Origin of the sequence: Acinetobacter suaedae (assembly GCF_008630915.1) — a bacterium.
In the GTDB taxonomy this organism is placed as follows: Bacteria; Pseudomonadota; Gammaproteobacteria; order Pseudomonadales; family Moraxellaceae; genus Acinetobacter; species Acinetobacter suaedae.
The window spans coordinates 865,072-980,414 of sequence record NZ_CP043909.1 but is presented as its reverse complement, the minus strand read 5'-3'; the positions used below and the strand labels follow the sequence as shown (position 1 = coordinate 980,414).

At 38.3% G+C, this 115,343-nt stretch carries 88 protein-coding genes and 1 tRNA gene (1 of these 89 running past the window's edge); 31 read left to right on the top strand and 58 right to left on the bottom strand.

Features of this window, described 5'->3' with window-relative positions:
- Positions 1-346: 346 nt before the first annotated feature.
- A complete protein-coding gene (locus F2A31_RS04535) occupies positions 347-1,978 on the bottom strand; it encodes an inorganic phosphate transporter (protein ID WP_150025381.1) in 1,632 nt (543 codons plus the stop codon).
- A gap of 436 nt (positions 1,979-2,414) precedes the next feature.
- On the opposite strand from F2A31_RS04535, the gene metH reads away from it, so the two are divergent.
- Positions 2,415-6,101 (top strand): methionine synthase, encoded by a 3,687-nt coding sequence (gene metH, locus F2A31_RS04525; RefSeq protein ID WP_150025380.1) that lies wholly within the window; start codon positions 2,415-2,417, stop codon positions 6,099-6,101.
- Positions 6,102-6,247: 146 nt separating this feature from the next.
- On the opposite strand, the gene F2A31_RS04520 is transcribed toward metH, so the two are convergent.
- The 5 genes from F2A31_RS04520 to F2A31_RS04495 all read right to left on the bottom strand — a co-directional run bounded on the left by F2A31_RS04520 (position 6,248) and on the right by F2A31_RS04495 (position 10,642).
- The gene (locus F2A31_RS04520; protein WP_171490558.1) at positions 6,248-8,566 is read right to left on the bottom strand and encodes an AAA family ATPase; all 2,319 of its coding nucleotides are present in this window, start codon (positions 8,564-8,566) and stop codon (positions 6,248-6,250) included.
- A gap of 181 nt (positions 8,567-8,747) precedes the next feature.
- Complete coding sequence (locus F2A31_RS04510) at positions 8,748-9,128, bottom strand: endonuclease domain-containing protein (RefSeq protein WP_150025379.1); 381 nt, start codon at positions 9,126-9,128, stop codon at positions 8,748-8,750.
- A 14-nt stretch (positions 9,129-9,142) separates the two neighbouring features.
- On the bottom strand, positions 9,143-9,628 hold the full coding sequence (gene def, locus F2A31_RS04505) for a peptide deformylase (protein ID WP_150025378.1): 486 nt from the start codon (positions 9,626-9,628) through the stop codon (positions 9,143-9,145).
- 123 nt (positions 9,629-9,751) lie between these two features.
- Entirely contained in the window at positions 9,752-10,243 is a 492-nt protein-coding gene (locus F2A31_RS04500) for a DUF2505 domain-containing protein (RefSeq protein ID WP_150025377.1), read from the bottom strand.
- 108 nt (positions 10,244-10,351) lie between these two features.
- On the bottom strand, positions 10,352-10,642 hold the full coding sequence (locus F2A31_RS04495) for a hypothetical protein (protein WP_150025376.1): 291 nt from the start codon (positions 10,640-10,642) through the stop codon (positions 10,352-10,354).
- 89 nt (positions 10,643-10,731) lie between these two features.
- Between F2A31_RS04495 and F2A31_RS04490 the strand changes: the two genes are divergently transcribed.
- The gene (locus F2A31_RS04490; RefSeq protein ID WP_004640211.1) at positions 10,732-11,172 is read left to right on the top strand and encodes a universal stress protein; all 441 of its coding nucleotides are present in this window, start codon (positions 10,732-10,734) and stop codon (positions 11,170-11,172) included.
- 54 nt (positions 11,173-11,226) lie between these two features.
- On the opposite strand, the gene F2A31_RS04485 is transcribed toward F2A31_RS04490, so the two are convergent.
- The 3 genes from F2A31_RS04485 to F2A31_RS04475 form a co-directional block, all read right to left on the bottom strand.
- On the bottom strand, positions 11,227-12,390 hold the full coding sequence (locus tag F2A31_RS04485) for an alanine racemase (protein ID WP_150025375.1): 1,164 nt from the start codon (positions 12,388-12,390) through the stop codon (positions 11,227-11,229).
- A 115-nt stretch (positions 12,391-12,505) separates the two neighbouring features.
- Entirely contained in the window at positions 12,506-13,792 is a 1,287-nt protein-coding gene (locus tag F2A31_RS04480) for a D-arabinono-1,4-lactone oxidase (RefSeq protein WP_150025374.1), read from the bottom strand.
- On the bottom strand, positions 13,789-15,537 hold the full coding sequence (locus F2A31_RS04475; protein WP_150025373.1) for a neutral/alkaline non-lysosomal ceramidase N-terminal domain-containing protein: 1,749 nt from the start codon (positions 15,535-15,537) through the stop codon (positions 13,789-13,791). The genes F2A31_RS04480 and F2A31_RS04475 overlap by 4 nt, the downstream gene beginning before the upstream one ends.
- Before the next feature lie 63 nt (positions 15,538-15,600).
- Between F2A31_RS04475 and F2A31_RS04470 the strand changes: the two genes are divergently transcribed.
- Positions 15,601-16,698, top strand: a complete 1,098-nt coding sequence (locus F2A31_RS04470; RefSeq protein ID WP_150025372.1) for an AraC family transcriptional regulator — start codon at positions 15,601-15,603, stop codon at positions 16,696-16,698.
- 287 nt (positions 16,699-16,985) lie between these two features.
- Here the strand turns inward: F2A31_RS04470 and tauD are convergent, their stop codons facing one another.
- The 4 genes from tauD to tauA are packed head-to-tail and all read right to left on the bottom strand — an operon-like array spanning position 16,986 to position 20,581.
- Positions 16,986-17,831 carry a taurine dioxygenase gene (tauD, locus tag F2A31_RS04460; RefSeq protein ID WP_150025371.1) on the bottom strand — a complete coding sequence of 282 codons (846 nt, stop codon included), beginning with the start codon at positions 17,829-17,831 and terminating at the stop codon, positions 16,986-16,988.
- 30 nt (positions 17,832-17,861) lie between these two features.
- Positions 17,862-18,743 (bottom strand): taurine ABC transporter permease TauC, encoded by an 882-nt coding sequence (tauC, locus tag F2A31_RS04455; protein ID WP_150025370.1) that lies wholly within the window; start codon positions 18,741-18,743, stop codon positions 17,862-17,864.
- Complete coding sequence (locus F2A31_RS04450) at positions 18,740-19,531, bottom strand: taurine ABC transporter ATP-binding protein (protein ID WP_150025369.1); 792 nt, start codon at positions 19,529-19,531, stop codon at positions 18,740-18,742. The genes tauC and F2A31_RS04450 overlap by 4 nt, the downstream gene beginning before the upstream one ends.
- A 9-nt stretch (positions 19,532-19,540) precedes the next feature.
- Positions 19,541-20,581 (bottom strand): taurine ABC transporter substrate-binding protein, encoded by a 1,041-nt coding sequence (gene tauA, locus F2A31_RS04445; RefSeq protein ID WP_171490557.1) that lies wholly within the window; start codon positions 20,579-20,581, stop codon positions 19,541-19,543.
- 213 nt (positions 20,582-20,794) lie between these two features.
- On the opposite strand from tauA, the gene F2A31_RS04440 reads away from it, so the two are divergent.
- Positions 20,795-21,718 carry a chromate resistance protein ChrB domain-containing protein gene (locus F2A31_RS04440; RefSeq protein WP_150025367.1) on the top strand — a complete coding sequence of 308 codons (924 nt, stop codon included), beginning with the start codon at positions 20,795-20,797 and terminating at the stop codon, positions 21,716-21,718.
- 2 nt (positions 21,719-21,720) lie between these two features.
- Positions 21,721-23,070, top strand: a complete 1,350-nt coding sequence (gene chrA / locus F2A31_RS04435) for a chromate efflux transporter (protein WP_150025366.1) — start codon at positions 21,721-21,723, stop codon at positions 23,068-23,070.
- Positions 23,071-23,119: 49 nt separating this feature from the next.
- Here chrA and dmeF read toward each other — a convergent pair whose 3' ends face one another.
- Positions 23,120-24,031 carry a CDF family Co(II)/Ni(II) efflux transporter DmeF gene (dmeF, locus tag F2A31_RS04430; RefSeq protein ID WP_150025365.1) on the bottom strand — a complete coding sequence of 304 codons (912 nt, stop codon included), beginning with the start codon at positions 24,029-24,031 and terminating at the stop codon, positions 23,120-23,122.
- Between the two features lie 57 nt (positions 24,032-24,088).
- Here dmeF and F2A31_RS04425 point away from each other — a divergent pair, with 57 nt between their 5' ends.
- The gene (locus F2A31_RS04425) at positions 24,089-24,355 is read left to right on the top strand and encodes a metal/formaldehyde-sensitive transcriptional repressor (protein WP_150025364.1); all 267 of its coding nucleotides are present in this window, start codon (positions 24,089-24,091) and stop codon (positions 24,353-24,355) included.
- Here the strand turns inward: F2A31_RS04425 and F2A31_RS04420 are convergent.
- The 18 genes from F2A31_RS04420 to F2A31_RS04335 all read right to left on the bottom strand — a co-directional run bounded on the left by F2A31_RS04420 (position 24,350) and on the right by F2A31_RS04335 (position 42,325).
- Positions 24,350-24,967 (bottom strand): ATP-binding cassette domain-containing protein, encoded by a 618-nt coding sequence (locus F2A31_RS04420; protein WP_150025363.1) that lies wholly within the window; start codon positions 24,965-24,967, stop codon positions 24,350-24,352. The two genes, F2A31_RS04425 and F2A31_RS04420, sit on opposite strands and share 6 nt — an antisense overlap.
- A complete protein-coding gene (gene modB, locus F2A31_RS04415) occupies positions 24,964-25,659 on the bottom strand; it encodes a molybdate ABC transporter permease subunit (RefSeq protein ID WP_150025362.1) in 696 nt (231 codons plus the stop codon). Before modB ends, F2A31_RS04420 begins: the two co-directional genes overlap by 4 nt.
- Complete coding sequence (gene modA, locus F2A31_RS04410; protein ID WP_150025361.1) at positions 25,656-26,426, bottom strand: molybdate ABC transporter substrate-binding protein; 771 nt, start codon at positions 26,424-26,426, stop codon at positions 25,656-25,658. The genes modB and modA overlap by 4 nt, the downstream gene beginning before the upstream one ends.
- A 190-nt stretch (positions 26,427-26,616) precedes the next feature.
- Complete coding sequence (locus F2A31_RS15845; RefSeq protein ID WP_150025360.1) at positions 26,617-26,979, bottom strand: hypothetical protein; 363 nt, start codon at positions 26,977-26,979, stop codon at positions 26,617-26,619.
- A gap of 139 nt (positions 26,980-27,118) precedes the next feature.
- The gene (locus F2A31_RS04400) at positions 27,119-27,484 is read right to left on the bottom strand and encodes a hypothetical protein (protein ID WP_228715649.1); all 366 of its coding nucleotides are present in this window, start codon (positions 27,482-27,484) and stop codon (positions 27,119-27,121) included.
- Entirely contained in the window at positions 27,484-28,029 is a 546-nt protein-coding gene (locus F2A31_RS04395; RefSeq protein ID WP_150025359.1) for a type VI secretion system amidase effector protein Tae4, read from the bottom strand. The genes F2A31_RS04400 and F2A31_RS04395 overlap by 1 nt, the downstream gene beginning before the upstream one ends.
- A 2-nt stretch (positions 28,030-28,031) precedes the next feature.
- Positions 28,032-28,640, bottom strand: coding sequence for a PAAR domain-containing protein (locus F2A31_RS04390; protein WP_150025358.1), 609 nt, complete (start codon positions 28,638-28,640; stop codon positions 28,032-28,034).
- A gap of 29 nt (positions 28,641-28,669) precedes the next feature.
- Positions 28,670-29,398, bottom strand: a complete 729-nt coding sequence (locus F2A31_RS04385; protein ID WP_406741480.1) for an OmpA family protein — start codon at positions 29,396-29,398, stop codon at positions 28,670-28,672.
- Positions 29,399-29,439: 41 nt separating this feature from the next.
- Positions 29,440-30,399 (bottom strand): type VI secretion system-associated protein TagF, encoded by a 960-nt coding sequence (gene tagF / locus F2A31_RS04380; protein WP_150025357.1) that lies wholly within the window; start codon positions 30,397-30,399, stop codon positions 29,440-29,442.
- 37 nt (positions 30,400-30,436) lie between these two features.
- The gene (gene tssM / locus F2A31_RS04375; RefSeq protein ID WP_150025356.1) at positions 30,437-34,246 is read right to left on the bottom strand and encodes a type VI secretion system membrane subunit TssM; all 3,810 of its coding nucleotides are present in this window, start codon (positions 34,244-34,246) and stop codon (positions 30,437-30,439) included.
- 28 nt (positions 34,247-34,274) lie between these two features.
- On the bottom strand, positions 34,275-35,696 hold the full coding sequence (locus F2A31_RS04370; RefSeq protein ID WP_150025355.1) for a hypothetical protein: 1,422 nt from the start codon (positions 35,694-35,696) through the stop codon (positions 34,275-34,277).
- Positions 35,696-36,691 (bottom strand): type VI secretion system baseplate subunit TssG, encoded by a 996-nt coding sequence (gene tssG, locus F2A31_RS04365; protein ID WP_150025354.1) that lies wholly within the window; start codon positions 36,689-36,691, stop codon positions 35,696-35,698. Before tssG ends, F2A31_RS04370 begins: the two co-directional genes overlap by 1 nt.
- The gene (gene tssF, locus F2A31_RS04360) at positions 36,655-38,463 is read right to left on the bottom strand and encodes a type VI secretion system baseplate subunit TssF (protein ID WP_150025353.1); all 1,809 of its coding nucleotides are present in this window, start codon (positions 38,461-38,463) and stop codon (positions 36,655-36,657) included. Before tssF ends, tssG begins: the two co-directional genes overlap by 37 nt.
- Positions 38,464-38,475: 12 nt before the next feature.
- Positions 38,476-38,952, bottom strand: coding sequence for a type VI secretion system baseplate subunit TssE (gene tssE, locus F2A31_RS04355; RefSeq protein WP_150025352.1), 477 nt, complete (start codon positions 38,950-38,952; stop codon positions 38,476-38,478).
- A 74-nt stretch (positions 38,953-39,026) separates the two neighbouring features.
- Positions 39,027-39,530 (bottom strand): Hcp family type VI secretion system effector, encoded by a 504-nt coding sequence (locus tag F2A31_RS04350; RefSeq protein ID WP_109440901.1) that lies wholly within the window; start codon positions 39,528-39,530, stop codon positions 39,027-39,029.
- A gap of 51 nt (positions 39,531-39,581) precedes the next feature.
- Positions 39,582-41,063, bottom strand: coding sequence for a type VI secretion system contractile sheath large subunit (tssC, locus tag F2A31_RS04345; protein WP_150025351.1), 1,482 nt, complete (start codon positions 41,061-41,063; stop codon positions 39,582-39,584).
- On the bottom strand, positions 41,056-41,559 hold the full coding sequence (gene tssB / locus F2A31_RS04340) for a type VI secretion system contractile sheath small subunit (protein ID WP_150025350.1): 504 nt from the start codon (positions 41,557-41,559) through the stop codon (positions 41,056-41,058). The genes tssC and tssB overlap by 8 nt, the downstream gene beginning before the upstream one ends.
- A gap of 16 nt (positions 41,560-41,575) precedes the next feature.
- Positions 41,576-42,325: a hypothetical protein gene (locus F2A31_RS04335; protein ID WP_407643268.1), complete on the bottom strand. Its 750-nt coding sequence runs from the start codon at positions 42,323-42,325 to the stop codon at positions 41,576-41,578.
- A gap of 377 nt (positions 42,326-42,702) precedes the next feature.
- Here F2A31_RS04335 and tssH point away from each other — a divergent pair, with 377 nt between their 5' ends.
- From tssH to F2A31_RS04305, 6 genes are read left to right on the top strand one after another with little or no spacing between them, the layout of a single operon-like run.
- The gene (gene tssH, locus F2A31_RS04330; RefSeq protein ID WP_150025348.1) at positions 42,703-45,372 is read left to right on the top strand and encodes a type VI secretion system ATPase TssH; all 2,670 of its coding nucleotides are present in this window, start codon (positions 42,703-42,705) and stop codon (positions 45,370-45,372) included.
- 27 nt (positions 45,373-45,399) lie between these two features.
- The gene (gene tssA, locus F2A31_RS04325) at positions 45,400-46,497 is read left to right on the top strand and encodes a type VI secretion system protein TssA (RefSeq protein ID WP_150025347.1); all 1,098 of its coding nucleotides are present in this window, start codon (positions 45,400-45,402) and stop codon (positions 46,495-46,497) included.
- A 16-nt stretch (positions 46,498-46,513) separates the two neighbouring features.
- Complete coding sequence (tssK, locus tag F2A31_RS04320; RefSeq protein ID WP_150025346.1) at positions 46,514-47,878, top strand: type VI secretion system baseplate subunit TssK; 1,365 nt, start codon at positions 46,514-46,516, stop codon at positions 47,876-47,878.
- A 10-nt stretch (positions 47,879-47,888) separates the two neighbouring features.
- Entirely contained in the window at positions 47,889-48,698 is an 810-nt protein-coding gene (icmH, locus tag F2A31_RS04315; protein WP_150027665.1) for a type IVB secretion system protein IcmH/DotU, read from the top strand.
- A gap of 10 nt (positions 48,699-48,708) precedes the next feature.
- Positions 48,709-49,305 carry a hypothetical protein gene (locus tag F2A31_RS04310; RefSeq protein WP_150025345.1) on the top strand — a complete coding sequence of 199 codons (597 nt, stop codon included), beginning with the start codon at positions 48,709-48,711 and terminating at the stop codon, positions 49,303-49,305.
- Positions 49,306-49,308: 3 nt separating this feature from the next.
- Complete coding sequence (locus F2A31_RS04305; RefSeq protein ID WP_150025344.1) at positions 49,309-50,265, top strand: M15 family metallopeptidase; 957 nt, start codon at positions 49,309-49,311, stop codon at positions 50,263-50,265.
- A 231-nt stretch (positions 50,266-50,496) separates the two neighbouring features.
- On the opposite strand, the gene F2A31_RS04300 is transcribed toward F2A31_RS04305, so the two are convergent.
- On the bottom strand, positions 50,497-51,912 hold the full coding sequence (locus tag F2A31_RS04300) for an aspartate ammonia-lyase (RefSeq protein WP_150025343.1): 1,416 nt from the start codon (positions 51,910-51,912) through the stop codon (positions 50,497-50,499).
- Between the two features lie 135 nt (positions 51,913-52,047).
- Between F2A31_RS04300 and F2A31_RS04295 the strand changes: the two genes are divergently transcribed.
- Positions 52,048-52,938 carry a LysR substrate-binding domain-containing protein gene (locus F2A31_RS04295; RefSeq protein ID WP_150025342.1) on the top strand — a complete coding sequence of 297 codons (891 nt, stop codon included), beginning with the start codon at positions 52,048-52,050 and terminating at the stop codon, positions 52,936-52,938.
- 147 nt (positions 52,939-53,085) lie between these two features.
- Here F2A31_RS04295 and F2A31_RS04290 read toward each other — a convergent pair whose 3' ends face one another.
- From F2A31_RS04290 to greB, 3 genes are all read right to left on the bottom strand, one after another.
- Positions 53,086-54,390 (bottom strand): dicarboxylate/amino acid:cation symporter, encoded by a 1,305-nt coding sequence (locus tag F2A31_RS04290; protein ID WP_150025341.1) that lies wholly within the window; start codon positions 54,388-54,390, stop codon positions 53,086-53,088.
- 397 nt (positions 54,391-54,787) lie between these two features.
- Positions 54,788-54,877: transfer RNA gene (locus F2A31_RS04285), tRNA-Ser, on the bottom strand.
- 96 nt (positions 54,878-54,973) lie between these two features.
- Entirely contained in the window at positions 54,974-55,462 is a 489-nt protein-coding gene (gene greB / locus F2A31_RS04280; RefSeq protein WP_150025340.1) for a transcription elongation factor GreB, read from the bottom strand.
- Positions 55,463-55,837: 375 nt separating this feature from the next.
- Between greB and F2A31_RS04275 the strand changes: the two genes are divergently transcribed.
- Positions 55,838-56,947 (top strand): MltF family protein, encoded by a 1,110-nt coding sequence (locus tag F2A31_RS04275; RefSeq protein ID WP_150025339.1) that lies wholly within the window; start codon positions 55,838-55,840, stop codon positions 56,945-56,947.
- A 45-nt stretch (positions 56,948-56,992) separates the two neighbouring features.
- On the opposite strand, the gene F2A31_RS04270 is transcribed toward F2A31_RS04275, so the two are convergent.
- Together F2A31_RS04270 and ttcA are read right to left on the bottom strand one after the other, a co-directional pair.
- Positions 56,993-57,376, bottom strand: coding sequence for an SCP2 sterol-binding domain-containing protein (locus F2A31_RS04270; protein WP_004640249.1), 384 nt, complete (start codon positions 57,374-57,376; stop codon positions 56,993-56,995).
- A 196-nt stretch (positions 57,377-57,572) separates the two neighbouring features.
- Positions 57,573-58,478: a tRNA 2-thiocytidine(32) synthetase TtcA gene (gene ttcA / locus F2A31_RS04265; protein WP_150025338.1), complete on the bottom strand. Its 906-nt coding sequence runs from the start codon at positions 58,476-58,478 to the stop codon at positions 57,573-57,575.
- Positions 58,479-58,973: 495 nt separating this feature from the next.
- Here ttcA and F2A31_RS04260 point away from each other — a divergent pair, with 495 nt between their 5' ends.
- Entirely contained in the window at positions 58,974-59,837 is an 864-nt protein-coding gene (locus tag F2A31_RS04260; protein ID WP_150025337.1) for a lytic transglycosylase domain-containing protein, read from the top strand.
- A gap of 217 nt (positions 59,838-60,054) precedes the next feature.
- Entirely contained in the window at positions 60,055-60,960 is a 906-nt protein-coding gene (gene htpX / locus F2A31_RS04255) for a protease HtpX (protein ID WP_004640254.1), read from the top strand.
- Between the two features lie 60 nt (positions 60,961-61,020).
- Here htpX and F2A31_RS04250 read toward each other — a convergent pair whose 3' ends face one another.
- From F2A31_RS04250 to F2A31_RS04240, 3 genes are all read right to left on the bottom strand, one after another.
- Complete coding sequence (locus F2A31_RS04250; RefSeq protein ID WP_150025336.1) at positions 61,021-61,599, bottom strand: DUF4112 domain-containing protein; 579 nt, start codon at positions 61,597-61,599, stop codon at positions 61,021-61,023.
- Positions 61,600-61,675: 76 nt separating this feature from the next.
- Positions 61,676-63,013 (bottom strand): magnesium transporter, encoded by a 1,338-nt coding sequence (mgtE, locus tag F2A31_RS04245; protein ID WP_150025335.1) that lies wholly within the window; start codon positions 63,011-63,013, stop codon positions 61,676-61,678.
- 279 nt (positions 63,014-63,292) lie between these two features.
- Entirely contained in the window at positions 63,293-66,394 is a 3,102-nt protein-coding gene (locus tag F2A31_RS04240) for an efflux RND transporter permease subunit (RefSeq protein WP_150025334.1), read from the bottom strand.
- A gap of 340 nt (positions 66,395-66,734) precedes the next feature.
- On the opposite strand from F2A31_RS04240, the gene F2A31_RS04235 reads away from it, so the two are divergent.
- Complete coding sequence (locus tag F2A31_RS04235; protein ID WP_150025333.1) at positions 66,735-68,348, top strand: phosphoethanolamine transferase; 1,614 nt, start codon at positions 66,735-66,737, stop codon at positions 68,346-68,348.
- Positions 68,349-68,689: 341 nt separating this feature from the next.
- Entirely contained in the window at positions 68,690-69,829 is a 1,140-nt protein-coding gene (locus F2A31_RS04230; protein ID WP_150025332.1) for a glycerophosphodiester phosphodiesterase, read from the top strand.
- A 49-nt stretch (positions 69,830-69,878) separates the two neighbouring features.
- Here F2A31_RS04230 and pnuC read toward each other — a convergent pair whose 3' ends face one another.
- The gene (gene pnuC / locus F2A31_RS04225; protein WP_150025331.1) at positions 69,879-70,481 is read right to left on the bottom strand and encodes a nicotinamide riboside transporter PnuC; all 603 of its coding nucleotides are present in this window, start codon (positions 70,479-70,481) and stop codon (positions 69,879-69,881) included.
- A gap of 450 nt (positions 70,482-70,931) precedes the next feature.
- Here pnuC and F2A31_RS04220 point away from each other — a divergent pair, with 450 nt between their 5' ends.
- Together F2A31_RS04220 and F2A31_RS04215 are read left to right on the top strand one after the other, a co-directional pair.
- On the top strand, positions 70,932-71,879 hold the full coding sequence (locus F2A31_RS04220; protein ID WP_150025330.1) for a DMT family transporter: 948 nt from the start codon (positions 70,932-70,934) through the stop codon (positions 71,877-71,879).
- 154 nt (positions 71,880-72,033) lie between these two features.
- Positions 72,034-73,632 (top strand): alpha/beta hydrolase family protein, encoded by a 1,599-nt coding sequence (locus tag F2A31_RS04215; protein ID WP_150025329.1) that lies wholly within the window; start codon positions 72,034-72,036, stop codon positions 73,630-73,632.
- Positions 73,633-73,662: 30 nt separating this feature from the next.
- On the opposite strand, the gene F2A31_RS04210 is transcribed toward F2A31_RS04215, so the two are convergent.
- The 6 genes from F2A31_RS04210 to rlmE form a co-directional block, all read right to left on the bottom strand.
- Positions 73,663-73,977: a DUF5713 family protein gene (locus tag F2A31_RS04210; RefSeq protein WP_150025328.1), complete on the bottom strand. Its 315-nt coding sequence runs from the start codon at positions 73,975-73,977 to the stop codon at positions 73,663-73,665.
- Between the two features lie 107 nt (positions 73,978-74,084).
- Positions 74,085-75,590: a vWA domain-containing protein gene (locus F2A31_RS04205; protein ID WP_407643276.1), complete on the bottom strand. Its 1,506-nt coding sequence runs from the start codon at positions 75,588-75,590 to the stop codon at positions 74,085-74,087.
- A 223-nt stretch (positions 75,591-75,813) separates the two neighbouring features.
- Entirely contained in the window at positions 75,814-76,572 is a 759-nt protein-coding gene (locus F2A31_RS04200) for an SIMPL domain-containing protein (protein ID WP_150025326.1), read from the bottom strand.
- A gap of 112 nt (positions 76,573-76,684) precedes the next feature.
- Positions 76,685-77,548 (bottom strand): dihydropteroate synthase, encoded by an 864-nt coding sequence (gene folP / locus F2A31_RS04195; protein WP_150025325.1) that lies wholly within the window; start codon positions 77,546-77,548, stop codon positions 76,685-76,687.
- 133 nt (positions 77,549-77,681) lie between these two features.
- Positions 77,682-79,577: an ATP-dependent zinc metalloprotease FtsH gene (gene ftsH / locus F2A31_RS04190; RefSeq protein WP_150025324.1), complete on the bottom strand. Its 1,896-nt coding sequence runs from the start codon at positions 79,575-79,577 to the stop codon at positions 77,682-77,684.
- A 137-nt stretch (positions 79,578-79,714) separates the two neighbouring features.
- A complete protein-coding gene (gene rlmE / locus F2A31_RS04185) occupies positions 79,715-80,365 on the bottom strand; it encodes a 23S rRNA (uridine(2552)-2'-O)-methyltransferase RlmE (RefSeq protein WP_150025323.1) in 651 nt (216 codons plus the stop codon).
- Between the two features lie 265 nt (positions 80,366-80,630).
- Between rlmE and yhbY the strand changes: the two genes are divergently transcribed.
- Together yhbY and F2A31_RS04175 are read left to right on the top strand one after the other, a co-directional pair.
- A complete protein-coding gene (gene yhbY / locus F2A31_RS04180; protein ID WP_004640287.1) occupies positions 80,631-80,957 on the top strand; it encodes a ribosome assembly RNA-binding protein YhbY in 327 nt (108 codons plus the stop codon).
- 5 nt (positions 80,958-80,962) lie between these two features.
- Entirely contained in the window at positions 80,963-81,499 is a 537-nt protein-coding gene (locus F2A31_RS04175; RefSeq protein ID WP_150025322.1) for a DOMON-like domain-containing protein, read from the top strand.
- A gap of 52 nt (positions 81,500-81,551) precedes the next feature.
- Here F2A31_RS04175 and F2A31_RS04170 read toward each other — a convergent pair whose 3' ends face one another.
- A complete protein-coding gene (locus F2A31_RS04170; protein ID WP_150025321.1) occupies positions 81,552-82,094 on the bottom strand; it encodes a hypothetical protein in 543 nt (180 codons plus the stop codon).
- 361 nt (positions 82,095-82,455) lie between these two features.
- On the opposite strand from F2A31_RS04170, the gene carA reads away from it, so the two are divergent.
- The 6 genes from carA to F2A31_RS04140 all read left to right on the top strand — a co-directional run bounded on the left by carA (position 82,456) and on the right by F2A31_RS04140 (position 89,077).
- Positions 82,456-83,595 (top strand): glutamine-hydrolyzing carbamoyl-phosphate synthase small subunit, encoded by a 1,140-nt coding sequence (carA, locus tag F2A31_RS04165; RefSeq protein ID WP_150025320.1) that lies wholly within the window; start codon positions 82,456-82,458, stop codon positions 83,593-83,595.
- Between the two features lie 14 nt (positions 83,596-83,609).
- Positions 83,610-86,843, top strand: coding sequence for a carbamoyl-phosphate synthase large subunit (gene carB / locus F2A31_RS04160; protein WP_150025319.1), 3,234 nt, complete (start codon positions 83,610-83,612; stop codon positions 86,841-86,843).
- A gap of 91 nt (positions 86,844-86,934) precedes the next feature.
- Positions 86,935-87,411, top strand: a complete 477-nt coding sequence (gene greA / locus F2A31_RS04155; RefSeq protein WP_004878279.1) for a transcription elongation factor GreA — start codon at positions 86,935-86,937, stop codon at positions 87,409-87,411.
- 100 nt (positions 87,412-87,511) lie between these two features.
- Complete coding sequence (locus tag F2A31_RS04150; protein WP_150025318.1) at positions 87,512-87,727, top strand: hypothetical protein; 216 nt, start codon at positions 87,512-87,514, stop codon at positions 87,725-87,727.
- Between the two features lie 62 nt (positions 87,728-87,789).
- Positions 87,790-88,416, top strand: coding sequence for a CatB-related O-acetyltransferase (locus F2A31_RS04145; RefSeq protein ID WP_150025317.1), 627 nt, complete (start codon positions 87,790-87,792; stop codon positions 88,414-88,416).
- 223 nt (positions 88,417-88,639) lie between these two features.
- A complete protein-coding gene (locus F2A31_RS04140) occupies positions 88,640-89,077 on the top strand; it encodes a universal stress protein (RefSeq protein ID WP_150025316.1) in 438 nt (145 codons plus the stop codon).
- A 69-nt stretch (positions 89,078-89,146) separates the two neighbouring features.
- On the opposite strand, the gene F2A31_RS04135 is transcribed toward F2A31_RS04140, so the two are convergent.
- Both F2A31_RS04135 and F2A31_RS04130 read right to left on the bottom strand, forming a co-directional pair.
- Entirely contained in the window at positions 89,147-89,650 is a 504-nt protein-coding gene (locus tag F2A31_RS04135) for a hypothetical protein (protein WP_150025315.1), read from the bottom strand.
- A gap of 97 nt (positions 89,651-89,747) precedes the next feature.
- The gene (locus F2A31_RS04130; protein ID WP_150025314.1) at positions 89,748-90,062 is read right to left on the bottom strand and encodes an MGMT family protein; all 315 of its coding nucleotides are present in this window, start codon (positions 90,060-90,062) and stop codon (positions 89,748-89,750) included.
- Positions 90,063-90,150: 88 nt separating this feature from the next.
- On the opposite strand from F2A31_RS04130, the gene F2A31_RS04125 reads away from it, so the two are divergent.
- Positions 90,151-90,888 (top strand): metalloprotease, encoded by a 738-nt coding sequence (locus F2A31_RS04125; RefSeq protein WP_150025313.1) that lies wholly within the window; start codon positions 90,151-90,153, stop codon positions 90,886-90,888.
- A gap of 78 nt (positions 90,889-90,966) precedes the next feature.
- Here F2A31_RS04125 and F2A31_RS04120 read toward each other — a convergent pair whose 3' ends face one another.
- From F2A31_RS04120 to F2A31_RS04110, 3 genes are all read right to left on the bottom strand, one after another.
- Positions 90,967-91,671: a hypothetical protein gene (locus tag F2A31_RS04120; protein ID WP_150025312.1), complete on the bottom strand. Its 705-nt coding sequence runs from the start codon at positions 91,669-91,671 to the stop codon at positions 90,967-90,969.
- 165 nt (positions 91,672-91,836) lie between these two features.
- Complete coding sequence (locus F2A31_RS04115) at positions 91,837-92,880, bottom strand: hypothetical protein (RefSeq protein ID WP_150025311.1); 1,044 nt, start codon at positions 92,878-92,880, stop codon at positions 91,837-91,839.
- Between the two features lie 595 nt (positions 92,881-93,475).
- Positions 93,476-94,180 carry a reprolysin-like metallopeptidase gene (locus F2A31_RS04110; protein ID WP_228715648.1) on the bottom strand — a complete coding sequence of 235 codons (705 nt, stop codon included), beginning with the start codon at positions 94,178-94,180 and terminating at the stop codon, positions 93,476-93,478.
- A 259-nt stretch (positions 94,181-94,439) separates the two neighbouring features.
- Between F2A31_RS04110 and F2A31_RS04105 the strand changes: the two genes are divergently transcribed.
- Together F2A31_RS04105 and F2A31_RS04100 are read left to right on the top strand one after the other, a co-directional pair.
- The gene (locus F2A31_RS04105) at positions 94,440-95,984 is read left to right on the top strand and encodes a glycosyltransferase (RefSeq protein WP_150025310.1); all 1,545 of its coding nucleotides are present in this window, start codon (positions 94,440-94,442) and stop codon (positions 95,982-95,984) included.
- Complete coding sequence (locus F2A31_RS04100) at positions 95,984-96,997, top strand: peptidase MA family protein (RefSeq protein ID WP_150025309.1); 1,014 nt, start codon at positions 95,984-95,986, stop codon at positions 96,995-96,997. Before F2A31_RS04105 ends, F2A31_RS04100 begins: the two co-directional genes overlap by 1 nt.
- Before the next feature lie 6 nt (positions 96,998-97,003).
- On the opposite strand, the gene F2A31_RS04095 is transcribed toward F2A31_RS04100, so the two are convergent.
- The 4 genes from F2A31_RS04095 to F2A31_RS16005 all read right to left on the bottom strand — a co-directional run.
- The gene (locus tag F2A31_RS04095) at positions 97,004-98,071 is read right to left on the bottom strand and encodes a YheC/YheD family protein (protein WP_150025308.1); all 1,068 of its coding nucleotides are present in this window, start codon (positions 98,069-98,071) and stop codon (positions 97,004-97,006) included.
- A 1-nt stretch (position 98,072) separates the two neighbouring features.
- Positions 98,073-99,692 carry a CapA family protein gene (locus F2A31_RS04090; RefSeq protein ID WP_150025307.1) on the bottom strand — a complete coding sequence of 540 codons (1,620 nt, stop codon included), beginning with the start codon at positions 99,690-99,692 and terminating at the stop codon, positions 98,073-98,075.
- 18 nt (positions 99,693-99,710) lie between these two features.
- Positions 99,711-101,366 carry a glycoside hydrolase family protein gene (locus F2A31_RS04085; protein WP_228715647.1) on the bottom strand — a complete coding sequence of 552 codons (1,656 nt, stop codon included), beginning with the start codon at positions 101,364-101,366 and terminating at the stop codon, positions 99,711-99,713.
- Between the two features lie 132 nt (positions 101,367-101,498).
- Positions 101,499-115,343: the 3' portion of a BapA/Bap/LapF family large adhesin gene (locus F2A31_RS16005; RefSeq protein ID WP_150025305.1), read on the bottom strand. Its footprint extends 1,692 nt past the window's final position; the window shows 13,845 of its 15,537 coding nt (coding positions 1,693-15,537); its start codon lies beyond the right edge, outside the window; the stop codon is at positions 101,499-101,501.

The following is a 115,343-nucleotide window of genomic DNA, read 5'->3' as shown; positions in this document are numbered from 1 at the left end:
AAGAATAGAAGAAGATTTATTGAGTAACACCTCATAATACGCCACCCATAATACACCTAAGACAATACCCAATAAAAGAATCAGAGGAATATCATAAATCACATAAAATACTCATTAACAAATACCTTGTTTATCATAAAACACCCTCATAATAATTAAAGTTTTGGTGCTTATTTTATATTCTCAAAATAGTAGTTAACCCGATTTTTGTACTTACCAATGATGTCATCAATACAAGCCAACCATCCGAATAATGGAATCATAGCTTAAACAGAAGTCGGGTAATTTAGAATAATAAAAAAGCCTTGCCGTAGCAAAGCTTTTATCATCTTTCAATCAGCTCAAATTAAGAGACAAATTGCAAGAACAACCAGTATAAACCACCAGATAATGCGATCGTTGCTGGTAACGTAAATACCCATGCCGAAAGAATCGTTCTAATCGTAGCAAAGTTTAAGCCTGATTTATTTGCGACCATCGTACCTGCAACCGCACTGTTTAAAACATGTGTTGTTGAAACGGGCATACCAAAACCATCAGCAGCAGCAATCGTACTCATCGCAACCAATTCAGCAGACATCCCTTGACCATAAGTCATGTGATTCTTACCAATACGCTCACCCACTGTAATAACGATACGTTTCCAACCCACCATTGTTCCTAGACCAAGGGCCAATGCAACGGCAACTTTTACCCAGTTAGGAATGTACTGTAGGAATGAATCCATATTGTTACGATAGTCTTTCACTACTTTTTGTTGTTCTGTGGTCATTGCAGGTAGAGCATCTGCTTTATCTAGGCGCTTAAACGTCGTGGTGCTTAAATACATATCATTACGCAACTCAGCAACCCCAGCTTCTGGAATATCTTTAAGATCACCATAAGCGGCAACTTTTTCACCTAAATGTCCAGTCATACTCGCCAATGCAGGTAAAACTTCAGGTGTTTGTTCTTTGGTTTGAATATATTTTGTGAGGATATCGCGGGCATTTTCATCAGAAAATTCTTGTTGATCAGCATTCAATACCAATGCAGTTTGAGCTGATAATTGCTCAAAAGATTGCAAATGCTTTTCGTCTAAGCTTTTATTCAATGAATAAGCCAATGGAACCAAGCCAATCAAGATCAACATGATTAACCCCATCCCCTTTTGACCATCATTTGAACCGTGAGCAAAACTCACACCTGTACAAGTGAAAATCAAAATACCGCGGATGAGTGGTGGCGGTGGCTTATTTCCAACAGGAGGTTGGAACAACTCCATTTGGCGTTTAAAGATTTTTTTCACCAATAAGAATAAAACGGCTGCAAAAGCAAAACCAATCATTGGAGAAAATAATAACGCCTTACCGACTTTTAATACCTGATCCATGTCAATGCCACTGGTTGCTCCAGTTGATGCATTTAACAGATGATTCATGATCCCCACACCTAAAATCGAACCAATTAAAGTGTGCGAACTCGACGCTGGGATACCCAAAAACCAAGTACCAAGGTTCCATAAAATCGCTGCAATCAACAGCGCGAAAACCATGGCAAAACCAGCCCCACTGCCAACATTCATAATCATTTCGACAGGCAATAATGCAATGATACCGTAAGCAACTGCACCACTTGCCACCATAACCCCTAAGAAGTTACAGAAGCCTGCCCACATGACCGCTACTGGTGCAGGAAGCGCATTGGTATAAATCACCGTCGCAACAGCATTTGCAGTATCATGAAAACCGTTTACAAATTCGAATGCCAAGGCAATAAATAGTGCCGTAGATAATAAAATAACTGAATATAAACTTAATGGTGGCACATGTGATAAATCAGCACTCACCTGAAAACCAATATAAATCAGTGTAGCAACAATGACTGTTAAGAACACCGGCATAAAAAATTTAGGTGTTGGTACATGTACATTCGTCGATTGGGCTTGCGATTCTGTCGCAACTGGTGAATCCGAAGCAGGAGGTAGATTTGAATTCATGTAGACGGCTGGAGGATAAAAAAATCCCCCATATTGTTTAATTAAATTATGACAATTATATGACAAAGCTTTGTCACATGAACTCAAATTTTCATCATTTCATCACTTTCACACCAATTTTTTGTATCGAAACAGTGCGTTAAATCAAAATTAATCCATATTTTTCAACAAAATAAAGCAATATCAGGGTTAGAATAAATCGTTGTCTGATTTTGCAACAAACGCAAAAAAATATGACTTTTATTGGTCATACTGCGAACGTTTTGCTTTATTTTTAAGCATTATTACCTCGAATTGTTGCACTTTGATGAAAGTTTTATGACATTTTTCAATTTGAATGCGCGGTTCACCGCCTTTTAGATGGAAAATAAGCGCTTCAGCATTGCTTCTGCTACAATGCGTCTGCTTTTTATCTTTGCCATTACTGGGGTTCCTTATGTCCACGCTTGCCACCCTAAAATCTCTTCTCGCCCAACGTATCCTGATTATTGACGGTGCAATGGGAACCATGATTCAACGCCATAAGTTAGAAGAAGAAGATTATCGTGGTGAACGTTTTGCAGATTGGGCTTCTGATCTTAAAGGTAATAACGATCTTTTAGTATTGACTCAACCGCAGATTATTCAGGGCATCCATGAAGCTTATTTGGATGCTGGTGCAGATATTATTGAAACCAACAGCTTTAATGGTACCCGTGTTTCGATGTCTGACTACCACATGGAAGACCTTGTTCCAGAGATCAACCGTGAAGCGGCACGTCTCGCCAGAGCAGCATGTGATAAATATTCAACCCCAGAAAAACCTCGTTTTGTGGCAGGTGTACTCGGCCCTACATCTCGTACCTGTTCAATCTCACCAAACGTCAATGATCCAGCATTCCGTAATATTACTTTCGATGAACTAAAAGAAAATTATATCGAAGCAACGCATGCCTTAATTGAAGGCGGTGCTGACATCCTGTTGATCGAAACAGTTTTCGATACCTTGAACTGTAAAGCTGCAATTTTTGCAGTCAAAGAAGTATTTAAACAAATCGGTTATGAACTTCCATTGATGATCTCAGGTACGATCACAGATGCCTCAGGTCGTACATTGACAGGTCAAACCGCTGAAGCATTCTGGAACTCAGTACGTCATGGTGACTTGCTGTCAATTGGTTTTAACTGCGCATTGGGTGCAGATGCAATGCGCCCTCACGTTAAAACCATTGCTGACGTTGCCGATACTTTTATATCTGCTCACCCAAATGCTGGCTTACCGAATGCATTTGGTGAGTATGATGAAACCCCAGAACAAACTGCTGCTTTTATTAAAGAATTTGCTGAAAGCGGTTTAATCAATATTACAGGTGGTTGCTGTGGTACGACACCAGATCATATTCGTGCCATTGCCAATGCAGTAAAAGACATTGCACCTCGCCAAGTCCCAGAAACAGTTCATGCTTGCCGTTTAAGTGGTTTAGAACCATTTAATATTTATGATGATTCTTTATTCGTGAACGTCGGTGAACGTACCAACGTCACAGGATCAAAAAAATTCCTACGTTTGATCCGTGAAGAGAACTTTGCAGAAGCTTTAGAAGTTGCTCAGCAACAGGTGGAAGCTGGTGCGCAAATCATCGACATTAACATGGATGAAGGGATGCTCGATTCGCAAGGTGCGATGGTGCATTTCCTGAACCTTGTCGCTTCAGAACCTGATATTTCTCGTGTACCAATCATGATTGACTCATCGAAATGGGAAATCATTGAAGCAGGTCTAAAATGTGTTCAAGGTAAACCGGTTGTAAACTCGATTTCCCTAAAAGAAGGTTATGACGAGTTTGTCGAAAAAGCTCGCCTCTGCCGTCAGTACGGTGCAGCAGTTATTGTCATGGCTTTTGACGAAGTTGGTCAGGCAGATACCGCAGAGCGTAAGCGCGAAATTTGTAAACGCTCTTATGACATTTTAGTCAATGAAGTTGGCTATCCAGCTGAAGATATTATTTTCGATCCAAACGTTTTTGCAGTGGCAACAGGGATCGAAGAACACAATAACTATGCCGTAGACTTTATTGAGGCGACTGGTTGGATCAAACAAAACTTACCACATGCCATGATTTCAGGTGGTGTTTCTAACGTTTCGTTCTCATTCCGTGGTAATGAGCCTGTACGTGAAGCGATTCACTCCGTGTTCCTCTACCATGCCATCAAACAAGGCATGACCATGGGTATCGTGAATGCTGGTCAGATGGCAATTTATGACGACATTCCAAAAGAACTAAAAGACGCTGTTGAAGATGTTGTTCTGAACCAAAATCAAGGTGAATCAGGTCAGCTTGCGACTGAACGCTTACTGGAAGTTGCAGAAAAGTATCGTGGTCAAGGTGGTGCAGCCAAAGAAGCTGAAAATCTTGAATGGCGTAATGAGCCTGTTGAAAAACGTCTTGAATACGCACTTGTTAAAGGTATCACCACTTATATCGATCAAGATACTGAAGAAGCACGTTTAAAGTCAAAACGTCCGCTTGATGTGATCGAAGGCCCATTAATGGACGGCATGAACGTGGTCGGTGACTTGTTTGGTTCAGGAAAAATGTTCCTTCCTCAAGTTGTTAAATCTGCACGTGTCATGAAACAAGCGGTGGCATGGCTCAACCCATACATTGAAGCAGAAAAATCAGAAGGACAGTCTAAAGGTAAAGTCCTGATGGCAACAGTAAAAGGTGACGTACACGATATTGGTAAAAATATTGTGGGTGTTGTCTTAGGTTGTAATGGTTACGACATCGTTGACCTCGGCGTGATGGTACCTGCGGAAAAAATTCTGCAAACAGCAATTGATGAGAAATGTGACATCATTGGTTTGTCTGGTTTGATCACTCCATCTTTGGATGAAATGGTCTTTGTAGCCAAAGAAATGCAACGTAAAGGCTTTAACATTCCTTTATTGATCGGCGGTGCAACTACATCCAAAGCACATACCGCAGTTAAAATTGATCCTCAATATTCAAATGATGCAGTAATTTATGTGGCTGATGCCTCTCGTGCAGTGGGTGTGGCAACTACCCTACTTTCTCCTGAAATGCGCGGTAACTTTATTGCAGAGCATCGTGCGGAATATGCCAAGATTCGTGAACGCTTAGCGAACAAGCAACCTAAAGCTGCAAAATTGAGTTATGCAGAATCAGTCGAAAATGGTTTTAAAATAGATAATCACTATGTCCCACCAAAACCAAATACTTTGGGTACACAAGTTATTAAGAATTATCCGCTTGAAACCTTAGTTGAATATTTTGATTGGACACCATTCTTTATCTCTTGGAGTTTGGCGGGTAAATTCCCGAAAATTTTAGAAGATGAAGTGGTCGGTGAAGCAGCGACTGATCTTTATAATCAAGCGCAAGCGATGCTGAAAGACATCATTGAAAATAAACGTTTCGATGCCCGTGCTGTATTTGGCTTATACCCTGCTCAGCGTACTGGTGCAGATACCGTCAGCGTATTTGACGAATCAGGTCAAAATCGCACTCACACCTTTGAGCATGTACGTCAGCAATCAGACAAAGTGACAGGTAAACCAAACTTGTCTTTGGCGGATTATATTAAGCCTTCTGAACAGCCTGAGGATTATCTCGGTGGTTTCACGGTGTCGATCTTTGGCGCTGAAGAATTGGCAAATGAATATAAAGCCAAAGGTGATGACTATTCAGCGATTCTGATTCAGTCTTTAGCGGATCGTTTTGCAGAAGCATTCGCTGAGCATTTACATGAACGTATTCGTAAAGAGTTCTGGGGCTATAAAGCAGATGAAACGTTGAGCAATGAAGAACTGATCAAAGAAAAGTATGTCGGTATTCGTCCTGCACCAGGTTACCCTGCTTGTCCTGAACACTCTGAAAAAGCAGTATTATTTGATTGGTTAGGCTCAGAAGAAAAGATTGGTACCAAACTGACTGAACACTTTGCCATGATGCCGCCTTCTTCTGTCAGTGGTTTCTATTATTCACATCCTCAAAGTGAATACTTTAATGTGGGCAAAATCTCTCAAGATCAGCTTGAAGATTATGCAAAACGTAAAGGCTGGACACTGGATGTAGCGAAACGCTGGTTAGCACCGAATTTAGATGATTCGATTGGTTAAACTCATGTGATAAAAAATCCCCTCGATTGAGGGGATTTTTTTGAATTGAATCTCGTTTGCCTTCTTTAAAAAGAGAGAGATATCATATAATTAATCGAATTAGGTGACTGCTCCTCCCTTTTTCAAAGGGAGGTTGGGAGGGATTGCTAATTAATTCCAGTTATAAATCTCAAGGTATCTTTTGCATAACCATGTAAAGTCGAAAAATCTATACCTTGAATACAAGTATCAAAGCCATCAGCGTGATGATAAGTTTTCGAAAACTCATTGATTGACTGAATTTCAGCCAACCTTTGGTTTTTGTCGAATAAAGGACTTTTTACATTTTTTTCTTCTCTAATCATTGTAATCATATTTCCTAACCAGAGATCCTCAGTAAAAATCTTTGGAAATAGAAATCTTAAATATGCTTCAAGAATTGGCCGTAAAGATCTTGCTATTTCAGTTTTTTGTTCCTCTTTTCCGGCATAAACAAAATCCCAAAGCTTGTAATATTCCTGATAATAAGAATGTAAAACATAAGAATCAAAATTTTGACGTACAGTTAATTTACTATTACAGACTTTTTTACTATTTGGATCAAAAGGATCAAAGTCTATTAATTTAGTTTCAACTTCATAACACTTCGCACTTTTAGAAATAGCACTTAATTTGCTTATGTCTGAAAGAAAAAATGGATCATGACTTAAAACAAAGATTTGAAACTCTCTTTCAACTAAGTACTGAATTTCTTGAATAGTAGCTTTTCTTCTATGCTCATCTAATGAACTCATTGGATCATCAAAAAATATAATTGATGGTTCAAAATTTTCACCCTTAAACTTAGATAGGAAAAAAGCGAGGGCTAAGGCTGATTTATCTCCAGAACTTAAAACTCTTTCGAAAATTATCTCATTATGATTCAAAATTGATAATTCCTTATCCAAAAATGTAATACCGTAAGATATACGGCTCACACCTCTATGTCCTTTATTATCCTTTTCAAATGAGCTAAGCCTAATCATTGAGTTAAATTTCTTTAATAATTCATTGATTCCGTCTTTATGCTTTTCAATAAGAATCTTTTGTTCTTCTAGAATTAAATCTCGTAATTCAGTCATAGATTTCGTTTTTTCATCTTTATCATTTTTGTACTTACTAAAACTTTCAAGATCAGAAATTACTTCTTTAGAAAACCGCAATTTTATTAATTTTAATTCTGAAATTTTTTGATTAATTATTTGACTTTGATCTTGTGATAATGTTTCCAAGTACTTATCAATTCTTTTATTAAACATTAAGACTTTATCGTTATAATCAGTAAAATTAGCATTCTGATAGATTAAGTTTAAAAGTTCATCAAATTTATTAAAATTAATGGATGCTAAAATATCTTTTTCTTTCTTCGTTATTAACCCCCTGACCTCATGAAAGAAAATTTTATATGCATTCTTCAAATCCTTTAATTCGATTATCAAGTCTAATTTTTCAATCCGATCAGACCATGTTTGAATCAAATCACAATTTGAGGCAATTATCTCAACTAACTCATCAAGACGTATACCTATTTCATAAGCTTTTGATTCGAAGTTTGAATATTTCTTTAATTCAAAATCATCACAAGCCTGTTTATAAGAATCCGTTATAAACTGACTGTAAAAACTAAAAATTGGTGAGTTGTCTAAACTTTGGGCACAAAATGGACAATTGTTTGTATGTGTTACTAGCTCTATACCATCTTTAATCCAATTTTCATCATCTTTTGCAAAATGTTCTTTTATATGCTGAGTTACTTTCTCTTGAGCTTCTTTCGAAATCACTTCTAAGTTAGTCTCAAAAATACTTTTATCAAATTTAGGATTAACCAAACTTAAAAATGACAGTTTTTTTCTTTGTCGATATAAGTTAACTGACTTTTGATCTATCAGTTTTTCATTCAATTTAGTAATTTCTTCATCCACATTATCCGTACTAGGAATCTTTTTGATTTGCTCAATTGTTCTATTAAATTGTGTCTTTAGTTTTGCTTCCAATGGTTGTATTAAACTTGTTAAAGCAGTTATTTCACTTTTTAACCTATCAACTTCTTTTTGTTTATCAACTGATACTTTTCCCAAACAAAAATCATAATAGTTGACTAACTGAGAGCTTTCCACACCATTTGTAGAATATAAATTTTCGTCTACAAAGTCTTGATTAAAAATATGAAATTCTGGTGCTTTATCTAAGGTAGCTAAAGTTATACTGTTACCTTTAATCATAAAATTAAAAAATGGCTCTTTTTCGTTCTCCAAGGGAGCTAATTTCTTAATCTTTTCTATATCTCTTTTATTAATCAAATCTAGAATTTTTGTTAGTGTTGATTTTCCAGCTCCATTCCTTCCGTAAATTAAATTTAACTGACCAAAATCATTTTCTGAACCACCTTTACTACCAGTATGTTGCCATTGTTTTACATTCTCTAGTTTAATAATTTTCGTAAACACAATATCCTCTCAAATTTTAATTTTTTATCTAAAGTCAAACTCACACAAATTAGACCGAATAAAATACAAATAGTCTATAACTTTTAATCCTCCCCAACCCTCCTTTAAAAAAGGAGGGAGTATCATGAATCCAAAAACGTCATTAAATTTCCTTAAATTCCACTTTCCCAAAGATGAGAAACTAATCTTCATAAAAGGAGGAATCCAATCGCTGTTTCGCAATCCAATAAACCTGCTCTACTACCACATCTATTTCGGTCAAAATCTGATGATTACTAAACCTTAATGTCTCAAGTTCAAGCTCGTTTAAAGCACGGTCTCGACTTCTGTCTGCTTCCAGCCCATCTTGGGTATAGTGTTGTCCACCATCACATTCAATAACTAAATTCACTGCTGGACAATAAAAATCCACAATATAATTTAATAAAGGTTTCTGTCGATAGAACTGTAATCCTAAAATCTGTTTACGGCGCAATCTTGACCATAGCAATTGTTCTGCATCAGTCATGTTGCTTCGTAAATCTCGTGATAGAAGTTTTAAGTTTTTATTGTAAGGCTTCATTATTAATTTAACTTCTAAGCACTCAGCCGTTCCACAAACAACACACCATCTAAATGATCAACTTCATGTTGCACAATACGTGCAGGAAAACCATCAAATGTTGTTTCAATCACCTCGCCTTGTAAAGTGTGATAACGCACTTTGACACTCTGTGCTCGTTGCACTTGCCCACGCTCATCAGGAACACTTAAACATCCCTCTTCCCCCGAACAAGTAGCTTGAGAAAACTCCAAAATCTCAGGATTAACCATTACCACTGCATCCATTTCAGGTGCATCTGGATAACGAGGATTTGGACGAGATGCGACAATAATCACACGTTTAGAAATATAAACCTGTGGTGCTGCGATTCCCACGCCATTCCGTTCAAGCATAGTCGCATGCATCGCAGAAGCCAATTGCAATAGCCACTCACTATTAAACTCCCCATCTGCAACAAATGCTGCCTTAAGTTCTAATATTGCTTCACCACGTTGCGCTACAGGCAAAACCACACTCATACCCATGACCTTATTTTGATCAAATCGTGCTTAACATAGTATTGGATATTTTCTATTGCTTCTATCATTTTCACGCAAAAATAAAAAACTCCCCATGAAGGAGAGTTTTAAAAAAAGGTTAAATTAAAGTTGTTTCTTTAATTCATCCTCAACAATTTCAATTTCAAGCTGGCTAAACTTACGAATTTCACCTTCAGCATGCTTTTCAAGCATTCCACCAATCAAAGGTACTTTTACTTTTACATTCCAAGTTAAAGTAATTTCTACTTTGTCACTATTTCCAGTTACTTTACGTTCCGCTTTTGCTTCTAATGGTAAGTTTGCGCCTAACTCAACCGTTGAAGTTAAATTTTTCAAATGAGTAATGTCAGAACGTTTTAAACGAAATGCATTTTTTAATAATTTTTTAGCAACATCAGGAATATTTACATCAAGGTTATATTCACGGCGTAGCGTATAAACATCCCCATTAATTGCAGATTCAATAATTTCTAAGTTTTCACCTGGAATACGTTTACACACTGCTTCATGCAATGCTGTATCCGCGACTAATCTTGAAAAGTCTTCGATTGAAACACCATGAATTGTTTCATTAACCGTAAATTGATGTGCCATAATTTAAATTTCCGTTTCGTTTTATATAGGAACTCATCACCGCCCGAAGTATATCATTCTCATCTCAATCGCAAAGTCCAACGCAACAAAAAAGGGTGACTGCTCGGATTAGTTATTTTTATTGTGATTTTCTCTTGTGCCTAATTTTACAGCAATTGAGGTAGTACGACTGATCGACAGGTACTGATGACCATACTCAATCACCGCGTAAAACTGTTCAGCCCCATCATCAAGACCAGTTGCCGACCATGTCGTCCCCTTTGGAAACTCATCTAACCAAATTGCTTTATAAAAGTCTGAAACTGTATCAAAAGCCAAATATGTTTCTGGATCCGCCACTATTTTGGCAGCCATCTGATCAAATTTTTGCTGTTTATAATTTTCTAAGCTGATTAACACAAACCTTCCTATTTTTATTTGCTTGAGATGTCTGAAATATGTTATCAACATAGTAATGATGACAACGATAAATTATAAGGAGTAAATACATGTCTTACCAAAATATTCTAGTTCCTGTCGATGATTCTCCAATTTCTTATGCGGCTGTTGAGCACGCACGTTCCTTAGCCAAATTATCTGGAGCAAAAGTGACTGTACTGAGTGTGGTTGCTGTCGATCCTTTTGTCGGTGTTGATTTTTATCAAGTTGCACCTGCGATTACAGATCATTTTATGCAAGCAGAAGCACATGCCAAAAATCAGCTACAAGAAATTGCTCAATCTTTTGTTGAAAATGGTGTCGATGTCACAACCAAAATTCATCATGGTATTGCAACAGACGGTATCCTTTTCGTTGCGGATGAAATCGGTGCAGATTTGATCGTTATGGGTTCAAGAGGACGCACAGGGGTAAAACGTTTATTGCTTGGTAGTGTTGCGCGTACAGTTCTGACCGAATCACATATTCCTGTTCTTATCGTCAAGCAATAATCAGCCAATTGAATAAAACCTTGTGCATACCGTACAAGGTTTTTTTATTGCACTTTATTCTCGAAAAGTTTGCCATGACTCAAACCTATTTTTCTTATATAGCATTAAGTTTGAAAATTGAGGAATGATTGCCTCACTTTGGGTCGGTCTCAAAAACACAAAATCATCCACTTGCGTATCACAATTCTTGGGTACATTGATCAACTCCTGATTGCTACTTCGTCCATACAAAACATGAGTATGTGCTTGATCAGGGTAAACATAATTTGCCATCCAATACCCCCCATAAATAAATAGAGCCTTGCATTTATGCGGTAATTTATCCAACACAGCCATAGATGGAAGCTGGGTAAAAGGCAAAACTTTTAATACAGGTGCCGCAATCCATAAAGCAGGTTGTAACGCTTGTAGAAAGTCATGATCAAAGTCACTTGGTTTTAAAAGCATTGAACCAAAGGACAAGTCATTACAAACACTTTCTGTGGTATGAAAGCTAAAAGTTGGGCTGCCACCACCATTAAAGCAAAGCTCATCATGCCACAGTGTTGGAAACTGTTTTTGAATAAGCTTTTGATAATTCGCATAAGTCTGTTGTGAACTTTGATAAGCCAACTCAGGTTTCTTAATAATTGCAGGGACTTTGGTGACATGTGCATCATAGCCCATCAAGCCAGACAGTTTTAAATATTGCGGATATTGCTGAATCAACGCCAAAATTTCTGTGAATTGCTGTGTGGTCTGTACTCCGCCTCGGTGTAAACCAACATCAATTTCAATATTTATATCTAAACAAATAGAATATTTTTTGGCGATTTCAAGATATTGCTGTAGACGTACTTTGGTATCAATCAGCCACTGAATTTTCGCTGTTGACCACTCCATATATTGTTCAAAAAATTGATGGACGACTTGGGCTGGCATTGGTTTACCTAACAAAATATCCGCGTCAGCAAAATTCTCTAAAATCGAAATGATATGTGGCTGATGGAACACCATAAAACGCTGGGTGTTGATCTGTGCAGATAACAATTTGAGCAAATCTAAACTCGCTAGAGATTTCACCACTAAGCGTGCTTTTAAATGCTGGGCATGCGCAAGGCGAATCTGAACATGCTGGATATTTTGTTTTAAGGCAGCTTCATCAACGATCAGTTGCGGGGTCGCAATCCCCTGTTTCTTTAGGTCTAAATTAAGTTGTTTAAAATAATGATCCAACATGTCTTTTCATCCTTTTATCTAATTAGGGATATGCTGACCCTACGGAGTCCTTTATCAAACAATTGCAGATGTCGTTTTCGAGTATCAAAATAATGAGAAGGGTTTGATATCAAAACTAACCTAAAAATAACTTTTCCAGATAGGGATTTAAAAATTTGGCCTCTGGATCAAGCTGCTGACGCAAAGCCATAAAATCATCCCACTTTGGATATAAATCACGAAGCTGCATGCAGCTCATACTGTGCATTTTCCCCCAGTGCGGACGCCCCTGATATTTCTGTAAGATTGGTTCAACCACATCAAAAATCAATTGTGGATCTTGTTTATGATATTGATGCACCGAGATCGAAATAGAGTCTTGCTGATAAAACGGACTGAGCCAAATATCATCTCCCTTCACAAAGCGAAACTCGAGCGGAAAAAAGGTTGCTACTTTATGCATACGTAAAGCATGTAATACTTCATTTAAACACTCAATTCCTCGATCAACAGGAATCTGATATTCCATTTCATTGAACTTGGTATTGCGTGGCGTTGGAAATATTTTGCTCGACCAATCCACATAAGTCGTCGGTTTAACAAAGATGCCTAATAGCTTTTGTAAATAAGGGTTCAGTGAAGGAAAGGTTTTGGTCAGTTCTGAACATAAGGTCAGTAAAGTATCATCTGAGGGGAAGTTCTCTTTACGAGCTAAAATCTCTTCATCCGTTTCATTCAAGGTTTTTAGCATTAACTGTTTGCCATAAGAAAAGACAAAACACTCAATATGTCGATGTTGAAGCTTCCATTGCTGAATGTTTTGCATCATATCTTCGACACGGCATAGCTCGATATGTTCTTTGAGTTTATAACGTGGACGATTCTGTATGGTGATCTGAGTCAAAATTCCCAAGCTGCCTAAAGAAACCCGTCCTGCGGCAAAGATTTTAGGATGCTCTGTGCGACTGCATTTCAGGATTTCACCTGAAGCCGTTAACAACTCAAAAGCTTCAACATAAGCAGAAATACAATGCAAATCTGCGCCTGTGCCATGTGTTCCTGTAGAGACAGCACCCGCTAGACTTTGCTGATCGATATCGCCCTGATTCATCAAGGCCTGATTGATCGATTGCTGCTGTAAGTGTTGATCTAAATCATATAAACGTGTGCCTGCATAAATGCTGCTCTGACATCGATTGGTATCAGTGGATGCAATTCCTGCAATGTGATCCAAAGACAATAAAGTTGCATCCGTACAGACCAAAGGCGTAAATGAATGCCCCGCACCGACCACCCGTATTTTTTGATGTTCAGAGACAATGGACTGTAATTCTTGAATATTCGCGGGTTGGAGAATCTGCTGTGGCATTGATTTTTGCAAACCAGACCAATTTGACCAAGCGCATTGAACAGGATGATTCACACAAGCTCTCCCTGACTTACTGCCGTTTTCAAATTGCCATGATTACTGCGTTTCGCCAATTCATGTTCTGGAATTGGTGCTGGTCTTGTAATTTGATCGTAATTACGTTTATTTTTATCCAATATTAATTGTTGAGATAAGTCTTTGAATTTACTCTGACATGCAGCCAAAGTCCATTGTCCAAATAATGTATGACCACCTTCATAAGCTTGCTGCTGGTATTCTTCATAAGTGGTTACATAGCCCATGTAATCATTACAATAAGAGGCCAACCATACTCGATCAAATGATGATGCTTCGAGCAGGTTTTGTCTCACTGTTTCAATAACACGCTGCCCTGCAATCGTTGTAAATTCTCCAGGACAACAAACAAGTGCTAAAGTTCCTAAACGAATAATTTGTAAAGGTACAATACTCGGAACCAGTGGGCTTTGCTTGATCGCACCCGCCCTCACTTGTCGATTCATCTCCGCAATCAATGGATCAAGAATACTCGGTGGGAAGCCAATTGGTTGACCCAAAATCTTTTTAGTTCCAGCTTCTAGTAAAATTTGTTTGGGTCCTTGTGAAGCATAAAGCCGATGATATTCAGTAAAATCATCAGCCCTTGAATGTTTCATTTTTTGTTTTCTAAATTGATCTGCTAAAAACTGCATGCCTTTGATTATCGGTTTGGGCGCACCTAATCCATCGACAGGTGTACCTGCAAAAAATGAAGTCCCATGACAAGGCTGACTGGTTTTTGCATCAAGTTGTCCATTTGAAAACTCAGGTGGAATCTCAATATTGCTGAGATCAACATAAGACAGTACTGCATCAATCTCCCCTGCGACTTTTTGCATATTTTTTGGGGCTGTTTGTTGCAATGCCATCAAAGCTAACTCACTTTGATAACGTCCGTTTTGTTGTGCATATTGATATTCAGCTTCTCCTTTAAGCTGATTTCGGATCTTGAGTTGATCTTTACCGTGAAAATGTGGTGATACATCGCCTGCCGTTGCTTGTGCAAAAATCGCCACTGGATTTTGAATGCCTTGTTGAACTAAAGCTTGTTCTGAAAATGCAGCAGCATAACCTTTGTTATCACCATCATACGCATTTAATTTATTACCAAGGCAAGTGGCATGTACACCAAACAATGAAATAAAAGACTGTAATTTGTGTTCTCGATAAAATCCGATGAGTTGCATTTCACGGTTTAATGCTAAATGGGTTTCAGCTTCGGTGTGTGATCTCACCTCAGGATTTCGATTATAGGCTTGAATCGAACGATTCCATGCTACTGGCGTGTCATCCGTAAAAGCTTGCGTTGTAAGAAAAATATCCGTTTGTTGTTCATTTTCAATTGCTGTCTGAATGCTTAAAACAATTGCGTTTAAAATCGCTATGAGATGCTCATGTACAAAACCAGGTGTTGGCATATTGTATAAAGCTTCATGCGCGCAGCCCCCAGGTCCTGAGTGCGTGTGCGTTGCCATTAACACCAACTGATTCTCGTTAAATTCTGAACCTAACATCCCTCTTAAACGAGCAACAGCTTTGCTACGCATCGCATGTGTAATACAGCCTAAATCTAGGCAACAAATAATCAATCGATTGTGGTGTTGATCGACAATGCTAAAGCTACGTGCATATAACGCTGTTCTTTTTGTATAGGCTCGATGTGACCATTGCCCATAACCGAACATAGCATAGCCTTTAGGCACAATTTTGATTTCCTGCTTGTTCCAACCAACCTGATACATTGGTACTTTCCTTTCAATTCTTTTTCTAATTGCGATGAAGCATGTTGAAAGTTAATCAAAATTATGCGATACCCAAAAGGGTCAAATAAACGATACCTTGGGGGGCAAAACGGACAGATGCCTACAGCAATAACGCATTCGATCGGCTTACAAAGGTTTGTACCTCCGACTATTCTAGCCAGCCTAATCCATTATGCTGAACAGAAAAAATGGAACTATAAACAATGGTTTGAAGCTTCAGGATTGGATTTCATACAAATTCAGCAAACAAATCATTTGATTCACTTTGACCAACTGTGCAATGTCGTGCGTCAAGCGATCTCAACCTATCAACAACCCTGTCTTGGTTTAAAGCTAGGAAGCAGTGAAGGTCTGATTTCAATGGGAATTTTGGGTTTTGCCATGCAATCCTGTAAGACTGTCGCAGAGGCTTTGGAGATTGCGCTTCGCTATCATCGTATTTCAGGAAGCGTATTGAATTTAGCATTTAGGATTCAAGGTGAAATCTGTGAACTCGAAGTGACAACACCCAACCCAGAGTCCGATCTCAAAGCCTTTTTCTTTGATGAGTTATTTAGTAGTACCATCGCCTGCTTAAACGCAATGTTAGGCGATCATGATGATGTGATGAGCCTCGAACTTAGCTATTTACCAACTGACAACCAACAAGAATATCGCAATATCTTTGGCTGCTCGGTTCAATTTAATAGCGATAAAAACATCATGCGTTTTAAAACAAGTATGTTGCAGCGACGCTTAAAAAACTACAGTCCAGCCAACTATGCAACTGCAATACAAATCTGTGAACAGGCATCAATACAAATTGATCTATTTAATCAAAGTAACTTTGTCGATTTACTGGATCATTTGATTGAACAACATTTACCTGAGCGTTTTGAGATGCAACAAGCCGCACAGCAATTACACATCAGCGAACGCCACTTAAGACGGCAATTATTATTAGAAGGCTGGAGTTTTCAGAAAATTCGGCAAACTGTATTAGAGCGTAAAGCAAAACAACTACTTGAACAGAACCTATCCATGAGTGAGATCAGCCTACAACTTGGTTTTAGTGAATTACGAGAATTCCGACGCGCCTTTAAACGCTGGACTGGACAAGCACCTTCGGTTTATAAACAGACCTATGAAATCAGCCACTAAAGGCCGTTTAAATATTGAATTAATTTATTAAAGGATAGGCTTTTACAGAGTCTTGCCGTGTTCTCATCCCATTTCAGGATCAGCCTGCGGCTCGCCCTACTTTTCTTTCGGGAAAAGTAGGCAAAACCACTTTCATCCGCAAAACTCGTTGACTACCCTCAACTAATTTAATGAATCGCAGAAACATCACTTTATTAATGTAGTCCTGCCTCAAACAGTTGCGGATGACTTTCCAAGTATCATATTCCATCGAGTTTTTCCCCATTTCATGGCTATTAAATCTAAACTCAGCTTGCCGCCTGATAAAACGGCGCATCACCGTTAATCGTGGCACGGTGCATAATCCGATGCGCATCACCATAATCAAATAAAGCCTTATGCTGTGTGCAACGATTATCCCAAATCGCCACATCACCCTCTTGCCACTGCCAACGCAAATGAAACTGCTCATGAGTCGCGTGGGCGAATAAATATTGCAACAACTCAGCACTTTCTACTTCATCCAACTCATTAATACGCATGGTAAACCCTTCACTCACAAACAAAATTGGCTGACCCGTGACAGGATGCGTTCTGACTACAGGATGCACGACAGGCGGATTACGTTTAAAGGTTTCTTCCAGTTTTTTACGCTCCACATCATTGTGCGCAAAACGTTCAATTGGGAACGACTGACGAATATCATGCGTTGCCGTTAAACCTTTTAACTTTTGTTGCAAGCTTTGATCCAACCCAGCAAACGCAGCTACTCCACTCGACCACAGCGTATCACCACCTACAGGTGGAATCTTGATGGCTTGCAAGACACACCCTAATGGCGGATTTTTACTGAAAGTTACATCAGTATGCCAAAGTTCATTGTCACGTAAGTCTTGTTTCCAACTGTCGAGTACAATAATTTCAGGCACATTTTCTACTGTCGGGAAAATAGGGTGAATATGTAAAGAACCAAAACCACGAGCAAGTTCAGCTTGAGCTTGTGGTGCCAATTGTTGATTACGGAAGAAAATTACATGATGATCCAGCAAAGCCTGTTGAATTTGTTGTGTGGTATTTTCATCAACCGTATTTAAATCAACATCGTGAATAATCGCACCAATGCTTGATTTAATAATTTCAATATTTAAAGTCATTTCTAACGCTCTATTCTCTACAATTTGCACTTATAACTGTTGACCATACCAAGGAGAGAGTTGCTTCTGTAGCCAACGTAAAAACAATTCAAAACTCACTGCGACAATCGCAATCACAATAATGCCGAGAACCACAGTATCGGTAATCAAGAATTGAGCTGCTGACTGCACCATAAAACCAATACCACGATCTGCTGCCACCAATTCCGAAGCCACTAGGGTCGACCAGCCCACACCCAAACCAATACGAATACCCGTTAAGATATGTGGTAAGGCTGTCGGCAGAATCACATGCCAAAACACTTGCGATTGGCTTGCACCTAAAGATAAGGCAGCACGCTCACGATTGAGCTGATGACTGATTACGCCATGAGTGCTACTGATAATGACTGGTGCAAGTATCGAAAAGAAAATCAAAAGTACTTTGGTGGTTTCACCAATCCCGAACCAGATCACCAATAATGGCAAATAAGCCAAAGGTGGGATCGGACGCAATAACTCAACCAAAGGATCAAGCACGGCGCGCACCCATTTGTTCAAGCCCATCCACAAACCTAAAGGCACACCAATCGCAATTGCAGCAACTAAAGCCAATAAGACACGAGAAATACTCGCGGCTAAATGTTGCCATAAAGTCGCTTTCATAAAGCCTTGTTGAATGACTTCGAGAAACTTCTGCCATACTGCTTGTGGACTTGGTAAAAACAGGCTCGGGACAATTTTTAATGCCGTGATTAAATACCAGATCACCAATACACTAAGTACACTTGAAAGACTGAGTACCAAACTACGATGACGAACGAAAAAATCACCTCCAACATTTCGTTTTGAAGCTAATTGTTTCGGCTCAATTTGTGCAAACTCGGTCGTTTTACTTAGCTCATAGGCTGTATTTTTTGCTTGACCTGTCATACAGCCACCTCATGTCCTGCCTGTTTCTGCACACGCAAACGTTCAAACAATTGCTCACGTAATTGAATGAATTTTGGATCGGATTTAATCGTACGAATCGATTCACCCTGCTTATAGCGCTCTGCAAAATCTAGTTTTAAAGTTTCAACGATCTTTCCTGGGCGAGCTGTCATCAATACCAGTTGATTGCTGAGCAATAACGCTTCTTCAATGTCATGGGTAATGAGGAAAAAAGATTTATTTTGTTCAATCCATAAATCCAATACCAACTGCTGCATGGTTTCACGAGTAAATGCATCAAGCGCAGCGAAAGGTTCATCTAATAAAATAAAGGCTGCATGACTAATCAAAGCACGTGCAATACCGACACGTTGTTTCATACCACCTGACAGTTCCCAAATATTAGCTTGAGCCACATGACTTAAACCCACTATTTTCAGGATGGATTCTACTTGCTGATGAATATGCTGTTCTTTTAAAGCTTTAAGCTGTAAAGCAAAACCGATATTTTCAGAGACATTTAACCAAGGTAATAGCGCATGATCTTGGAACACCACTGCACGGCGAGCATCAGGTGCCGTTAGCACTTCGTCATCGAGTTTGATCTGTCCTGAACTTGGTTTTTGAAAACCAGCCAAAATATTGAGCAATGTAGTTTTTCCACAACCCGACTCACCCAAAATTACCGTCAAAGTGCCCTCTTCAATTCGGAGATTAATATCTTGCAATACAGGCACGGTCTGGTTTGGAAAAGTTAAATGAAGATGCTCAGCAGCTAATACGCTCATTTCGATCTCCTAAGGCTGTAAAAACTGAGTGGTGACATTTGCTTTATAATCCGATTTGACTTGATCCACTTTGCCCTGACTTTTTAAGAAAGTTGCGGTATCGAAAATATTCTTGGCAAACTCACCTGATAAGGTGGCTTGTTGCTGTTGGCGATCTAGGTAAATATTTCCTGAAAGAAGCAACGGAATATCTTTCGCATCTGAGCCAGTCAATTGTGCAATTTTCTGGATATTGTCTGCATTTTTCTCAAATGCTTTGGGATCTTGGTTATAGCTATCAATCTGCTTTAAGCTGGTTTGGACAAAGGCTTTTAAGAACTCAGGATTTTTTTCAGCAAAGTCTTTGCGCACCACCCAAAGATCATATGTTGGTGCACCCCACTCGCCGACTTGTTTTGAGTCTGTTAATACATGACCACTGGCTTTAACTTTGCTTAATGCAGGTTCCCAAACATAGGTCGCATCAATATCACCACGTTCCCAAGCAGCTGTGATCTCAGGTGGACGTAAGTTAATAATCTTGACTTGACTATCCTCAATATCCCAATGCTGTAAAGCTGACAATAAGCTGTAATGTGTGGTTGAAACGAATGGCACAGCAATGGTTTTACCAATCAAATCTTTTGGGGTTTTAATCCCTGATTTATCACTGACCACTAAAGCTTCTGAACCACCTAATTTTGCTGTCACGAGGAATACTTCAATCGGTAAATCACGACTTGCTGCGGCAGCTAAAGGACTAGAGCCAATATTGCCGATCACCACATCGCCCGAAGCCAATGCATTGACCACATCTGAACCTGCATCAAATTTACGCCACTGAATTGCCTGTCCACTGTCGCGTTCATAATCACCATTGGCCTGCGCAACCTTGGTTGGATCAACACCTGTTTGATAAGCAATCACTACTGCTTTATTGTTTTTAGACAAAACAGATGCCACATCTTTTTGATTTTGATAGACAATAAAAGCAACAATCGCCACAAGGACGATTGCTGTAACAAGGAGTGGCTTAGTATTTTTGAGGCCCATAATGAGATGATCTTTCAATAATATCCACTTATGGTATGCCTGAGCCTTTATGATTAAAAATAAGAAAAAGTGCGTTGTTTATTCTTTTATAAGATATGAAAACTACCCAATCTTTTTCATATTTCCTTAAAAACCATTATGTATAAAACCTATAAGCATATAAACAATTTTAACTTTTCAAACTACAACTTATTTATGTAGCATATATAACATCTATGTTGAGTATATTACATGAATATATCCTTACTCATTTCATCACTCCCCACTCAAAACACAACAACACGAATGCGTGTGTGGAGAGCACTCAAAGCAAGTGGTGCTGTAACACTTCGGGATGGCGTTTATATATTGCCTGCTGAACATTCAAAAAAATTTGATGCAATTGCTGATGATTTAATCTCAGAAAATGGCAACGCCTATATATTCCAAACCGTTGCTGTAGAAGATCTTGATATCGCTAAAATTTTCAACCGAAAAGAAGAATACGATGTGCTCTATCAACAAATCAGCCAACTGCGACAAGAGTTGAATCAGAGCAATAAAAAAGAACTTCTCAAACAGATTCGTAAATTACGTAAGCAGCTCGATGCATTAATTGATATTGATTATTTTCCGACTGAAGCTAAACAACAAACACTTCGAGAACTCAATACAGTTGAACAAGCAATTCTACGTTTTGGGGAAATAGACGAACCCAACAATCTACAAGGCCATCTTCAAACCTTCCATATAGACAATTTTCAAAACCAAATTTGGGCAACAAGAAAACGCCCATGGATTGACCGTTTAGCTTCCGCATGGCTGATTCAAAATTTTATTGATCCAAATGCTAATTTTTTATGGTTAGAAACACCCAGCGATTGCCCTAAATCAGCTTTAGGTTTTGACTTCGATGGAGCTAAATTTAGCCATATTGAACATTTAGTGACTTTTGAAGTGCTATTGCATAGCTTTTCATTACATGAACAGAAAGCATTAAATAAAATTGCAGCAATTGTCCATTTTCTAGATGTTGGTGGGGTAGAACCACCAGAAGCCTCTGGCATTGAAAAAGTCATTCAAGGTTTAAGAAACAAAATTACTGATGATGACCAACTACTTGAACTATCTAACTATATTTTTGATGGGTTATACGCCAATTTCTTAAGAGAATAATTATGGAACAGCAATCGATCAGTAGAACTGATCAATCAATCGAATCTATCCCTTTCTGGCAAGCTTTTTTATTCTGGTTAAAACTAGGATTTATCAGTTTTGGTGGCCCTGCAGGTCAAATTGCATTAATGCATCAAGAACTAGTCGAACAAAAACGCTGGATCTCAGAAAAAAGATTTTTGCACGCCTTAAATTACTGCATGCTACTTCCTGGTCCAGAGGCTCAACAACTTGCAACCTATATTGGTTGGCTGATGCATCGGACATGGGGCGGTTTAGTTGCCGGCATTTTATTTGTTTTGCCCTCCTTATTTCTGTTGATTGCATTATCATGGATCTATGTACAATTTGGTGATGTTCCTATCATTGCCGGCTTATTCTACGGCATAAAACCTGCGGTCACGGCAATTGTTTTCCATGCCACTTATCGTATTGGTAGCCGTTCACTCAAAAATAAAATGTTATGGGGAATTGCTGCAGCTGCTTTTGTGGCGATCTTTTTCTTAAAGTTGCCCTTCCCTTTAATTATCTTAACCGCAGCAGCACTCGGCTATCTGCTCAGTAAAAAGTATCCTAGTTTTTTTGCATCAAATAATACACATCAAAGCAGTCAAACAAATCACGTAGCAGCAGTGATTGATGATCATACCCCGCCTCCAGCACATGCGATTTTCCGTTGGGCGCACCTGATTAAAATTTTGCTCATTGCTGGATTACTTTGGTGTGTGCCCTTAATCGCTTTGGTTATGTATTTCGGCTGGCAGCACGACTATACCCAAATGGCGTGGTTCTTCACCAAAGCAGCGCTGCTTACTTTCGGTGGTGCATACGCTGTTTTGCCTTATGTTTATCAAGGTGCGATCGAGAATTATGGGTGGCTCAGCCCAACACAAATGATCGATGGACTTGCTTTAGGCGAAAGTACCCCTGGTCCACTGATTATGGTAGTCGCTTTTGTTGGTTTCCTCGGTGCATTTAATGCCTCTTTGCTAGGAAGTGAACACTTATTTCTCGCTGGTGCATTCGGAGCCATCATCGTGACTTGGTTTACCTTCCTTTTCTCTTTTGTTTTTATTCTTGCAGGTGCACCTGTGATCGAATCAACGCATAACCAACTCAAGTTTACCGCCCCATTAACAGCCATTACGGCTGCTGTCGTTGGGGTGATTTTAAATCTCGCCTTGTTCTTTGGTTATCATGTTCTATGGCCGAATGGATTTGATCAAGCTTTTAATTTTGAAGCAGCGCTGATGATTATAGCGGCATTAATTGCGCTGTTTAAATTCCAAATCAATGTGATTTATCTGATTTTTGCTTCAGCATTGTGTGGCCTAGCTTTATATCTTATTTAAGCGTTGATCGTCGCGCTGTTGTAGAAATGACAACGCGACTTAATCTGAATTAAATATAGTGGATTTCCACCGATGCATGCACAATTTCTTCATGGATTGCGAGACTAGCCTTCACACTATCAGGCGTTAGCTCTGTGCCATTGGTTTCTAATCCGATAATACAAGAAAATTTACCTTTCCCCACTTTCCAAACATGCAAATCAGTCATTTCAACTTTTGGAAATTGTGCGACGACTTCTCGTATTTCTTCAACCACAGGATGTGCCATCTCTGCATCTAGTAAGGTTTTTCCAGTTTCACACATCAAGCCCCAAGACCATCGAGCAACTAACAATGCACCAACAATTCCCAATACCGTATCCAAAAAGTTCCAACCAAAATACTTTGCCGCAAACAAGGCAATAATAGCCAATACCGAAGTCACCGCATCGGCAACCACATGTAAGAATGCCGCTTTCTGATTAAGATCATGATGGTGGTGACCGTTGTGATGGTCATGGTGGTGATGACCATCATCGTGTAATAACCACGCACAAATCAGGTTAACGACTAAGCCAACTATTGCAATCGGAATCGCTTCATTAAAATGGATCGTCACAGGATTCAATAATCGTTCAACCGAATGAACGGCCATCAATACAGCTACAACCATCAACAAAATCGCACTGCTATAGCCCGCGAGTACTTCGATTTTCCAAGTCCCAAAACTAAAACGCGGATCACGTGCATAACGTCGAGCCATACGATAAGCAAAATAAGCCAATCCTAGTGCCAACATATGTGAGCTCATGTGCCAACCATCTGCCAGCAAAGCCATCGAGTTAAAGATCCACCCACCTAGAATTTCTAAGACCATCATGAAGGCTGTCAGTAGCGTTGCTATCAAAATTCTTTTCTGGGCGAGAGGATTTCCCTGATCAAACTGATGAGAATGACGACGTTTAAGGTTACTATGCTGCATATTGAGAGACTTTAAAATATACTCCCCAGTAGTATATTATTTTTCTGGAGAAAAGGAATGGCGCATCTGCATCACGACAAAAAAATTTTGAATCGGGTAAAACGACTTCAAGGTCAGCTCAATGCGGTTGAAAAGTCATTAACCCTTCCCGACCAATCTTGTATAGAGGTATTACAACAAGTTGCCGCGATTAAAGGTGCCGTCAATGGTTTAATGAATCAACTGATTGAACAGCACTTAAAGCAACATGTATTCAAAGATCCAGAACAGGTGAATGATGAAGAAGTACAGAAATTCTTAACTTTATTGCAACGTTATTTATAGGTACCAAATCTCATGAGTCAGTTGTTCAATTTCAGATTTATCATGACTGACATAGAGCATCGGTATTTTAATCTCCTGTATCACCTGCTGAAAAAAAGGAATAATTTCAGCTTTGTGAGCTGCATCCAAAGCAGATAAAGGCTCATCCAATAACAACAATTTTGGCGAGTAAAGCAATGCACGGCCTAATGCCACACGTTGCTTTTCCCCTCCTGAAAGTTTAATCGGCATTCGATGCAGTAAATGATCTAGTTTGAGTAATTCTACGATGTAGTCCACTTCGAATCGGCGTTGTTGTGGCTGAATATGCTTAAATCCAAACACTAAATTCTGCATCACTGTTTTATGTGGAAAAAGCTGGGCATCTTGAAAAACCAAACCGACACGGCGTTGTTGGGTGCTCCAGTTAATTCGCTGAGATTGATCAAACCACAGTTGATCTTGAATTTTAATCCAACCTGTTTGCGGAGTAATCAATCCCGCAATACTGTGCAAAATAGTCGTTTTTCCCGATCCTGAAGCACCAAATAAACCAATTACAGGCTGATCAGATTGGAAAGTTTGGTTTAAAATAAACTGCCCCTGTTGAACATGTAACTGACAGTCGATCATATCGAATAACCACGCTTATTTTTCTGATACCGATTGAACCATTGCGCAAACCATAAAGCAAAAAATGCCACGGATAATGACAAAATAATGAGTCGCCACAGCGCAGCTTCAGTGTCAGGTTGCTGCATTAAACTATACATTGCCAGTGGTAAAGTACGGGTTTCGCCTGCAATATTCCCCACAAAGGTAATGGTTGCGCCAAACTCACCTAGACTTCGACAAAAACACAAAATGCTCCCTACCAGAATCCCACTACTTGCCAATGGCAAAGTCACCTGCATAAAAGCACCAAAAGAAGAAGCACCTAAGGTTTTGGCAGCCATTTCTAAACGCTGATCAACCAATTCGATTGCTAGTCGAATTGACTGAACCAATAGTGGAAAACCCATCACAGCAGATGCGAGTACAGCCCCTTTCCAATTAAATGCAAATTCAATTCCCAACGGTGCCAGATATTGTCCAAAAAAACCACGATTGCCAAACAACTGTAAGAGTAAATAGCCTGGTACAACAGGCGGTAATACCAAAGGTAAAAAGACCAAAGTCTCTAATAAAGACTTACCCCAGAATTCTTTTCGAGCCAGTACCCACGCCATAATGGTTGCAGGGACCAAACTAAAGATGAGACAAGTTGCCGCCACCTTACAGGATAATTTTAAAATCTCGATTTCTTCAGGACTAAGCATCATCATGGTACAAGAACACTAAAACCATATTTTCTGAAGACCAAAGCTGCACGATCACTACGTAGAAACTGATAGAATTTCACGGCCTCAGGATTATTTTTTAGTAAACCTATTGGATAAATAATGGGAGTATGACTATTTTTTGGAAATACGCCTGCAACCTCGACATTTCGACTGATCGCCGCATCTGTTGCATAAACAATACCTGCTCGACACTCTCCACGTGCAACAAAATTAAGCGCTGCACGAACATCTTCGGTTTCCACCATATGGGGTTCAACTTTGTTCCACCAACTGAGTGATGTTAAAGCCTGTTTTGCATATCGACCAACGGGCACACTTTGAGTATTTCCAGTACACCATCGACCTTTGTGATTTAGCGTTGGATCGAAGTTTTTTTCCATTTTTAGTGTGAGGGATTGGTTTTTAGGACGAATCACCACTAAACGGTTCTCGAGCAGATTCACACGATCTTGTATTTTGACCCACTTTTTATTCTTTAAATAATTCATCCACTCTTGATCTGCTGATATAAAAATATCAGCTGGCGCCCCAGCTTCAATCTGTTTAGCTAAAGTTGAAGAACCTGCATATGAATTTTTGATTTTAACATTATTATTTTGTTGATAGTCTTGGGTTAATTGATTGATCACATCAGTCATACTGGCAGCAGCATATACAGTCACGGTACTCTTGGCAAAAACTTGTGGAGTAAACACTCCACCACTTGCCACCACTACAGCTATACATATTGCTTTGATCTTTACCCGCATTCTTATATTCCTCTGCTTCGATATATTTTTAAAACATACCGCCCAGTAAAGATACACCAAAAGCAAAAATTAGCCAGTCTGGATGTGAATTCAGCTCTTTTATTGATATCTTATCATCAACTGAGACTTAAATTTTTAATGCATCTATTCACTAGCGATTCTATTTATAAAATTAAAGACTTTGTGTTCTTTAACCACATATTTTCATCATTTCGCTCTTAGATAGATTCAATCTTGTATGTTGGGTAGATAAGCAAGAGTAATTTATGAACTCATATTGTCTAAGATACTTTCCTTTTTTTATCTCTAATCTAATTTGTGTTTCCAAACTATCTGATTTTACTTTTGATATATCAAAACAAAAAATATAATGACTATTTTTATTAGACAAATTCTCTAAAATCTCTTTATATTTAAAAGAGCTATCTAACATACCAAATTCATTTGCAGATTTAATATGATTCGATTTTAGAGCACAAAGCTTACGATCAGAATACTCATATTTAAAATTTTCTGCTTTATTTTCTTTGCAACCTACAATAATAGTGATCAAAACAAGTTAAAAAAACCTAATGCCCTTATCAATAAAAAAAAGCCACATTCCACCCTCTTCAAATAAAGAAAAAAGCATTATTAAATTAAACTATCTTCTTATGTTTTCAATTAACACCATATAAAATAAATCATAAATTTTATCTAAAAATAAATTTATCTTGCTTCTTAACAATATCATTGTATTCTTTCAAGTTATATAAATCTAGGCAAGTCATCAAAATAGATTTATCATTTGTATCCTTATATACATTATTATCATTCACCACATAATTATTAATAAATTCCTTAATATTTTTATACGCATTTTCATCATGGTTACCCTTTTGAAAATACCCCCCCATTGCTTTGGAAGCTTCATCACTCAAAGGTTTACTATTAAATTTTGTTAAGCAATAACTAAAACCAAAATTCTTTATTTGCATCTGTTCTTGAGTTAAGTTGTAACTCTTTGCATGACAAGCTGTAGTTAAAAAAATAAAAGATAAAATACAGATCAGCTTCATTACTTCAACTCCCAAAAAAATACATCAGTTGTTCTAACCGTTGGTTGTGAATGAATAAAATAACAACTATCTCCACAATCACTACCATTCCATAATGTAACATGACCTGTTGCATCCCCCCAACCAGTTACATTAAAGATAATGATTCCTTTTTTATTTTGTATTTGAGATGACACATCTTCATTATTATTTGGTTTGATCGAAATATCTGCTTTACCCAAATTATTCTCTACAAAATTAATCATCTCTCTAACTCTTAACAGATATAACTTGCCATCTCCTCCAGAAACTTTATAACCTTTAGTTGTTTTTTTGATTGGCATACCCCCATAATTAAACGATCTGCTTAACCTCAAAGCACATGCATTTGCATAACCTACAGGATTCTCCGTATATAATGCATAAGCATTTCCACCAACCATTTCATAAACTTCACCAGCTGGCATTTTTACAGGATAATTTTCCCAAAGTTCGTTAAATAATGGTCTATTGGTTTGTATATTAGATGACTGCCCACCAGCTGAAGCTCTTATATTTGTCCCCATATTTAATATCCTGTGTTTATTAATATTTTTTTACCCTTAAAGACATTTTTAATTATGCCCTTACCATTACTATTAACTTTTACAGAAACAGTAAATAATTCGAAAGCATCTATTTCTGTTTCCTGAGATTCAATAGTTATATTTACCTGTTCTCCATCAGAGTATCCTCTAGTCTCCACATGAAGATTCAAATCATTAAAAAACCTAGATTTATCTTTTAAAACAGTTAATTCACTACCATATGACCAGTAAAGTGCTGTAATCTCTTTATCTTTTTTTTCTAAAAAACTTTCTTTAGTATTTAATTTACTACTAGCAGGACTTGTATTAATAGCTGAACCACCACCATTATCCTGAACTGCTAAATTTTGTTTTGGCAACAGTTTGCATCCACAGGACAAACTATCATTCACTCTTGCCGCGGCTTTACCCATTACCAACATACAAGGGTCGCCACTTATAATCGTTGCAACAGTCTGATGCTTTGGACAAGTGGCCTTATCTCCAACACATGCAATCGCAATACCTTCGATCAAAAAACTACTGTTACCCGAGATCACCTTTCCACCACCTGTGGTTGGGCAACCTAGTACGATATAGGGTGTTGCCATAATCACATCCCTCTCATATTCTAAAAAAATTAAAGCACTTCAAACTCGATACGACGATTTTTACGACGACCATCAGCCGTCGCATTGTCTGCAATCGGCTCACTCGACCCTTTACCTTCAGTACTCAAACGATCAGTTGCAATATTCTTCGAGACTAAATAATCCTGCACTGCAACAGCACGTTCTTTACTCAAGATCACATTTCGACTGGCATCGCCTGAACTATCTGTATGTCCAATGATTTTGACTTGTTTTCCACCCACTTTATTTAAGGCAACTGCCATTTCATCCAAAATACGTTTACCCGTCTCAGTCAGAATCGCACTACCAGACTCAAATTCAATGATACGATCTTTTAATGCATCATCAATCACTTTCTGCTCAGCTAGATTGACCGAAAGCTGAGCATTGAAACGATACGGTTGCTGAACCAAAGACTGAAAATTCGAAGCAGTCGGCTGAATTTCATTTGGATTGCTCATTTTACCTGTAAGCTCAATCTGCGTACCACGAACACGCAATTGCCCCTGCTTCACTTTCTTAAGGTCAGGTGTAATAACACGAGTTACAGAATCGCTCCACCCATTTGGAGCAGAAACAGGACGGACCTGAATCTTGTCCACAACCTGATCAGCCCCATATACAGATTGCATTTTAACTAAGATTGCTTGTTTACTTGATTCATTTGGAACCACGCCCTCAACAACAATTGGCGCAGCCAGCACCGTATGGCTTTGCACCAAACCACAACAAGCCATGATGAATGTACTTAGTAGAACTTTACGGTTATTTCTCATATTTATTCATCTAAAAAAGTTTGTCGGAAAAGTTTTAAGCCTTGATTCAGACTTAGCTGACGCTGACACAGAGATTGTTCCAAAGTTGCAAGACCTGCATTTTGCTCAAGATAGGCATCGATCCATTCTGCTTGAATGAGAGAAACCCAATGTTCACTTTGCATGTTTTGGGTAAACAGATCACTTAATGCCATGATATCTGCCCCTTGAAAGCCTATAAATAAGATCGGCTCTTCACGATGCAAAATACCAATCAAAAGCTCTGTATTGCTGTTTTGCAAGAATCGACCAATCATCCCAACCCAAAATGCAGCAATTTCATAACAATACATATGATTATTGATCGGCAAAATGAGTACTTTATTTAATCGACTGGTACCATTTTTTAAGATCGGTTGCAATAAAAGCCCTAAGCCAATCATACTTTGCGCGAGTTTATAGACGCTAATTTTCATCAACTGCGCAAAAGAATGCAGCGTATGATTTTCATAAAAGGCATTACATTCAGATGCTGTAAATAACTGTACGGTATTGGGCAAATTATTAAGTTTATCCAACATAATCGTAGTATCACGGATACTACGCAAAACACGATTACGTTGAAATAAATCGACCAATACTGACTTATAGTAATACGGCGCAAGCAATAAATTTTGATAAGGCTGCTCAACTTCTAAAAGTTGACTCAGTACCATTGGAAATGGACGACCAGAGCTATCTTGGCTCGCAATCAAGTTTGCAGCCAAAAACATCGATTCTGAAGGATTACCAATAAAAAAATCCAGTGCAGGTAGAGCTTCATAACGTTGCTTAAAATCGGGCCTTAACATGGCATGTTCTAAGGCCTCTGTAATCCACTGATCCAGCACTTGGATTAAGGCATATTGCCCTTTAGATTTAATAAAATCCCCTCGGGCTGGCGTCTTTCCATAATACAACGGTGTTGTTCTTACATGTTGCATACGCTCTCCCTCAGGTCTTGCGAGATCTTCCTAATCATCAACGTGCGCCTCCTTGAGATGGCGGGGTTGCTGCTGGTTGTGCATTTGTTGGTGTGGTTTGAGCAGAAACGACCCGAACCGCTTTTTCAGTCACAACCTTATCGACCAGTTGTAGACCTGCGTAGCCGCGACTCGAACCAATATTGCCTGAGCTATTGCCACTAATTAATCTAAAGTTCACTTTTAATGATAATGATGGATCAGCTTTGCTCTTCCAAACCATTTCAAAGCTACCATTTTGTTCTTTACGTTGTGCAGCATCGATTAAGCGGTTAATACCATATTCACCTGGCTCATCGAAAATAGTATGCGTTTGTCCTTCTAAATCAACCGCCGTGATTCGTGCACCTGGTATCGCACCTTTATTCGGCCATACAAAGTTCACCCATTGCTGGATTCCGTTTTCATAGACCATACGTTGCCCATCAATATCAATGGTATATGACAAAAATTGTGGGTTTTGTAATGGATAAAATTGGAAATTAGATTGATTCGATGCTGGCGCAGCCGCAGGCTGATCTAAGCTGCCTGTTGCCATACCATTAATCGGTGCAACATACTGTTGGAATGCCATCACAAACTGTGGGTTTAAACTAATACCCAAATCTTTCCAAGTTTTAGACGTCAAAACATAGCCACGACGAATCACAAATGGATCTAAAGCCTCTTTGACAAAGCGAGAAATACTACCTGTTTCCCCAAAAATCTGACCAATTTCGTTACTGGTAGCTTGTAAGGTTACACTGCTATTAAATGGATATTTCTGACTAAGATTTGCTTGGAATGGTTGATAGGCTTGGATACCCCACAACTTATTTAACTCATCTTGTGTTGGTAAAATCAAACTTGAGAAGGCCTGCGTCAACGGACTCATCAATAATTTCTGAGCCACTTGTTGGTCAGCTTCTTTCATACCCACCATCATTTTCTCATCAACATATTTCTGTGTAATATTAAATACAGATGTTTGATCAGTAATGGTTTGTTTTACCAATGCCATAGCACTTGGCCCAATTTCTCCAGCTGTTTTCAGATCATTGAACTTACTACGCACTTGCGCAAGATTATTCATATATTCATCAAACAAGGATTTGTTTTGTAAATCATCACGTTTACGTACCAACTGATAGAACATTTGGTACTCTTGTGAGATCGCACCTTGAGCATTATTCATGGCTTGAATAGTGCGTTGATCATCAGAACTCTTCAAGACTTTGCGCTTAAACCAAGCAATGAAACCTTTTTCTGGAATGGCGAGTTCCGCTTGCACAATTGGATTATCCCAGTTGGTTTCAACTGCAATACGTTGCAATAAAACACGGATCGGCGAGTTTTGCGGCTCACCTAATACATCAATATGCTTCACTTGCTGATCAAACTTATCAGCTTTGGCATAGTAAATTCCATTCAGGAATTTCTTCCATTCCGCGACATATTCTTGCTTATACAAGGCAACCAATTGCTTACGTATCTGCTCTGGACTACCAGAGAAAGTTAGGTCATCCGATTGGCGACTATTTAGCACCCAGTCTTTACTATCTGTTGGTTTATTCGCTGCATCATCAATCGCATGCTCAACATACTCATCCCAAGCTTTTTGTGTAAATACACCCGGTAATGCATAACTGCCTAAAACAATATTTCGATTTTGTTCGCCGACGATTTGCCCAACAGTAACCGCTGGATAACGAACTGCTGCACGCATTTTGATTTCGTTATAAACACGATCACGTGCTGGCATACCGCGAATCACAGATAATAGAACTTGACGCGTTTGATCAACAACTTGAGCATCTGTTTCCAATACTGGGAAACCGCTTTGATTCGCTAAAGTCATCGCATAGGAAAGTATTTTTTCCGCATCTTGAATCATCTCACCACGAGGCATCTGTCCACGATTGGCATCTAACCAAGATCTCCAGAAACGTGAAACCTGATCACTTAGATGACTACTATCCATATATTCAGGATTACTCATCATCAAATACGCTTTCAGTGCATTATAAGCATCTTGTGGATTACTATCGGATGGCTCTAAGTATTGTTGAGTTCTCGCGACTTGCTTAATTTCAACATTAACGTGATTTTCTTTTAAAGTTGCTTCATTACCTTTCACACGTTGTAAATATTGAGCAATATTCTGTTGGGTTGGAGTCAATACAATCTGCTGAATACCTTTTAGATATTCAGTTTTTAAGCTTTCACGAAGTTGATTGCCCTGATACAAGCCAAAACTAAATTTGAGTGGTCGATTATCAGCGAACTCATCCAACTGCTGCAAACGCTCTTGTAAAATTAACAAAGCTTCAAGCTGCGTCGATAATTGCTGCCCAGATGCTTTTTCTAAATGTACAACTTTATCTAAATCTGCTTGAACATCTGCAATTAACTGCTGATTATTTCGATATGACCAAACCCAAACGCCTAGAACTAAAGAAACACCCACCAAAGCCCCAATAAATGCAATATAACGCTGACGCTTTTTCGCAGGATTGATATGTTGCTTGACTAAATCTTTGTCGCGCAAAATGACGTTGGAAAAAAGACCTTGTAGGAAATAACCATGATTTGGTGCAACGGAGTGTGATGTCCCTTCTTGGTTGCTATTTGGAATTTGCTCCAATTGAAATTCTTGGGCAATATTTTCCGTCATTGGGCTTTCAATTACGCCTTCTTGTAATGCACTGGTAAAATAGAAACCACGGAATACAGGTTGGAATTGGTAAGGATTTTCTTCAAATAAAGTACTAATGAAGCTCTTTAATGCAGGCTTTAATGTCTTAAACTCCAATGGGAAAGTCATGACACTTGGTGAAATATTTTGAGAATGACGGCGACTTAAATGAGTTGTACTAACACTTTTTAGACCGTCATACAAAATGCTGTAATGTTTTTCAAATAATTCTACTGCATTGTGCGATGAACTTTGATCGTAAGGTAACGTTGCACCCCAAGCTTGATTATATTCCTGTGATTCATAGCAATCGAAAAACTCAGTAAAACCTGCAATCAAATCCATTTTCGAGAAGACCAAGTAAACCGGCACCACAACCTCAAGTTTTTCCGTTAAATCTTGAATACGTGCGCGTAAATTCTTGGCTAATTTTAATGAATTTTCTGGGCTTTGGCTGACTAACTCCGCAATACTGACAATGACAATCAAACCATTAATCGGTGCTTTAGAACGATTTTTCTTTAAAATATTAAGAAAACCCAACCATTCAGAATGATCTTCTGAATAAACAGAATAACGTCCAGCCGTGTCTAATAAAATCCCCTCTGTTGAAAAGAACCAATCACAATTACGTGTGCCGCTTAAGCCTGCAGACACCATTTTTTGATGCGTTTCTTCAAATGGGAACTTCAAACCAGAATTATAAATCGCAGAACTTTTTCCTGCCGCAGGATTACCAATGACCATATACCACGGCAACTCATACAGCGCAGCATTGCCCTTTTTGTCGCCAAGCTTTGACTTACGAATCAATTGAATTGACTCTTTCATTTGCTGCTGAATTAACTGTAGTTCAGCTTTATCTTTCTGTTGAGCTTGTTGAGCTTGTTCAGCACCCGTATTTTGCTCAATTGCATTGGCTAATTCTTCACCCTGTGCAGCATGACGTCTTCTCTGGATTAACCAATAAATGCCATAGATGATTAAACCGAGCACATAAGCTGCGACTAAAGCAAAAAAAATGTGACGCGGAATAACTGAATATGACGAAATCAGAGCAACAAACAAAGACAAGGCAATGATTGCTTTAGGATTGGTGATGTACTGCCACAGATAACCTAAAATGATGTACATTGAGTTCTCGAATTCTTAAAAAAGTTAATCAATCAGCAATTGCTACACTTTCCTGATCCATCGGATATTCAGAAAAAGTTTGAATAAATGCTTTTAAATCTTGGCCATAAACAAAGGCGACCTGAGGATCTGGAAACTGCGCACCTAACATTAATCCAAAGGCTTTTGAAAGGTTTTTAGTCTCACCGAACATCGGTTTACAATAAAGATAATGGTGCGGTTCTATCGGACTTTGGGCAAAAAATTGTTCAAGCTTTTTAACCACCTTGACGTTTTCCCCATCTTCGAGGAGCAAAACGAAAGGCTCTTCATTGTCGTATTGTGGTAAATCATGGATATTTAGCTCTTCAAAAATTTGATTTAAATTATTTTGATTTAATACAAGCTTTAATGTTTTCAAAGGTTGCAACTGCTCTATTTGTACGGCGGGATGTGCAACGCAACAACTACTCACAAACTCAGCTGGTATATAAGTTTTTTTCCCTAACAGGCGCTCATCCAAGATATCTTGATCGATTTCGGAATCCGCTGTGATAATTAAGCTCAGTTCATTTGGTTGTTTCTGAATACGTTCAAATAACTCAACCGTTTGCTGAACAACGGATGTCCCACTAACAAAGTGATACTCGATATGGAATTTCTGGGGAATGATTCCTAAACCATAAAAAAATGCCTGAATGATTTCATTACTACTCAAATCATTCCACGTATGAATCACGTCCTCAGACAGTAAAATATGCAAATTTAACTTATCTAAACGATAAACCCGTTCAACGGGTTTCATTTCTGTTTCGTCACCCTCTGAATGCGTAGGGTCAATCCATGCAGGATGCATACGATATTCATGCAAATTCTGACTTTCATAGAACAGACTAGACTGCTTTAAATGATCAGCGACGGAAGATAAAAGTGATTGGTGAGATTGAAGCTGATGCTGGATCAATGCCATGATTCGCTGCTGCTGAGTCGTGATAAATTGCGCCTCTTCTGAATCATCTTGACTCAATACTTGATCTAAATCTTCAATACGATAGGACAAAACGGGCAATCCAATTACATCTGATAATTTAGAATCTAACTGAGGACTCGCAAGAGATCTAATCCCATCAAGAATTGCATCATTTTCCCCAAGTGCACTATAAGCACCCGCTGCATAAAGATTAAGGGTTAACCAGGTGCTTTCCAGCGGATCAGTCACTTCAGTCAACTCATGCTCTTCACTTTGCTCTGCAGTCAAAGCTTGCTGCTTTTTTTCTTTATGCCTCTGATATAAATGATAAATCAACCACGGCGAAATAAGTACCGTGCTAATCAACAATGGTAAAAAAACAAAATAGTGGAGCAGATCGTTAGCATCAGGTTGAAATTGAGTGTCGCGCCAGAAATAAATCACAACAAAACTGACGATAAAGAAACAACTTAAAAAGAGCAGTAAAAATTTCTTAATCATTATGCTGCCCCTAATAATGCATAACGAGTTTCGGTGTTATGTTGTAATTGTTCAGATGGCATGAGAAATGCCCCTTGCCCAAGACCATTTTCATGCGTCGAATTTAAACTCATCGGCCCAATCTCGCTTTTATCTAAAATCAAACGCACATCAATAAACAAAGTTGGGCTACACCATGTCTGAATTAAATGTTTGAGTTTTTTATTTAAAGGTTGCTCTGGTAAAAAGGCTAAATATTGTGCTCGCTTTAATGGACCAATTTGGATTTCAATTTTTCCATCAATTTGTTGTACCGTATCACCACAAAACGTATTTAACCCCAATAAACTTGGCGTACTTCCACCTAAACTGGTTTTTTGCTCATCCCCCAGCTTAAATTTTTCTTTCACAAATTCTTGAATATGTACTCGTTCATTAAACACACAGGTTAATACTGTTTTTAATGCATGAGCAGTATTATTTTGCCCCTGCATTAGCCCCGAAAACTCTGCAAAGTATTCTTCTAAATCCTGTAGTTCATGCTGAGAGCGGATATAGCCATTTAAGGCATGCAGAATATTCAGATAATGATTTTCTGATTCGATTTCATAACGGATTGGCAAATTATAGACCAGACTTGCATCTACATATTTTGCTGTTAAAGCATGATTGAACAGACCAAGAAACTGTTTAACTTCTTGGCGCTGTTGTCTCGGACTTTGTTTCAATTTATTGGTATAAGTATAAGGCAACGCACCTTGAGTACCCGTCAACCCCACCACCAAATTGGTGAGATAAATACGTTCATCCTGATAACTCAACGCTTCAATTTCAGTTGCTGGAAAGCTTAAACTGAATGACGTCTCAAACTTAAAATCCTCTGACCAATCTTTTGGCAAAGAAGAATGAGGAACATGACGCAGTAATCGAGCTGATTGGATAAACTCAAAAGAACCTGCTTGCTGAAAAAGCTGATCAACTACAGAAGCATCTTGCCACCAACGTTCTGAACGCATTGGTATACCTCCTGCTGACTGCTACTATCTTTAACAATGACATCGACAAAGCTATTAATCTGTACTTTAAGGTTAAAAATATGACTTAATAATTGGCTAAAAATATACAGACTATGCCCACGGAATACACTGCTATTCACACTCAATTCAACTTTTACACCTCGAACAAACATGGGAAATGGTTTCACATTAACCAATTTATTGACCGTTGAAAAACTTAAAGTTTTCAACGCATCAATCAATAAAATATTTTCTTTCGAATGCGGTAAGTTATATAAGGCCAATAATTCTTTCACATGACTTAGGGCATCCCCTTTCATTAAAGCTAACGTATTTAAAGATAAATGCGAAATAATCCGCCATTGTTCATTTTTATTCTTATCAAACTCAAAAGGTGATGTTGGACGTTTTAAAATTAAAGCACGTCTCGCCAAACTACTATCATTCAGGTTTAAAATATTGTTACTTTGCCCTAAAGCCTCGTGTGGTAAATCACCATTTGAACACAATAATTTAGTACTAATAAAATCAGATTTTATTTCATAGGGTTTAAGATGTTTAGAAACAATCGAATAGCCCATCTGCATCGCTTGAGTTGCTGACGACTGATAATTTAAGGAATAGAAAAACTGAACTTTATCATTCTGATAATGGCTCATAGCAAAAAAAGGCAAAACTGGAAGATAGCTTTGCTCCTGATTAGTCTTTTCACGCACCATATTCATTTCAATCACAGAATACACTTGATATAGCTCAGGATGATGGGCATCTGTGATCAACGGATACTGTAACTGTGTATGCGTTATTTTTTGTGGCTCTGCTTGTTTTTCAAACAGATTAATCGCAGGCGTGGTAAATAGTTTAAAATTGGCAATATTCAACTCTGAATAATTACGGACAATCGCTTGATCATTCAGGTTTAATTTAAGATGAATGAGTATCTCAAAGCTCTGCTCGTGTTCACGCAGCATCCCCTTAAGTACGCCCAGATCCAAATTAAGATAATTAAACTTCTCTGGAAAACAAAAATATTCCATCAATAAGCGATAGGCATGATGTGTATGCTGATCAACTGGCAATAAGCTTTCTTGTTCACTAAACCCCATCGCTGTAAATGGATTAGCAATTTCCATGGTCCGTTGCCCAATACGAACAGCAAAACCTGTTTCTTTTTTAAAAATGCTATCCAAAACTTGTAATGGAAAATTTGAAATCGCATCCAAATAAATAGGTAACTTTTCTTCTAGTACCCAATGCGCATCATTAAAGATTTCAAACTTCAAACTTAAAGTTGCATTTTGATTCAAATGCATATGCGTACTAGGTGAAGTTTGAAAATCCAAACCAGTTAAAGCAAGTGGTAATAATCGAACCTCATTGGTAGTATTAAACTCACATTGCACCCCTTTAAAACTGCGTGAACGCAATGCTGTTTTTTGCGGGATTCTATGTACTTCGGTTAACTGTTTAACTTTATTAATATCTTCAAAGCTAACCACGGTACATGCAGGGAAATGTCTCAAATACTGAGGAAACATCACCTCAAATAGGGAATGGGTAAAGACATCATAACTATCAGCAAGTTTTTTATCGATACGTGCAGCAATCAATGAAAAGGCTTGTATTAATCTCTCAATATGAGGATCATCGATTTGTTCTTGATTCAGCGATAAACGTTGCGCAATCTTAGGATACTTCTGTGCGAACTCTCTAGATTGTTGACCGAATTCTTGTAATTCTTTTTCATAATACGGTAGAAGTTGTTCTATCACAGTTCTCTCACACTAGGCTCTGGCAGAAATAACATATTGTTGTGTTGTAGGTTTGAGTAAAGCATCAAAGAAAACAGGTTCATACAAAGGATGAATATTCAAATAAGCTTGAATACTTAAACACAACGCCCCCATATTATGTCCATCCAATAGCATCTCAACTTTAATCTGCCTCAATCGCGGCTCATGTGCTGCAATCGATTGCTCAATTGACTGACAAATTTTGTCTCGATCCAAAGGGTTTGCAGTGGAAAGCCCTACAAAATCAATAATCCCAAACTGTAAAATTGATTTTTGTGCGAGCGGGTATTCACTCATATCCACATCAAACTGTGCAATTCGACTATTGAGGAGATCTTCCAAATCACGAGCAACAGACTCCCGTAATTGCTGAATTGACAACCCTCTTAAATAATCTTCATGCTCAGGCAATAAGCGATCAAATAATGTTGACCTAAACCCGTATGGATATAAATGATCTAAATTCATGATGATAAAACAGAAAAGTAAGAGGAATAGAGGCTAATAAACCATTAGCCTCTATAGAAAAATCACAATTCCAATTACGCAGCGTAAGAAGCTGTGTTGTTAGATAGTGACCATTTCTTAGTAACAGCACCTTTCGCAGTACCGTTAATATCTTGTTGGTTATAAGTCCACTCAACTGCAGCATATTTCAAGCCGAACTGCTCAGTTGGAACACCTTCTTCATTTACAACAGGAGTCACACTTGATACAAGAACGTGCTTCAATTTGATTTGCAAGTACTTGATACGCTTGTCACCGTTTGCACGATAAAAATCGATCTGTACTTCATCAAATGTATAACCTGCTGAACAAGCTTCCCAAAGTTTTGGACTAGTAGCATCCAAATCTTTAACGAAAATCATATCATCATGTTCAACACGCTCAGCTGTATGACCCCCTACGCTGCTTGAGGTCGCAGATTTAGGTTGACGGATTTTATGAGACCAAGAGTTAACTTCAAGCCAACCTTTGTGCTCTGAATCGCGAGATTCTCCATCTACCTTGTATTTGCCACGAAACTCAACGTATATGTCTTTCATTTAAAAATTACCTCTGTTTATTTAAAGTTATTATCTAGCTGATCTCATTGTTTAATTTGAGGACTGCGGAAGTTCAGTCACGAGTCGTAAGGAAACAGACAACTCATCCAGCTGGAAATGTGGTCTTAAAAAGACCACTGATTTGTAGTGACCCGGCTGAGCAGGATCTTCTACAACTTTTACTGATGCTTCACGAAGCGGATATTGTGCTTTCGCTTCTTGTGATGCACCATCATCAAGCAAGACATATTGAGAAAGCCATTCATTTAAAAAGGCTTCAACATTGCCTGCTGATGCAAAGCTTCCCACCTTATCTCGCATCATTGCTTTTAGGTAATGTGCGATACGAGAGACAGCCATGATGTACTGGATCTGACTTGACAATGCTGAATTGGCATTAGCAGTATCACTATCATATTTCTTCGGTTTTTGAGTAGATTGCGCGCCAAAGAAAGCCGCATAGTCGGTATTTTTACAGTGCACCAAAGGAATAAAACCAAGATCACTTAACTCTTTTTCACGACGGTCAGTAATCGCAATTTCAGTTGGACACTTAAATACAACTTCGCCATCCGATGTCTTAAAGGTATGAACAGGCAAGCCCTCAACTAAACCACCACCTTCTACACCACGAATAGCCGCACACCAACCATGCGCATCAAAGGCATTGGTCAAACGTGTACCAAAAGCATAAGCTGCATTCATCCACAGGTAATCATTATGATCTTCGCCAGTTACTGCTTCGATAAAGTTAAAACCTTCTGTCGCTGTCCCCTCTTTTGGATGATATGGTAAACGACCAAGTACATGCGGCATGGTGAGTGCAACATAACGAGAGTCTTCACTATCACGGAAAGAGCGCCATTGGACGTATTCAGCAGTTTCAAAGATTTTTGAAACATCGCGCGGACGATCAATATCAGTGAATGACTCCAGCCCTAAGATGCTTGGACTGGCAGCGGAAATAAATGGGGCGTGAGCCGCAGCAGCTACATGTGAAATCTGCTCTAACAAATACATATCTGATGGTGTGCGATCAAACTCAAAGTCACCAATTAATGCAGCATAAGGTGCGCCACCGAATGAACCATATTCTTCTTCATAAATCTTTTTAAAGAGCGTGCTTTGATCAAAGTCCGTTGCTCCTTGAAAATCTTTAACCAACTCTTTTTTGGTCGTATTTAACATACGAATCTTAATCATTGAGTTAGAAGGTGTTTCTTGGCAGAAATAGTAAAGACCACGCCAAGTTGACTCAATCTTCTGGAACTGCTCATGATGCATAATTTCACTAAGTTGCTTAGAAATTAAAGCATCAATCTCTGCGATACGCTTATCAATCGATAGAGTCATATTTTCAGAAACAGTAATTGTTCCTGCCATCACTTCTTTCGCCAACTCGCCAATCAAGCTTTTTGCACGCACATGCTCATCATCATTACGTGCAATACGACTTTGCTCAACAATTGAATCAAGCAAGTTAGCAGATTCTGTTTCTACATTTGATGCAGTTGCAGCTTGTAAATTACTCATTTTCTGCCTCCGCGCTTAATTGACGTACTTGATCAGTGTTTTTAAGCACCTCATCCAACAAATCTTCTAAACGCTCACTATTGGAAATTTTATTACGAAGATCTGTTAAACGCTCACGCGCCTCAACCAATTTACGTAAAGGATCAACTTGTTGTACGACTTGCTCAGGTCTAAAATCTTCCATTGAGTTGAAAGTCAAATCAACAGACATACGTCCCCCCTCTTCGGTCAACGTATTGTCTACCTGAAACGCTGCTCTTGGCGCTAAAGATTCCATCACCTCATCAATGTTGTCCAAATCAACATTAATAAATTTCTTATCTTTTAATTTAGTCTTTTCAAGCTCAGATGCTGCCGAAAAATCCCCCATCACCCCAACAACAAAAGGTAATTCTTTCGACTCTTTCCCATCTCCAACTTCAACATCATAAGTTAGCTGCACGCGAGGTGGACGAATGCGTTGTAACTTCTTCTGTACGCTTTCTCTTTTAGCCATAATGTTCTACCCTTGATTACTTTTTCAACGAAGCAAATGGATTCGTACCTGTTGGTCGAACAGCACTTGGCGTTGTTGTGGTTGTTGGACGATTTGCTGGTGCAGTTGTCTGTGTTGCTGTATTACGTGGTGGTGCAGTACGAGTTCTTGCTTGGCTCACTGTACGACGATTCGCAGTACTTGTACTTCTAACCTCTTTTTTAGGTGCTTCTTCTACAACCTTTTTTGCAGCGATTACTGAAGCTGGCATCGCCATACGAATATTTTCACTTAACTCTTTAGCTGGTGGATAGGTTAGATCTTTACTTAAATAACGTACTTCTTGGGAGCGCATTTGTTGCAATGCATTATTCGCCATTTCTACGCTAGCCAAAAAAGTAACATCTGTTAATAATGCACCCTGAACATTTTTCTCATTGAGCTGATTGGCAAGTGTCAAAGCTTTCATTGGCTGCTTTAACTCATACATACGCTTTGCTGCTTGAGCGAGTAAATCATTTACTTGACTCGCATTCGACTTATCACAAACTTGTTGATAAATTTGAAGCAACTCTTGATCAGTTTGTCCTTCCACTAAGGGATTCTGTTTAATACATTTTCTTTTTAATTTAATCGGCTTAACTGGCTTAGTTTTTTTATCAGTCAGGTTTGTCTCTTGATCAACTTGTTTAGATTCCTGATCAGCCAATTTTGCATCTTGCTCTTCTGCATAAGCAAAACCACTTATTGCTACACAAAGAATTGATACTACAATAGCTTTTTTCAAAATATGCCTCGTCATTATTTAACTTATTTAATTGATAGAGTCGACAATTATTGTTAAAAAACCCTCTCACTCATCAATTTTACGTACGTAGAATATTGTCGCGAATTTAACAAAAAAACGACATAGAAAGTCAATACTATTTACGTTTTATAACATATACAATTTAATTTGATTATATTATGCAATTATTTTTTTATGAATAGACAGAATTTTTTTGTTTAAAAGTAACAATTTTTATTGTAGAATAATCTGTACACTCAAATAGTGTTTAGTTAAGTTTTTGATTTTATTCAGAAAATATATTTTAGATATAACAACAATATCAAGTCAAAACTTACTTAGCTGGGCTTGGTATTCAAAATTATTGTGAGTAATAAATGAGTAATTTAAAAGTTTTAATCACAAAACTGTCATCTCCTACTCGTTCCGCATTAGAAAAATCTGCAAATTATTGCATTAACCAATTGAATTATGAAATTGAAATTGAGCATTTATTTGTAGAGTTATTAAATCAAACACCTGCAAATGATTTACAAGTTTTATTAAAAAAAAATAATATCTCTGATGAAGCTTTAATTCACGATTTAAAAGAAACAATTGCTTCATTACCTAAAGGAAATACCCGTACACCAATTTTTGCAAAATCAATTGTAAAATTATTTGAACAAGCTTGGTTATTAGCATCTGCGGAACAAACACCTGTTATTCGTAGTAGCCATTTAATCATTGCTTTATTGACTGAACCAGATCTACAACAAATTGCCTTTAGAGCATCTAGTTTATTTGAGTTATTCCCAATCGATACAATGAAACATAAGTTTTTAGACTTATGTGGAAATAGTAGTGAACATACACCCGTTGAAAATAATAAAACTGATGAGAGTGCTCAACCAGTAGAAACCTCTTCAGCAATACCAGCAAAAACACCTGCTTTAGATCAGTACACAATTAACTTAACTACGAAAGCACAAAATGGACAAATAGATCCTGTTATTGGACGTGAGTTTGAAATACGTTTAATGCTTGATATTTTAATGCGTCGCCGCCAAAACAATCCAATTTTGACAGGTGAGCCTGGTGTCGGTAAAACAGCAGTCGTAGAAGGTTTAGCTTTAAAAATTGCACAAGGCTTAGTCCCTGAAGCTTTACAGAATGTACAGCTTCATGTGTTAGATATGGGCTTATTACAGGCTGGTGCAAGCGTCAAGGGTGAATTTGAAAATCGCTTGAAGCAAGTTATTCAAGAAGTTCAAGCCTCAACCCACCCTATTATTTTATTTATTGATGAAGCACATACATTGATTGGTGCTGGTGGTCAAGCTGGACAAAATGATGCAGCCAATCTGCTCAAGCCAGCATTGGCACGTGGTGAATTAAGAACTATTGCAGCAACTACATGGGCTGAATATAAGCAATATTTTGAAAAAGATGCCGCTCTGAGTCGTCGTTTCCAAGTGGTCAAAGTTGAAGAGCCAACTGAAGAAGTTGCGATCGACATGTTACGTGCCATGATTCCTGTCATGCAAAATCATTTTAATTTAAATATTGATGATCAGGCGATTATTACTGCTGTTCAAGCTTCTCATCGTTACATTAGTGGCCGCCAATTACCAGACAAGGCAGTAAGCGTATTAGATACAGCTTCAGCACGAGTAGCACTCACCCAAAATGCACAACCTGTTATCCTAGATCAGCTCAAGGCTCAACATCATAACTTAAAACTTGAACTGCAAATTATTACCCAAGAGCATCAACAATTCCCAATCCATCACGAGCGTTTAGAAGCACTCGATCAAGAACTTTCAAGATTAGAAACCGAAATTCTTGAAATAGAAACGCGCTGGAAGCAAGAGCTTGATTTAGTTAAACAAATCCAACAGCTCAATCAGCAAGAAGAACAACCTGAACTGAAACAAAAAATTTCTGATCTAAGAACTGAACTCGCTCAATTACAAGGGCAAAATCCTTTAGTTTTTGAGCGTGTAACACCTCAAATTGTGAATGAAATCATTTCTGACTGGACCGGTATCCCTGTTGGGAATATGGTCAATGATGAAATCAAACAAATTTTAACGCTTGAAGATAAGCTTGCAGAACGTGTAATGGGTCAGGATTACGCCCTTCACCAATTAGTTCAGGGTATTAAAACCTCTAAGGCAAAATTGGAAGACCCGAACAAACCTCAAGGCGTATTTATGCTGGTTGGACCAAGCGGTGTTGGCAAAACTGAAACTGCTCTTGCATTAGCCAATGAACTTTATGGCGGTGAACAGCACTTAATCACAATTAATATGTCTGAATACCAAGAAGCTCATACCGTTTCATCTTTAAAAGGTGCACCTCCTGGTTATGTTGGTTATGGCCAAGGTGGCGTTCTAACAGAAGCTGTACGTCGTAATCCATATAGTGTTGTCTTGCTGGATGAAATCGAGAAAGCGCACAGTGATGTACAAGAATTATTTTATCAAGTATTTGACAAAGGCACGCTTGAAGATGGCGAAGGTCGTGTGATTGATTTTAAAAACACAACGATTTTACTGACCTCTAATACTGGTTCCAGCGCAATTATGCAAGCATGTTTAAACCAACCAGTTGAAGAATGGCCAACGGCCGAGGCATTGCTTGATCATTTAAAACCAAGTCTCTATAAACAGTTCAAACCTGCTTTCATTGGTCGTATGCGAGTTGTTCCATACTTCCCATTGCATGACGAACTCCTCGTCAGAATCATTAAGCATAAACTTGGGAAAATTGTTGCTCGAATCGAAAAACAATATGCCACAAAAGTTGAGTATTCTGATGATCTTGTAGAGTTGTTATTAAATCGCTGTACAGAAGTTGATAGCGGTGCACGAAACGTAGACAATATTTTGAACTCAACTGTTTTACCATCACTAGCAACCGAAATTTTAGTTGCGCTAGCTGATCACAAACTGCCGAAATTAATCGTTATTGATACTAAAGATGATGATATTAGCTATCAATTAGATCCTGTTGCAAAAGGAACTAGAAAACGTTCGAGTAAAAAACCTAAAGCTGATGTTTAATATTTTTAAGATTGAGCCTTAATTGTTATGAATATGGACATATCCTCATTATTGACACCAATTCATGAACAGTCACCTTGTGGTGAAGATTATTCTTTTTCAAATGAGTTCCACACGATAAAAAAAGCGAGAACTCAAGATGATCTTTTACTCGATCAAGGTGATTGGGTCACTGAGCCTAAACAGGCAGATTGGGATTATGTCGCTTCGACCTCCATCGATTTACTTCAATACAAAAGTAAAGACATACGATTACTGACATGGCTTTCAGAAGCTTGGTCCAATCTCTATGGCTTTGAGGGTATTGCAAAAAGCCTTGAGTTAAGTCATCGCCTACTTGAACAATATTGGTTAACATTACACCCTGAAGTTGAGGATGATGATTTAGACCAACGCATTGGTTTGCTGCAAGGTTTGATCAATCAGCTACCACAGCTGATTAAAAAAGTACCATTAATCAATACTACACCTTTTTATCATTTATTAGATTATGACAATTTTCTCTATCATGAAAATATACGTCGTAAACAAAGCGATGATTATGAAAGCTCAAACAGTAATAATGAGCTTGAGCAGTTTGAACAAGCTTTATTAAATACAGATAAAGCATTTCAATATCAGAATTATCAATATTTTAATGAAATTTTACAGCAATGGTCAGTACTTAAAAATGTGCTAGATGGTTTATTAGGTTTGGATTCACCAAGTTTTGCAGCTATTGATTCCAGCTTGGACAGTATTCATCAAACACTGAAAAAGATATACAAAACTGAATATTTCGGCCAATCCACTCAACAACAAAATGCTGAAATTGAAACTCAAGACGCGCCAATTGAAAAATCAGCGATATCCCAAACTGCAACGGTGCATAATGCCATGTCTTTTCAACCTCAAGTTCAGTCTCATATTGAAAATCGTGAACAAGCCATGCGCGTTTTGCAAGAAATTGCAACTTATTTCCAAAAAAATGAACCACATAGCCCTGTCAGCTATATGCTTCAAAAAACCATAAAATGGAGTCAAATGCCTTTGCATGAATGGCTAGGTCAGGTCATCAAAGATGAGCATCCATTACAAATGGTACAAGATATGCTCGGTGTTCAACCCAAGAATGAATATGAATAATTACTGGTAAATTGATATGTTTAAAGCAGAAAAAGTTCTTTGGGGTGAGGGTCTATTTTTACGTCCGCAACACTTCCAAATCCAAGATACCTATCATGAACAACGCTTAAATCACACAATCCGTGCACTCGTCCCTTATGCTTATGGTGTACAAAAACTTAAATTCGATCAGGTCCAACTTTCAACTCATATTTTAGCTTTAGAAGAAGTTGAGATCATTTGGCAAGATGGTGAAATATATCACGCACCTGCACAAGACTTACTCCCTGAACCATTATTATTAGATGATCTCAACCTAAAAGGTGAGATGATTGTTTATTTAGCATTACCAATTCTTCAAGCAAACAAAAAAAACATTGCAGATGATAAAGGCTCACTTTCTAGCCGCTATCATAATTATCTCTCAGAAACTCATGATTTATTTACCGATGCTAGTCCTGCGGATCTTAGCCTATTACGCCGCCGCGCTGAATTCAAATTACTTGAACAGCACATTCAGCCAAGTCAAACTTTAGATGGTTTCTTATACTTACCAATTGCCAAAATAAAACGTCAAAGTTCTGGTACTTTTGAGCTGGATCCTAAGTTTATTCCTCCTATTTTACATGTTGCAGCCTCAGATGCCTTGACCAGTAATCTCAAGCGTACACTGAATGTGATTAAAGCAAAGATAAAAACGATTCAGAGTAACAACCGAGAAAATGAGCAGAAACTCATTGAGTTTCGTTCTGGTGATATCGTTTCTTTCTGGTTAATAAATGCATTAAATACAGCTTATGCTGGATTAAATCATCTGTTTCAGTATCCTCAAATTCACCCAGAACGTCTATTTTCGGAATTATTACGCTTAGCAGGATCCCTGCTGACGTTCTCCAGCAATTATGATGTTGACCATTTACCACATTATAAACATCATCAACTGCAAGATAGCTTTCAGCAACTCGATGTAATTTTACGGGATCTATTAGATACCATTATTTCAAGCCGCTATTTCAGCATTGCCTTAAAAGAAACTCGTCCATCTTATTGGGTGGGAAGTCTTGAGTCAGACAAAATTACGCGTGACACTCGTCTTTACATCGCAGTTTCTAGCAGCATGATGCAAACCCATGAACTTATCCAAATCGTGCCGCTACGATTTAAAGTGGGAAGTACGATTGATGTTGAACAACGCGTCGTTGCAGCATTACCAGCGGTACCTATTCATCATTTAATGCAGGTTCCAACGGCAATTCCTGTGCGCTCTGGTGTAAGTTATTTCGAAATTGAGCCACATCATGAGCTCTATCAACAGATGCTTGAATCAGAGTCTATCTGTGTTTACATTCCCGCTGGTTTCCAAGATATCAGTATCGAACTTATTGCTGTAATGAATAGCTAAGAGAAGAATGATGACTCAACATCCGACAGGCATCCCCTCTTTATTTGATGATGGTAAAATTGGTTCTGGCCTACCCACAACTAATCTACCGCAAAATAAGTCCCAAACAACGAATCTCATCGATTTATTACACGACGGATTCTATTTGGTTTTTTTAATTCGTAATCGCTATATTCCTTCTAACCCAAGTGATTTTCGTAGCAAAATTTTGGAGTTATTAAATCGTTTTGAACAGCAAGCAAAACGACTGCAATTTTCAGCAGATGACATCCACGATGCTAAATATGCTTTTTGTGCTTTGATTGATGAAACAATTGCAACACAACAAGACCCTGCTTATTTCAATTTGCAAAATACGTGGTTAATCAGTCCATTACAATTGAGTTTATTTGGTTCGCAATTAGCAGGTTATCGCTTTTTTGAGATTCTCGAGCAATTACGTAGTCGCGGCAAAGATCGTTTAGCAGCATTAGAAGTTTTTCATTACTGTTTACTACTCGGTTTTCAAGGGAAATATCGACTCGAGTCTGTCGAAAGTCTCAACCATTTGGTAGCTCGTGTAGGCGATGAGATTGACTATCTCAAAGGTAAAAAAGCTGCATTTTCACCCTTCGCAGCGATTCCAGATCAAATCAAACATATTATCCACCATGAATTGCCATTTTTTTGGATTTTAATTTTCTTATTGATGTTTGCTGCACTCACCTTTGCTGGGCTGAAATTTATGCTCACTCAACAAAATAAAAGTGCGCTCACACCTTATCAAAATGTAATTTCAGCACCTGCTGAAGAAGCACATATCACAATTCATTTACCGTAGTGGATAACGCATGATTCAGGAAAGACCAACTTCTTTGCGCATATTACAGACGAATAAAAAAAAGAGTTTATCCCCTGTAATTTATGTATTTGTCGGATTTATTTTAGGCATTATTTCTAGCTTATTTATCTTTTTTGTATTGTTCCAAACACAATCCAATACTCTAGCTGAATCACCAGAACAGATAGAAGAGCTTTCAATACAGGCACCCAACACTCAAACTTCCACAGAAAATATAAATAATGTTATTGAGCTAACTCAAAATGAAAATACCGAGTCTGATGAAGACAGTAATTTCGCTCAACCTCAAAGTAGTGATTTAAATAAATTTTTCCAGCACTCAACAACAGCTTCAGCAGATCCGGCACATCGCAGTTCTCCTTTCGCAAATGAATTGAATGGCAATAAACCTGCACCAACAGCAATTGCTAAACCAGCTCAACAAAAAAATATAGCAACAACTGGACCTGATAAAACGAAAAAAGTAGAAGCTGAACCAAAGAAAATAACAACGCCTAAAGAAGCTGAACCAGAGGCGGAAGCACCACAAGCATCAGTACAAATTAATGTGACTCAACGACCATTTACTGTAAATGAACTCAAATAACGAATGATTTGGTTTATTTCGATTAGCTTTTTGCTTGTCATCATTGTATTGACGTTACTGATGTCCTATGAATTACGCTCCAAGTGTATTCATTTATTACGCTCTGTACTTCCACAGAGCAAAAGGAAAATTGCAAATGCCATGCAATTTGCTGAAAACATGCATCAAGCGGCTGCACCTGAAAAGCTGCAATCGCATTGGCATATACAACAATGGTGGATTTTAATCGCCGGATTCTTTTTATTTTCCAGCATTTTAATTTTTGCTTTTACACGACCAATTAATTCAACCCGTATTGAAGCAGAGTATTTAAAACAAACGGACCCTCAAATTTATGCTTTGTTGAATGGTGAGATCCTAAGCCCACCACCCGAAGTTGATGAAACACTTATTCAAGATGCATTAATTGAAGCAACTAGAATCGAACAGGAATATCATGCTCAACATAGTGGTTCGATAGATGCCTCACAAATCGAGAGTCCTGTTGCACATGCACATGGTGCACTTGACAGTAGTCTAGTTGATCGTAAGTGGGACAAGATGAATCCACGCTATAAACAACGTTTACTCATGGTCTTTAAAATTATGAAAGAACAACATGGCTATGAGCTTGTCTTACTCGAAGGCTATCGCAGCCCCGCTCGACAGAATATGCTAGCAGGAAATCCCAATACCACACGTGCGAGAAGTTACCAAAGTTATCATCAATTTGGTTTAGCTGCGGATGTTGCGTTCAAACGTAACGGTAAAGTGGTAATCAGTGAACGTGACCCATGGGCAATGCGAGGCTATGAACTTTACGGTCAAGTAGCTGAATCTGTCGGCTTAACATGGGGCGGACGTTGGAAATCAATCAAAGACTATGGACACACTGAATATCGTATGCCTGGTTTAAAGAAAACCAAAGAAATGGCTGAATTGCTTACTTCAGAAGGTCAACTCAATAACACTATTTCTTAGTGTTTACTTACATTTCAGCCATGACTTGAATCATAGGCTCAAACGATGCAAACAAGGTATGAAACACAGATAACGTGATCTCTTATCAACTTTGATAACACGGCTTGGGGAAGGAATAGCTTGATTTCATCAAGCATAGAAATCAAAAATGGCGTTAAAGAATTTAACCTTTAACGCCACTGAATCCAATCGATTCATTTATATCAGTTTGATGACACAAACCAACCTTGATTATGCAGATTGCTTTGGATGTACCATGTTTTTTACAGCCAAGATATCTACCAAAACTTGATCGGAAATTAAGTTTTCTGCTTTGATTAAAGCCAATACACTTTGCCCTGTTTCATTGGCCTGTTTAGCGATACGTGTCGTTGTTTCATAACCTAGGTACGGATTAAGTGCAGTCACAATCCCAATTGAGTTTTCAACCTGAGATTGGCACAGCTCAGCATTGGCACGAATTGTATCAATACACTTTTGCTGGAACATTTGCATGGCTTTGCCCAACAACTCAATTGATTCAAATAACTTAAATGCAATCAATGGTTCCATCGCATTTAATTGCAATTGACCTGCTTCAGCTGCCAAAGTAATCGCCAAATCGTTAGCAATCACTTGATAACAAACTAAATTCATCGCCTCAGGAATAACAGGGTTCACCTTACCAGGCATAATTGAGCTACCCGGTTGGCGTGGTTCTAAGTAAATCTCACTCAATCCAGCACGTGGGCCACTTGATAATAAACGTAAATCGTTGGCGATTTTGGATAGTTTCGTCGCAGTCCGCTTTAGGAAACTTGAGAGTAAAACAAAGTCACCCATATCAGATGTTGCCTCGATCAAATCAGGTGCGCTGCTAATCTTGCGCTGCGTGATTTCTGATAATGCTTGAATAGCATATTCACGATATTGAACTTCAGTATTAATTCCTGTACCAATCGCAGTACCACCTAAATTCACCACACTCAAGGCATCAGGCATAATACGGTTAAGTTTATCCAGATCACTTTGTAAAGTCGCAGCAAATGCACCGAACTCTTGCCCTAACGTCATTGGCACAGCATCTTGCAACTGTGTACGCCCCATTTTTAAAATATCTGAGAACTCTACAGATTTCGCTTTAAAGCTTCCAATTAAATTCTTAAATGGCGTATTCAACTGTTCAATCGCTGAAATTAAACCAATTTTAATTGCTGTTGGGTAGACATCATTGGTTGATTGAGACATATTCACATCATTATTGGGATGTAAATATTGATATTCACCCTTTGAGTGTCCCAAATACTCTAAACCAACATTAGCAACCACTTCATTTATATTCATATTTGTAGAAGTACCAGCACCACCTTGAATCATATCAACAATAAATTGATCATGATACTGATTATTAATAATTTGTTGGCATGCATATTGAATTGCATTATTCTTGTTATTATCAATTTTGTTTAGTTTAAAATTTGAATGTGCACAAGCTGATTTTACAGTTGCTAATGCTCTAATAAAATGAGGAAACTGACTTAATTTACTTGAACTTAAATTAAAATTTTCAATTGCTCTTAACGTTTGCACACCATAATAGCAACTATCTGGAATTTCCTTTAAGCCCAATAAATCCTTTTCAGTACGCGTGTTAATCTTAATATTCATTTAAATAGACTCTAGATCTCAATAAATTCATATTAGAAGACAGCATCATTTTTTTCTAATGTAAAAAAATATTACTACATGCATTTTTTGCATAATAGATTATAATAGCTTATACGCACATATGAAGGATTGGTTATGACCTTGGAAATTCGATGGATTGAAGATTTACTTGCACTGGAACAGGAAAATTCCATCTCCCAAGCAGCAGAACTACGTCATGTCACCCAATCCGCATTTTCGCGTCGAATTCAAAATATTGAAACAGCATTAGGCTTCCAAATTCTAAAAAGAGATAGCAAAGCTATCGATTTCACTGAGGCCGGACAAATTTTATTAGCATCTGCAAAAAGTATACAGAACCAACTTAACTCAACGATAAGCTACCTAGAAAAAAACATTAAAAACAATGAATTAAATGTTAAGTTTGCTGTATCTCATTCTCTTATCACTCAATTTTTCCCTCGATTTATTCATGATCTATCTCTAAATCTAGAAGACCTTAAATTAGAAATTATTGCCGCAAATTTAAAACAAGGTATGCGTTTACTTACTGATGGATCATGTGATTTCTTAATTTGTTACTGTGATCAAAAAACCTTACAGCAATTGGATACCTCACTTTTCATTTTTCATAAAATTGTGAAAATGGATATTCTCCCTGTAACTGCTGTATATAATAATGAACCTAAATACTCATTTAATCAGCTCTTTCCTTTATTAGCCTATAGCAAACAAGCCTATTTAAGAAAATGTGTAGATGAGGTTATTGAGAATAATTTAAACTATAGAACACTATATGAAACTGATAATGCCAGTGATTTAAAAGAGTTAGTTTTACAAGGTCTAGGTATAGCATGGTTACCTAAATTGCTCGTAGAAAAAGAGCTATCCGAAAATAAACTAAAAGTCATTGATGAACAAATTTTCCATACTTCTCAGGATGTATATATTATAAGAAGAAAAATGATCCTTTCTGAACGGATAAAATACATATGGAATTTATTAACAAATAATGTCCCCCAATAAACTTCTATTTTAAACTATAACTTTAGCATTAATATTTAAAAATAAGATAACGGCTTGCAACTTAAATTGACTTGAATGCAATATCGATATACAAACCGTTATCTTAAATATAATACTTATTTTAGCTAAGTAACTCTGATGATTTATTTAAGTATTATCAGCTAATCGATTTACTGGAACAATCGAGTCAACAGCAACCCCATCAGTTTCAGTCTCTTCGACATCATGCTTATCACCTTCTGTACGTGCAATCACTGCCGTTGCAATACTATTCCCGATCACATTGGTTGCTGTACGTCCCATATCCAAGAACTGATCAATTGCCAAAATCAGAAGAATGCCGGCTTCAGGAAGCTGAAACATAGCAAGTGTTGATGCAATGACAACAATAGAAGCGCGTGAAACACCAGCAATGCCTTTACTCGTAATCATCAAGGTTAAAAGAATCAATACTTGTTGAGTAAAGCTCAGGTCAATATTATAAGCTTGAGCGATAAACAATACCGCAAAGGCCATATACATCATTGAACCATCGAGGTTAAATGAATACCCCAAAGGTAGAACAAAGCTCGTAACACGTTTTGGAACACCAAATTTGTTTAATGCTTCCATCGTTTTTGGGTATGCTGATTCACTACTCGCTGTTGCAAAAGCCAACATTGTTGGTTCACGTACAGCTCGCACCAGACGAAAAACGTCTTTTCTTAAGAAGATATAACCAAAAGAAATTAAAATCATCCACAGGATCAATAAACCAATATAGAATTGACCAATAAAAATACTGTAATCCAAGATTAACTTAGGACCTTGCACCGCAATTGCTGATGCAATAGCTGCAAATACTGCAATTGGTGCAGCAGCCATAACATAGTCAGTGATACGAAACATGACGTGACATAACTCATCGATGATTTTTCCAATCACTGTCGCACCGGTCTGATGTTGAACATAAGCCAATGCAGAACCAAAGAAAATTGAAAACACAAGGATTTGCAAAATTTCATTATTTGCCATTGCCTCGGCAAAGCTTCTTGGAAAGATATGAGTAATAAATGTCTGTAAACTTAAACTCGATGCACTGACTCCAACATCAACAACTTCTTTAGGAACACTTAGATTCATTCCTGCGCCAGGTTGGAAATAATTCGCAAGCCCCATACCGAGCAATAACGAGATAAAAGATGCCCCCACAAACCAGCCCATGGCTTTTAAAGTAATCGATCCAAGTGAGGATGATTTACCCATTGAGATTAAGCCTGAAACAATTGTTGCAAACACCAGCGGTGCAATAATCATTTTAATTAATCTAAGGAAAACATCTGTGACGATTTTAAAATAGCTTGCGATGTCTGTCGTTTGCGCCGTACTTAAAGTGCTATGACATGCCCACCCGACTAATATCCCTGTGATCATTGCCACCAGAATATATTTGAGCAGCTTCTTTTGATTCATAATAATTATTCCTTCCCTATTGCACTTTGCAGTTAAGCTATTCACCTTGAAATTCCATGCCAAATTGACTTCATCGGCTCAATGTCTTTTTGAAGACAGGAAACCTCTGACGCTACAATTAGCAGTGGCAAGTGTTACTGCTTTTGAAAAAAAACGACAATGCAAAAATTAAATATTTCATGCAAATAATGCATATTTTTGATGTTGGTCAGTGGTGTAGATGTTAGATAAAGAAGATAATTTTCTAGATAAAAATCCGTATAAAATCAGAAAAATTTCTATTTCATTCATTTGATTAATATATTTATTTTCTTTGACTTAAAACTTTGATCGCTTATCAAATTATTGATAATGAAAAAAATAAGCCCTTGTAATAACAAGAGCTTATTTCGATATTTGGCGGAAGCGGTGAGATTCGAACTCACGGAGGACTCACACCCTCGTCGGTTTTCAAGACCGGTGCATTAAACCGCTCTGCCACGCTTCCAATGGCGGCTATCATATAAATAAAAGTGCAAGTTGGCAAATATTTTATTCAAATTCACGCACTGAATGCTCAAAATAAACTCAACAAACTGAATTTTTATGGATTTTCAGCTTTCTTATAGCGAATTGAGTTGATATACCAAACCTTTTTTCCTAAAGGTGTATGCACTTCAACCTCATCATCAACTTGTTTACTTAATAATGCACGAGCCATGGGTGACTCGATTGAAATATGCTGGGGATGATGATCATAAATCTCATCAACACCGACTATTCTTAAGATTTTTTGTTCTCCCTCTTCATTTTCAATCTCAACCCAAGCCCCAAAGTAAACTTTTCCCTCTTGCTCAGGTACATAGTCTACAATTTTTAACTCTTCTAAACGTTTACCAAGATAGCGTACTCGTCGATCAATTTTCCTGAGCAATTGTTTGTTGTATTGATAATCAGCGTTCTCAGAACGATCACCTAAGCTCGCCGCCCAGTTCACTTTTTTAGTGATTTCGGGGCGTTCATCATGCCAGAGTCTCTTTAGTTCTGCGACCAATAAATCATGGCCCGTACGGGTAATTAAATTTGATTTCATAAGTTGAAAATACGTGAAGATAACAATCTGTTTACAAGTTTTTGCATTGTATTCCTTATTTCACCATCACTAAAGTGTATAAATTTTATTCTTTTTTTAAATCATGCGTTTGTGATGTATTTATCATTATTTTATTGCTCAAAATTTGACAATCTGTTTTTTGACGCTTATTATGCGCCCCTAAGTTAGATTTTTGTTTATTTTTTATACACTTTGTGAATGATGTGTAACATCTGCATCATTTTCCCGATTAACCCAATGTCATTTTGAATGACGTCATGACTTGCCCACCCTTATTGAATTTATCAACTTTTAAAAGTTAAGGCAGTATTTTGCTGAACTTTTAGGGCATAAATTACCTGTAGCGGAGACAACATGCACAGTAATTCAAGTTCTGGGTCTAGGCTTTGCCTTAACTCTTTATCTTCCAAACTTCCGTTTCAAGCTTTAGCTCTAGGGATTGTAATTATTCCATTTAATAGCTTAAGCGCAGAGAAATCACATCAGTATAATACTGTTGTAGCAAAAAATGTTTTAACTGTAGTTGCTGTTGAAAACCCAAGCATCGTATTTAAAGAAGATCAATTTTTACATGGCTTCGGTTACGATTTGGCACGTAACTATGCACAAAACTTAAATGTAAAACTTGATTTTAAAACAGTCCCAGACAATGCAACTGCATTGAAATGGATTGCACAGGGCAAAGCCAATTTCGCAATGACAACGTCAACAATTGCAGATATTGAAAAGAAACAATTAGTTTCATTCTCAGCAAGTTGTGGCGATCAAGCAAGTTTAAGTAATAATGGTTTAAATCCCCAATTAAATTGGGTATTTAAGCAAGCTGATGATCCTTTAACACTCACTGCCAGTGGTTTTGTGTGCCAAAGTAAACAGCTCGGTACGACTCAACAACTTGCTTCTTTTTATAATCGTAATGTAGTTAAGCCTGAATCATGGTCAACAATTCAAAAAGACTTAAATCAACGTTTACCGATCTATAAAGCAAGCTTTAAGCAGAGTGCTTCTAAATACAATCTGGACTGGCATTTATTGGCTGCTATTGGTTATCAAGAATCTTATTTAAAACCAACCTCTGTTTCACCAACAGGCGTTCGTGGAATTATGATGCTCACCAATAACACAGCGAAAGCAATGGGTGTTACTAATCGTACGGATCCAGAACAAAGCATCCAAGGTGGAGCAAAGTATTATGATTTGATGTTAGATCAATTTGCTCATGTTCCTTATCCTGATCGTAATTGGTATGCTCTCGTGGCATATAATATGGGACCAGGCGCCGTTGGCCAGATTCAAAAGCGCATCCAAGCCCAAGGTAAAGATCCTAACCAATGGGTGAACTTGTATGATTATTTACAACGTAACCAAGCTCGAAATGGTCGTTACAAACAAGCTGTACAATATGTAAAACGTATCCGCACTTACTTAGAACATATCAAGACCAGCAATTTGATCAATGTCTAAAGCAAAAAAAGCTTACCAACTGGTAAGCTTTTTTCTGATGATCACTTAAGCTGTTTGCTCAAGAACTCTTTTAAATAAATCTTTTTGTTCTTGGCTCGGCTTGGCTGTTTGTAATGCCATCAATTGAGACATATCACCTTGGACTTTGATTTTACCTGTCATGAATGCTTGCATTGCAGCAGCCATGTCAAACTCTAAGAATACTTTACGTAAAGTTTCAGCATCCATATTTAAAGTTGTTTTAGCATTTGAAGATAAACCTTTTTGGATTTTACCTGCATCTAAAGCTAGCTCAGTATTACCAGCTGCATCTGTTACAACTAAGTTAATCGCTAAATTCGCAAGCGCTGGTGGTAAGTTTAAATCACCTGCTTCAGCAGTAAGTTTATCAACTGTTGCAAACCAATCATCAGTTAAAAATGCAGCCATGATTATTCCTCAAATGTATTTGTTCAATTTCTTGTGTCATCTATCCAGACAACATCACATGAAGCAATTTGCTCGTGCCATGTTATAGCACGTAAATTTTATTTTAGGCTATGACTTTTTGTACGTAGGATTCAATTTTTTAAAAAATTATAAAGAAAAGGCACTTAACAAAGTGCCTTTTAAAAATTTTTACATTTTAATCCGCTGCAAAACTTAAATTAACCACATCTAAACGATTTTTAAGTTCTTCAGGATCTTTTAAGTCAAACTCACGCTGTCCATCTAACGCTTCAAAATCAAATAATTCACGATCAGCCAATTGTGATGGTGATACATTTTGTAAAGCGCCAAAAATACTATGTAAACGTTTTGGATATTGTTTATCCCATTCACGCAACATGTCATTAATGATCGCACGTTGTAAGTTTTCTTGAGAACCACACAGATTACAAGGAATAATTGGGAATTTCCGTAAATCTGCATATTTGATAATGTCCTTTTCTTCGACATATGCCAAAGGACGAATCAAAATATTCTTTTTATCTGATGAAAGCAATTTTGGCGGCATTGCCTTTAAACTTCCACCATGGAATAAATTTAAGAAAAATGTCGCCATGATGTCATCACGATGGTGACCTAATGCGACTTTTGTTGCGCCAATCTCTTGTGCAAAACCATATAATGAACCACGACGCAAACGAGAACAGACCGCACAATAGGTTTTACCTTCAGGTGTTAAACGTTTGGTAATGGTATAAGTATCTTTTTCCAAAATGTAATATGGAATATTATTTTCTTCCATATAACGCGGTAAGACATCTTCTGGGAAACCTGGTTGTTTCTGGTCAAGATTGACCGCGACAATGTCAAAATTAATTGGCGCAATACGTTTAAACTGCAACAAAATATCAAGCAAGGTATAGCTGTCTTTACCACCAGACACACACACCATGACCTTATCGCCATCTTCGATCATTTTATAATCACGGATTGCATGCCCCACTTGGCGACGCAGTTTTTTCAACAGGCGATAATAGGCCGAACTGGTTGGAAGTTCTGGCTTGAAATTAAATCCTTGGTTGGACTCCACTGGCGCGTACATAGACGTGATTAACTCATAAACAAAAACACTGCGAGATTTTATCCGAATTCGAAAAAAACCGCACCAAAAGAATTTTTCAATTTCTTTCTATCGTCATATTCAGATTTCATACTGATAAAATTCTGATCAAAAAATGTTTAAATTGCCTAGATTGCTTATATTTCAAACTTTTCCACAGTTTTCCACAAAAACTGTGGATAAAATTGTGGATTTCTTAGCTATTGACAAACTGTTTTAATCAGATAATAAGGCTTTTGATCAAATTGATCATTTTTTAACCACTTATTTTAATCATTAATAATCAATCACTTATATAAGTCAATACTTCATTTTTAAAAAAAAATTAAATTTTTTTTTGCTGAACATTCGAACAAAATGACTTGATTTTTTGTTAGACAGTAAAAATAAAAAAATTGTAGCAAAACTCCATTTTTTGCATTTTTTTGTTACACTGCGCTAAGGAATTAAAGCTCATCCATTGTGAATATTATAACGATGAACAAAAAAACGTATTTGATGACCTTCTGTTTGGGAATAATCGGTTTTTTTTATAACTCTGCACATGTTCATGCGGGGCAGACCATTTATCAATTCAAAGATACTAACGGCACAACCTTACTCACCAACAAGAAGAAAGCGGAATATAGCCATTTAAAAGTCGTTAAAGCGACTTATTATCCTGATAGTAATATTCACACCTATAGCAATTGGGGTAAAACAGAGGCCTCTGTGCTTCCCAGCTATAGTCGTAACAGAAATGCTTTTGATCACCTCATCAAACAAGCAGCGCAACAACACGGCGTATCTGAAGGATTAATTAAAGCAGTCATGCATACTGAATCTGGATTTAATGTTCGTGCCCGCTCCCCTGTTGGTGCACAGGGTTTAATGCAATTAATGCCCGCGACCGCTCGACGTTTTAATGTGAGTGATGCATATGACCCACAACAAAATATTTTTGCTGGTGCTCGCTATTTAAGTTGGTTGCTAAAACGTTTTAATGGCAATACTGAACTCGCATTGGCTGGCTATAATGCAGGCGAAGGTAATGTCGATAAGTATGGTGGTATTCCACCTTTCCGTGAAACGCAAGATTATGTACGTCGCGTAACCAGCCGTTATCAAAACTTGTATGCTTCTGGTCTAGGCAATGTGACGATGAACAATGAGCTTATGGCACAACCCGCCAGTTATTCAAATGCAGACTTACCAAGTAATCTATCTACTAGCAGTCCACCCAAAAAACAGTATAACCGCCAAATTATTACACTGGCAGACGGAACATTTACAGATGCACCTGCAGGCACCTATTCAACTGCAAATGCTTCCGCATCTGCACACATACGATTGAGTGATTAAACTGTACATTAAAACAACGATACATCTTCATAATATGTACTTATTTGCTATATTAAAATGATTTTAAGTTGTTGTTTCTTCATTCATTCATCGTTTTAATACTGAAATACAATTCCATCCATTTTTTTCTTGAATTTTTAGGGTTCAACCTGCATATTATGGGGATGATTTATATTTATAAATCAGATCACTTTTTCTTTATAAGAGGGTTTTCTCAATGATGCGGATTGGTTTGTTCTTGCTAACCAACCTCGCGGTACTGGTTGTAGCTGGCATTATTTTGTCACTCTTCGGTGTCGGTAGTTACCGTAGTGCGGGTGGCTTAAATCTAGGCAACCTATTAGTCTTCTGTTTTGTCTTTGGTATGGTGGGTTCTTTTATTTCCCTCTTCATGTCAAAGTGGATGGCTAAAAAAACCACTGGGACTGAATTAATCGACCCGAATGCACCTCGTAATCAGGCTGAAGCGTGGTTGTTGCAAGAAGTTTCTCAATTATCTCAACGTGCAGGTATTAAAATGCCTGAAGTGGGGATCTTCCCATCTTATCAATCAAATGCATTTGCAACTGGTTGGAATAAAAATGACGCACTGGTAGCTGTTTCGACAGGTCTATTAGAACGCATGAACAAAGATGAACTTCGTGCCGTACTTGCACACGAAATCGGACACGTTGCGAATGGTGACATGGTTACACTTGCCTTGATTCAAGGTGTAGTCAATGCCTTCGTTATGTTCTTTGCACGTGTAGCAGGTGACTTTATCGACCGCAACGTCTTTGGTCGTGAAGATGGGGAAGCACCTGGTCTTGCTTATTTCGCCATTACCATCGTATTAGATATTGTGTTTGGTATTTTAGCATCCACAATCGTAATGTGGTTCTCTCGTCAACGTGAATATCGTGCAGATGAAGCTGGTGCTCGTTTAGCAGGTAAAGATGCCATGATTTCTGCACTACTTCGCTTACAAGCTGAGTCAGAAATGCCGGATCAAATGCCAAAAGAAATGAAAGCATTTGCAATTACGGAAGGTAAGGAACAAGGCTTTAGCTTAGCTGCTTTATTCCAAACTCACCCAAGCATCGAGCAACGTGTTGCTGCGCTCAAACAATTGAATGTTCACTAAATCAAACAGATTCAAAACAAAGCCTCCAATATGGAGGCTTTGTTTTTATGAATATCTCGCTCAATTAAAGGACTGATACCATTGCCATAGAAAACTAAATCCAGCCCATACAGCCATAACCAATAAAACCAGAATGGCTATTCCCAATAAATCAGGTATCCGCAACCAGATCCAACTCACAATAGGGTTACGCCAAAATGCTGAAGTTTTTTGCTTTTGTTCTAACGCTTCATGTAAAAATGGATGTACTACGTGGATATCACTACGTACCTGATATTCTTCACGAATATGATCATGTACAATATCCAACGTCTTGCGGCTGGGGCGAATAAATACATCAAATATTGTCCCGACAATTGGAACAAAACCAACGAGCATATCCAAAATTGCCAGTTTCACCACCCCATTCAATTTATGTTGTGGAACACCAACCTCTCTGGCTTTTTTAAATGCATATAACGTTAAAATGAATCCTGCAACATCACCTGCAAAGGGAATGGTACTCAGTGCCGCATCGGCCCCCACCCCTTGTTTGGTAAATGGAATACGTACCAAACTATCCATGGTGTTGGCAAATTTTGCTAAATCACGCTCTACTGCAATCGCCTGCTGTTGCGTTAGTTTTTTTTGTTGGGTCATTCAGTCAGCCTAAGATACATAATTGAATTGATGATGAATTAGCATAACAATTTTTTAGGTATATTTTGTTCTTTGATTAGAACAAAATCATCGATGCAATAAAGAGATAGATCAGTACCCCCATTGCATCACAAATCGAAGTAACCAAAGGCGCAGATGCGCTGGCAGGGTCAAAACCAAATCGATTTAAAATAAAAGGCAGACTCATACCAATCAAGCATCCCATGAGTACGATTCCAACCATACTAAATGCCAAAACCAATGCAACTAATGCATCACCACGTACATAACCAAGGAGTGAAACAGCAATTGCCATCGTTCCACCTAAGCATAACGCGACTAAACTTTCACGCCCTAACAAATAAAACCAATCTCTAAATTGCACATCGCCCGTTGCCAATGCTCGCACCATTAATGTTGATGACTGAGATCCTGCATTTCCCCCACTCCCAACTAAAAGTGGTAAGAAAAATACTAAAACAAGATGTTGCGCAATCACATCTTCATAATGTGCGATTCCAATACCCGATAACAGACTGCCAAATACTAAAAAAACCAGCCAAAAAACACGTTTCTGATATAACTGTAAGATAGGTGCTGACTTAATACTTAATTTAGTGGTTGCGTTGACAGCCCCTACTTTTAAGAAATCTTCTGTTGCTTCTTCACTGGCAACATCCATAGCATCATCGTAAGTAATAATCCCCACTAAAGCTTGTTGTACATCCACAATCGGTAAAGCAAGTAAATCATAACGTGCCATAATTTTGGCAATATGATCTTGATCGTCATCAACGCGCGCACTAATCACATCACGTACCATCAATTGTGCAACTCGTGTTTCTGGTTGTGCCAAAACCAGTTCACGCAAAGACACAACACCGATCAAATGTCGTTGTTCATCAATAATATAGGCTTGATAAATCGTTTCTGCGTCTGGAGCATCCTTACGTAATGCCTCTATTGCTTGAGCAACAGTAAATTCGGGTTTTAGCGTCACATAATCCGAAGACATGATCGCACCCGCTGTGCCTTCGACATAATCAGCAAGACGGCGGATATCCTCTCTTTCGGCTTGGGCTAATGCGGGTAATAGAGTTTCCTGCTCACTCGGGTCTAAGCGCTTAAAAAGATCAGCGCGATCATCTGATGGCATTTCACTTACAATCTTCGCCAGTACTTGACGTGGCATTTCCTGTGCAATCAGCATTTGCTGTTTTGCTGGAAACTCAGCAAAGATATAAGCACGTTGCGGTAAATGCTCAAGTAAATAGGCCGCATAGCTTGGAGTCATTTGTTGTAATAATTCTGCTAAGTCAGCTGAAGGAACACCCTTGAGTAATGCGAGTGCTTGATCGATATGATGGTTTGCAACAGTTTCGTTGAGTAGTGTGATTAATTCATTTCTTGACATGCGAATCTCCTAGCCCAAACACATTCGGCTAGGTCGCATACATGATTAAACGTGCGCGTAAAAACCTAGCGTATTTGGGGAATATTTAAGGTAGTAAGTACTTGATCGAGACCTACAACTCTGTGTGTCCATTTTTTAGATAAACTCTCAATTGAACCGTTTATACGGCGCATGAATAATAAAGGCTTGAACCCAATGGCTCAAGCCCTATCTCTATGAAATATGTCTTATTTTGTTTCAATTTAGACGGTTGCGATCCAATATAACCTTTATAGCAATTTAATGTTGAATAATAGTATTGGCTTTAAAAATAGAGCGAATCAACACATACATTAATGGAATAAAGATAAGTACTAATATCGTACCAAATACAACACCTCCAAAAACGCTATAACCGATTGCTTGACGGCTCAAAGCTCCCGCACCTGTTGAAAACATTAATGGGATCACCCCAGCACCAAAAGCAATTGATGTCATTAAAATTGGACGCAATCTTAAACCCGCCGCACGCAAAGCCGAATCTAATAAAGATTTTCCCTGCTGTTGCAAACTCGCAGCAAACTCAACCATTAAAATAGCGTTTTTGCAGGATAGTCCTATGGTCGTCAGCAAAGCAATTTGGAAATAAATATCGTTGGCAAAACCAAACCAATAACTGAATAAAATTGTTCCTCCAATTCCTAACGGAATCGCAGCCATCACCACAGATGGTATCGACCAGCTTTCATACAAAGCAGCCAAACATAGAAAAATAAAGGCAATGGAAACCACATATAACCAAATTGCTTGATTACTAGATTGTTGCTCTTGATAAGATAAACCACTCCATGCCAAGTCAATACCAGGCATTTTATCCGCTAGTTCTGTCAATGCTTGCATACCTTGACCGCTACTAAAGCCATTCGCGGAATCAGCTTCTAACTCTATCGAAGGATAGCCCATAAAACGTTGTAAAGATGGCGGTGCACCCTGCCAAGACACTTGACTGAACTGGGTAAATGGGATCATTTGACCTTGTGCATTTTTTACATGCCAAAAGCCCAAATCTTCTGGTTTTGAGCGATATGGTGCGTCACCTTGTAAATAAACCCGCTTAATTCGGCCACGATCAATGAAGTCATTAATATAACTGCCACTCCACGCTGTCGAAATCGTTCGATTAATTTCACTCACATTTAAATCATGTAGCATTGCTGCTCGATGATCAATTTTGATATTTAAAACTGCCTGATCGTCATTGGTCTTTTTATCTAGATTTTCTATACTTTCCAGCGCATTGCCTTGTTGCTGCAGTTCTCTAAAAGAAGTTAGTAAATTATCCCGCCCCATTCCTTGAGTATCTTGCAACCAAAAATCAATTTTATCGGAGTTACCTAGACCACGAATTACAGCTGGCATGACCACCATAATCCTTGCTTGATTGTTTTGTGCAAAATGTTTCATTGCTCGTGCACGAATCGCTTGTGCGCTATTTTCACTTCCCTGACGTTCATCCCAATGTTTTAGAGATACAAAAGCTTGTCCAAGATTTTGCCCTGTACCTGAAAAATTACGACCATGAATCACCATAATGCCATTGAGATTATCCTTTTCCTCATTCAAAAAATAATCTGAAATCTGCTTACCCACGAGTTGGGTTTGGCTCATGGGCGTCCCTTCTGCGAGACGAAATTGAACCCCTAAAAGCCCTTGATCCTCTTGTGGTAAAAAACTGGTCGGTAATTCGCGATACACCCAAGCAAAAGCACTAATTAACACGATAAATGTAACAATCGCCACCGACTTTATCTGAATCGCCTTTTTTGCAAGCGCTAAATAAACTGTTCTAACTCGGTCTAAGCCTCGCTCAAAGCTTTGAGCCCACTTCGCTTTTTGATGTTGTTGTTTTAAGAGAATTGCACATAAGGCTGGTGTCAAAATTAATGCAACCAATAATGACAATGACATCGCTGCAACTAAAGTAATCGAGAACTGACGATAAATAATGCCCGTCGCGCCTGTAAAAAACGACATTGGGATAAATACAGCAGTCAGCACTAAAGTGATACCCACCAATGCCCCACTGATCTCTTGCATGGATTGAATACTGGCTTGTTTGGCATCCAGCTTTTGCTCGTGCATGATACGTTCAACGTTTTCAACCACGACAATCGCATCATCGACGAGTAAACCAATCGCCAACACCATGGCAAATAAAGTCAAAGTATTAACACTCATCCCTAAAACAGCAAGGACAGCAAAAGTCCCTAAAATCACGACAGGCACTGTTACTGCAGGAATCAGTGTTGCTCTCCAACTCTGTAAAAAGAGAAACATTACCAAAACAACCAAAATGATTGCTTCAACTAATGTTGCAAACACCTGAGACATTGACTCTTTGACAAAAGGCGTATCATCTCGAGGATAAACAATGAAATATCCTTCGGGTAAATCTTTCTCTAATTTTGCAATTTCTTTATAGACCAAATCTGCAGTTTGCATGACATTGGCACCCACAGCCAATGATATTGAAAGTCCTGACGCAGGATAACCATTGATTCTATTCAATATTTGATAGTTTTCCGCACCAATCTCAATACGCGCAATATCTTTTAAGTAGACTAAACTACCATCTTGATGTGCTTTTATAATGATTTGTTCAAATTGCTCAGGTGTCTGTAGTAAAGAACCGGAAGTAACCCTTGCATTTAAATATTGATCCTCGATGCTTGGTAACTGTCCAATCGCCCCAGCAGCTACTTGCGCATTTTGACTTTCTAAAGCTGTTCTGACTTCACTGACACTTAGTTGATATTGCTGTAATTTTTTAGGATCTAGCCAGATTCGCATCGCATACTGCGAACCAAAGACGCTGATTTCACCCACACCTTCAATACGGCTCAAATTTAATTCAAAATGGTTGGTTAAATAGTCAGAAATATCAATATTAGTGGAACGACCAGATGCATCAGCCAAACCAACGACCATAAATGAATCACTGAGCGATTTTCGAACGGTTACTCCTTGTCGTTGTACATCTTCAGGTAACCGATTAATTGCACCATTAATCGCGTTTTGTACTTGCACTTGTGCCTGATCAGGATCAGTTCCCTGCGAAAAAAACAAACTGATACGACTATTACCACTGGCATCACTACTGGAACTAAAATAAAGTAAGTGATCAATTCCCTTAATTTGTTGTTCTAATACTTGGGTAACGCTATCTTCTACAGCTTGTGCATCCGCACCACTATAATTTGTTGCTACAGTAATACGTGGAGGTGCAATATCTGGATATCGTTCCACAGGTAAGTTTAATACTGCGAGTATACCTACAGCCATGACAATAATTGCTAAAACAGCAGCAAAAATGGGACGATGAATAAAAAACTTAGATAACATGGCTGTTCATTCCGTTCCAGAAACAGTCAATTTTTCAAAAAGATAGGTGGAAGATCAATCAAAATATTAAGACATTTTCAATTTGATCATCTCTAAGTCATTCTCGAAACACCATCCCTATTAACATATCATTGCAAAAAGTCGTAATTAAGGAGAAATCGTGGATTTTTACGGTTTAATATCGACCAAATCTCCGTCGATTTACTACAGATCATTATGACTTAAAAGTATTAAATTTAAATCACTTTGCTATCAATTACTTCATAAATACAGATTGACAGTTGCCTAAGTAAAAACGATAGTAGCACGCTTATTGCCACCCCTATTTTATTCGTCATTTATGAAAACCACGCTGCAAAACTTTAATATTCTGCTATTAATTTTGCTACCAGCATTCATCACTGGTGGTTTATTAGTTTTTTCAGGCAATTTATCCGATGGTTTAAGACTTGGCTTTTTATCATTACCTGGCGTTATTTTTTTAGTTTTAGCTGCAACACAACGAAAATTTTATTGGTATCTCCTCTCTATCCTTTGGTGGTTTATTTTCTGGTTTGATTCATTGCTTAGATCAAGTACATGGATCTTGTTCAGTAGTGATAATGAAGCTTATTTTATTATTGAAGCGATTGCGAATACCAGTTATGCAGAGACATGGGAGTTCTTCCAACTTCATATGCTCACCATCCTATCCGTCTTGTTTGGTCTCATTGCATTGACGATTGGATATAACATTGCTGCCTTTAAATATTTAAAAGAAAATAGCTTCAAACAGCTTTGGAATAGTCGATTCTATCGTATTTGTATCATTTTTTTGGTGCTATTAACCTTAACCAGTTATCTCATGAAACCTTCTCGCAAAGTACACCCCCTAGTATTTTGGACGAATTATCATGAAAAAATTCAAGACTTCCGTGATCGAATCAAACAACACAAGAATGTTCATCAACAGTGGGATCAAAGTGCACAACAAAACCTGATTATTCAAGATCCAAGCAAACTAAAACAGACCCATGTTTTAGTACTTTCTGAAAGTATCACGAGTCTTGATTTAGGCCTTTGTGGTTATAGCAGGAATACTACCCCTGAGCTCAGCAAAAGAATTGATCAACTTAAAGTCTTTTGTAATGCGTTTTCACCATCACCATCCACCATTAATGCTTTGCGTGTGTTACTGACTGAAAGCCCTGCTGCAGAGCATGAAAAATACTCTCCAGAAAGTATTCTGGCTTATGCACGAGCCGCTGGCTATAAAATTTACTGGATTAGCAATCAAGATGATATTTATCTATCATCGCTATTTGGTGCTTATGCGGATAAAGCCATCTATAAAAATACACGTTCTGGGCGCAGCAGTACCTCCTTAGATGAGAAATTACTTCCCGCCTATTTACAAGCCTTAGCTGACCCAGATCCTAAAAAACTGATTATTTTGCATATGATTGGTACACATCCTAATTACAAAGAGCGCTACCCTACTGCTTTTAATAAATTTAATAGTAATAGTGATGATGCTGTAGAGATGTTACTCAAGAAAAATGATATTGATCCGTGGATTCGATCAATGCGCAACCATTATGACAATGCCATTTTATATCAAGATACTTTATTGGCTCGATTCTTTGATGCCTTAACTGCTGAAGAGAATTTAGATCAACGCTCATTTACGGTCGTGTCCGATCATGGTAATGAGGTTGGCCATGAACTTGACTATGCTGGACACAGTCCAAATACTAAAGCAGGCTATCAAGTACCTGTCATCATGTGGTATGACCATATGCCATCGACTGGTGTCGATCTGACCACGACCTTAAATACTGCTGAATTAGACAACAACCTCATGAAAATTATGGGATTGAAAGATAAATATGCACCTCCTCAATCATACTGGTTTGACGCCAACTATCATTTTAACCCTGAAGTAAATTGGCCTTATTGGCAGAAGAAGCATTAAGTGTCATCGATTTTAATAGAACCTAGCCTAGTAATATCTAAACACTGTTGATCGAACATTTTTACCAAATAATAAAGCTTATTGCCTTTCCAATAAGCTTTACACCGCAATTTTCTTTTTATTTTCATAAAATAATCATCAAACTGTCATCCATTTGATAAATTTTATCTGCAAAATAAGGGCTGTGACATTTCAGTCATGCATTGCGTTATTAGCGAAAACGACATACACAAGGCATGAAACGCAGACAATAGCGACTTCCTTGTCCCATTTTATAACGACGTTTAGGGAAGTTTTAGCTATACCCATACCCACTTTGATAAAAATACATGAGTTTTACGATGTTAAAAAAATCCGTTCTTAGTCTCTGCCTTTTTACGCTTGTTGGTTGCAACAGCGATAACAACGATCAATCAAATTCAAGCAAAAAAGAATATCAACTCCCCCAAATTTTAGTGGTTGGGCATCGAGGCGCGAGCGCACTCCGTCCTGAACATACATTAGAATCATATCAAAAGGCCATTGATGATGGCGCAGACTTTATCGAACCAGATCTCGTTTCAACTAAGGATGGCGTTTTGGTCGCTCGTCATGAAAATGAAATCAGTGGAACAACGAATATTGCCAGTCTTCCTGAGTTTGCGGACCGAAAAACAGAAAAAGTGATTGATGGAGTTCGCTATGAAGGCTGGTTCACTGAAGACTTTACGCTACAAGAATTACAACAACTCAAAGCACGTGAACGTATTCCGCAATATCGACCTGCGAATCAACAATATAATGATTTATATACAGTCCCAACATTAGAACAAATTATTGAGCTGGCTGAGGCACACTATAAAAAGACAGGTAAAATTATTGGTCTATATATTGAAACCAAACATCCTACGTTCTTCCAACAACAAAACCTTGCTATGGAAGATACGCTACTTAAAACCCTAGCAAAATATCGCTACACAAGAGATATCGCACCAGTCTATTTACAGTCATTTGAAGTGGGAAATCTTAAATATTTAAAACAACAGCTCGACCAACATAAAAGCATTAAACATGCACAACTCATTCAACTCTATGATGAGCCAACCGCAAGTCCTGCAGATTATGTGGTGCAAAATATTAAAACAACTTATGCCGATATGGCGACTGCTCAAGGCCTAAATGATGTTGCCGCTTATGCAAATGGCGTGGGTCCATGGAAAGTTTACATTTTTAAAGATAACGATATGAAAGAGACCACGACTTTTGTTGCTGACGCACATAAAGTTAATTTGAAAGTTCACCCTTATACTTTCCGCCCAGAAAATTATTATATGCCCGATACGTTAAAGTGTACGGATAAAGAAAATGTTTCTGAACGCTGCCCAGATGGTGCAATTAAAGAAATGCAGTTATATTTTAAAGCAGGAGTAGATGGTATTTTTGCTGATGATCCAGCAATTGCCCGCCAAGCAGTCCAAAATTATTTAGGTCAAAGCAAATAAGTTTTATCATTGATGGGGAGAACCACATGGTGCTCCCCTACACTGTCATTTAATTTGTTAACTGTTTTTTTCGAACTTGTTGCCATTGCCACCAACCATAAGTTGCCAAACCAACAAAAGCTGCATAAAGTCCTGCCGTCAATAATAACTCTTTATAGAGAAACATTCCCACATAAACAATATCGATGATGATCCAAAGTAACCAAGTAGCAATATGCTTTTGGCTGGTCCAATAGGTTGCAAGTAAACTAAAGGCTGCAAGTTGAGAATCCAGCATAGGGAGTGAAGCATCCGTAAAATACTTCAAAGCCATACCAAAAATTAAACCGCCAATTGCAGCTAAACATATTTGGGCCAATGCGCTCGTTCGATTGATCGGCTCGATCCGAATCTCATGATCTTGACGTTGCCCCTTTAACCAACAATAAAAACCATAGAAATTAAACACGATAAAGAAAAACTGTAAGATGGTTTCACCATACAATTTATAGGTGAAAAAAAGGTAAGCATATAATGAACAAGCCAAAATGTTAAACCACCAGCACCACATATTCCGTTGTATGGTTAATGTTACCCCTATCACACTCATGATGACGGCAATAATTTCTAATGCAGACAAAAGACAACTTCTTTGAATATTCGATCGTGACATTATGAAAAAATCCTGGATTTAAGCAACAGCTAAATCTCAAAATGCCATGCTAATTGTATATCTAATCTCTTGTTTCCCCTGAATGACTTATTAACGTTTTTATATTTAAGCTATGGTGAGCAATAACGTTTTATGAAAGCAAATTTAATTTTTAAAATGACTATTTCTTCACCAATAGTTATGTTATAAAAATACACAACTATTTTTTATGATCTATCAATGTTCACACTACAAGTTTCCTCAATTCGCATAAATCACATCGTTGATTGCACTCACGTCAGTGCCGCATGGCGACGTGTCTGCATTTTATTGCGAGGAGACTTTATCCATCGATTTCATCTCATGAATATCTATAAATAAAACATCATATGAAATGACAAGGTCACCTCAAGCGTGGCCTTTTTTGTTGCCTAAAAATCAAGATGACGTCGTCATCACTGGAGTTTACCCATGTCTCAGCTACATGAAAAAAGTTTACTGTCCACCACACAGATACAGCCGGCTGTTGTGTCCACACACCCTCGCCTCGCAACAGTCGGTCAATTTATTGCAGTGACTCTGATTTGGTCATTTACCCCTTTAGCGGCGGTATGGACAGTCAATGAGCTGCATTGGGCGTGGGGCTTATTTCTACGATTTAGTCTCGCCATTCCTTTAGTTTACATCTGTTTGCTTTATTTCAAACTAAAACTGATATGGAATGCAAAAGCACTGCTCAGCTATGCTGCTGGTGCAATTGGATTATTCGGGTCTATGGCGTTTTGCTATCTGGGCGCAACACGCGTACCTTCAAGTATGATTTCAATTATCTATGCAACAGCCCCATTATGGTCAGGATTAATCGCGGTATTTATTTTAAAACAAGAACGTTTTTTAATCCTGCAATGGGTTGGTCTGCTGTTAGCCATCTTTGGTCTCGTACTGACACTCGGTCTGGCAACAGAAGAGATTCAACTGGATATGCTTGGTGTTGCTTACCAAATTATTGCTGTTTTGCTGTATGTACTGTCCATGTTTGCAGTAAACAAAATTAAAGCCGAGATACATCCAATCGTACAAACAGCTGGATCGACTTTAGTGTCATGGTTAGGTTATCTCGTTCTTATCGCTTTTTTTTATAGTGAAGTGCCGACACAGTTGCCGAACTTACAAACATCGTTAGCTTTAATATATAGTGCTTTGTTTTCCTCTGTTCTTGCGATGATGTTTTATTTTCATTTGATACAGAAACTCAAACCCACAACGGTAATGCTCACCACAATTTTGACCCCAGCCTTGGCAACACTCTGGGGAATAACGCTAAATCACGAACCTTTTAGCTCACACTTATTTATGGGGTTAGTCTGCTTAGCTATCGGTTTACTCATGTATGTCTATCCAAAACAATGGTCTAGATAAGATATAAAAACTGCTGAGTCGGATAAATGATCAGAACATTTGTATTATATTATGCATAGACTCACGGAAAGGAACTGAAATGATGCTTAAACAGATCAGTTCCTTTTGATTTATAGCGTGACTTCCCAAAGATTTATTCAAGGATGAAAAATCGATGCGTACTTACGTTTTGTGGTTTATTTTAAGTTTTGCTTTGGTTTTACAAGGCTGTGCTTACCATACCCATCAATCTACCCTACACCCACAAAAAACAATCGTTTTAAAACAGCGATATTATCAAGCTAAAACGATCACTGCCGATGGCACCGTGCTGACATTTACGGTATACCAACCTAAATTAGAGACCAATCAAACAGCACCATTACTGTTGCATACCCATGGTTTCGGTTTATCACGCATGAAACGTCCCGAACTGAGCTTGTACGGTTTTTTATTACCTACAGGACAAGTCGCAAAATCTGCATGGAAACAAGGTTATTGGGTGATTAGCTACGACCAACGTGGACATGGTAACAGCCAAGGCAAAATTCGTCTGACTGATCCTGAAAAAGAAGCTCAAGATATCATTACCATCATGGACTGGGCAGAAAAGAATTTACCTCAGTTAGCAATCAATCAAAACGGCGTGCGTACGGGCATGATCGGTGAATCCTATGCTGGTGGCGTACAATATCTAGCCTCAGCCTTGGATCCGCGCTTGCAAGCGATTGTACCGATTACCACCTGGTACGACATTGTAAACAGTCTGGCTCCCAATGGCGTCCCTAAAAGTAACTGGATCAGTTTTCTAAACTTAATTGGGGATTGGTGGAATTGGAATAAATTTGATCCAGAACTCAAACAGGCCTATAGATCTACTCAACAAGGACAACTAGATCCTTCTTCTTACCACTTCTTACAACGACATCAGGCAAAATGGTTTTGCGAACACAATCAAAAACCACAGGCCAATGCATTGATTATTCAAGGTTTTAGAGATGTATTATTTCCATTTAATGAAGGTGTAAAAGCAGCAAAATGTATTAAAAATGCGCAAAAAGATGTGCATCTGATCGGTGTTGAAGGTGGGCATTTACAACCTTTTGCGCAAAGTTCACCGTCAGGTCAAACACCGTTTTGGTACATTGGCAAAACAGTACAATGTAGCAATAAGCAGAAATATAATTTACAAGACACGATCCTTGCTTGGTTGAATCATCAGCTCAAAGATCGAAGTGAAAAACCAAATCTCGATGAACTGTGTGTGGATAACAGTCCAGTCCGTTCTTTGCAAGACCTCATGGCAAATACAGCATATATAATCACGCCAACAAAAATTACGGCGACAAAAACCCAAGCCGTTTTTGTACCTATTCATGTTGCTGAACATACACGGCATATTACTGGTAGCCCATTATTAAAATTGAAAGTTGAAACTGAGCAAACGACATCACCTACTCTATTCATATCTCTAGCCATCAAGTCTAAACAAACAGGTGAATATCAAATCGTAAATGAACAAACCACACCATTTAACCTTGATAAAAAGCATCAATATGACCAAATCGTATTAGGCTCAGTTCAACACGGAGTAACTCAAGATATTGAACTATCAAGCATCAATACAAGATTAGAGGTCGGAGACACTTTTGGATTATTCATAAATACTGAAAGTATCTATTATAAAAGAATTAAACAGCCAAGAATTGAAGCGGGGATTTCAGGAGAAATCATTTTACCGAAGCTTTGGTCGATAGAAAATTCAGTACAATAATGACTTAGCCAAGTCGTCGAGAGTGATATATCACCACTCTCGATTTGCAATTAATTCTTCCATTTCAATTTCTAAATGCCCAACATCTTGCACTACCATCATCATAGCTTCAGCAATATAATCCGCTGCCGTATCATCCAAACTCGAGTCTAGATCTTCAAATTGCGGCTTCATTTCATTAATTTCAATCATGGTTTGATGAGCAAAACGATAGATTTCAGACTCAGATAAATCTGTGCGCCCCACTTTTTTTGCAAACTGTTGAATATGTTGTTTGACTTCTGCAACCAAAATATCGGGATAATATGCGTCGTCAAACATCGGGAGAAGTAAATTTTCAAACATAAAAAATCATATGCCAATAAAACGCCTTGCTTATAACATACTCCGGCATAAATCACGATATTTAGGCATAAAAAAAAGCGGTCTTTCCGACCGCCCACTGTAAAAAGTTAATCTTTGTTTGCACTTAAACTCTTTGCAATTTTAGCAAGTTCAATAAACTCTTCTCTCATCTGATAAGGATCTGGTTTTGACGATTGCTGCGCCAACTGAATAATTTGATCCCACCCCATTGAGCCATTATATTGTCCACCTTTTAATTGCTGAGCATAAGCCGCTACAGCCACGGCAAAACGAGTATCTCCATGCGCTTGAGCAAGTGTTTTACTCCCTACTTTTATTGGCTGATTCAACAAAATACTCTTCTCTTGATTCGGCAACTTATAACGTAGATTCACAAAGGCATATTCGGATTTTTTCGTACTGTCTATTTTAACTGAGGTTTGATAACGTGAATCGTTGAGCCAACCTTGTTGACCAACAGGAATAATTTCATATAGTGCAGTGACATTATGTCCAGCCCCAATATCTCCAGCATCAACCTGATCGTTGTTAAAATCTTCTTGCTTCAACATACGATTTTCATAACCTACTAAACGATATTCTTTTACGGTCGCAGGGTTAAACTCCACTTGAATTTTGACATCTTGTGCAACAGTGGCAAGCGTAGAAGAAAGTTGCCGTTGTACCACTTTCTTTGCTTCATTTTTATTATCAATATAGCTGTAGTTCCCATCTCCAGCATCGGCTAGTTGTTCCATGAGCTGTTCATTATAATTGCCCGTGCCAAAACCCAATGTCGTTAGAGAAATTCCACTTTTACGTTTTTCAGCCACCATCCCTTTTAAGGTACTGAAATCAGTAATACCAACATTAAAATCACCATCTGTCGCCAATAAAATTCGATTAATTCCATTTTTGACAAAAGCTTTTTCAGCTTGTTTATATGCCAATTGAATTGCTTGTTCACCAGCTGTTGCTCCGCGAGCACGTAAACCATTAATCACAGCCAAGATCTTTTCTTTTTGTTCGCCAGACGTCGGTTCAAGCACCAACTTTTCACCACTCGCATAGGTAATGATCGTGACTTTATCTTGTGCTCTTAATTGTTCAGTCAATATTCGCAAAGTTTGTTTCACTAAAGGTAATTTATCAGCAGCACTCATACTGCCAGAAACATCCACCAAAAAAACCAAATTCGCAGGTGGTAATTGTTGAAGTGCAAGATCTTTTGCTTGAATACCAATTCGAATCAGTTTTGCATTTTCTTTCCAAGGGGAATCAACTGTCTCACTGGTAACAGAAAATGGATGTACACCATTTGGCTGTGGATATTGATAATCAAAATAATTAATCATCTCTTCAATTCGCACTGCATCAACAGGTGGTAATCGACCATCGTTTAAGAATCGACGCGTATTGGTGTAACTTCCCGTATCCACATCTATACTAAATGTTGAAACTGCCTGATCTGTAACACGATGAACTGGATTAACCTCATTTTTTTGATACTTTTCAGTATCTTGTTCTAGACGTGGTCTTTCCATTGTAGGCATCACAGCATTATAAGCTGCTTGATGTGCAATATGACTCCGCGCAGCAATAGGTGCTGGCATAATGACATCGCTTGTTTGAATGCTATGCTGTTGAACAGGATAACTACATCCTATCACTACAAAACTGAGTACACTCAAGGTCAATATTTTTGCTGAATGCCGCATTTAGTCATATTCCTAATTTTATTGTGTTTCCAAACATACGGTATAATTCAAATTATTTTATGTAGAAAATAAAAAGACACCATATTCAAATTGATCTTCAATATTTTTTTTAACTTAATCATTCAATCGCATAATTAATAGTCACCACAACACGAGCAATTTTGTTAATTGTCGTTTTATCATAAGCCCCACCATAATCACTATCACTATCTGAGCCACTCTCTGGCAGAATATAGAAAGCACCCTGACTGGCTGAACGCATAGCGCCTACTTTAACGCTACCAACCTTTGCAAACTCATTCGCACGTAGATAGGCATTTTGGGTTGCATTGGCAATTAGCGACATTTTTATTTCTTCTAAATTGGAGACCAAATAGTCTGGTCGCTGCTGAATGCTAATTCCCTTTTCATCGAGTAAATAGGTATCTTTGGCAGCATTCTCAATCTTTGCAATATCTTGACTATTCAAGACTATTGTTTGCATTGCAATATAGCCTTTAAATTCCCGTTTGCTTCTGCCATCACCAAATTCAACATCTTCATAATAAGATTGAGAGCTTTTATTGCCTAACTGCAAATCTTCCTTTTTAAATCCACGATCAACAAAAAACTTTTGCACAGCTTTCATCTGCTCATCAAGTAATTGATAAGCTTCCGCAACCGTATTTGAGGTGTTATTTGTTTGTAAATGAATTTCCCAACGTGCTGAATCTGCCTGAATTGGTTTTTCAGCTAATCCTTTGACTGTAATTGAATTTTTTGTGCTATTAAACTGTTTGAGTGAATATCCCATTACCGCAGCTGAAATGACAAACCCTAAACTCAGAATGAATGCAAAAACCCATAATCTTTTATATGTTATTGTTTTATTTTCCATTTTTATTTCACTCAACCCAGTTATAGTTTTGTTATATTTAATCTAACCCAGCAAGTCAATAGCATGGCCAATGCGATTAACTTGCCTATACGATTTAAGATCTGTTGAAACTTCAACCACGCCCCGAATTTTTTTGCATCATTTTCCATACATTGATCGCATCATGGGTCGCTTTCACATCATGTACCCGAACAATGCTTGCCCCCTGCTGAATACTCAACATATGTCCCATCACGCTTCCTACCGCACGTTCTGGTGCAGGTACACCATTTAACGCCTCACCAATAAAACGTTTACGAGATAGCCCAGATAAGATGGGATAGCCCATCTGATTTAGCTTCCAAAACTCATTCAACAGTTGAAAGTTCTGTTGGGCATTTTTAGCAAAACCAAAACCTGGATCAATAATAATATTTTCTTTTCTTATTCCAACTGCTAAGGCTTGATCAAGTCGTTGTTGTAACTCAAGCATCACATCTTCAGTTACATCATGATATTGATCTAATTGGTTCATATTGGTTGGTTCACCGCGCATATGCATCAATATCACAGGAATATTAAGCTCACTTGCAGTTTCCAATGCATGAGGACGTGTTAAAGCACGCACATCATTCCAGATATGAGCACCAGCTTGTATAGCGGCTCGTATCACCTCTGGCTGACTGGTATCAATCGACATCACCACGTCATATCGAGATAGCGCCTCAACAACAGGTATTACACGGCGAATTTCCTCTTCGACTGCAACAGGGGATGCATTTGGACGTGTTGACTCTCCTCCAATATCGATGATACTTGCACCATCTTCCATCATTTGTATAGCACGTTGAATCGCTTGGTCTTTTTGATAATGCAATCCACCATCACTAAATGAATCAGGTGTAACATTCAAAATACCCATAATCTGTGGCTGGGATAAATCTAAAGTAAAACGTCCACAGCTTAATTGAGATTGTGGTAATGGCATTAACTGCATCAAAACTCTCCACATTTTAATCAGACTATCTTACCAAGACAGCCACCTACTCAAAGTTGATTTATTTTCAGCTTCATCGAAAAGTTAAACAAAAAAAGAGCGACCGAAGTCGCTCTTATATTGGATCGCTACATTAGCTCATCGCTGGCAATGGTGGTGGTGTAGATGGACCATCTTTCGGTGGTTCAAAATCAGCCACAGGATTCTCAGCAACATAGACTTTTGGTGGTTGTGGTTCACGACCTTCCATGATGTCACGGATTTGGTCACGATCAATGGTTTCCCATTCCATCAACGCTTTTACCATCGCATGTGCAATTTCTTGGTTGTTTTCTAAGATATCACGTGCAACTTTGTATTGCTGATCAAGAATACGACGAACTTCTTCATCCACTTTCTGTTGAGTTGCTTCAGAAATAGTACGACTACCAACGTTACCAAAGAAGCCATTGTGATTCTCATCTTCATAAACCATGACACCAAGCGCATCAGACATACCGTACTTAGTGACCATTGCACGTGCCATTTTTGTCGCACGCTCAAAGTCATTTGATGCACCAGTTGACATTTGATTAATGAAGATTTCTTCAGCAATACGCCCACCAAACAAGATAGATAGTTCATTTAACATCTTGTCTTTATAGTGACTGGTTTGATCCTGTTCAGGAAGCTGCCAAGTGACACCCAATGCCCAACCACGTGGCATAATCGTTACTTTATGCACAGGATCAGTACCCGGTAAGATCTCAGCAACAATCGCATGACCTGCTTCATGGTACGCTGTTGCACGGCGTTCTTCTTCACGAATCACCATTGATTTACGCTCAGGTCCCATGTAGATCTTGTCTTTTGCATCTTCAAAATCATGCATATCCACCGTGTTTTTATTACGGCGAGCAGCAAATAATGCAGCTTCATTGACGAGGTTTGCCAATTGTGCACCAGAAAAACCAGGTGTACCACGTGCAAGGATCTTAACATCCACACCAGTAACAGATGGTAACTTCTTCAAATGTACATTGAGGATTTGCTCACGACCACGAATATCAGGTAAACCAACCATCACTTGACGGTCAAAACGTCCAGGACGAAGTAATGCTTTATCTAATACGTCAACACGGTTGGTTGCTGCAATCACAATAACGCCTTCATTGCCTTCAAAACCATCCATTTCAACAAGCATTTGGTTTAAGGTTTGCTCACGTTCATCATGACCACCACCGGTACCTGAACCACGATGACGACCAACAGCATCAATCTCATCGATGAAGATAATACACGGTGCATTACGTTTAGCTTGTTCAAACATATCACGAACACGCGAAGCACCCACACCGACAAACATTTCTACGAAGTCAGAACCAGAAATACTAAAGAAAGGAACTTTGGCTTCACCTGCGATTGCTTTTGCTAATAAAGTCTTACCTGTACCAGGAGGACCTACCATCAATACACCACGTGGAATAGTTGCTCCAAGGCGCTTGAATTTGGCAGGATCTTTTAAGAAGTCAACGATCTCAACCACTTCTTGTTTAGCTTCATCACAACCAGCAACATCGGTAAAGGTCACTTTGATTTGGTCTTCAGACAGCATTTTTGCTTTTGATTTACCAAAACTCATTGGACCATTTTTTCCACCGGCTCCCCCACCCATGTTGCGCATAAAGAACATGAACAACAAAATAATTAATAAAATAGGGAAACTTGCAATGAGAAGTTGCATCAAAATGCCTTGGCGTTGTGGTGCAATACCTTCAACTACGACATTGTGCTTGTTCAAGCTTGGTAGCAACTGAGTGTCTTCTACTTGTGGACGAACAGTCTCAAATGAAGAGTTATCTGTTTTCTCACCACTGATATTTAAACCATCAATCGTAACTTGTTTAATTTGTCCAGCATTCACCGCTGCAACGAAATCGGAATATTTCATCGCCGCAGGTTTATTTCGGTCACTGACGTTGCTAAAAATCAAAATCAGAACACCGAGTATGACGAGCCACAATACGGCATTCTTGAAGTAATCGCTCAAGGCTTTATTCCCATATCAATCTAATTTGATCATACCTAATCTTGGCTGACCTTCACAAAAACAGCAATGGATTTGCGTTACAAAAAACTTAAAAGGTACAAAATGCACAATTTTTAGCAACTTGGCAAGTATACTTTTTATCGCAACGCTTTCTTGCGACCTTGACCAATCAAAAAAACCTCTTTTGATCGAGCACGGGATGCCGCAGGTTTTGCTGTCTTTAATACATCAAAACTATCGACCACTTGCTTTCTAAACTCATCAAAACCAGAACCTTGGAACACCTTAACTACAAACTGTCCATTCGGTCCAAGTACTTTTTGAGCAAAGTCCAAAGCCAATTCACACAAATAAATTTGACGTGGTTGATCAACAGCCCTATTACCTGATGTATTGGGGGCCATATCCGAAATTACAACGTCTACTTGACGTCCATTTAAAATATTTAACAATTTTTCGAAAACTTCTTCCTCACGGAAATCACCCTGTAAAAAAGTGACATCTGGAAGTGCATCCATTTCTAAAATATCGGATGCAATTACGAGACCATTCGAGCCGACCAGTTTACCTGCGATTTGAGACCAACTTCCAGGAGCTGCACCTAAATCCACAACCGTCATACCAGGTTTAATCATTTTATATTTTTCTTGGATTTCAAGCAGTTTATAAGCTGCACGTGCACGATAACCCTCCTTCTGTGCTTTTTTTACAAAAGGATCATCTAAGTGCTCTCTCATCCATGCACGACTGCTTTTCGACAATTTTTGATTGGTAATGCGTGTCGCCATAACTCACTAAATTTCAAAAAACTTCTGATTGGTCATTGTACGTGAAAATTATGTTGATTACAGTATTACTCCACTTCGTTCATACGATCTTTTACAGATTTTTTTGATTATCGTGATTGAAGAAATCAACGCAGATTTCCTCAAGTTAAAAGCTTTATAAACAAAATAGCCTTGGTCTTTTTATCCAAATAAAGCATCAATTAAAATTCCGCAAGCGCAACCAAGTTTTGCTATACTAGGTCGTTTTTCGAATCAGGTATTTTTAATGGCGGCTTTATCTATCCATGAACGTAAACGTTTACGTCAAATTGGTCATGCACTAAACCCTGTAGTTATGATTGGCGGTCAAGGTCTTACAGAAAGTGTTATTGAGGAAGCTCAACGTGCGCTGAATGACCATGAGCTGATTAAAGTTAAAATTGCTGGCGAAGATCGTGATGCCCGTGCCGCAGTGATTGATGCGATTGTTGAAGCAACAGGTGCTGAAGCTGTACAAAAAATCGGTAAAATTGTTTTGCTTTATAAAAAAGCAGCAAAACAAAACCAACACCTTTCAAACTTAGTCCGTTTTGCTCATTTAAGTAATAAGTAATCACTATGGCAAGTTATGAACTGTCTGCTTTTGATCGCTTTAGTGCCATTACGGTGGTTGGAGCGATTGAGCAACAAACGCCAGCAACCTTGAATGTTGGCTTTTGGGTTCGTGACCCAAATCAATTTTTAATTTACCCAGATCAAGTTACTGCGCACCCACGCCATGACTTCCTATGGGAAAACACATGTTTTGAAATTTTTATAGGTGTGAAAGATGAGGATTTCTATAGAGAAATTAATCTTTCCCCTTCTCAAGCTTGGCAAGCTTATCAATTTGAAGAATATCGTTTTCCAGAAGATATGCCGCCTATCGCTGCCAAGGATATTGAGCTAAACCATTTACAGCGCACACATTATGGTTTGAATGTCAGTCTTGATCTCTCCCAGTTTATGCGACAGCATCAACTCAAATGGTCTGACCTTTATCTCGGTCTAACTGCTGTACTCAACACCACACAAGGTATGCATTATTTTGCCATGCAACACAGTAGTCCTCAGGCCGACTTTCATAACAAACGCGACTGGTTACATCAATTTTGACATAAAAAAAGCGAGAAATTTCTTTCTCGCTTTTTCAATCTAACAACTACAATTAGCTTGCACGAACTTTGTTCCAAGCTTCAACGGCTTGCTCTTTAGTGCGCTTCAAGCTCCCCACTAAAGTTTCTTTGTGCTTTACTGAAATCTGGCTAATGTCATCTTTCAATTCTTTACTGACTTTCGTTAAATCTTCAATTAAAGCATTTAACTCAGTCTTAAGTGCATTTTTCAATTCAAGTAAGTTACCTTGAGATGAATTAAGTTGTGTTTTAATTACCTCAATACGTTCAAGAAGATCTTGTTTGATTTGCGCAAGTTGATTTTGAATATTTTGATTCAATTCTTTTGCTTCAGTCTCAATCTTTTCTTGAGTCTCAGCAATCACTTCTTTCACTTGCTCTTGAGTTTCTGCAATCACTTCTTTTGCTTGCTCTTGAGTTTCTGCAATCACTTCTTTTGCTTTCGCAGTTTTAACAGCAACAGCCTCTTTCACTTCAGCTGTTTTCTCTGTCACAGTTTCTTTTGCTTTCGCAGTTTTTGCCGTAACAGTTTCTTTAACATCTTCAACAGTAGACGCAGTTTGATTTTCAGCCATTTTAATTCCCCTCTATATTGATTGTTGATTTTTTGGCTAAATATAAGATAAATCGCTTTGCCGAAGAACCATTAAAAAATTGTTAGACAATTTGCATAATATCTCATCAAGCTGTCATGAAATTGATATATTTAGCAATAGACCATATTTGATTTATCACTATCTATCAAACTGCATATTTATGTATTTAATAATTAAAACACATAGACTTCTAACTCACTCATGCGTATAATGCTCTGTTAAGTTATAAGCGAGCAGACCAAAAGGAGGGCATGTTTTTTTAGAAACAGCCTGCCTTTTTTTATGTCTACTCGCTTTTTTACAGCCCTATTTTTTGTGGTTTTAGTTCAGGAGCTTTGGTTTGAGCACCCCCGCCATTTTAGCCCTCGCAGATGGAACGATCTTTAAAGGAACGTCCATTGGCGCACCGGGTAGTACGACTGGTGAAGTCGTTTTTAACACTGCCATGACTGGTTATCAAGAAATTTTGACTGATCCAAGTTACGCGCAACAACTTGTGACGCTGACTTATCCTCATATTGGAAATACTGGCTGTAATAGTGAAGACGTTGAATCAGGTCGCATTCATAAAGTTTGGGCGAATGGTTTAATTATTCGTGATCTTCCTTTATTACATAGCAACTTCCGTTCTGAACAATCCTTAAGTGAATATTTACAAGCACAAAATGTTGTAGCTATTGCTGATATCGATACGCGAAAACTCACTCGTATTTTACGTGATAAAGGTGCACAAAATGGTTGTATCCTTGCGGGTGAAAACATTACTGAAGAAGAAGCTATCGCTAAAGCTCGCGCGTTTGGCGGTTTAAATGGCTTAGACCTTGCGAAAGAGTGCTGTGACCCAACAGGTTTTGAATGGACTGAAGGTTCTTGGACTTTAGGTCAAGGTTTTACTCAACCAGAACTAAAATATCATGTCGTTGCATACGACTATGGTGTCAAAACCAACATCTTACGTATGCTTGCAGACCGTGGTTGTAAATTGACTGTCGTTCCTGCACAAACACCTGTTGAAAAAGTACTTGCGTTAAATCCAGATGGTGTATTCCTATCAAACGGTCCTGGTGATCCAGCGGCTTGTGACTACGCAATTGAAGCAGTTAAAACGATTGTTGATACAACCACATTACCTGTATTTGGTATTTGTTTAGGTCACCAAATTTTAGCACTTGCTTCTGGTGCAAAGACCATGAAAATGAATCATGGTCACCACGGTGCAAACCATCCTGTACAAAATCTTGAAAATGGTACAGTGATGATCACGTCTCAAAACCATGGCTTCGCAGTTGATGAAAACACCTTACCTTCAAACTTAAAAGTAACACATCGTTCGTTGTTTGATGGTACAAACCAAGGTATTCATCGCACTGATAAACCTGCATTCAGCTTCCAAGGACACCCTGAAGCGAGCCCAGGTCCACATGATTGCGCTCCATTGTTCGATCATTTCATCGAACTTATTGAAGCAGCTAAGAAGTAATTAAGGAGCGAATAATGCCTAAACGTACGGATATTAAAAGCATCTTAATTATTGGTGCTGGTCCTATTGTCATTGGTCAGGCGTGTGAGTTTGACTATTCAGGTGCGCAAGCATGTAAAGCACTTCGTGAAGAAGGTTATCGCGTTATTTTGGTGAACTCTAACCCAGCAACCATTATGACTGACCCTTCAATGGCAGATGCAACTTATATTGAACCAATTACTTGGCAAACGGTTGCACAAATCATTGAAAAAGAACGCCCAGATGCGGTCCTCCCAACGATGGGCGGTCAAACAGCCCTCAACTGTGCACTCGCACTAGATGAACACGGTGTTCTTGCAAAATACAATGTTGAGTTAATCGGTGCGACCAAAGAAGCGATTGAAAAAGCTGAAGACCGTAAACTCTTTGACCAAGCAATGCGTAAAATTGGTCTAGAATGTCCTAAAGCTGCTATTGCTGAAACCATGGAAGAGGCTTTAGAAATTCAATCTCGCTTCGGCTTCCCTGTCATTATTCGTCCATCATTCACGATGGGTGGTTCTGGTGGTGGTATCGCCTATAACCGAGAAGAATTCCTTGAAATCTGTGAACGTGGTTTCGACCTCTCTCCTACTCACCAATTATTGATCGATGAATCTTTGATTGGTTGGAAAGAATACGAAATGGAAGTTGTTCGTGACAAAAACGACAATTGTATTATCGTATGTGCGATTGAAAACTTCGATCCAATGGGTGTTCACACAGGTGACTCTATCACTGTTGCGCCAGCTCAAACATTGACTGACAAAGAATACCAAATCATGCGTAATGCATCGATTGCAGTTCTTCGTGAAATTGGTGTAGAAACAGGTGGTTCGAACGTTCAATTCGGTATTAATCCGAAAGACGGTCGCATGGTGGTAATTGAGATGAACCCTCGTGTATCTCGTTCATCTGCACTTGCTTCTAAAGCAACAGGTTTCCCAATCGCTAAAATCGCAGCAAAACTTGCTGTTGGTTACACCCTTGATGAATTGAAAAATGACATCACTGGTGGTGTGACTCCTGCTAGCTTCGAACCATCGATTGACTATGTCGTTACCAAGATTCCACGTTTTAACTTCGAGAAATTCCCACAAGCAGAGCCTGTTCTTACCACTCAAATGAAATCTGTGGGTGAAGTAATGGCGATTGGCCGTAACTTCCAAGAATCTGTACAAAAGGCACTTCGTGGTCTTGAAGTTGGCGTATGTGGCTTTGATGAAAAAGTTGAAGCGGGTACAGTTAATGCCAAAGACATTATCTTAAAAGAGCTGAAAGTTCCTGGTCCAGAACGTATCTGGTATGTTGCTGATGCATTCCGCCATGGCTTCTCTTTAGATGATGTATTTGAAGCGACTAAAATTGACCGTTGGTTCCTGATCCAAATCGAAGACATCATCAAAACTGAAGCTCAAGTAAAAACTTTAGGTTTTGGTGATTTGAATGCTGACAATATTCGTTCATTCAAGCGTAAAGGTTTATCAGACCTTCGTATCGCCAACTTGATGGGTATTTCTCAAAAACAATTCCGTAAACAACGTTGGAACTTGGGTGTTTATCCAGTTTACAAACGTGTTGATACCTGTGCTGCAGAATTCGAATCTGGCACAGCATACATGTATTCAACTTACGACGAAGAGTGTGAAGCAAACCCATCAAATCGTGACAAAATCATGGTGATTGGTGGTGGTCCAAACCGTATCGGTCAAGGTATTGAATTTGACTACTGCTGTGTACACGCTGCATTAGCTATGCGTGAAGACGGTTACGAAACAATCATGGTGAACTGTAACCCTGAAACTGTTTCTACTGACTATGACACATCAGATCGTTTGTACTTCGAACCTGTTACATTAGAAGATGTACTTGAAATCGTTCGTACCGAAAAACCTAAAGGCGTAATCGTTCAATATGGTGGTCAAACTCCACTTAAATTAGCTCGTGCTTTAGAAGAAGCTGGTACACCAATCATTGGTACATCTCCAGATGCAATTGACCGTGCAGAAGACCGTGAACGTTTCCAACAAATGATTCAACGTTTACAACTTCGTCAACCAAACAACAGCATTGTAAAATCTGCTGAAGAAGGTATTTCGGAAGCTGCAAAAGTGGGTTATCCACTGGTTGTACGTCCATCTTATGTATTAGGTGGCCGTGCAATGGAAATTGTATACAACGAGGAAGAACTGAAACGTTACCTTCGTGAAGCTGTACAGGCATCAAATGAAGCCCCTGTCCTACTAGACCACTTCCTTGATGATGCAACAGAAGTTGACGTTGACTGTGTGTCTGATGGTAAAGATGTCGTAATCGGCGGTATCATGCAGCATATTGAACAAGCAGGTATTCACTCTGGAGACTCAGCTTGCTCAATCCCTCCTTATTCTTTATCAAAAGAAATTCAGGATGAAATGCGCCGTCAAACAGTTGCGATGGCAAAAGAGCTTGGTGTCGTTGGTTTAATGAACGTTCAATTTGCTGTTAAAGGCGATGATGTTTACGTTCTTGAAGTAAACCCTCGTGCATCACGTACTGTACCTTTCGTATCGAAATGTATTGGCGACTCTTTAGCAAAAGTGGCTGCACGCTGTATGGCAGGTCAATCACTTGAATCTCAAGGGTTTACTAAAGAGATTATCCCAACACGCTTTGCGGTAAAAGAAGCAGTATTCCCATTTGCCAAATTCCCTGGCGTAGATCCAATGCTTGGACCTGAAATGAAATCTACAGGTGAAGTGATGGGTGTTGGTCAAACTTTTGGTGAAGCATTCTACAAGGCGGTTCTTGGTTCTAACGAACGTTTACCAGGCTTACCAACTGAAGGCGAAGTCAAACATGCATTCTTATCTGTTCGTGAATCCGATAAGAAATACATTGCAGATATCGCAAAACAATTGATTGACTATGGTTTCAAACTTGTTGCAACCAATGGTACATATCAAGTGCTTAAAGATGCAGGTTTAGAGTGTGAATCTGTAAATAAAGTAACCGAAGGTCGCCCACACATTGTTGACCGCTTGAAAAATGGTGAAATTCATCTTATTGTCAACACCACTGAAGGCAAACAAGCTCAATATGATTCAGCAATGATTCGTCGTGCAGCCCTCCAAGGCAAAGTGTATTACACCACGACCATCAATGGCGCTGAAGCCGTATGTCAAGCATTTGCTGTGAAATTGCCAATGGATGTATACCGCTTGCAAGATTTACAAACTGTAGGTTAATTCTCTACCGATAAAGTCCCGTCACCTTATCGGTGGCGGGCTTTTTCTTTTTTTAAACTGTATTTTCCCAACCAATTTAGAGGGGACCAGAATGCAACGTTATCCTATGACTCCCGAAGGCAAGGTTGCCTTAGAGAAAGAATTACAACAGTTAAAAACAGTTGATCGCCCACGTATTACGCAGGCTATTGCTGAGGCACGTGAGCATGGTGACCTCAAAGAGAATGCTGAATACCATGCAGCACGCGAACAACAAGGTTTCTGCGAAGGCCGTATTCAAGATATCGAAGGTAAGCTAGGAGCTTGCCAAGTGATCGATGTTAAAGATCTTGAGCAAAATGGTCGTGTTGTATTTGGTGTCACGGTGACAATTGAAAATCTAGATACAGAAGAACGTAAGACCTATAAAATCGTTGGTGATGACGAAGCAGATTTTAAAATCAACAAAATCTCAGTGAACTCACCAATCGCACGTGGTCTTCTAGGTAAAAGTGAAGGCGACGAAGCAAAAATCCAAACACCGCAAGGTGAGGTTGAATATGAAATCGTGAGCGTGGAATATCTCTAATCTAGCGATAGGTTCATTCACAAAAGAACTCTTCATTGGTTGAAGAGTTCTTTTGTTTCAGGCATCTTGTTTATAAATAGAATAAAAATGAGAGATAGCAATGCAAGATCGGCTGATAAGTGCATTGATCTACACCTTTGCAGGAATTATTCTTGGTATTGGTGTTGCCATCACATGGGCATTTCATGTTAATCCCGCTACTAATTCTATACTTATTATTGTAAATACAGCCTTGCTCTGTGCTGTTCTCGGTTTTGTATTTCCCAATCAAATTCAACGTCTGTTTAGTTGGCTATGGAAATTTTTCTCCAATTAGCATTCTCTCCTACTTTAAAAGCTATAATGATCCAAGCTTTCATTTAATATTTTATCTCAGTCATGGATCCATTAATCAACTCTCCTGTTAAACACTGGTGTGAGTTCGAATTTATTTCTAAAACGGTGAAAAATCCAAATATCCATATCAAAGGTAACTACTCCTATTATTCTGCTTTTTGGGATCAAGGTTTTGAACGATGTGTGGTGCGTTATCTTCATGATAAAGCTTCAACAACAGAGAAACCTATTGATCAACTTTATATCGGTAATTTTGTCTGCTTTGGTGCTGAATGCGTGATCATGATGGGTGGTAATCAACTACACCGTACTGATTGGATATCAACTTTTCCCTTTGATACTCGCAGCTTTCTCCCTGCAGGAGATACAATCATTGGAGATGGTTGTTGGATCGGCAGTCGAGCCATGATTATGCAAGGGGTTACACTCGGTGAAGGTGCAGTCGTCGCAACAGGTGCAGTAGTCACTCAAAATGTCCCTCCCTACACGATTGTTGGCGGTGTTCCAGCCAAAGTAATCAAATCTCGTTTTCCTGAAGCTGATATTAAAAAATTACTTTCACTTAAACTCTATGAATTGGATGAAAAACAAATTTTAAAAATTCGAGAACAGTTGCAAACAAATGACATTGATTCACTATTAAATTTTTTTGAAAAAAATTTATCTTAACGAATGTAAGTCACTGATAAACAAAATTCTATTTTTGAAGAAAATTCATTTATTTTTAAACATAAATATTATTTTGTATAAACCTTAAAAAACGACTATCCCTATAAATTTACTAGGTTTTATTTAATAAAAAATAAGTTTAATATGGAAGTAGGATAATATTTTAAACAAAATTTTTATAAGCTAATTCAATAGAACATCGTAAAAACAAGGAGTAACAAACATGACCTATCAAAATATCTTAGTCGCAATCGACGACTCAGAAACAGCGGACAAAGTTATCCGTGAAGCAGCTCAGTTAGCAAAAGCATTAGACAGTCAAATAACTGTGGTGGGCGTAGTCACTTTAGACCCTTATCTCGCAGATACCTACCTGCGCTTTGGACAAAGTAATGAGCTCATTGATCGCGTTAAAGGCTATGTACAGGACAATTTAGACAAAGCAGAACAAAAGTTTGAGAGTTTAGGCTTGAGTGTTGCATCTCAAACACTTGAGGGTCTTTCAGTACACCAAGAAATCATTAAAGCTGCTCAAAATCTTGGTAGTGATTTAATTATTATGGGTTCACATGGACGCACAGGATTTAAACAATTTGTTTTAGGAAGTGTTGCTCAGAAAGTTTTGGCAGAAAGCCAACTTCCTGTACTCATTGTTCGTTGATAAATTCTAACTCTGCCACAAAAAGAAGCATGGGAGTTTTAACTACCATGCTTTTTTACTAGCAAAAGTTTAATTCATATGAATCGGCTTAGCCTTATTCAGAATATCATTTGGCACTTCGGTAGTCGAAACAATCGTTAAAGACTGAGTATCGACGGTCTCTCCTTTATTGAGTGCATCCAACACAATACTCGTATCTTTTGTACTTAAGCTATACATTGCCCCTGTTGCTGGATCAACGATCAACAATCCGATTAAACCACCAAGCAAAATATTACCTACATACCACCCATTTACGTGAGCAGAAACATTAATCGTTTTTTTCTCATAACCTTCTTTTTCAAACACTACGGTATAACGCTCAGGAACAAAGAATCCTGCGCTACGTTTTAAATTTACAGTAACAGGCGCCTGCCCCACATGGACCTTTTTTCCTGCTTTATTAAAGATAGTAATATCACTTAATTCTAGTGTACTTGCAAAAGTCATCGTTTGAGTACGACCAGACATGATACTTGCGCATCCAGATAAACTAAGAACAGCAACCCCAAAAATCAAAGAAATTTTTTCCATTTAGATACTAAAATATATACGTAACATTATGTATATTTATTGCACCCAAAACGTTAAGCACATACAATCTATTCATTATTTATCTGTATGATTTTTATCAAATATTCCAACCAAAAACTCTAAAATCTATTTTTCCGTTTATAAAATAAACGCCTTCAGCTTCTAACAAACATTGCTGAACATTTTCTCCCTTGTTGTTTATTTTATTAATACTGATCTGCCCTCGTGAGTTGATGACACGATGCCAAGGTACTTTACTTTCTCGGTCTAAATGCTTTAAAACAAATCCCACTAAACGTGCATGTTTTGGTAATCCCGCTAATTTTGCAACCTGACCATAACTGGCTACTTTTCCATAAGGAATCAGATTAACAACCTCAAGGATTTGACGATGTAACTCATGCTCATTCAACGTGAAAAAACCTCAAAAGATTGTTATTATGATCCTAAAATCACACAAAATTCCAGAATACGAGAAATGGATTCTACGAGACATAACGATGGCATATAAAAAAATTACAACCTTAGCTCTAATCAGCTTAGTCTGTGTGGCATGCAGTACTAAAGAAAAAAACTATATCACATTAGAAAAATACCCGATCCAATTGCACAAAGAAGAAGAAAAAAAATTACCAATTGTTTATGTCAGTTTTGTCTATACAACCAATACTCCCCAAGCTAAAGTCTTTGATAATCAAAATCAAATGATTAAGGAAATTAATATCTTAAATCAGTACTTTGTTGATGAGAATAACCAAAAAATTTTCAGGTTTAAGCCATATCGTTATTATTCTTATGAGAACTTTAGCAAGCGTAAGTGTGATTTAGCTTATCAACTTAACCAACCTCGGAAAATAATCACCGAAAATATTCCTGATGCTGTAAAACGTTGCTTCCCAGAGCGTAGGTCTAAAGAGGTTTTCTTTATCATATACGACTCATATAGTGATAGATTAAAATTCAGAGATGTCACAAGTTGGGGATTTCGTAACACAGGTCAACCTTTTATTTTAATCGACTGGAAAAGATTAAATTATAATATTCAAGCAGCTACACCACATGAAATGGGACATGCTTTTGGCTTAAAGCATGTCTGCGCACCAGGTGCAAAATTAAAAGACTCAACAAATATCATGACCAGCGCTGATTGTAAGCTCGGCAGTGGTGGCCAACGTAATATCGGATTTAATCGTGAACAACTCTCCACAATAATGGATTATTATCATCGAGCTAAATAATTGTATACAAAATACAAATTTCATATCAACTTCGCTATTTTATTTATATAATGTAACAATGATATATTTATCTTAATATTATGGTGATGCTAGTTTAGCTTTAATTAAAGGAACGTAATACATAATTGTATTAACCTGACTATCGTTGAATCCAATATCGCGCTTCCCTCCTGAGCCATCACATCCTCCAGCAGAGGCCATAATATTCGTTGATGTAGAAAGTGTTGCACCCGATACACAAACATGCGTCAACCCAAAAGCATGTCCCATCTCATGTTCTTCTGGAGATTGAATTTGATGATTTAATCTTTGCCAATCAAGTGCAATAAAAGGCCTATTGAAATTTCTATAACCAAAACTATCTTTGTCATTATAACCAGCAGCAGCCGTATAACTATCATACACATAAAAATTAAGTGCTTTCTTATCTTTAACTAAAGGATCGTTACACTCATTAAAACGACTAACCCAGTTAATTTCATTTTTATACATTGTATCTCCTAATTCAATAAAAGAACATGTAGAGTTTTTAATCTCATTATAAAATGAAACACTCTTGAACCTAAATTTAATAATTGGTGACCTATCCTCTTTTACGAAGTAAGTGTTAAGAATATTAACCTCCTCTTTCATTTGATTTAAAGTGGCTATCATTTGTGCAGATGGGTTAGATGTTAATACAGCAAAATGAATATCGAATGTTTCATAAGCTGGGTCAGCATAAGTACTTGATGTAGTCATCGCACAAATTACTAGAGTTGAGAATATCAATTTTGTTTTCATAATTATTTCCTTGCTATTTTTTGACTTAGAACAAAAAAATCTACCCAAGAAACTGTATACTATTTAAATAAAATTATAGCGTAAAATTTCATCTTAAAATTTGTAAAAATCTACTTAAAATGGTTTTATTTAAAAATTATGCCAATATATAAACCAAACATTTAATTAAATAAGTCCAGTTAAGTCATTAATTAACTCTGTAGCCTGAGCATTAAAAAAGTGGCAAGATTTTTTAGAAAAATCAATATATAACTTTGCATAATTAATGTCTGATGGAGCTAAATCATCCATATAATCAAACTCTTTTTTTACTTCGCTCACTGTTTTCTCAAACGAAAATACTTCTCCTTTAGGATAATAATATGAATAGTAATATGTCCCATTGTATCTAGCTGCTCCTGAATTATTATGTTCTTCAACATATCCTTCTGTATCTTTAAAAAGTATTTCCCTTTTAGATTCTGCTTTATACCTTTCCCACAATGCTTGAATACTCACTTGGTCATAAGGTGCAAATGCAGGTTCTGGATAATGTATTAAATCTAAAGTATCTTGATCTTGAGAGACAGTGTTAATCTGAATACATTTTGACCCACTTGGAAAAGTCGAAGAAGATAATTTTTTATAAAGTCTTGTGGCTGCAACGCCATAAATTGGATCGAAATAAGGTATACCATTAAATTTTATTGCAGTCTGAGGATCCATTGTATAAAAAACTTTTTGCCCACTGATATCTAAAACTTTATAATTTGTAGTCTGAGAAAAAGTACCAGCTCCACTCACTAAAGTTGGTGATAATACCCATTTATTTTGATCAATTAAAGTCAATTTTCCTAAATGTCGACCATACTGTTGGTGTATAGCATCACTTTGGAAGATTCCATTAGCAGTAACATAACTTTTAAATTGGATTTTATGATGAAAATGCATATCAAAAAATTCAGACTTTTCATATAAATCGTCACCATAAAATGTTAATGTTATTCTAGAAGATGAAACTATAGCAGAACCATCATCTGCCCCCTCACCCAAAATATCATCTGAGATTGGTGGTAAATATGGTTCCCTTTCTACTAAATTAAACTTAGTCCACTGCTCAAATATTATAGGTTTACTATTATCTGTCATGATTAATGATTCAGCACTATCATTACAAGCACTCAATAACAACCCTACAAAAAATATACACTTTTTTTTATTAGCAATCATTTTTTTACCTTTCTCTATATTTAATTATTATTTAATAGAAACTTTAATCAAACCTCTCAACATCACAGAATTAAAGTTATTCTGTCACTTTATTCTATTAAATAAAAATACGTAACTATATATGTAAAATCCAATTAATTTTAAGTTGGCCTCCAGTTATTTTGGATAGTAATTGCACAAACTTATCTGCATAGGCTTATACAGAAATATAATTCTTAGATGAAAACTCAGTACTGAAAATATATCATATTACGAATTTCCCTTATTAAAGTCGAGTTTAAATTAGAGTATTTATAATCATCTAATTTTAATAATTTTTTTAAACACTAAGCTATGCAGGATTTTTTAGTGTATAAGGTTCTGCTTTAAAAATCCACAATAAATTGATTAAAATTTTAGAAAGAAATCATCAGTTAGTAGAATAATTGGGTACTATCGAAAATAAGGACTAAAGTCGTGGTTTTGATATGGTAGCTCAACTGATAGCTCTGGTCCTTTTCAAGTCAATTTCTTATCTTCATCTCAGATTTTATAAGATAAAACTCATATCAACTTCGCTATTTGTACTTCAGATAATGATAAGGTTAGCTTAATATTACGGTAATGCTAATTTAGCTTTAATTAAAGGAACGTAATACATAATTGTATTTACTTGTTCGTTATTAAAACCGATGTCTCTTTTTCCTGTAGAGCCACCTTGACAAGAAGAAGACATAATATTTGTTGAAGATGTGGGACTAGCACCTAATGCACAAAAGTGACTTAACCCAAAAGCATGCCCCATTTCATGTTCTTCTGGAGCCTGAATATTATGATTCAATCTTTGCCAATCTAAGACTATAAAAGGACGGTTTGAATTCCTCTTACCAAAACCATCTTTATGATTATAACCATAACTTTCATTATAACTATCAAAGACATAAAAATTTAAAGCATTTTTGTTTTTTACAAAAGGATCATTACAACTATTAAAATGTGTAGCCCAATCTGTATCATTTTGATTCATTGTATCTCCCAACCCAATGAATGAACATGTAGAGTTTTTAATATCATTATAAAACGATGCACTTTTAAATTTAAACTTAATAATTGGTGATCGATCTTCTTTAACAAAATAAGTATTTAAAATATTAACTTCCTCTTGAAATTGACTTAAGGTAGCTACTAAGTGAGCAGAAGGGTTGGATGTTAATACCGCAAAATGGATATCGAAAGTCTCATAAGATGTATCCGCCATAACAGATGATGAGCCAGATAGCATCAAAAACATTTTAAATATAGTGCAGGATATTTTTTTCATAATAATTTACCTTTTATTTTAATAAATTTCAGATCAATAGATGCACATTAAGCATACATACAAATAAAAATAAAATCCACACCCAAAATAAAACAATGAATTTATTAATTTTTTATCAAAATCTATTTTACATAGTACCTAAAATTTAAAAGTTCCTCGTGACTTTTTATGATAAATTTAGCATATTCTTTGTCCAATGTATGGAACATACTCTAACATAAATTCTCAAATCTACGGCTTTACTTAACGAGATACTTTAATGACTAATGATCAATATTTTTTCTTTTTCCCCAAAATAGATGAAAAAAAGAATGGACTTATATTCGCACTTTTAAAACGAGCAAAAATTCTGCATGAACAGCTAAATATTCAACCTATTATTGTCACAACAGATTATGACAGAAACCTTGCCCAAAATTATTGGCAATTGATATCTAACAATATTATTCCAATAGAAACTAAGTACCTGAATCTATATGGATATTTTCAAGGCACTTCATTGAGACTTGCTCATCCACGGATCACAAAAACAAATAAAGAGAAATTCAACCGGAATATAAAACTGAGTCAACATCCTGAATCATTTGATCGGCGCTTTCATGATCAACAAAATAAAAATATAATTTATGAAGTTTATCGAGATGATCAGCCCGTTTTACGTCATATAAATACATTCCAAAATGGGATCAAAAATGGGCGGCTTATTTATGATACATACGGTTACTTGAGCTGCATACAAGTCATTTCCCCAACAACACAACTCATAAGCACAGAAATATACTACCATGTTTCTGGTCACCCTGTGATCATTAAAAACTATCAAACTAATAGTGAAGGCAAAAGCATTGTTTCTAATATATTCTTGATAAACGACCAGGGTGTTATTGATGAAATATTTGATAGTGAAGAGCAACTTATTCAATATTGGTTTTTAAAAATTCATCAGCAATATGCTGACCGTCTTATTTATATTTTTATCGATCGGGCGATACACTCCTTTGCTTTACTTCGTAAAATCAAACAAAAAAATATGCGCTTAATAGGAACTATTCATGCTTCTCATCTGAATGGTTCCGACATTTTAAAATCAAGTATTAATCGACATTATCGTGGATATTTCAATCATCACCATGATCTAGATGCACTTGTTGTATTAACAAAAAAGCAAAAAGAACATATTGCTCAAAGATTCGATATTGAGAATAAACTCTTTGTTATTCCACATATTTATGAAAAAAATATCGAACTAACGCAGTTTCATGAACGAGATCCATTATTCTGCCTTACAGTTGCACGGTATGATAAAGCAAAGAATTTAGATAGTCTGATTCGTATTTTTAAAAAAGTGGTTGAACAACTTCCAAATGCATATCTACATATTTATGGCTTTGGCTCTGAAAAGGATTTTTTACAAAATGAAATCAAAAAGTATGATCTTGAAGATCATATCAAACTTATGGGCTACACTGAAAATACGGATCAACTCTATAAAAAAGCAAGTTTATTTTTATTTTCAAGCCGCTCTGAGGGCTTTGGGATGGCTATTCTAGAAGCTTTATGTCATGGCTGTCCAAGTATCAGTTATAACATAAATTATGGGCCATCAGATATGATCAAGCATGAAGAAAATGGCTATTTAATTCCATTTGAAAATGAGACATTATTTTCTGAAAAAGTGATATTATTATTAAGAGATCATAAAAAAAGACAAGCATTTAGCAAAGCAGCCTATGCATCTACGCAATTATCTGATCATAAGCTCTTTGCTGATAAGTGGAAGACACTATTTCAAGAGATAAGATAATGAGTAAATTAAAAATTTATATTCCTATTTTATGCTTTATGAATACAGCTTGTATTACTAATACACCGGAAATTTGTCCGAAAAGCACCCCTGAAGTCCTTGAACACTTAAATCAAGTCTACTATGGAAAAAACAATATTCGTATTTTCTATACAACTCAAGGTGAAAATGCAATTAGCGATAAAGCTGATCATAATCACAATAATATACCCGACTACATTGAAAATATTGCAATTCAAATAAATACTGTAATGCAAGCATGGGATGCTCTTGGTTATCAAAATCCATTGCAAAGTCCACGTTACAAATCTGCAAAATATATAGACATCCATATACAAAAACTTAGTGGCCTTGGAATAGCATATAGCAAAGCTCATTTACATACCAACAACCCACTGAAAAAAAATGAATGTGCATTAATTATAAGCTTAAGCAATAACATTCCCAATTTTACGACCCGATCCTCTGTAGCTGCACATGAGCTTTTCCATCTTTATATTTATGGCTATACCATGTTCAAACCTAAGTGGCTAAATGAGGGACTTGCAGCATGGTCTGAAGGAATTATAACTAAAGGGCAAACAGGTGCTTATGGAACGATTTCTCTACCTAAAACAAAAGAAAAATTTGAACAAACATTTATACAAAGTAGCTATCAGGCTTCTAAAGTATGGAGCTCAATTACCCTCTTAGTAGATCAATCAAATGAAAAGCTTCCTCTCCCAAAAGGCTTATTACAAACAAAATATATTGATGGCAAACCAGTATTTCAGGATCACTATCTAAAAGGAACAGTTTTTATACATGAATTTCTAAAAGATTTAGGTCAAGAAGATAAACGCCTTTCTCAGCAAAACAATTGGGAGCCATATAATTGGAAAGATAGTACACAAAAGTCTCATATTTATAATAAAAATATTCTTTCTGTGCTACATAGGAAGTTAGAGAAAAACCCCAAAGAATATAATAAAAAAAATTCTTTTAAAAAAATATTAAAGCAAGAAATTAATTAAAAATTTTCAATAAACATTATTATAATACCTCCTATATCTTTTGGGTAGAAAATTATTAACTTTTACCTTTTTATTGTTTTCGCAAACCCACTCATAATATAAAATTTGTTTTTCAGCAACTGGATAAGCCATAAAACCTACCCCAGGTCCTGCATTTATTTCAAATATTTTTATTTCTCCATTCTGATTTACACCAATATCCACACCAATAGCATCTATGGGCCAATCATAAAGATCCGTCATAAAAGAGGAGATATGATGAAAAATTTTATCAACTTTTAATAAAATATCTTTATCTTTTCCTGGATAAAATTGTTGTAAAAAAAGCTCTTCTCTTGTAGAAATTAATGCTCCTTGTAATCCATTAGCTATATCTTGATTATTATCTAAATTCACATATGGGAAAAATTTTATTCTTTCCCACTTTCCATCTCCTCCTAATACCATATGTAACCGAAAGACAGATGCTAAACCATTATTAGTTTGACTAAAAAAAAAGGGACTTACTAAAAAATATTGATTAAAAGTCTTTTCATGAAAAACTTTTTCCAAATCCTTTTCATTTAAACTAAGATTTACCCCTAATTCTTTAAATATAAATAAATCACCATTTTTCTTTATTGTAAAAATACCAATTGCTTGCTTACTTGATAGAGGTTTCACTATAACATAATCATATTTATTAATATAAAAAATTAAATCACTAAAGTCACGACAATATTTTGAATCCAGAACATACTCTCTCATTAACTCATGATCCTTCATCCTTTTATAAATATCTAATTTAGTTTCAATATGATGTGTCGTAAAATAAATTTCTCTTGCTAATCTAACGTATGTCGGTATATCATACTCACTAACTGAAAGCCTATTCTGTATTATATCAGGAAATGAAAAATGATCATCAACTACTCTTCCTTTTTCAATTGTCTTACCAAAAATTTTTCTTTCTGAAAAATTTACATCTCTTGCAGAAAAAACAAATGCCTTATGCCCACGGTTTTGAGCGACCATAATAAATATTGTTTCAACATCAGTTAATTTATTATTTGGTTTTAGAATACCAATTAACATTTTATGTACCTACTTTAATTTTAAAAAAATTCCCAAGACAGTCTTTTTCAAAATTAATATCTTTTCCTTCTTCAAAGAAATTCTTCAATTCAACAAACTCGTCCTCAAAAACATACCGAGGTTTCCAAAAGTTTTTTAAATTATTTATAAAAATAGGATATAATTTCATCGTTAGATCTTTTATATCTAATTTAATAAGTAACCCGTAGGGTAGCACATTTTTTTCATTATACTCTCCATCACTATTAAAAACACAATTCCCTATACCATATAGAATATGCTTATTATGATAGACCTCAATATTCTGTATACAATGAGAACCATGTCCAACTATTACATCAGCACCAGATTTTATCAACCTTCTAGCCAAATATTTTTGATATTTATGTACTGGTTCAAAATCCCTCCCCCAATGACAGAAACAAAAAACTATAGCATTCGGATTCTTCTTTTTATATAAATTTATTTGATGAAATAGCACACCACTCAATAAATTTACACCAGCTCTATTACTTAAAGAATAAAACCCATATTTAGTATAATGGTGATTTCGCCAATAACCATTAAATATTGCTATTTTTTTATCATTATAATTAATTTCTATAATTTTATTTGCCTCTTTTTGATTCTCACCCGCCCCCATCACATAAAACCCATTTTCTTTAAAAATATTCAACGTATTAGTAAGACTATTTTCACCAAAATCTAAAGTATGATTATTAGCTAAACAAATACAGTCAAAACCCACACTTTTTAGCTCTTTTATTGTTTCCATAGGTTCTGCAAAAAGTAAGTATCCCTTTTGCTTAATAAATGGCGAGTATTGGCTAGTATTGAAACTTGCCTCAAAATTTACAATATTAAATTCATCTTTTCCAAAAAAATTATTAATATCTGAAAATGAGTGACAATATCCATATTTCATCAAACCATCTTCTTCCCCCTTAATTCTTCTTTTCTCTGTATAACGCTCACCAAAATATGTATCACCAGCAAAATTAATAACTGGATTTTCAACATATATTTCCTGAATATTTAAATCTGATATTTCATTTTCAAATAAATAAGGAATTAAACTATCATATTCTCTATCTTCAAATTGACCTCCAACAACCATGTATTTCACTCTCCCATTTAGAAAATATCTAATCAAGAATACTCTTTCTTCTAAAACAGACAAATGAACTATATAATCAATAAGACTATTATCTCTTAAATCAGTAAATGGCTCCAAAATTAAACCATTAACTTCATTACTTAAAGGTCGAAATAATGAAAAATATTTACTTGGTAAGGTACTATAAAATTCAATAATACTTTGAATTGTTTTTTTGCTCATATTTTTAAGTAATATATTAGACAGCACCTCTTTATCTACATAGCTATTCAAAAAATATAAATATTGTGATAGATAAAACCCACTCCCTCTTATACCACATTTAAAATCAATACAGTGCTCAAAAATTATTTGTGTTGTATAATTTTTTCTTCCTTTTATAAGTTCAGATACTTCATCTTCAAATATATTGCTAATTTCATAACAATACTTATTTTTCAACCTATCATCTGCATTATATTTAGAAGTAATATTGAGGTCGGAATCTAATTTTATATAAAACATGTTGCCGCCATTTTAAACTTAAAAATATTTTACATAAGCTACATATCCAGATAAGTTATGCTCTTGGTCATCTATACGTGTTCTAAAACGGTCATGACGTACATAAAAAGCATTTAAGATTTTATCTGGTCTTGCCATATACATTGCAACTTCAGGATAGAAGAAACCACTTCTTTGAAATTCACTTCTGATTTCGATCAATTCTTTTAGCTTATCAAATTCAGCTTTGGCATAAAGCTCATCATAACCTTGTTCTTTTAATCGATTTACCATTTTATATGCGGACATTAACATTTCTAGAAATGTTGCATACGCTGTTTTTCTATTTTTAATAAAATTCATATGTTTTAAATAATTGTTTAAACCAAATTGAAAATATTTCTCTTCAGGACAAATTTTCGTGAGTTCGTTCGTACAATAACTTAACCAATGATCATGATATTTTTCGTATTTCTTCTCAATAAAATGCTCAAACATACGTTTTACGGTTGAAAGAAGTCGTTCATCATAATTGATTTGATAAAGTCTCAACAATGCTAATGCGGCTTCTCCATCATAGTACACGATGCGGAATTTTTCTTTCACATCTAAACTTGGATAATGCAAGACATGAGTTGTTTCACCCTTCTCATCAACCATTTCCATAATCCCGTTTGCAATCGCTTCAGCATATTTTAAATAGCGGTCATCTTGGGTAAGTTCTTGATATTTTGTAAGCATGAGAATAGCAGCAGCGTTTGATCCCAGCTTAATTTCTGGATCTTTTTCTCCATCTATCATAAATGCAATATTATTTTGTTTTTCTTTATAAAAAGTATCAATAGCATACTGAATTGCAGTATAAACTTTTGGCCAATAGGCTTGTTTTTCTTTAACTTCAAAACTTTCGATTAATGCATATACCGATGTACAATGGCGAACCGTATTGTAGCTTTTTAGCTCACGATCAAAGGCAGGAAAATAACCGTAAATAAACCGGCCATTTTCTTGAATTTGCTGCTCCAAGAATTCTGCATTTTTTTCAATCAAATGTTCTAAATGTTCTTTTTTATCTTTTAGAAGTTCTCTAACACCATTTTGGCAACCACCACTTTGTAATGCAATAAATTGATTATTTTCATATATTGCACCATATGTTTCAAAAGTCCATACGAGTTGAAGTTGGTCTAAAATTATTTTCTTTTGAATATTAGGATATTTCTTCTTAATCGCATTATTTAAATTTTGCTCATCGAAAAAGTTAGGTTGGTCATATCTCAGACCTCTTATTATTGCTCGTCCATAAATTTCTTGTTCAAGAAATGCAATATTAAAGTTTTCATCTAAACTAATGCCTTTCCGATAATGATTATTATGTTCTTGATTGATTACTTGATAAACAACACTTGGCCATGCCTGTTGTTCAATTTGGTAAGCAATATCTACTTTTATAAAGTTAAGCAGAGTTTTATTTTTTTCAAAGATTTTATCGACAAAGTTAAATAATCTTTTCTTCACTAAGTGTACATTTTGATCAGCATTATTCCAAACACTGCATCTTTGATCTTTTCCACCGTAGGATAGAAAAATACAAAAAACATTTTCATTTATTTTTTTATCTTCAATTTCTTTGTCTATCCAGCACTCTAATTTCTTTTTAAAGTCTAATAATTCATTGTAAGTTTGAACGCCCATATCTTCCACTTTATTGATTATAAACATTTATCCTGCCACAAAATATAGCATATAACTTTTATTTGAATATGTGTATTTACTTATTTAATAAAAAAAGAGAGCTCTAAAGCTCTCTTTTTTTCTCAACCTAGATTAGAACAAGAGTTGGTTGTTTTGTAATAACTCTTCTAGAGACGTATCTACATTTTTCAATGTAAGAAGTTCTGTAGAGCTATGTACTCCAGCACCACCATCACGATCTATGCTAATGATTGTATCTGTACCATCAAAGCTTACATTTACATAAGCGCTGAGGGAAGCTGCGCTACCATCTCCAGTGTAACCAATTAATAGATCACTAATATCGATCTTATCAGCTTCACTATCAGTGGCAGTATCTCCAACATGGAAGTTGAACCATGTGTCATGACCATTTCCACCAGTGCCATTTGTAGCATTTAACAGATCAAAGATTAATGTATCTGAACCACCATTTGCAGTATTGATCGTATCATTACCTGCTCCAGCATGGATCAGATCATCACCAGCACTATCGGTAATGATGTCATTGCCAGCACTACCTTGGATTGTGTAACCAACATTGATATTCAATGTTGCTGTTACAGTTTCACCATTCAAGTGAGTCAATGTATAACTGAAGCTTTCACTACCACCACCAGTACTAGAAGATGGTGTATAGCTATAATCTCCATTTGCACTAATCACGAGGCTACCATGTAGACCTTGGATAATTGTGCCGTAAGAAACATCAATTACATCACCATTTGCATCTGTTACTTGTAGTTTCGTGAACGTAGAACCAGTTGAATCATTTCCGAAAATATTACCTTCCGCTTCAATAGTGTTCGATACTACATATTGATCGAGATAAGTAACATTAACGTCTGTATTGACACCAACCAATGCAGCCAATCCACCTAATAATGGTTGTTGCAATGTTGTCTGTACACGATACGTTCCAGCAGCTAGATCTAAAGTTGATAGATCGAGTGATGCCAATGTTCCAAGCAACGAGATTAAGCCAGAGAAACTATCATTTGCGACTGTTGTCCAAGTACCATTTGGATTTTGGATTTGCAAATTCAAGTTAATCGTAGCACTTCCAGCTGTAGCCAGAGAGTTCACTGTAATCAATCCAGAGGCATCCATATTAGAATCTAATGTGAATGTGCCTGAAGTGTAGGTCTGTGTAGTACCTAAGAGACCAACGAGTGAAGAAGATGCATTAAAGTAATTATCATCTACTTCATTCACCATCACGAGTGATGATGTATCAAGATCATCTGTTGCAACAAATGTAAATGTTGCAGGTTGTGATGGATCTGCTGGGTTCCAAGTCATATCCACAGCACTACTATCGATATGGAAGTACAAGGTACCAGTCGCTGCATTTGCTCCACCGATAGGATCAGATAAGGTGTAAGTGAATTGATCCACTTGACCTAAGCCTTCACTATCATTGAATGGTGTATAGGTATAGCTACCATTCGGCTGAATCACCAAGGTACCATATGTACCTTCTATGGTTGTTCCGCCTGCAGTAACTGCCACGCCATTCACACTGCTTACTGTGGTAAACGGTGTTGCTACATCTGCATTACCATCGATACCTACATCAGTGATGACATTACCTGACGCTGCAACAACTTCATAACCACCAATTTGTGATAGGTCATAAACATCCATTGTTGCAGATAAGGTACCCAATAAGCCAACACCAAGTAATCCATCAAAGGCCATGAAGGCACGGTATTGACCAGCTTCCAATCCATCAACAGTGACTGTTGTACCACCGAACAATGACAAGCTTAACAGATCAGCTTCACCTGGACCTGTAATCGAAGTCCACTGTCCTGTTGCTTCATCAAACTTCTGAATGCACAGTACGTAGTCTGCTAATGCATCACCACTAATCAATGCACTGTAGTTGAATGTCATATCACCTGAATGACCTTCATCAATGTTGAAGCTAATACCTGCTGAACCTACTTGTAAATCTAGACCTGCTAGAGAAGTAAGTAATAAGTAAGTATGGCTTCCTGCATCAACATCATCGCCAACAAGCAACGCTTGTGGGTTGATCTCTGCAACATTAAGGTCATCACTCGCAACAATGTCTACAGTTGCAGGTTGTGATGGATCTGCTGGGTTCCAAGTCATATCCACAGCACTACTATCGATATGGAAGTACAAGGTACCAGTCGCTGCATTTGCTCCACCGATAGGATCAGACAAGGTGTAAGTGAATTGATCCACTTGACCTAAGCCTTCACTATCATTGAATGGTGTATAGGTATAGCTACCATTCGGCTGAATCACCAAGGTACCATATGTACCTTCTATGGTTGTTCCGCCTGCAGTAACTGCCACGCCATTCACACTGCTTACTGTAGTAAACGGTGTTGCTACATCCGTATTGCCATCGATACCTACATCAGTGATGACATTACCTGACGCTGCAACAACTTCATAACCACCAATTTGTGATAGGTCATAAACATCCATTGTTGCAGACAAGGTACCTAATAAGCCAGCACCAAGTAATCCATCAAAGGTCATGAAGGCACGGTATTGACCAGCTTCCAATCCATCAACAGTGACTGTTGTACCACCGAACAATGACAAGCTTAACAGATCAGCTTCACCTGGACCTGTAATCGAAGTCCACTGTCCTGTTGCTTCATCAAACTTCTGAATGCACAGTACGTAGTCTGCTAATGCATCACCACTAATCAATGCACTGTAGTTGAATGTCATATCACCTGAATGACCTTCATCAATGTTGAAGCTAATACCTGCTGAACCTACTTGTAAATCTAGACCTGCTAGAGAAGTAAGTAATAAGTAAGTATGGCTTCCTGCATCAACATCATCGCCAACAAGCAACGCTTGTGGGTTGATCTCTGCAACATTAAGGTCATCACTCGCAACAATGTCTACAGTTGCAGGTTGTGATGGATCTGCTGGGTTCCAGATCATATCTACATCGTAACTATCTATATGTAGATACAAGGTTGCACTAGCAGTATGCCCTGTTACTGGATCAAGTAAGGTATAAGCGAATTGATCCACTTGACCTAAACCTGCATCACCATCAAATGGTGTATAGGTATAGCTACCATCTGGATGGATCACCAAGGTACCATATGTACCTTCTATGGTTGTTCCACCTTCAACAACTTCAACACCATTCACAACACTAACAACAGTTGTATCAGTGATAATGTCTGTTTCGCCATTGATACCTTCATCAGTAATTACATTACCTTCAGCAGCGACGACTTCATAGCCTCCAATTTGTGAAGGGTCATAAAGATCCATGCTTCCAGATAACGTACCTAGCAATCCAACGCCAAGTAATCCATCAAAGGCCATGAAGGCACGGTATTGACCAGCTTCCAATCCATCAACAGTGACTGTTGTACCGCCGAACAATGACAAGCTTAATAGATCAGCTTCACCTGGACCTGTAACTGCAGTCCATTGTCCTGTCGCTTCATCAAACTTCTGAAGAACAAGTACATAATCAGCTAATGCATCTGCACTGATCAATGCACTGTAGTTGAATGTCATATCACCTGTATGACCTTCATCTATATTGAAGCCAATACCTGCTGATCCAAGTTGTAGATTTAGACCTGCTAAGGAAGCAAGTGCTAAATAAGTATGACTACCAACAGAAATATCATCACCTACTTGTAAAGGCAGAGCATTTACAAAGGCATCATCAACATTATCAAATGCGACAATTGGAATTGATGTATCGATATTCAGATTTGCTTGAGCTGTACCAACATTACCCGCTGGATCAGTTGCCGTTACAGTAATGGTGTAATCACCATCTGTTAACTCTGGCAATTCGCCTGCTGGTAAGGTCCATGTGCCATCTCCATTGTTGATCGCAACATAGTCAACACCATCTACAGTAACAACCACTTCTGCTTCTGGATCATCAATCGTACCGGTTAACTCTGGTGATGGAAGTGTGCTTAACACATCATCTAGACCAACCACTGGTGCTGTTGTATCGATTCCGAAGCTACCTTCTACTGTCGATGTATTACCTGCTGGGTCTGTTGCTGTCACAGTAACGGTGTAATCACCATCTGCTAACTCTGGCAATTCGCCTGCTGGTAAGGTCCATGTGCCATCTCCATTGTTGATCGCAACATAGTCAACACCATCTACAGTAACAACCACTTCTGCTTCTGGATCATCAATCGTACCGGTTAACTCTGGTGATGGAAGTGTGCTTAACACATCATCTAGACCAACCACTGGTGCTGTTGTATCGATTCCGAAGCTACCTTCTACTGTCGATGTATTACCTGCTGGGTCTGTTGCTGTCACAGTAACGGTGTAATCACCATCTGCTAACTCTGGCAATTCGCCTGCTGGTAAGGTCCATGTGCCATCTCCATTGTTGATCGCAACATAGTCAACACCATCTACAGTAACAACCACTTCTGCTTCTGGATCATCAATCGTACCGGTTAACTCTGGTGATGGAAGTGTGCTTAACACATCATCTAGACCAACTACTGGTGCTGTTGTATCGATTCCGAAGCTACCTTCTACTGTCGATGTATTACCTGCTGGGTCTGTTGCTGTCACAGTAACGGTGTAATCACCATCTGCTAACTCTGGCAATTCGCCTGCTGGTAAGGTCCATGTGCCATCTCCATTGTTGATCGCAACATAGTCAACACCATCTACAGTAACAACCACTTCTGCTTCTGGATCATCAATCGTACCGGTTAACTCTGGTGATGGAAGTGTGCTTAACACATCATCTAGACCAACCACTGGTGCTGTTGTATCGATTGTTAAACCTGCTTCGATTGTAGTCGTGTTACCCGCTGGATCAGTTGCCGTTACAGTAATGGTGTAATCACCATCTGTTAACTCTGGCAATTCGCCTGCTGGTAAGGTCCATGTGCCATCTCCATTGTTGATCGCAACATAGTCAACACCATCTACAGTAACAACCACTTCTGCTTCTGGATCATCAATCGTACCGGTTAACTCTGGTGATGGAAGTGTGCTTAACACATCATCTAGACCAACTACTGGTGCTGTTGTATCGATTCCGAAGCTACCTTCTACTGTCGATGTATTACCTGCTGGGTCTGTTGCTGTCACAGTAACGGTGTAATCACCATCTGCTAACTCTGGCAATTCGCCTGCTGGTAAGGTCCATGTGCCATCTCCATTGTTGATCGCAACATAGTCAACACCATCTACAGTAACAACCACTTCTGCTTCTGGATCATCAATCGTACCGGTTAACTCTGGTGATGGAAGTGTGCTTAACACATCATCTAGACCAACCACTGGTGCTGTTGTATCGATTCCGAAGCTACCTTCTACTGTCGATGTATTACCTGCTGGGTCTGTTGCTGTCACAGTAACGGTGTAATCACCATCTGCCAACTCTGGCAATTCGCCTGCTGGTAAGGTCCATGTGCCATCTCCATTGTTGATCGCAACATAGTCAACACCATCTACAGTAACAACCACTTCTGCTTCTGGATCATCAATCGTACCGGTTAACTCTGGTGATGGAAGTGTGCTTAACACATCATCTAGACCAACCACTGGTGCTGTTGTATCGATTCCGAAGCTACCTTCTACTGTCGATGTATTACCTGCTGGGTCTGTTGCTGTCACAGTAACGGTGTAATCACCATCTGTTAACTCTGGCAATTCGCCTGCTGGTAAGGTCCATGTGCCATCTCCATTGTTGATCGCAACATAGTCAACACCATCTACAGTAACAACCACTTCTGCTTCTGGATCATCAATCGTACCGGTTAACTCTGGTGATGGAAGTGTGCTTAACACATCATCTAGACCAACTACTGGTGCTGTTGTATCGATTCCGAAGCTACCTTCTACTGTCGATGTATTACCTGCTGGGTCTGTTGCTGTCACAGTAACGGTGTAATCACCATCTGCTAACTCTGGCAATTCGCCTGCTGGTAAGGTCCATGTGCCATCTCCATTGTTGATCGCAACATAGTCAACACCATCTACAGTAACAACCACTTCTGCTTCTGGATCATCAATCGTACCGGTTAACTCTGGTGATGGAAGTGTGCTTAACACATCATCTAAACCAACCACTGGTGCTGTTGTATCGATTCCGAAGCTACCTTCTACTGTCGATGTATTACCTGCTGGGTCTGTTGCTGTCACAGTAACGGTGTAATCACCATCTGCTAACTCTGGCAATTCGCCTGCTGGTAAGGTCCATGTGCCATCTCCATTGTTGATCGCAACATAGTCAACACCATCTACAGTAACAACCACTTCTGCTTCTGGATCATCAATCGTACCGGTTAACTCTGGTGATGGAAGTGTGCTTAACACATCATCTAGACCAACCACTGGTGCTGTTGTATCGATTCCGAAGCTACCTTCTACTGTCGATGTATTACCTGCTGGGTCTGTTGCTGTCACAGTAACGGTGTAATCACCATCTGCTAACTCTGGCAATTCGCCTGCTGGTAAGGTCCATGTGCCATCTCCATTGTTGATCGCAACATAGTCAACACCATCTACAGTAACAACCACTTCTGCTTCTGGATCATCAATCGTACCGGTTAACTCTGGTGATGGAAGTGTGCTTAACACATCATCTAGACCAACTACTGGTGCTGTTGTATCGATTCCGAAGCTACCTTCTACTGTCGATGTATTACCTGCTGGGTCTGTTGCTGTCACAGTAACGGTGTAATCACCATCTGCCAACTCTGGCAATTCGCCTGCTGGTAAGGTCCATGTGCCATCTCCATTGTTGATCGCAACATAGTCAACACCATCTACAGTAACAACCACTTCTGCTTCTGGATCATCAATCGTACCGGTTAACTCTGGTGATGGAAGTGTGCTTAACACATCATCTAGACCAACCACTGGTGCTGTTGTATCGATTCCGAAGCTACCTTCTACTGTCGATGTATTACCTGCTGGGTCTGTTGCTGTCACAGTAACGGTGTAATCACCATCTGTTAACTCTGGCAATTCGCCTGCTGGTAAGGTCCATGTGCCATCTCCATTGTTGATCGCAACATAGTCAACACCATCTACAGTAACAACCACTTCTGCTTCTGGATCATCAATCGTACCGGTTAACTCTGGTGATGGAAGTGTGCTTAACACATCATCTAGACCAACCACTGGTGCTGTTGTATCGATTCCGAAGCTACCTTCTACTGTCGATGTATTACCTGCTGGGTCTGTTGCTGTCACAGTAACGGTGTAATCACCATCTGCTAACTCTGGCAATTCGCCTGCTGGTAAGGTCCATGTGCCATCTCCATTGTTGATCGCAACATAGTCAACACCATCTACAGTAACAACCACTTCTGCTTCTGGATCATCAATCGTACCGGTTAACTCTGGTGATGGAAGTGTGCTTAACACATCATCTAGACCAACCACTGGTGCTGTTGTATCGATTCCGAAGCTACCTTCTACTGTCGATGTATTACCTGCTGGGTCTGTTGCTGTCACAGTAACGGTGTAATCACCATCTGTTAACTCTGGCAATTCGCCTGCTGGTAAGGTCCATGTGCCATCTCCATTGTTGATCGCAACATAGTCAACACCATCTACAGTAACAACCACTTCTGCTTCTGGATCATCAATCGTACCGGTTAACTCTGGTGATGGAAGTGTGCTTAACACATCATCTAGACCAACTACTGGTGCTGTTGTATCGATTCCGAAGCTACCTTCTACTGTCGATGTATTACCTGCTGGGTCTGTTGCTGTCACAGTAACGGTGTAATCACCATCTGCTAACTCTGGCAATTCGCCTGCTGGTAAGGTCCATGTGCCATCTCCATTGTTGATCGCAACATAGTCAACACCATCTACAGTAACAACCACTTCTGCTTCTGGATCATCAATCGTACCGGTTAACTCTGGTGATGGAAGTGTGCTTAACACATCATCTAAACCAACCACTGGTGCTGTTGTATCGATTCCGAAGCTACCTTCTACTGTCGATGTATTACCTGCTGGGTCTGTTGCTGTCACAGTAACGGTGTAATCACCATCTGCTAACTCTGGCAATTCGCCTGCTGGTAAGGTCCATGTGCCATCTCCATTGTTGATCGCAACATAGTCAACACCATCTACAGTAACAACCACTTCTGCTTCTGGATCATCAATCGTACCGGTTAACTCTGGTGATGGAAGTGTGCTTAACACATCATCTAGACCAACCACTGGTGCTGTTGTATCGATTCCGAAGCTACCTTCTACTGTCGATGTATTACCTGCTGGGTCTGTTGCTGTCACAGTAACGGTGTAATCACCATCTGTTAACTCTGGCAATTCGCCTGCTGGTAAGGTCCATGTGCCATCTCCATTGTTGATCGCAACATAGTCAACACCATCTACAGTAACAACCACTTCTGCTTCTGGATCATCAATCGTACCGGTTAACTCTGGTGATGGAAGTGTGCTTAACACATCATCTAGACCAACTACTGGTGCTGTTGTATCGATTCCGAAGCTACCTTCTACTGTCGATGTATTACCTGCTGGGTCTGTTGCTGTCACAGTAACGGTGTAATCACCATCTGCTAACTCTGGCAATTCGCCTGCTGGTAAGGTCCATGTGCCATCTCCATTGTTGATCGCAACATAGTCAACACCATCTACAGTAACAACCACTTCTGCTTCTGGATCATCAATCGTACCGGTTAACTCTGGTGATGGAAGTGTGCTTAACACATCATCTAGACCAACCACTGGTGCTGTTGTATCGATTCCGAAGCTACCTTCTACTGTCGATGTATTACCTGCTGGGTCTGTTGCTGTCACAGTAACGGTGTAATCACCATCTGCCAACTCTGGCAATTCGCCTGCTGGTAAGGTCCATGTGCCATCTCCATTGTTGATCGCAACATAGTCAACACCATCTACAGTAACAACCACTTCTGCTTCTGGATCATCAATCGTACCGGTTAACTCTGGTGATGGAAGTGTGCTTAACACATCATCTAGACCAACCACTGGTGCTGTTGTATCGATTCCGAAGCTACCTTCTACTGTCGATGTATTACCTGCTGGGTCTGTTGCTGTCACAGTAACGGTGTAATCACCATCTGCTAACTCTGGCAATTCGCCTGCTGGTAAGGTCCATGTGCCATCTCCATTGTTGATCGCAACATAGTCAACACCATCTACAGTAACAACCACTTCTGCTTCTGGATCATCAATCGTACCGGTTAACTCTGGTGATGGAAGTGTGCTTAACACATCATCTAAACCAACCACTGGTGCTGTTGTATCGATTCCGAAGCTACCTTCTACTGTCGATGTATTACCTGCTGGGTCTGTTGCTGTCACAGTAACGGTGTAATCACCATCTGCTAACTCTGGCAATTCGCCTGCTGGTAAGGTCCATGTGCCATCTCCATTGTTGATCGCAACATAGTCAACACCATCTACAGTAACAACCACTTCTGCTTCTGGATCATCAATCGTACCGGTTAACTCTGGTGATGGAAGTGTGCTTAACACATCATCTAGACCAACCACTGGTGCTGTTGTATCGATTCCGAAGCTACCTTCTACTGTCGATGTATTACCTGCTGGGTCTGTTGCTGTCACAGTAACGGTGTAATCACCATCTGCTAACTCTGGCAATTCGCCTGCTGGTAAGGTCCATGTGCCATCTCCATTGTTGATCGCAACATAGTCAACACCATCTACAGTAACAACCACTTCTGCTTCTGGATCATCAATCGTACCGGTTAACTCTGGTGATGGAAGTGTGCTTAACACATCATCTAGACCAACCACTGGTGCTGTTGTATCGATTCCGAAGCTACCTTCTACTGTCGATGTATTACCTGCTGGGTCTGTTGCTGTCACAGTAACGGTGTAATCACCATCTGCTAACTCTGGCAATTCGCCTGCTGGTAAGGTCCATGTGCCATCTCCATTGTTGATCGCAACATAGTCAACACCATCTACAGTAACAACCACTTCTGCTTCTGGATCATCAATCGTACCGGTTAACTCTGGTGATGGAAGTGTGCTTAACACATCATCTAGACCAACCACTGGTGCTGTTGTATCGATTCCGAAGCTACCTTCTACTGTCGATGTATTACCTGCTGGGTCTGTTGCTGTCACAGTAACGGTGTAATCACCATCTGCTAACTCTGGCAATTCGCCTGCTGGTAAGGTCCATGTGCCATCTCCATTGTTGATCGCAACATAGTCAACACCATCTACAGTAACAACCACTTCTGCTTCTGGATCATCAATCGTACCGGTTAACTCTGGTGATGGAAGTGTGCTTAACACATCATCTAGACCAACCACTGGTGCTGTTGTATCGATTCCGAAGCTACCTTCTACTGTCGATGTATTACCTGCTGGGTCTGTTGCTGTCACAGTAACGGTGTAATCACCATCTGCTAACTCTGGCAATTCGCCTGCTGGTAAGGTCCATGTGCCATCTCCATTGTTGATCGCAACATAGTCAACACCATCTACAGTAACAACCACTTCTGCTTCTGGATCATCAATCGTACCGGTTAACTCTGGTGATGGAAGTGTGCTTAACACATCATCTAGACCAACCACTGGTGCTGTTGTATCGATTGTTAAACCTGCTTCGATTGTAGTCGTGTTACCCGCTGGATCAGTTGCCGTTACAGTAATGGTGTAATCACCATCTGTTAACTCTGGCAATTCGCCTGCTGGTAAGGTCCATGTGCCATCTCCATTGTTGATCGCAACATAGTCAACACCATCTACAGTAACAACCACTTCTGCTTCTGGATCATCAATCGTACCGGTTAACTCTGGTGATGGAAGTGTGCTTAACACATCATCTAGACCAACCACTGGTGCTGTTGTATCGATTGTTAAACCTGCTTCGATTGTAGTCGTGTTACCCGCTGGATCAGTTGCCGTTACAGTAATGGTGTAATCACCATCTGTTAACTCTGGCAATTCGCCTGCTGGTAAGGTCCATGTGCCATCTCCATTGTTGATCGCAACATAGTCAACACCATCTACAGTAACAACCACTTCTGCTTCTGGATCATCAATCGTACCGGTTAACTCTGGTGATGGAAGTGTGCTTAACACATCATCTAGACCAACCACTGGTGCTGTTGTATCGATTCCGAAGCTACCTTCTACTGTCGATGTATTACCTGCTGGGTCTGTTGCTGTCACAGTAACGGTGTAATCACCATCTGCTAACTCTGGCAATTCGCCTGCTGGTAAGGTCCATGTGCCATCTCCATTGTTGATCGCAACATAGTCAACACCATCTACAGTAACAACCACTTCTGCTTCTGGATCATCAATCGTACCGGTTAACTCTGGTGATGGAAGTGTGCTTAACACATCATCTAGACCAACCACTGGTGCTGTTGTATCCACGGTTATCGAAATAGAGGTTGAATCTGTATCACCCCAAACATCTGATGCTTCGGCTGTAATATTTACTAAACCATCAGTACCAGCAATTGTGGCAACGATATACCCATTATCAAGATCAGTTTGTGTAACGACATAATCACTGCCATTTACACTAACCACCAACCCTTCGTAAGCACCATCACCTAAGCCTACATGAACAGTAAAGTTACCATCTATATCTAGCTCATCTGCGGTGATGAAGTCATTACCATCAACATCACCAACAACTTCAATCGTGGTGATGAGATCTTGTGGTGCGATCGTAACAACAAGAGATGTAGTGTCAGTAATGCCATCAGCATTCGTCGCTGTTGCTTCAATATTAATTACACCACTACCAGTTGTGGTAATTGTCGTAGCAATATAACCATTTGCAATATCATCAGCAGTGACAATATGAGTAGAAAGTTCGCCATCTACATTAAGCTCAACCTCCATTCCCTCATAAGCATCAGCAGCTAATCCAACATGAACTTCAAGGTCAGCACTGCCATTTAACTCACTACCAGTGATGATGTTATCACCATCAACGTCTGCAACAATCGTGATATCAACTAGTAAATTGACATCTGAGTCACTATCAGAGTCAGAATCGCTGTCGCTGTCTGAGTCGCTGTCGCTATCAGAGTCACTGTCAGAATCGCTGTCGCTGTCAGAGTCAGAGTCGCTGTCACTATCAGAGTCTGAATCACTGTCGCTATCAGAGTCAGAATCACTGTCGCTGTCTGAGTCAGAATCGCTGTCGCTGTCAGAGTCAGAGTCGCTGTCACTATCAGAGTCTGAATCACTGTCGCTATCAGAGTCAGAATCACTGTCGCTGTCTGAGTCAGAGTCACTATCAGAGTCAGAGTCGCTGTCTGAGTCAGAATCGCTGTCGCTGTCTGAGTCAGAATCGCTGTCGCTGTCTGAGTCAGAGTCACTGTCGCTGTCACTATCAGAGTCTGAATCACTGTCGCTATCAGAGTCACTATCAGAGTCAGAGTCGCTGTCTGAGTCAGAGTCACTATCAGAGTCAGAGTCGCTGTCGCTATCAGAGTCACTGTCTGAATCGCTGTCTGAGTCAGAGTCACTGTCGCTGTCTGAGTCAGAATCGCTGTCGGAATCAGAGTCAGAGTCACTATCAGAGTCAGAATCGCTGTCGCTGTCTGAGTCGCTGTCGCTATCAGAGTCTGAATCACTGTCGCTATCAGAGTCAGAGTCGCTGTCGCTATCAGAGTCTGAATCGCTGTCGCTGTCAGAGTCGCTGTCGCTGTCTGAGTCGCTGTCGCTATCAGAGTCAGAGTCACTGTCGCTGTCTGAGTCAGAATCGCTGTCGCTATCAGAGTCTGAATCGCTGTCGCTGTCTGAGTCGCTGTCGCTATCAGAGTCTGAATCACTGTCGCTATCAGAGTCAGAGTCGCTGTCGCTGTCGCTATCAGAGTCAGAGTCACTGTCGCTGTCAGAGTCAGAATCACTGTCGCTGTCTGAGTCAGAGTCAGAATCGCTGTCGCTATCAGAGTCGCTGTCAGAGTCTGAATCGCTGTCGCTGTCGGAATCAGAGTCGCTGTCGCTATCAGAGTCAGAATCACTGTCGCTGTCAGAGTCAGAATCACTGTCGCTGTCTGAGTCAGAGTCGCTGTCACTATCAGAGTCTGAATCACTGTCGCTATCAGAGTCACTATCAGAGTCAGAGTCGCTGTCTGAGTCAGAATCGCTGTCGCTGTCTGAGTCAGAATCGCTGTCGCTGTCTGAGTCAGAGTCACTGTCGCTGTCTGAGTCAGAATCGCTGTCGGAATCAGAGTCAGAGTCACTATCAGAGTCAGAATCGCTGTCGCTGTCTGAGTCGCTGTCGCTATCAGAGTCAGAGTCAGAATCACTGTCGCTATCAGAGTCTGAATCACTGTCAGAGTCAGAGTCGCTGTCGGAATCAGAGTCACTGTCTGAATCGCTGTCGCTATCAGAGTCGCTGTCAGAGTCACTGTCGCTATCAGAGTCTGAATCGCTGTCTGAGTCAGAGTCACTATCAGAGTCAGAGTCGCTGTCGCTATCAGAGTCTGAATCGCTGTCGGAGTCAGAGTCGCTGTCGGAATCAGAGTCACTGTCGCTATCAGAGTCTGAATCGCTGTCTGAGTCAGAGTCACTGTCGCTATCAGAGTCTGAATCGCTGTCTGAGTCAGAGTCACTGTCGCTGTCAGAGTCGCTGTCGCTATCAGAGTCAGAGTCGCTGTCGCTGTCTGAGTCAGAGTCAGAGTCAGAGTCGCTATCAGAGTCAGAATCGCTGTCGCTATCAGAGTCAGAATCACTGTCGCTGTCGCTGTCTGAGTCAGAGTCACTATCAGAGTCAGAGTCGCTATCAGAGTCAGAATCGCTGTCGCTGTCTGAGTCGCTGTCGCTGTCTGAGTCGCTGTCGCTGTCTGAGTCGCTGTCGCTATCAGAGTCAGAATCGCTGTCGCTATCAGAGTCACTATCTGAATCGCTGTCGGAATCAGAGTCAGAATCGCTGTCGCTATCAGAGTCGCTGTCAGAGTCACTGTC

Bases quoted from the DNA above. Each gene is read 5' to 3' on its own strand.
- F2A31_RS04275 (WP_150025339.1), top strand. From the start codon at position 55,838: ATGCACAGTAATTCAAGTTCTGGGTCTAGGCTTTGCCTTAACTCTTTA.
- tssB (WP_150025350.1), bottom strand. From the start codon at position 41,559: ATGGCTAAAAGAGAAAGCGTACAGAAGAAGTTACAACGCATTCGTCCA.
- F2A31_RS04500 (WP_150025377.1), bottom strand. From the start codon at position 10,243: ATGGCACATCAATTTACGGTTAATGAAACAATTCATGGTGTTTCAATC.
- def (WP_150025378.1), bottom strand. From the start codon at position 9,628: ATGAGTGTGGTTTTGCCTGTAGCGCAACGTGGTGAAGCAATATTAGAA.
- F2A31_RS04125 (WP_150025313.1), top strand. From the start codon at position 90,151: ATGGCATATAAAAAAATTACAACCTTAGCTCTAATCAGCTTAGTCTGT.
- F2A31_RS04095 (WP_150025308.1), bottom strand. From the start codon at position 98,071: ATGTTAATTGGTATTCTAAAACCAAATAATAAATTAACTGATGTTGAA.
- F2A31_RS04425 (WP_150025364.1), top strand. From the start codon at position 24,089: ATGGCGCATCTGCATCACGACAAAAAAATTTTGAATCGGGTAAAACGA.
- F2A31_RS04120 (WP_150025312.1), bottom strand. From the start codon at position 91,671: ATGAAAACAAAATTGATATTCTCAACTCTAGTAATTTGTGCGATGACT.
- F2A31_RS04115 (WP_150025311.1), bottom strand. From the start codon at position 92,880: ATGATTGCTAATAAAAAAAAGTGTATATTTTTTGTAGGGTTGTTATTG.
- icmH (WP_150027665.1), top strand. From the start codon at position 47,889: ATGACTCAACATCCGACAGGCATCCCCTCTTTATTTGATGATGGTAAA.
- F2A31_RS04300 (WP_150025343.1), bottom strand. From the start codon at position 51,912: ATGAATATTAAGATTAACACGCGTACTGAAAAGGATTTATTGGGCTTA.
- F2A31_RS04200 (WP_150025326.1), bottom strand. From the start codon at position 76,572: ATGGAAAATAAAACAATAACATATAAAAGATTATGGGTTTTTGCATTC.
- F2A31_RS04215 (WP_150025329.1), top strand. From the start codon at position 72,034: ATGCGTACTTACGTTTTGTGGTTTATTTTAAGTTTTGCTTTGGTTTTA.
- folP (WP_150025325.1), bottom strand. From the start codon at position 77,548: ATGCAGTTAATGCCATTACCACAATCTCAATTAAGCTGTGGACGTTTT.
- tssE (WP_150025352.1), bottom strand. From the start codon at position 38,952: ATGAATTTAGATCATTTATATCCATACGGGTTTAGGTCAACATTATTT.
- tauC (WP_150025370.1), bottom strand. From the start codon at position 18,743: ATGACAGGTCAAGCAAAAAATACAGCCTATGAGCTAAGTAAAACGACC.
- modB (WP_150025362.1), bottom strand. From the start codon at position 25,659: ATGATGATGCTTAGTCCTGAAGAAATCGAGATTTTAAAATTATCCTGT.
- greB (WP_150025340.1), bottom strand. From the start codon at position 55,462: ATGAAATCAAATTTAATTACCCGTACGGGCCATGATTTATTGGTCGCA.
- F2A31_RS04440 (WP_150025367.1), top strand. From the start codon at position 20,795: ATGAATATATCCTTACTCATTTCATCACTCCCCACTCAAAACACAACA.
- tssA (WP_150025347.1), top strand. From the start codon at position 45,400: ATGAATATGGACATATCCTCATTATTGACACCAATTCATGAACAGTCA.
- yhbY (WP_004640287.1), top strand. From the start codon at position 80,631: ATGGCGGCTTTATCTATCCATGAACGTAAACGTTTACGTCAAATTGGT.
- F2A31_RS04250 (WP_150025336.1), bottom strand. From the start codon at position 61,599: ATGACCCAACAAAAAAAACTAACGCAACAGCAGGCGATTGCAGTAGAG.
- F2A31_RS04420 (WP_150025363.1), bottom strand. From the start codon at position 24,967: ATGATCGACTGTCAGTTACATGTTCAACAGGGGCAGTTTATTTTAAAC.
- metH (WP_150025380.1), top strand. From the start codon at position 2,415: ATGTCCACGCTTGCCACCCTAAAATCTCTTCTCGCCCAACGTATCCTG.
- rlmE (WP_150025323.1), bottom strand. From the start codon at position 80,365: ATGGCGACACGCATTACCAATCAAAAATTGTCGAAAAGCAGTCGTGCA.
- modA (WP_150025361.1), bottom strand. From the start codon at position 26,426: ATGCGGGTAAAGATCAAAGCAATATGTATAGCTGTAGTGGTGGCAAGT.
- F2A31_RS04485 (WP_150025375.1), bottom strand. From the start codon at position 12,390: ATGTTGGATCATTATTTTAAACAACTTAATTTAGACCTAAAGAAACAG.
- F2A31_RS04170 (WP_150025321.1), bottom strand. From the start codon at position 82,094: ATGGCTGAAAATCAAACTGCGTCTACTGTTGAAGATGTTAAAGAAACT.
- F2A31_RS04100 (WP_150025309.1), top strand. From the start codon at position 95,984: ATGAGTAAATTAAAAATTTATATTCCTATTTTATGCTTTATGAATACA.
- F2A31_RS04270 (WP_004640249.1), bottom strand. From the start codon at position 57,376: ATGGCTGCATTTTTAACTGATGATTGGTTTGCAACAGTTGATAAACTT.
- F2A31_RS04205 (WP_407643276.1), bottom strand. From the start codon at position 75,590: ATGCCAGCACCTATTGCTGCGCGGAGTCATATTGCACATCAAGCAGCT.
- F2A31_RS04260 (WP_150025337.1), top strand. From the start codon at position 58,974: ATGAACAAAAAAACGTATTTGATGACCTTCTGTTTGGGAATAATCGGT.
- F2A31_RS04290 (WP_150025341.1), bottom strand. From the start codon at position 54,390: ATGAATCAAAAGAAGCTGCTCAAATATATTCTGGTGGCAATGATCACA.
- F2A31_RS04235 (WP_150025333.1), top strand. From the start codon at position 66,735: ATGAAAACCACGCTGCAAAACTTTAATATTCTGCTATTAATTTTGCTA.
- F2A31_RS04295 (WP_150025342.1), top strand. From the start codon at position 52,048: ATGACCTTGGAAATTCGATGGATTGAAGATTTACTTGCACTGGAACAG.
- htpX (WP_004640254.1), top strand. From the start codon at position 60,055: ATGATGCGGATTGGTTTGTTCTTGCTAACCAACCTCGCGGTACTGGTT.
- tssG (WP_150025354.1), bottom strand. From the start codon at position 36,691: ATGCGTTCAGAACGTTGGTGGCAAGATGCTTCTGTAGTTGATCAGCTT.
- F2A31_RS04395 (WP_150025359.1), bottom strand. From the start codon at position 28,029: ATGGGGACAAATATAAGAGCTTCAGCTGGTGGGCAGTCATCTAATATA.
- F2A31_RS04490 (WP_004640211.1), top strand. From the start codon at position 10,732: ATGTCTTACCAAAATATTCTAGTTCCTGTCGATGATTCTCCAATTTCT.
- F2A31_RS04450 (WP_150025369.1), bottom strand. From the start codon at position 19,531: ATGAGCGTATTAGCTGCTGAGCATCTTCATTTAACTTTTCCAAACCAG.
- dmeF (WP_150025365.1), bottom strand. From the start codon at position 24,031: ATGCAGCATAGTAACCTTAAACGTCGTCATTCTCATCAGTTTGATCAG.
- tagF (WP_150025357.1), bottom strand. From the start codon at position 30,399: ATGCAACATGTAAGAACAACACCGTTGTATTATGGAAAGACGCCAGCC.
- mgtE (WP_150025335.1), bottom strand. From the start codon at position 63,013: ATGTCAAGAAATGAATTAATCACACTACTCAACGAAACTGTTGCAAAC.
- tssM (WP_150025356.1), bottom strand. From the start codon at position 34,246: ATGTACATCATTTTAGGTTATCTGTGGCAGTACATCACCAATCCTAAA.
- F2A31_RS04230 (WP_150025332.1), top strand. From the start codon at position 68,690: ATGTTAAAAAAATCCGTTCTTAGTCTCTGCCTTTTTACGCTTGTTGGT.
- F2A31_RS04110 (WP_228715648.1), bottom strand. From the start codon at position 94,180: ATGAAAAAAATATCCTGCACTATATTTAAAATGTTTTTGATGCTATCT.
- tssK (WP_150025346.1), top strand. From the start codon at position 46,514: ATGTTTAAAGCAGAAAAAGTTCTTTGGGGTGAGGGTCTATTTTTACGT.
- pnuC (WP_150025331.1), bottom strand. From the start codon at position 70,481: ATGTCACGATCGAATATTCAAAGAAGTTGTCTTTTGTCTGCATTAGAA.
- F2A31_RS04310 (WP_150025345.1), top strand. From the start codon at position 48,709: ATGATTCAGGAAAGACCAACTTCTTTGCGCATATTACAGACGAATAAA.
- F2A31_RS04150 (WP_150025318.1), top strand. From the start codon at position 87,512: ATGCAAGATCGGCTGATAAGTGCATTGATCTACACCTTTGCAGGAATT.
- tssH (WP_150025348.1), top strand. From the start codon at position 42,703: ATGAGTAATTTAAAAGTTTTAATCACAAAACTGTCATCTCCTACTCGT.
- F2A31_RS04385 (WP_406741480.1), bottom strand. From the start codon at position 29,398: ATGGCTTGTTGTGGTTTGGTGCAAAGCCATACGGTGCTGGCTGCGCCA.
- F2A31_RS04390 (WP_150025358.1), bottom strand. From the start codon at position 28,640: ATGGCAACACCCTATATCGTACTAGGTTGCCCAACCACAGGTGGTGGA.
- F2A31_RS04090 (WP_150025307.1), bottom strand. From the start codon at position 99,692: ATGTTTTATATAAAATTAGATTCCGACCTCAATATTACTTCTAAATAT.
- F2A31_RS04350 (WP_109440901.1), bottom strand. From the start codon at position 39,530: ATGAAAGACATATACGTTGAGTTTCGTGGCAAATACAAGGTAGATGGA.
- F2A31_RS04145 (WP_150025317.1), top strand. From the start codon at position 87,790: ATGGATCCATTAATCAACTCTCCTGTTAAACACTGGTGTGAGTTCGAA.
- chrA (WP_150025366.1), top strand. From the start codon at position 21,721: ATGGAACAGCAATCGATCAGTAGAACTGATCAATCAATCGAATCTATC.
- ttcA (WP_150025338.1), bottom strand. From the start codon at position 58,478: ATGTACGCGCCAGTGGAGTCCAACCAAGGATTTAATTTCAAGCCAGAA.
- F2A31_RS04400 (WP_228715649.1), bottom strand. From the start codon at position 27,484: ATGAAGCTGATCTGTATTTTATCTTTTATTTTTTTAACTACAGCTTGT.
- F2A31_RS04510 (WP_150025379.1), bottom strand. From the start codon at position 9,128: ATGAAGCCTTACAATAAAAACTTAAAACTTCTATCACGAGATTTACGA.
- tssC (WP_150025351.1), bottom strand. From the start codon at position 41,063: ATGAGTAATTTACAAGCTGCAACTGCATCAAATGTAGAAACAGAATCT.
- F2A31_RS04175 (WP_150025322.1), top strand. From the start codon at position 80,963: ATGGCAAGTTATGAACTGTCTGCTTTTGATCGCTTTAGTGCCATTACG.
- F2A31_RS04140 (WP_150025316.1), top strand. From the start codon at position 88,640: ATGACCTATCAAAATATCTTAGTCGCAATCGACGACTCAGAAACAGCG.
- F2A31_RS04370 (WP_150025355.1), bottom strand. From the start codon at position 35,696: ATGATTAAGAAATTTTTACTGCTCTTTTTAAGTTGTTTCTTTATCGTC.
- F2A31_RS04105 (WP_150025310.1), top strand. From the start codon at position 94,440: ATGACTAATGATCAATATTTTTTCTTTTTCCCCAAAATAGATGAAAAA.
- F2A31_RS04475 (WP_150025373.1), bottom strand. From the start codon at position 15,537: ATGTATCAGGTTGGTTGGAACAAGCAGGAAATCAAAATTGTGCCTAAA.
- F2A31_RS04305 (WP_150025344.1), top strand. From the start codon at position 49,309: ATGATTTGGTTTATTTCGATTAGCTTTTTGCTTGTCATCATTGTATTG.
- tauD (WP_150025371.1), bottom strand. From the start codon at position 17,831: ATGACTTTAAATATTGAAATTATTAAATCAAGCATTGGTGCGATTATT.
- F2A31_RS04210 (WP_150025328.1), bottom strand. From the start codon at position 73,977: ATGTTTGAAAATTTACTTCTCCCGATGTTTGACGACGCATATTATCCC.
- F2A31_RS04085 (WP_228715647.1), bottom strand. From the start codon at position 101,366: ATGGGCGTTCAAACTTACAATGAATTATTAGACTTTAAAAAGAAATTA.
- carB (WP_150025319.1), top strand. From the start codon at position 83,610: ATGCCTAAACGTACGGATATTAAAAGCATCTTAATTATTGGTGCTGGT.
- F2A31_RS04470 (WP_150025372.1), top strand. From the start codon at position 15,601: ATGCGATACCCAAAAGGGTCAAATAAACGATACCTTGGGGGGCAAAAC.
- F2A31_RS04535 (WP_150025381.1), bottom strand. From the start codon at position 1,978: ATGAATTCAAATCTACCTCCTGCTTCGGATTCACCAGTTGCGACAGAA.
- greA (WP_004878279.1), top strand. From the start codon at position 86,935: ATGCAACGTTATCCTATGACTCCCGAAGGCAAGGTTGCCTTAGAGAAA.
- F2A31_RS04220 (WP_150025330.1), top strand. From the start codon at position 70,932: ATGTCTCAGCTACATGAAAAAAGTTTACTGTCCACCACACAGATACAG.
- F2A31_RS04240 (WP_150025334.1), bottom strand. From the start codon at position 66,394: ATGTTATCTAAGTTTTTTATTCATCGTCCCATTTTTGCTGCTGTTTTA.
- F2A31_RS04135 (WP_150025315.1), bottom strand. From the start codon at position 89,650: ATGGAAAAAATTTCTTTGATTTTTGGGGTTGCTGTTCTTAGTTTATCT.